The following is a 115,343-nucleotide window of genomic DNA, read 5'->3' as shown; positions in this document are numbered from 1 at the left end:
GATACTTACCCCCAGAGTGCGTGTAAGCTCTGGGGGTGTTTCTGGTGTGGTTAAGAGTAGCTGAATGTGCGGGCGTCTGAACGACTGAATCAGACCTATTCAGAACCTGCGGGTGCTTGGAACACACTCCCCCTTTGAACTCGTGAGCCCACAAGATCCGCCCCGGCAAGTAAACAAATGGAATAACGTATCTTAGTCCGTCGGCTTTGGGTGAAAGCTCCGACTTAAGTGGAAAAACAACAACTAAATTAGTTACTTTAAGCTCCGTTAGATGAAATGTGAGAAATTAAGTGTTGTTTATCCAACAGTTGCCCCTGGAGCGGCAAATTACTGGTTAGTAAGTGGAGGAAACCCAACTATGTCCCGCTTGCACCTAAATCCGCCGAAAGCGGGCCGGAAGCGGAAATGAAGTGTATTAATTCACCTGAATCCGGCGAAAGTAGGCCGTGAGCGGAAATGAGGAGCACTAGTGCACCCGAATCCGCCGCTCCCGCCCCTATATCATGCGCTCCCACCCGTACCCTACTACCTTCAATCTTGCCAGCTCAGCCAAGCAGCTTCCATTCGCTGCGCAGCAGGCCGTAGACTGCATGGTTCACATAGCCGCCGGGGAGCTTCTCGGCCTGGCGGATGACGCCCTCGAAGATGAAGCCGAGCCGCTCAGGGATCGCCCGGCTGGCCTTGTTCCCGGTGGCGCAGCGGATCTCGATGCGGTTCAGCTCCAGCTCCAGCAGGGCGTAGTCCACAAATACCCGGCAGGCGCTGGTCATGTAGCCCTGGCCCTCATAGCCTTCGCCAAGCCAGTAGCCGATGCCGACCGAGCGGTTATGCCAGTCAATCTCGTGATAGCCGATGATTCCGGCGAATTCATCGCGGACCCATAGCCCGGCGGTGAAGCCTCCGTTCTCGCTGCCTTGCTTCACGGAATTCTTGATAAACGTGGAGAGATGCGATTGCTCTGTTACGTTATCCACCCAAGGCAGCCACTGCCTGAGGCGGTGGCGTGAACGCTCCACCAGGGCGAACATCTGGCGGGAATGCTCCGGCAACAGCAGCTTCAGCTTCAGTTCCTCATCAATGACATAATTAAACATGCGGCCGCCCCCTATATTATACGGTGTATATTAGAAGTCCCTGCCTAGCTGCGCTTGCTCCACTCCAGCGCGTAGATATCCTCCTCCATCGCCTGCATACGCTGGCCGACCAATGTACGGCAGTCGCCAAGTGCACTATTGTAGATCGTTGGCCCCAGCTCCTGCAGGAAGAACTCCAGCAGGTTGTCTGCGGCCAGATGTCCGATGGTTTCTCCACGTTCGGCCTCGAAATGGGCGCGGATGTTGTCGATGATCATATCCCGCTGCTCCTTGGGCAATTTAAGCGGCTTCATATGTAGCCTCCTTTTCACAATTATGCTTATAAACCTCATGCTACTCTATCGCCGGGAGGGAAGTCAAAGGATACAGGAGGCTTAACTTTTATTGAACATTCCCTGCTGAACGGGTATATTAATAGGAAACATGTTCATAACAAGGAAGTAGTTATATTACAGAATGAAAGGTTGATCATTGTGGAGAATCAGGGTACACCCTCCAATTTCATTAAGAACGTCATTACCGAAGATCTCCGCTCGGGCAAGGTGAAGGAAGTCGTCACCCGCTTCCCTCCGGAGCCGAACGGATATTTACATATCGGACATGCCAAGGCGATCTGGATTAACTTCACGCTGGCCGATGAATTCGGCGGCAAGACCCACCTGAGATTCGACGACACGAATCCGCTCAAGGAGGACACCGAGTATGTGAATTCCATCCAGGAGGATGTGAAGTGGCTCGGCTATGAGTGGGAGGAGCTGCGGTTCGCCTCAGATTATTTCGGGGAGATGTACGAGCGCGCGGAGCTGCTGATCCGGAAGGGCAAAGCCTATGTCGATGATCTGACGGCAGAGCAGATCCGTGAATTCCGGGGAACGCTGACCGAGCCTGGCAAGAACAGCCCTTACCGTGACCGCAGCGCCGAAGAGAATCTGGACCTGTTCCGCCGGATGCGGGCGGGCGAGTTCAAGGACGGCGAGAAGGTGCTGCGCGCCAAGATCGACATGGCTTCGCCGAACATCAACCTGCGCGACCCGGTCATCTACCGAATCTCCCACTCCCATCACCACAATACAGGCGACGCCTGGTGCATCTATCCGATGTATACCTTTGCGCATCCGCTGGAGGATGCGATCGAGCATGTGACCCATTCCCTCTGCTCGCTGGAGTTCGAGGACCAGCGCCCGTTCTATGACTGGGTGGTTGCGGAATGTGAGATGCCGGCAGAACCGCGCCAATATGAATTCGGCCGCCTCAATCTGGCCCAGACGGTGACCAGCAAGCGCAAGCTGAAGCTGCTGGTAGATGAAGGGCATGTGGACGGCTGGGATGATCCCCGGATGCCGACCATCTCCGGGCTGCGCCGCCGCGGGTATACGCCGGAAGCGATCCGCAGCTTCGTGCATGAGACCGGAATTTCCAAGAGCCAGGGTCTGGTTGATCTGCAGATGCTGGAGCACTTCATCCGCGAGGACCTGAAGCTGACCGTTCCCCGGACGATGTCGGTCCTGCGGCCGCTGAAGGTGGTAATCACCAACTATCCGGAAGGCGAAACCGAGTATTTCGAGATTGAGAACAATGTGGAGAACCCGGAGATGGGCAACCGCATGATTCCGTTCTCCCGCGAGATCTATATTGAGCGCGATGACTTCATGGAGGATCCGCCGAGCAAGTACTTCCGCCTGTTCCCCGGCAATGAGGTGCGCCTGAAGAATGCATATTTCATCAAATGCAACGATTTCATTAAGGATGAGAACGGCGAGGTAGTGGAGCTGCACTGCACCTATGATCCGGAGACGAGAAGCGGCAGCGGATTCACCGGACGCAAGGTCAAGGGAACGCTGCACTGGGTCGATGCCAGCCAGGCCGTTCCGGCGGAATTCCGTCTCTATGAGCCGCTGATCTCTGCGGAAGAAGCTGAGACAGATGCCGAGGTTGAAGGCATGGACGGAACCGCCGACAAGCCGGAGCAGACCTTCCTGGATCAGCTGAATCCGAAGTCGATTGAGATCCTCCAGGGCTTCGTGGAGCCGGGCCTGAAGAACAGTGTGCCGCAGGACAAGTTCCAGTTCTTCCGCCACGGGTACTTCAACGTAGACAGCAAATATTCGTCACCGGAGCATCTGGTCTTCAATCTGATCGTATCGCTCAAAAGCTCCTTCCAGCCTAAAAAGGGCTAACTCTGCATCAACGAATTCAGCAACAGCCATACAAACAGGCTTGGCCTCCACACGGGAGACCAAGCCTGTTCTATTGTGTAATGCGCTAACTTAATCTTCAGGCAGCTCGTCTTCAGCATCATCCGTGGACGGGTACTTGCCGCGGATCACAAAGAGCCACATGAGTCCGAAGCCGATCGTGCCGAAGAGGTCGAGGAGCGCCCCGGACAGATACATCGTCTGTGCGCCTAGGGTCTGGTACAGCCAGCCTCCGAGCACACCGCCTAGAATGCCGGCAATGCCGCTCCAGGCGAGCGTATAGAGCGCCTGTCCCGAAGAGCGGTAAGCCTGCGGCACGAGCAGCATGGTCAGCTGGGTGCCGACATAGAAGAAGCCGCCGAAGGTAATGGAGTGCAGTACCTGGATGATGGCCACCTGCAGCGGGGTAGTGGCATCCGCCATCAGCCACCAGCGCAGGAAGAACAGAGCACTAACCACGGTAAGTGAGGCCAGCAGCACAGAGACTCTGCGCCCGAGCAGGTAATTGCACAGAAACAGCACCCCCATCTCCAGAATGGAGGACAGAAACACCGCGAGGCCGATCATCGTCTTGCTTCCGCCCAGCTCGGTGATGTACAGTGACACAAAGGTATTGTTCATCGTATTCGGAATCGAGACCAGGATACCGAAGAGGATGAAGCACAGGAAGAACGGATGATGGAAGATATGGCGCATCCCCTTGAACGGCAGGGGGGCGATTCCAATGGAATGGTCAAGCTTCGGCAGCGTAATCAGTGCGATCATCGCGGCACAGAGCAGTGCTGCAAACAGATAGGACAGCACTGAGATGCCGGCCCGTTCAATCACAGGACCGGCCAGGATTGCAGTGAAGGCCCAGCCTAACGACCCCCACAGCCGGAACGAGCTGAACCTGCGGCTGGTTCCGTCAATATAACTGAGAATCATGGTATTGCTCTGGGCGAACAGCGGCCCCTGGAAGAAGTAGAAGAACAGGATGGATATGTAGATCATTTCATATGTATTAGCCTGAAATACAATCTGGGACAAGACCAGTGTTCCTGTCAGCATGACGAGGACGATCCGCCGGATATTCTGATAACGGTCACTCCAGATGCCCCAGAAGGGGTTGGCGATGATGGATACCAGCGCGCCTACGGACATCAGGCACCCGATCTCCAGCTTGTTCATTCCGACATCCTGCAGATACAGCGGAAAGAAGCTGGTGAAGAGGACGACTGTTCCATACACGAAGAAGTTGAACCATTTCAGAGAGGTGAAAGACAGCTGCTTATCGAGATTCTCCCGCAAACTTTGCACTCCTTTCCCGCCTGATGCCTTGCATTCTTGCCTGCGGCTGCTTGAAGGTTGCCGCTGCTATCACTGTAACATTTGTTGAAAAGGGATACAAACCAACTTTTATGGGGAATTTCAAATCAATGGTAAAAGTGTAGGGCAAAGATGTACGGATACCCGTTTAAGTTCAGTTTACAAATTGCAGTTACTCTAGGATAGCAGGCGGAAGCGGGCTGATAAGGCCTGTGACATTAACCGCCGGAAAAGGAGATCAACCATGGACAACAAACAAACCCGGCAGAAGCGGAGAGCGGGCCTGAAGCCGTTCCTGAAGCTGCTGCGCGACACCAAGCCATCCTATGTGCTGCTGGCGCTGGCTCTTGGCCTCAGCATTATTTCGACCCTTGTAGGTCTTGTTATTCCGATGTTCACGAAAAATCTGGTCGACGGCTTCTCCCTGGCCTCTGTCAGCAAGCTGCAAATTGCTCTCATCGCAGGAGCATTTATTGCCCAGACCGTAGCTGGCGGGGTATCCATCTACCTGCTGAATGCGGTCGGACAGAGAATCGTTGCCGGGCTGCGGGACCGGCTATGGCGCAAATTCCTTGTGCTGCCGGTGTCCTACTACAATGAGAACCGGACCGGTGAGAGTGTCAGCCGGATGACCAATGATACGGGCATTCTCAAGACGCTGATCTCGGAGCATCTGGCCAGCCTGTTCACCGGGATCATCTCCATTGTCGGCTCCATCTCAGTGCTGCTCTACCTGAATTGGAAGATGACGCTGGTCCTGTTCGCGGTCCTGCCGTTGTCTGCACTCATTCTGATGCCGCTGGGGCGGCAGATGTACAAGATCTCCAAGGGCACACAGGACGAGACCGCTTCATTCACCGCTGTTCTGAGCGGCGTACTGTCCGAGATCCGGCTGGTGAAGGCCTCGGGTGCGGAACAGAAGGAGTATGAGGCCGGACGGCAAGGAATTATGAACCTGCTGTCCTTCGGGCTCCGCGAGGGCAAGGTAAGTGCGCTGATCAGCCCGCTGGTCTCCTTCGTCTTCATGATGCTGCTGGTGGTGATTATCGGCTACGGCGGGATGCAGGTATCTTCAGGGGCACTCACTGCCGGTGAGCTGGTTGCTTTTATTCTGTATCTGATTCAGATTATTATGCCGCTGACACAATTAACTCAATTCTTCACCCAGCTACAGAAGGCCAAGGGTGCATCCGAACGGATGATTGAGACTCTTGCCGCAGAGGAAGAGGTCTATGAAGGAGTCCTGGAGGCGACTGACGAAGACAGTTCTATTGAGGTGGAGGACCTCAGCTTCGGATATAAGGCGGGTGAGAAGGTGCTGAATCAGGTGAGCTTCACGATGCTTCCGGGACAGGTCACGGCTATTGTCGGTCCAAGCGGAGGCGGCAAAACCACCCTGTTCTCCATGCTGGAACGCTTCTACGAGCCATTAAGCGGAGTGATCCGGCTGGACGGCAAGCCGGCGCCGCTGTTCTCCCTGAAATCCTGGCGGGGACGGATCGGGTATGTCTCCCAGGAGAGTCCGCTGCTGGCCGGGACGATTGCTGAGAATCTGGCCTATGGACTGGAGCGTGAGGTCAGTAAGGAGGAGCTGCGGCGTGCGGCGGCAATGGCTTATGCGGACGGCTTCATTGAGGCGCTTCCGGACGGATACGATACCGATGTGGGCGAGCGCGGAGTGAAGCTGTCCGGCGGGCAGCGGCAGCGGATTGCCATCGCCAGGGCGCTGCTGCGCAATCCCAAGATTCTGATGCTGGACGAAGCCACATCCAGTCTGGACAGTCAGTCGGAGGCTGTGGTGCAGAAGGCGCTGGGGAATCTGATGCAGGGCCGGACCACGATTGTCATTGCCCACAGGCTGGCAACGGTCGTGAATGCGGACCAGATTATTTTCATGGAGAAGGGCCGGATTACCGGCAGGGGTACCCACGAGGAGCTGCTGCGGGATCATGAGCTGTACCGTGAATTTGCCGAGCAGCAATTGCAGATGAATACACCGGAGCTTCAGAGCCGCAGTGCAGAGGAGGGATCAGCAGATTATGGTCAAAATACTGGTGGTGGACGACGACCCGCATATCCGCGAATTGGTGGAGGTGTTCCTGAGAGCTGAAGGGCTTACGGAGGTGTACAGCGCCGCAGATGGGCTGGAGGCCCTGCAGATGCTTGAGGAGACATCCGCCGATCTGGCGATTATCGATGTCATGATGCCGAAGATGGACGGCTGGGAGCTGTGCCGGGAGCTGCGGAAGCATTATGACATTCCGATTCTGATGCTGACAGCCAAAGGGGAGACTTCGCAGATTGTCAAAGGCTTCGAGCTGGGGACAGACGACTATCTGGTCAAGCCCTTCGAGCCGCCGGTGCTGATCGCCAGGGTCAAGGCGCTGCTGAAGCGGTATCAGATCTCCGCCGCCCAAAGTGTGAGCGTGGGAAGTCTGCGGATGAACCGCAAGACCTATGAGATTGCCTCTGAGCAGGGGAATATTACGCTGCCACTCAAGGAATTCGAGCTGTTATTCAAGCTGGCGAGCTATAAGGGGCAGACCTTGACGCGCGACCGGCTGATCGAAGAGATCTGGGGCTACGATTACGAGGGCAACGAACGGACGCTGGATGTGCATGTGGGCCGTCTGCGCGAGCGATTCCCGCAGGAGCAGTTCGGCTTCGCCATCCGCACGATCCGGGGACTCGGCTACAGGCTGGAGGGATGAGCGGAATGGGTAAGACGGGTAAGAGAGGCCGGATAAGCGGGTTTTTGCAGACAATAAAAATTATACTTCCGCTTGCAGGGGTACTGGCTGTCCTCTTTGTATCCTGGAATGGCAGTTACTTCGGGTCCCGGGTGCTGGTACGGTATTTCGGCTGGTCCTTCCCTGACTATGGGTATCACCTGTTCGTGATGGCGGTGCAGGTTGTCCTGTTCTTCTGCATCGGTGGGGGGATTGCCTTCGCTACACGCGGAAAGGATCAACAGTTCTACGTCCCCATCCTCACGGCGATGCGGCAGATTTCCAAAGGGGATTTCAAGGTTGAGCTGGACAGCGGCAAGTACCGGCAGTTCGGCGGGATTGTAGAAGGGATCAACGAAATGGCGAATGAGCTGAGCCGGATGGAGACCATGCGCCAGGATTTCATCGCCAGCGTGTCCCATGAGATCCAGTCGCCGCTGACCTCGATCCGCGGCTTCGCTGCGGCCTTGCAGGATGAAGGGCTTAGTCCCGTTACCCGCAAGCATTATCTGGACATTATTGAAGCGGAGAGCCGCCGCCTGTCCGGTCTAAGCGACAACCTGCTGAAGCTGTCGGTGCTGGAGGCGGAGAGCTTCCCGTTCGAGCGGAAGCCCTACAGGCTGGACAAGCAGGTGCAGGAGATGATCCTGGCCGCAGAGCCGCAGTGGCTCGGCAAGGAGATTGAGGTAGAGGCTGAGCTTGCAGAGACTACCGTGACTGGTGTCCAGGATCTGCTGAGCCAGGTATGGACGAACCTGCTGCACAACAGCATCAAGTTCACACCGCAGGGCGGACAGATCACCGTTACCCTCCGTACAGATGAGGAGTGGATTGAAGTCGAGGTGAAGGACAGCGGGATCGGCATGGCGGAAGAAGACCTGCCCCGGATCTTCGAACGCTTCTACAAGGTGGACCGGTCAAGAAGCGTCAGCAGCGGCGGCGGCAGCGGGCTGGGGCTGCCGCTGGTAAAGCGGATCATTGAGCTTCATGAAGGCAGCGTCCAGGTTACGAGCCGTCCCGGCGAGGGGACGTCCTTCCGGGTTCGCTTACCGCAGCAGACCGGGTGAAGCCGCAGATTGGCTGCTGGCAAGAAGCCTTTAGCCTCCTGCCCTGATTAACCCGGCGAGCAGAGGGATAGCACGCTCCAGCTCTGCCGGGGAAGCATAGGCATAGGAGAGTCTGAGATGCCTGCGGTCACTGCGGTCGTACAGATCGCCTGTATTCAGCAGCAGTCCTGCGTGCAGGGCGGCGGTGAACAGCTTGCGCGGAGGCCCGGCATGCAGAAGAGAGAGCCAGATATAGAAGCCGCCTGCCGGGACATTCCAGGTGGCGAGTCCGGTGCAGTGCAGCCGGAGCAGCTCCAGCATGAGACTGCGGCGCTCACGGAGTCTGCGGCGCAGTGTGTGCAGATGCTCCTCGTGATAGCCGCCGGTCAGCCAACTGGCGGCGGCCCATTGCGATAGGGAGCTTGCGCCGTAGTCGCTCTGCATTTTGATGTCGGCCAGCCGCCGGACAACCGGCTCCGGACCGGCAATCCAGCCGATGCGTAGGCCGGGGCTAGCCGCTTTGGACAGTGTCCCCAGATGCAGGACCCGTCCCTCACGGTCCAGCGCCTTCAGCGGCAGAGGCGGCGGTTCATCCAGCCACAATTCCTGGTAGGCCCCGTCCTCCAGGATCGGCAGTCCCAATCTGCCTGTGACCTCCATCAGCTCCTTGCGGCGCTCTGTATCCATTACTATTCCCGTGGGATTATGAAATGAAGGGATGCTATACAGCATCGCTGCCTTGCTGCGGACAGCTTCGGCGGCAAGCCGCTCCGGGATCAGCCCGCGCCCGTCCAAGGGCAGGCCGCTGAACTTCACCCCGGCAGACTGAAAGGCGTGAATGGAATACAGATACGAGGGCTTCTCCAGCAGAATAGTTGAGCCGCGCGGCAGCAGCCCGAGGGCGATTAATTGCAGCCCCTGGAGCGCCCCGGAGGTAATCAGGATCGAGGCCGGGTCGGCCAGGATACCGCTTCTCTCCAGCATCCGGCTGACCGCAGCGCGCAGCACCGGGCTGCCGAGCGGCTCCTCGTAGGAGAGCGGAGGCAGAACACGCTGCGACAGCCCGGCCAGCACCTGGTTCATCGCGGCTCCGGGCAGCAGCTCAGGCGCCGGTTCACCCGTACCGAGGCGGATCAGGCCCGGCTCATATTCGAGCCGGTTAATGTCCTGGATGGTGGGCAGGTTGGGATAATGAATGCCCTCCTCCACATAATCATTCCAGTTGCCGGAGCGCTCCGTCTCAGCAGAGCTTGTGTCCGTCACGAAGGTTCCGCCGCCGCGCCTGCCCTCAATCAGCCCCAGGGCGGTTAGCTGGCCCAGCGCTGTAACCACAGTGCTGCGGTTCACCCCGAGCCGGCGGCACAGCTCCCGCTGCGGGGCCAGCCGCATCCCTGACGGCCAGGCCCCGGTGCGGATCTTCGCCAGGAAGTGAGCGGCAATCTGGGCATGAAGCGGCAGCGGAGAGGCCGGGTCCGGTCTCCAGTCCACGGATAGGCTTGGAGAAGCACCTTCTTGTTCCTGTTCGGGAGGAGAGGGCGGGAGTTTATCATTCAAGGAATATGCTCCTTCGGTGTAATGTCTTGGCTTCAGTGTACCATGGTTTCTCTTGGTTATTCATCTTGGTTGGGGTGCTACTCTTAACTTGGATGGTTACGTCTCTGCAGCTGCGCGGTACGATCAGAAGGCTGCTGTAACTGGAGAGACGACTGTGCAGCTTGTCCTCCGGCAGTACCGCAAGCTACATGGAGGGGATGCAAGATGGTACAGGCCATTATACATGGAATCATTCTGGCCTTCGGGCTGATTCTGCCGCTCGGTGTGCAGAATATATTCGTATTCAATCAAGGGGTGCAGCACACGAGGTTCCGCAGTGTGCTGCCTGTTGTGCTGACGGCAGCGGTCTGTGACACACTGCTTATTGCTGCGGCCGTCGGCGGCGTCTCGCTGGTCATTCTATCGTTGCGCTGGGTCACGCCCGTTATCTATGGGGCGGGCATTCTGTTCCTCGCCTTCATGGGCTGGAGAATCTGGTGCTCCGCTCCGGCGAAGGACGAGTCAGGCCGCCTCTCCCCGAAGGGACAGATCCTCTATGCGCTATCTGTCTCCCTGCTGAATCCGCACGCGCTTCTGGATACAGTAGGCGTGATCGGGACCAGCTCGCTGCAATATGACGGGACGGTGCGCTTGGCCTTCGCAGCGGCAACGGTAGCTGTCTCCTGGCTCTGGTTCCTGGGACTGGCCGCCGCCGGAAGTCTGGTTGGCAGGAACGGCACCTCCGGCAAGTTCATTCAGGGGCTAAATACCGTTTCCGCACTGCTGATCTGGGGCATTGCCATTTACATGGGAGCTCAGCTATGGCGGCTGTTTTGAGGCTAATTTAGCCTTAATCCAGAGGATTAGGCAAGCCGGTTGCCAAACTGTTTCTAATTCTTCACAACTTCATAGTATATTTATGCTTCTCTATTGACGGTTGAAATCCGATCCTCTACCATACAGATATAAACATAATGTTCTAATTTATGGAATGTGGGAGGTGGTATTGCTTTGGAGCCTGCAGCCATGATTCGAGATCAGCTTGCAGATTATTTAACCCAGCATGGGATGTCTATTAATCAGTTCGCCATAAGGTCTGGCATTAATTCCGGGACACTGAGCCGGATTATTAATGGCCATCAGCCCATTGCCATGAGCCATCTGGAGTTAATTACTGCGGGGATGGGGGTGTGTGAGGACTATTTTTACAGAATGTATGTGGATGAATGCTTCTCTTATTCAGCGCCAACCTGGCGGCGGCTCCGTCCGTTCATTGTAAGGTGTGCAGAGCTGGGCCGCACGGATTGCATTGAGCTGCTGGTGCAGAATCTGCTGGATAACCTGACGTATGTTCCCATGCTGTTTGAGGTCGCAGAGGGCTTGTTCGAGCAAGGACACCGGGCAGCGGCAGCTCTGCTCTATGAGAATGTTAGCGCCAGCGAGAAGTACCAGTACTCGGAGCGGCTGGCCCTGTGCCAGTACCGGCTGTTCCAGATCGCCCTTGGCGACGACCAGAGCACGAACCTGCGCGCGGCTACCCTGTTCGAGAGCTACATCCCGCGGTTGAATGAGGCGGATCAGTTGGATGCGTTGAAGGAACTGGTAGTTGTATACTATTCACTTCGCCAATGGCACAAAGTTGACGATCTGGCACAGGAACTTTTAAGGATTGCTACCCTTCAATATGAATACCTCAATCATTTAAAACGTGCCAAGCTTCCTGAGAATAAGTCGACACAGCCTGTATATTACTATATTTTATATGCATATCTTATGCGTTCGAGTGCATGTGTGGAATGGGAAGACTATGATACTGCATTGCATTTAATAAAAAAATATACGGATGGAAGCTGGATCAGGGAAAAAGGTGTGGAATCGCAGAAAATAATGGCTCAATTTAAAGAATGGGGTCAGGCAAATACATACCTATATCGGCTATTAGCAGGTCAACAGGAAGTAATATCTGAATATGTCGAATACATTTCCAGCCGGCCTAGTGAGATCTTTATGGCAGTATACAAAATCATTCAAACAGCTAACCGTTATAGTTGGAATGTGGATTATGTACTGGATCGATTTTCCGAATACGTTGCATACAGAACTGATCTTAAAGATCTCGGTACTCATAATCAGCAGGTTATCGCTGACCAGTATGCTAGATTTCTTGTTGAATTGGCCACGTATTATCTGCACAACAACCAGAGAAATGGTATAAAGCTTATACTACTAAGTTTAGAATCATCTGTTAAATTGAATAGTGAAACTATTGTAATGAGATGTGTCGATTTATTTGAGCAGTATCGTCATGAGGCGGAAGAGCACGAAAAAGAAGAGTATAGACTTATAATTAGAAGGGTGACGGATGCAAGTGAAAAGAAAGCTCATTATTCTTTTAGCGTCGTGTAGTTTAGTTGCACTAATCATCTTGCCATTAGGGAATGTTAATTCTGGAACTACTATCAGTCAATCGATACTTCAAACTATGTCGCATGGTGCAGGCGACTGATTACGTCAGTTAAGTCTTATGTATAGCATTGATGATTAATAATCACGATTATCTCGGGACGTCCCTGTTAGCAGGGGCGTCTTTTTTTCGACCAACTTTATTCTGACATAGTTAGTTCAATATATTCACTTTAACAGATAATGCAATCGGCCCAATATTTTATAGTTTTACATAAAAATCTATAATGTTGCATAAGGAGGCGGGATTCCCATGTCTAGTCCGGCAAACGTCAGAATTCGTATTGAGCAAGCCCGAAGTAAGCTTCACAAATTACATATTCAATATGGCGGTTTAGCCCATCCTGAAGTGCTGCGGCAATCCGTAGTGCTGGATGAATTGCTCAATGCCTACGACCAAGCCTACCGGATGAAGAAGAGGCCGCCTGCATAGCAGCATTTCTATTAAATTAAGCGGAATTATCAGTTAGCGTGATGTCAGGTCCTATGGATCAGCGTGTATAAAGGTGGTAGAGAATTTGGAGCATACAGTCAAAATCCGGGACGAAATCGCAGCATATCTTATACAGCATAACCTGTCCATCAATCAGTTTGCCATCAACAGCGGCATCCATTCCGGCACACTCAGCCGGGTGATGAAGGGCCAGCAGGCCCTGGCGATGAATCATCTGACCCGTGTTACGCAGGGAATGGGGCTGCCTGACGATTATTTTTATAGCAAGTATGTGGATGAATGTCTATACGATTCGGCCCCAACCTGGCGGCGTATACGGCCGTTCTTACTGCAGTGTGCCGTCCTGCTGCGTCTGGATTGTATTGAACGTATCGTACAGAATCTGCTGGATAATCTGCTGTATGCGCCGCTGCTGTTCGAGGTGGCTGAGGAGTTATTTGAGCAGAAGCAGTGGCAAGCGGCGGCATTAATTTACGAGAATGTGGGAGCCAGTGAGAAATATCAGCATTCTGAGCGTCTGGCACTCTGCCAATACCGGCTGTTCCTGATTAACCGGGGGGATGATCTCCAGAAGAATCTAATCGCAGCCACATTGTTCGAGCACTATATCGATAAATTGGATGAATTCCATCAATTAGATGCTTTGAAGGAATTGGCGAATACCTACAGCTCACTTCAGAGATGGGACAAGGTTGCTGAACTGGCGGAAGAATTACTGCGGCTGGCCTCCATGCAATATGAACTCCATAAAGGATCAGATCATGTATACAGAGGAGGGACGGTAATAACAAGGCCGCTTTACGTCTACATTTTGTATGCCCAGCTTCTCCGTTCCCTTGTACATGAGCATTGTGGAGATTATAAGTCTGCTCTGGAGATCATTCCTCTATATATGGATGGCAGCTGGATCGTAGAGGATGATGAGGAGGCGCAGCGGGCCATTAACCAATTTCAGGAATGGGGAACGGCGAATACCTATCTCTACCGGCTAATGGATGGCCAGTTTGATGTGCTAGATGAGTATGTGGAGTACATTTCCACCCGGGAGAATGAGATTTTTACCGCATTATTCAAGATTGTTCAAATGGCAAATCAATACAAGTGGAACGTGGATCATGTGATACAGAGGTTTACCGATTATATTCCTTACCGTACAATCTATAGTGTCTTTGGTGAGTATGACCCCCTTGTTCTTAAAAATAACCATGATCAATTCCGCAGCGAACTCGCAACCTACTATCTATCCCGCAACCAGTACAAAGGTGATGAGGTGTCCATGCAAAGCGTAGATCTGTCTGCCCAAATGGACAGCGAGCATAATGTGATCCGGGGGACGATATCCGTTGATTTTGAGATTGCGATTTCGGATATTCCGAAGTCAGAGTAAGATTACATCTTGGGCATAACACACATAGAGAACCTTATAGCGGTGCTGAGAAGGTGGTAAATACTATGGAGCATGTGGTCAAAATCCGGGACGAAATCACAGCCTATCTTACCAGACATAAGCTGTCTGTTCATCAGTTTGCGGTGGCTTGCGGCATTCATTCCGGCACACTCAGCCGGGTGATGAAGGGGCAGCAGGCGCTGGCGATGAATCACCTAACTCGTGTTACGCGGGGGATGGGACTGCCGGAGGATTACTTTTACAGTAAATATGTGGATGAATGTCTATTTGATACGGCGCCAACCTGGCGTCGTTTACGGCCGTTCCTGCTGCAATGCGCGGCATTATCGCGTCTGGATTGCATCGAGCGGGTGGTGCAGACTTTATTGGATAATCTGCTGTATGCACCGCTGCTGTTTGAGGTCGCTGAGGAGCTATATGAACAACAGAACTGGCCGGCCGCAGCATTAATCTACGAGAATGTGGGGGCCAGCGAGAAATATCAGCACTCTGAACGTCTGGCACTCTGTCAATACAGGCTGTTCATGATGAACCTGGGGGATGATCCGCAGAAGAATTTAATTGCAGCCACACTATTGGAGAATTATGTGGACAAGTTGGATGAAGTTCATCAGTTGGAGGCGTTGAAGCAGTTGGCAGATACCTATATTGCACTTCAGAAATGGGACAAGGTATCTGAGTTTGTCGAAGAACTGCTCCGAGTGTCATCCGTTCATTATGATCTTTATGGAGAATCAGACCGGACATACAACAGTCAGAGATTTAAAAAGATGCCGCTATACGCATATATTTTACACGCCCATCTTCTTCGATCCAGCACCCAGGAGGGGATTGGCGACTATAAAACTGCATTAGAGATCATACCATTGTATATGGATCATAGCTGGATACGGGAAGATACCGAGGAAGCAAAGCAGATCACAGCACAGTATACGGAGTGGGGAATAGCCAATAACTATCTCTACCGGTTAATGGATGGTCAGTATGATGTGCTAGATGAGTATGTGGAGTACATCTCCACCCAGGAGAATGAGATTTTCACAGCATTATTCAAGATCGTCCAATTAGCAAACCAATACAACTGGAATGTGGATCATGTGATACAGAGATTTGCAGATTATATTCCTTACCGCACCATTTACAGTGTCTTTGGTGAGTATGACCGGCTGATCCTCAAAAAAAACCATAACCAGTTCCGCAGCGAGCTGGCGACCTATTATCTGTCCCGCAAACGCTACAAAGGTGATGAAATTTCTATGCAAAGCGTAGATCTGTCTGCCCAAATCGATTGCACGGAGAATGTGATCCGGGGGACGATATCCGTTGATTTTGAGATTGCGATTTCGGATATGCCGAAGCCGGGTTGAAGCAAGGTCATTATACCTGCACAATTTTTAGGGCCTGGAGCAGCTTTCTCAGGTCTTTTTGCTGTTTGGAAGATTTCTTCAGCGTAACCTTACAGCTATTAAAGCGTCTATTCTATTAGGTTATGAAAAATTTAGGAGGTTCAACAGATGAAAAAAAGGCTCTTATTCTCTCTGACACTGCTGTTCTCTTCACTCTTGGGGACGTCAGCGCATGAGGCAAATGCGGCAGAACGCACACTGGCGGGGACTCAGGTTGTAGTGAATAACAATTCATTAGAGGCAGCGGATATCCTTAACCGGAATAATCAGGTATTTCTCAGCTTAACTTCACTCAGCAGTCTGGGTGACCTGACGTTCGCCTGGAACAATACGGCCAAGCAAGTGACCGTGAAGGGGAAAGATACCAGCCTGCAGTTGACCATAGGCAATAAGGCTGCCCGTAAAAATGGAGCTGCCGTTACCTTAAGCACCGCGCCCTTCATTCATAAGGGGAAAACCATGGTCCCTTTGCGTTTTGTAGCCGAAGCTCTGGATGGTTCGGTGGTATGGAATTCAAATCTTCAGACCGCCTTTGTATCTAAGCCAAGCGCCCAATTGCTGGCAGATGCCAACAGCAGTTCATTAAGCACAGCCAGAAATGCTGCCATTAATCTTCCCAGAGCTTCTCAATTGACGGAAAATTTCGAGCCTGTTGTAGAGACAGCCAGCCTGCAATATTATTTTCCCGCAAAGGCTAAGGACCAGTTCATTGAGGTTAACAATAATGTAGTCCGCTACTATCAATTAACGAAAAATACTGCGTATTTGAAGTGGCAGGCCGTCATAGGCGGAACGGCTGCTGCGCAGGACAAGCTATATTTCATTAACCGCTCCTTCGTTAAAGAGAACGGCACTTTGCCCAGCTTCAAAGATACCACCTTCGCCAGCTTCCGCTGGATGCCTCATATTACTTCCACCGGTTATGGCTTAATCCATAAGGGGAATTGGAATGAGGTGGTGCTTCAAGATGCTGAGGTGCCGCCAACGAAGCTGAAGGATAATTACATTATCGTGGACATTCCTGAGGAAGGTTAAAATCCGGAATAGAAACAGGCCCATGAACAAGTTCATGGGCCTGTTTCATTTGGCTGGCGGAGCAGCCTATCCCCCGATCTGCGACATCCGGCGGGCTGTGGGCGTGTGGCTCTGCGCTTTGCGCTCCAGGGCCAGCGCCATCTCATGATTATGCGGCTTGTTGCCAAGCGCCTGACGGAACAAGGCCTGGACGGCCGCAGGATCACCGGTCAGCGGGCGCACATGGTATTCATCCTGCCAGTACAGGCAGGCTTTGATGTGACCGTCAGCGGTGAGGCGCAGGCGGTTACAGTTATCGCAGAAGTGCTCGCTGACCGGGTGGATCAGCCCGAAGGTTCCTTTGGCCCCGGTCACACGGCGGTTCTGGGAGGGACCGTTCCCCGCAGGCAGGTCTGCTTCCTCAGTAGTCCAGCCCGCTTCCCGGCAGGCCTCGACTACCGTCTCCAGCGGAAGATAGGTCTGCCGCCAGGCGTCGCTGGCGCTGCCAATCGGCATATATTCGATGAATCGGACATTCAGCGGGCTGTTTAGCGTCAATGCAATGAAGTCCTGAATCTCGTCATCATTAATGCCCTTCATCAGCACGACATTCAGCTTAATCGGTGATAATCCGGCTGCTTCGGCGGCCTCAATACCCTTCAGCACCTTGCCTACATCGCCGCCGCGGGTAATCATGGAGAAGCGTTCCGGCCGCAGTGAATCCAGGCTGATGTTCACCCGCGACAGTCCGGCTTGCTTCAGGACAGCAGCCTTATTCGGAAGCATCAGGCCGTTGGTTGTTAATGATATATCGTCAATGCCGGGAATGGCGGAGATCATCGCTACCAGCTTCTCCAGGTCCTTACGCACCAGCGGCTCGCCCCCGGTCAGGCGCACCTTCCGCAGGCCCAGCGGGGCAAGGGAGGCGACTACGGCAGCAATCTCTTCATAGCTCATAATCTCGTCCTGCGGCTGGAATTCCATTCCTTCGGCAGGCATACAATAAATACAGCGCAGGTTACAGCGGTCGGTCACCGATATGCGGATGTAGTCATGTATGCGTCCAAAAGGGTCAGTCAGCGGCTCCATATCGTTGCTCCTTCCCTGTTCATGTTAGTTTAAATTTTAAAGAAAGCAATCTGTTGCGTCAACGTACAAGATTGAGCGGAATCGGTCAGGCAGACAATCTAAATCATAGGGGGACAGAAGCGGCACGGCGTAGCCTAATTATGACAAAAGTGCGACAATTCCTGGGAATGGTCATAGAATGCTCACCGAAAGCGTTTAACATTTTCGATATAATTTAATTGCGGAAGATTCAAACTTTAGATACTTTCACTTTTGCGAAGAGCACAGCTATGATACCGGAAGGCCCAGGAGGTAATCCCAAATTCCCCGGCATCCGGCAAACTAAGTAGGGAGGATTTGCAAAATGACGATATCAACTGTTCCATCGCTTGTTGTGCCGGAGGCTTGCAGCCGCTGGCTGGAGAGTCGGGGATTAATATATCAGCTGCTGGTGGACTTCTTCGGAAGAAAGCCGTCGCTCTCACTGGTCGCCCAGTGGAGCCGTAACCGTGAGATGAGTATTGCTGCGGAGATGACCGAGGGGGGACGTGAGCTGAAGCGTTACCTCTGCAGTCAGGAGCCGTCTACGCTTCCGGCGATCTGCGAGAAAGAGAAGCTTGAATATAAGCGGCTGATGAACGAGCGTGCGGTCAGCTCTGTGCTGGCCCGTGAAGCGGCGCAGCTCGGCCGTGAAGAAGGGTTCTGCAACGTCCTCTCCGATGTGTATGCATCGGCAGGTATTGTCTTCAAGAAGTGCAGCGGCGAAGCTGACGACCACATCGCCATTGAACTGGAATTCATGGCGGTGCTGCATGAACGGATGCTGTACAACAGCTTCTCCATCCGCAGCGCTATGGAGCTGCTTGAGATCCAGGAGCGGTTCCTGGAAGAGCATCTGCTGAAGTGGACGCCGCAGTTCTGCCAGCGCCTGAACGCAGCCACAGACAGTCCGCTGTATCTGGGACTGAGCCACATGCTGGAGGAATTCCTGCCGAAGGATCTGGAGATGCTGCGTACCTGGAAGGCTTCGCTGGAGAGCGGCGCGGCTGCTATGGCTTAGGCGCGATTTTTGGATTTGAGAAGTTAGATTTCCTATAGAACGAACCAAAGACACCTTTGTTGGTGTCTTTTTGCATCGCTATAAGCTGGCATGAACCCGGTAGATCCCAGAAGTGCAGACCTGTCTGCCGGACGGGAAGCTGTAAAGCAAATAAGGGAGTTAATCGGAGAAGATATCCGATACAGATATGGTCAATCTTTAAGTAACCTGAAGCCTGCTTTGGAGATTTCAGATGAAGTCACCATCATCAATAACACCGGTAAACCTGAAATTGTGGCAGAGATTAAACATTCACAGATTAGCTTTTGCCATGAAGAAATTCCTGTGTGGGCCAGGGGAACTCTTGAATTGTACTTATAATTTGGACAGTTAGAAGTAATCGACGTCTAAACAACGCTGAATGTTTAACTCGTGCATTAGAAATTGCTAAGAATTTATAACTCAGAGATAAGTGTATTCTGTGCAACTAAAAACAGTGAAACGTGAGGCTTTCCGCTCCTAACTGTACTCTGTACAACTATATTTGCACGGATGGGCGAAAATCCAGGTATAGAGGCATGTTAATTGTACGAAATACAGCTAAACAGAGGTCTGGCGGCACATCCGTCCATTTAGTTGTACGGATTGCAATTAAGTCTACCCCTTGCACCTTAATCGGGCACTGCAACCCTCAGCAAGCGATGAGTTAAAAGTAATTTCCCTACTTTTAATACTAGTGATTCTCGATACTCCACTCACAGGAGATAGGCTAATTATCATTAACAAACAAGGCGCCCTTCCACCAACGGAAGGGCGCCTTACTTCTGCCTGTAGCGACGTTTAGCCTTACGTCACTCTCTACTCATATACCTTCTTGCTGCGGAACTTCATCAGGAACTCGTAGACCACCGGCACAACGACCAGGGTCAGGAGTGTGGAGCTGACGAGGCCGCCGATGACGGTGACGCCGAGACCCTTGGAGATAATGCCGGCGCTGTTCTCAAGTCCTGTCACCAGCGGCAGCAGGGCACCGATGGTCGCGAGCGCGGTCATGAGAATTGGACGCAGGCGCGTAGCCCCGGCCTCCAGCAGTGCCTGACGGGTGGACAGGCCCTCTTGCTCCTTATGGATGACGCGGTCGATGAGGACAATCGCGTTGGTGACGACGATCCCGATCAGCATCAGTGCGCCCATCAGCGCGGAGACGTTGAGCGTCTCACCGGCCAGCAGCAGGGCGACGAGAGCCCCGATGACTGTGAACGGCAGGGAGAACAGGATCGCGAACGGGGCGAGACCGCCGCCGAACGTAACGACCAGCACGAAGTATACGATAGCAATCGCCGCCAGCATGGCAATGCCGAGCTGGCCGAACGTTTCGTTGATCTGCTCGGTGACGCCGCCGAAGGTCACGGTCACGCCATCCGGGAGATCCATGGCATCAATTTTCTTCTGGACAGCGCCTGAGGCACTGCTGATGTCGCTGGAGAGAATCTCAGCAGTCACCTCTACCTTCATTTTGCCGTTCTCGCGGGTGATCGAGTCGGGCGACTGGCCCTGCTCAATCTTGGCGACTTCGCCGATCGGCACAGTAATACCCAGCGGAGAGGTGAGCGTAGCGGCCTCCATCTCCTTAATGCTGCTGTAGGACTCTTTGTCGGCTTCAATATAGACATTATAATTCTTACCGTCCAGCTTAACCTCTGTGAGCACAGGCCGGGCCCCGGCCGGACTCAGCTTCATCGCAATCTGCCCGGCGGTCAGGCCGAGCGAGCTCAGCTTCGCCTGATCGGCTACGATGGTGTATTGATCATAGGCTTCGGAGAGACTGGTCTTACCGTCCTTGAAGTTCTTCTTGTCCGCCTGCACGATCCCGGCGATCTCATCAGCGACCGGCTTAAGCTGCTCCAGCGAATCGCCGAAGACGTTGACGGTCAGCGTGCTGCCGCCCAGACCCCCGCCAGCCATGCCGGACAAGTCGCCCCACTTGCCCTCTGGCACTTCCTTGCTTAATCCTTCGATCAGCTTCTCTTTCACGGTATCGAAATCAGGCGTATCGCTGGCATACGTTACGTAGAACAGGCCGGAGTTGCCGGAGCCGATCCCGAATGGGGTGCTGCCGCCGATGGAGTACTGCATTTGATCCAGGTGCTCCTGCGCCAGAATGAACTTCTCGGCTTTGAGGCCCAGCGCCTTCACATCCTCCAGCGTCTGGCCGGCCTTCGGGGAGAAGGTGAGCGTCACATTCTTCTCTTCCTGCGACGGCAGGAAGCTGACGCCAATCGGCTTGATCAGGAACAGACTGCCTGCCAGCAGCAGGACGGCCACGCCGAAGGTGACCAGCTTATGTGAGAGACACCAGTCCAGAATCCTGGTATACCCGCCAGCCAGTGCGCCGGGCTTGTCTCCGTGGTTCTTCTTGCCCTTCTTCAGCCCGTTACGGAACAGGGTATGAGCCAGTGCAGGCACCAGAGTGATCGCCACTACCAGTGAGGCCAGCAGCGCAAATACCATGGTCAGTGCGAACGGCAGGAACAGCTCGCCGACCATCCCGCTGACAAAAGCGAGCGGAAGGAATACCGCGATGGTTACAATCGTTGAGGACATGATCGGCACGAACATCTCGCGGGTCGCCGCGCTGATCAGCTCACGGCCGCGCAGCTTCTCGCCGGACAGTGTAAGCCGCCGGTAGATGTTCTCAATGACGACAATGGAGTCATCGACTACACGCCCGATGGCAACGGTCATTGCGCCCAGCGTCATCATGTTCAGCGTAATATCCATCTGACGCAGGCACAGTATTGCAATCAGCAGTGATAATGGAATGGAGATAATGGAAATAATGGTGGAACGGATGTTGCGCAGGAAGAGCAGAATGATCAATACCGCGAACAGGGCGCCAAATGCTGCCTTGGACAGCATGGTATTCACTGAATCCTCAATCGGCTTGCCCTGATCGAGCAGGACTGTAAGGTCCATTGACTTATACTGCTTCTTCAGTTCCTCCGCCCGGTCCTTGACCCCGTTCACGACATCGACTGTGTTGGCATCATTAGCCTTCACAATCTGAATCCCGATCGATTCTTTGCCGTTCGTGCGGGAGATGGATTCCGATTTGCCGACCACCTCGATTGCGGCCAGCTCACTAAGCTTCACGGTCGGCAGACCGGTCATCGCAGCCGCGCCGCCAGCAGCAGCACCCGCAGCGCCTTGGGCGGCAGCATCCGGTGCCCCTGCCCCTGTTCCGCCAGCGGCTGCACCGCCCGCAGCACCGGCTCCTGCGCTGCCGGCCGGAGGAGCCGAAGGAACCAGCGGAATGCTGACGTTCTGCAGATCCTCTACTGTTGTAATATTGCCGTCAACGACAACTGCCTTCTGCGCTTTGTCCAGCTCGAACAAGCCGAGCGGCACGCGCAGGGAGGAGCCCTGAATCATACCCTTGACCGTATCCTCGGTCAGGCCGTATTGCTTCAGCTTCTCCGGATTGAACTTCAGGGAGACCTCTTTGACATATTGTCCGGCGATCTGCACGGAGGCTACGCCTTCCACATCCTCGAGAGCCGGACGGATGTCATTCTCGGCAATCCGCGTCAGTTCTTCCAGATCGCCGGAGCTCTCATCGGAGATGCTGAGCGAGATAACCGGCAGGGAGCTGAGGCTGAAGCGCGAGATCTGCGGCTTCTGCACCTCCTCCGGCAGCTTCACCTCGTTCAAGGCTTCCCGCACGGCGGCGGTGGCATTGTCCAGGTTCGTGCCGTAGTCGAATTCAATGGTGACGCTGGAGGCGTTCTCCAGTGAAGTGGAGGTCAGCATCTTCACGCCATCCACGTTGCGCAGCTTCTGCTCCAGCGGTTTGCTGACTTCATTGACGACCCCTTCAGGCGCGGCGCCGGGATAGATGGTAGTGATGCTGAGATAAGGAATGCTGATATTAGGCAGTGTCTCCTGCTTCATAGTCATTCCGCTATACAGGCCGGCGAAGACGATGATAATCGTCAGCAGCCAGATGGCGAACTTGTTGCGGAGCGAGAAATTAATTAGGCTTTTCATCAGTAGGTTAGAACCTCCCATTACGAATTAATCTGGATATTTAAAGCGCGCTGCATGGATTCACTCCTGAAGCCCGCAGATCTTCATATAAGGGGCGAATTGCTTCTTTAGCCTCCCGAGCTCTTCTGATAGGAGAGGATACCCTTCAAGATTGGCAATCATGCCCTGAAGAATTACTTTCCGGGGCTCCAGGCTGAGAATTTCACTCTCCAGAATGCTGAGAGATTCCAGACCGTCCCCGGCAGCGTCCGGATGAAGCCCGTCAGCCTCGCTGAGCAGAAGCTTCATCGCCTTGATAAGCTGAAGCGGGCTCTGGCGCTGTGCCTCTCCCGGAGGGTCGGCCCACTGCTCCAGGTCAGCGGCGGCAATCAGGGGAGCAGGCTGTCCGGCCAATAGGCCGGCTGCCAGCATATCGAGCCAGTCCACCAGGCGTCCGGCCAGGGCGGGGATCGTCACGGAGGTCCCTCCGCAGAACAGCAGCTTGATGCTGGAGCTGATCAAGCCGTGGCTGAGCAGGAACAGCTCGCCGGCGTAGGGCAGAATCTCCGGCCCGTACAGCTGCTCCAGCTTGCTGCGGGACCAGTGCAGCAGTGCGGCATTGTTTTTTTGCACCCATTCCGGCACCTCGGTCTGCCCTCTCCCGGCCAGATCCAGGAATTGGCGCTGGAGGAACTCCCGGAGCTCATACACATGGCTAAGCAGTATCTCAATCTGGTGGCACAGCTTCTCCCGCGGCGTTCTGCCGGTCTCCAGCTCCTCCTTCTGAATCGGGTCGTGAATCATGCGGAAGCAATACATATAGATGCTGTGCTCGAGCTCTTCCTTCGACTTGAAGAACAGATAGAGGCTTCCCTTGGAGATCCCGCTCAGCGCAGCAATCTCCTGCATGGAGGTGGCAGAGGCGCCTTTCACGGCGAATAGCTGCATGGCGGTCTTGAGGATTTGTTCTTTCTTGATACTTTTCGCGGTCACGCTGACAAGGTCTCCCTTCTGACTCTCTGGTTCTATTATTGACTGGGAGGTCAGGGAGATTATATTATATATGCTGCGGCATTACAAATCTGGCGTTTTAGCCTTTAGTGAGAGAGCGTAACAGAAGGATGCCCATTCCAGCTCTGCATAGGATTTCAGTAGGTAGAATTGGATTCTTCATGCTAATATAGACATGTGTCAATTTGGTGAGGGATGGCAGAATGAGAAGGTAGGTTACCTATGAGAAGAGGATTGCAGGCAATAGTCATTATAGCGGCTTTGCTGGCTTTTTATTATTTTGGATTCGGCATTTTCGGCAGTACAGCCGGGACGATTATCAGTATATTCTCCACGCTTACAGTCATCTCGATCGGGCTGGGGATCTTCATGGAGAACCGCAATCCATCCACCACCGTGTCCTGGATTCTGCTGCTGGCGCTGATTCCGGTGGTGGGGCTGGTGTTCTATTTCCTGTTCGGGCAGAATGTGTTCAAGCGGCGCAAGTATGACAAGAAGGCCCAGCGCGACCTCATGGCCTACGAGCGGATTGAGAACGATGCCTTGCGGATGCATCAGGACTGGACGGTATTCAGCCCGGCGCGGCAGAAGCTGCTGGGACTGTCCCAGCGGCTCGGGCGCACGCCGATCTCCTTCAATTCTGAGTCGCGGATTCTGACCAACGGCGAAGAGACCTTCGGGACGCTGCTGCTGGAGCTGCGGCAGGCGCAGCATCATATCCATATGGAGTATTATATTTTCCGGGCGGATCATATCGGGACGCGTATTCAGCAGATTCTGATCGAGAAGGCCCGCGCGGGCGTGGCGGTCCGGTTCATGTATGACGCGGTCGGCAGCATGCAGCTGTCCCGGGCGTTCCTGAAGGAGCTGAGTGATGCGGGCGTGCAGGTGGCGGCTTACGGCAATTCAACCTCTTTCTTTTCCAGCCGGGTGAACTACCGCAATCACCGCAAAATCGTAGTCATCGACGGCGACGTCGGCTTCATGGGCGGGCTGAATGTCGGAGACGAGTATTTGAGCCGCAGCAAGACCTACGGGTTCTGGCGGGATACGCATATGCTGCTGCGGGGCGAAGCGGTGCGGACGATGCAGATTATTTTCCTGCAGGACTGGATGCACACCACCGGCGAGAAAATTCTGGAGCAGGATTACCTCTCCCCGCAGCTTCGCTTCACTACCGGGGACGGGGCGGTGCAGATCATTGCCAGCGGACCGGATAACGAGCGGCGTGCGCTGAAGAATATCTTCTTCTCAATGATCACTACGGCGGAGAAGTCGGTCTGGATCGCAACGCCTTATTTTATACCGGATGACGATATTCTGACGGCGCTGCGGGTGGCGGCTATGTCTGGTCTGGATGTGCGACTGCTCTTCCCGGCTAAGCCCGATAAGTGGCTTCCGTTCCTGGCCTCGCATTCCTACTTCCCGGCGCTGCTGGAGTCGGGCGTGAAGATTTTTGAATACGAGAAGGGCTTCATCCACTCCAAGCTGCTGATTGCCGACGGGGAGATTGCCACGATCGGGACCGCCAACATGGATATGCGCAGCTTCCATCTGAACTTCGAGGTGAATGCGCTGCTGCTGCAGACCGAGAGCGTCTCGCGGGTCGTTGCCGATTTCGAGCGCGACCTGTTGTCCACGCGGCAGATTGTCCATGAGACCTTCATGGAGAAAAGACTGCTGGAGCGGCTGCTGGAATCCGCCGCCCGTCTGATGTCTCCGCTGCTATAGGCGGAAGCAGGAGATCAAATTAGAAACGGTACCACTCATTTGGAGAGGGTACCGTTTTTCTTTTGGCCGGATGAATGTTAGAAGGTAGTGAACCCGAGGCGGGTCTGAATCCGGTAGATGACATATTTGATCCAGGTCATTCCGCTCTGGTATTCCTCCAGCGGCAGGCTGTAGTTAGCCCCCTCATTGTTCCACAGGCGGGTGAAGTAACCCTCCATGTCCGCGTACAGCGGCTGATCCTTCGGAACGGATACGCGGAGATCATTCTCCAGATTATAATCATCCAGATTGCGGGCGGTGAAGTTCGTTGATCCGCCAAGGATGACGGAGGGTCCTGACTTCTTGGCAATGAACATCAGCTTGGTATGATACTGCTCCTCGCCGGTGTTATACCAGCGGATGGCCAGATTCCCTGTGGAGCTGCGGTTCAGCTTCTGGGCGACCGGACGGTTCGGGATACCGATTTTGTCCCGGCCGAAGGCGTTCTCATTGGGATCAAGCAGCAGTCTAATCTTGGCCCCGCGGGCATCTGCGGCAAGCAGGGCATCGATAATCCGGTCGTCAGCCAGATAGAACATCCCCATCCAGATTACATCTCCCGGTCCCGCCGAAGCAATATCCTGCAGCGCATATTTGTACACCTTGCCCTCCGTCAGATAACGGACTTCCAGCTTGGCAGCTCCTGCTTCTCCTGCTGGGGCAGCGGCCTGCCTGAAGACCGGCTGCTCGCTCAGCAGGGGGCCTGCTCCCGACAGGTTGGCGGCGGCCTGCTCGCTCTTCAGAATATCCGCCAGGACCGGGCCCTGCACCTCCAGCGCAATGTTAGAGTGATAAGCGCTGGCGTCATGTACATTCCCTGAAGAGATCAGCGCGGTGTTCTCGCTCAGGATCACTTTACGGTGGTTGGCCTTTACATTCAGCAGCTTCAGGTACGAACGGGCGGTAATGTCGGGTCCGCCGCTGGCCATCAGATTCGGAATCCAGCCCTCACCGGACTGGCCGAACCACTGGATGAAGGTACGCCAGACCGCAGAGTAAGCCGGCGTCGAGTCCCGCAGAGGGCCTACATCCGTCATAATCACCTTGATGCCGGCGGCCTTCATCTCCTCCAGCAGCGGATTGGGTGCAGAGCCATAATTGGTATTCACCTCATCGGTAATGAAGGCAATCTCCATCCCGGGATAGGCAGCCTTCTGGGCAATCAGCTTATCGGCCAGCTTCCGGCTGACCTTGGGGAACTGCTGGTCAGTATGGGTGTAATCATTGAACAGGAACATATCAATAACGAGAAATTGTCTGGACTCTTCAATGATCTGCAGTATTCGCGGCAGAATCTGTTCCTCCCTGGCCCGGTTGCCGCCGGCGTCCTGGTAGGTCAGATCATGCCAGAAGGCGACTTTATCCAATTGATAGGGAGGGCTCTCCGCAGAGAGGCCAGGGGGCAGAGGCTTATGAGTCTGATAGATCATGACCCCGGCGAGCCACAGCAGCAGCAGGGCGGCAACCATCCACAGCCTGGGGCGGCGGAGAGGGACATGCCTTCTGTATTTGCGGCGGCCCCCGGTGATGGCACCGGAAGCCAGGGTTAGCTGGATCTGCTCGGGGGTGGGGCGGCTGCCTTGGTTCATGGATAATCCTCCTGGGTATGCTGCGGTGCCGGAATATGTATGTACCGGCGCAGGCGATGTAAGTACCTATAACGCCCGCTAGGGAGAAGTGAAGCAGCAGACGCTGAATTCACCCGAAGGATTATTGTGGCTGATCGCTGCCGATTTATGCGGCATACTTCGGAAAGCCGGGTTATACAAGGGCTGGTGACATAATACAGAAGCGAATGTATAATGAGTGTAGATATTTTGTATAAGGTTTGAATCTTCAGAGTATTCAGTGTTAAACAGGAAGTGAGTGAAATCCATCGTGTATTCCATCAAACAGGTTGTCGAAATGCTCGATATTCCTTCCGTCACTCTGCGTGCCTGGGAGAACAGGTATCAGGCTGTTGTTCCCGAGCGCACCGAATCGGGCTACAGGCTATACAGCCAGGAGAACATCGAGGACCTTCGCTGGTTGAAGGAACAGACGGATAAGCAGGGTGTCAGTATCTCCCATGCGGTACGGATGCTGAAGCAGCATAAGCAGCTGGACCGGCAGGAGCCGATAGCTGGAAGCGCAGGAGCCCCCAAGGATGCCTTGGACAAAATGAAGCAGCAGATCTACACCGCGCTGCTTGAGATCCAGGGGGAGCGGGCGGATGCCCTGATTGACTTCGGCTTCTCCCTATACGGCTATGAGGCTATGGTCCACCACGTGCTGATCCCGGTTCTGGTGCGGATCGGCGATGCGTGGGAAGCCGGAACGGCCACGGTGGCGCAGGAGCATTATATGACGCATATGATCTCGAACCGGCTGTCGCAGTTCTTCCATGTCTTTCCCGTGTACGGCAATTATCCGAAGGTGCTCGCGTTCTGTCCGGCGGGTGAGCATCATCAGGTGGGGCTGCTGTTATTCTCGCTGTTCCTGCGCAGGAACGGGGTGGAGGTGATCTACCTGGGGGCAAACACGCCGGAGGAAGGCGTCATGGAGCTGCTGGCGGCCCAGGGACAGCGGATCAGGGCAGTCTGCCTCTCCGTTACGAACGTGAAGCTTGTCCCGTATGCGGAAGACCTGCTTGAACGGCTGGGCAATATGTATCCGGAGCTGCAGCTCATTGTAGGCGGCAAGGCTTATGAGACTGCAGCTCCGCAGGAGACCAGGGCTACTTATAAGCTGACTGAGCCTCCAGAACAGTGGCAAGCCTGGTTTGAACGGGAGTTCGCCGGAACCAAATCAGGAACCAAATATAGTGAATTCGGATAGCATGAAATGGTATGGAACCGGCCGTAACCCCTTGCGGGGGAACGGCCGGTTCTTTGTGCTGCGGACAAGTCTAGCAGCCTATTTAGCGGAGGACGCTAGGATGATATTTACATGGCCCGGCAAAGTATGTATGATATTTGTATCAAGGTTGTATAGTTTTTGTATAACGTTTGAAATATGGAGCTATCTACAGACAGGAGGAAGCAAGCTTGACTGGAACCTCACACACCGCAAAAGTTGCAGTAATTGGCGCCGGTCCGGGCGGATTGGCCGCAGCCATGCTGCTTGCCGCTGATGGATATGAAGTGGATCTATACGAGCAGCAGGCCGCAGTGGGCGGCAGATCGGCAGAGCTTACGCTGGGAGGCTACCGTTTCGACCGGGGGGCCACCTTCCTGATGATGCCGCATCTGCTGGAAGAGCTGTTCGCCCTGGCCGGGCGTTCGGTGCACGATTATGTCTCCCTGAAGCCGCTTGACCCGCTCTACTCCCTGCATTTCGGAGATACCGTATTTACCCCCTCGACCAATCAGGATCAGACTGCCGAAGAGATTGAACGGCTGTTCCCGGGCAACGGCCCCGGCTACCGCCGGTTCATGGCAGAAGAGGGGGAGAAGCTGGAGCGGGTGATTCCGCTGCTGCAGCGTCCGTTCCAATCGATTGGGGACTATATGCGCAGAGATGTCTTCCACGCGCTGCCCAAGCTGAACGCCGCGGATAATGTGTATAACCGGCTGTCGCGTTATTTCGATGATGAACGGCTGCGCTTCTCGTTCACGTTCCAGGCCAAGTATCTTGGCATGTCGCCCTGGGAATGTCCCGGCACCTTCACCATCCTCTCCTATATGGAGCACCGCTACGGCCTGTATCATCCGATTGGGGGCGTGAACCGTGTCCTTCAGGCGATGGCTGAGGTGATTCAGGAGCATGGCGGGCGCGTGCATACCTCAAGCGGCGTGAAGCGGATTCAGGTGCAACAGGGCCAGGCCACTGGCCTCCTGCTGGAGAACGGGGAGCAGGTGGCTGCGGATTATGTGGTGATTGGCGCTGACTTCGGCTCCGCAATGACCCAATTGTTCGAGCCGGGCCTGCTGAAGAAATACACTCCAGATAAGATTGCCCGCAAAAAATACTCCTGTTCCACTGCCATGCTCTACTTGGGCGTGGACGGCGAGGTGGACCTTGCCCATCACTCTGTCCACTTCGCAGCCGATTACCGGCGCAACGTCAGGGAGATTACGGAGCTGGGGGTGCTGTCCGAGGATGCTTCGATCTATGTTCACAATCCCTCGGCTATCGACAAGACGCTGGCGCCGCCGGGTAAATCCTCCCTTTATGTGCTGATGCCGGTTCCTAACCTGAAGGCTGATATTGACTGGGAGCAGGAGAGCAAGGAGGTTGAAGCCTGGATGATGGAACGGCTGGAGCAGATTCCGCAGCTCAAGGGAATTGCCGGGCGGGTGGAGGAGCGCCTGTTCTTCTCTCCGCAGGACTGGCAGAGTCAGCTGAATGTCTATAACGGCGCCACCTTCAACCTGGCCCATAATCTGGGGCAGATGATGCATCTGCGGCCGCACAACACCTTCGAGGAGGTGCGCGGTATCTGGCTGGTCGGCGGGGGAACCCATCCGGGCAGCGGCCTGCCGACGATCTTCGAGTCGGCCAAGATCAGCGCGCGGCTGCTGCGCGAGCATGACCAGGCGGTACGTGGAAGAGTCGCTGTGACGGCTACGGCTCCCGGTGCGGGTGCGGGGGCTGCGCTATGAGCCGCATCGCGGTTGTGGGCAGCGGTATCGGCGGGCTGACGGCAGCGCTGCTGCTAACCCGGCAGGGGCATGAGGTGGTGATGTATGAGCGCGCCGCCGGGGTTGGCGGGCGGGTGGCTTTTGAAGAACAGAATGGCTACCGGATTGACCAGGGACCGACCATCGTGCTGCTGCCGGAGATGCTGCTCGGGATTCTGGAGGAAGGCGGCCTGCCGCCCGGGAGCCTTGAGCTGCTGCACTGCGATCCGCTCTACCGGGTTCACTTCAGAAGCGGGCGTGTGCTGACCAAATATTCAGAAGTATCAGCGCAGGCTGAAGAGATTGAGCGGCTATACCCCGGCGAGGGTCAGGGCTTCACGCGCTTCATGAACGATATGTCATGGCTGTACCCCAAAGGACGGACTTCGTTCCTGGAGAGGGGATACAAGAAAGGGCGGGAATTCTTCAGCCCGGCTAATCTGGCGCTGATGGTCCGCCTGCGGGCCTATCGTAACCTGCGCTCGGCCATCGGACAGTATTTCCGGCATGAGGAGCTTAGGGATGCGTTCTCCCTGCAGAGCCTGTATATTGGAGGAGCCCCTTTCCGTACTCCAGGCATTTACACCATGCTTCCTTATGCGGAGCACGCCTTCGGCATATGGATGCTGAAGGGCGGGTATGGTGTTCTCCCCCGGATTATGGCCCGGGAGCTGGAAGGGCGCGGGGTAGAGATTCATACCCGCACTGAAGTAGAGTCTCTGCTGGTGGAAGGGGACCGCTGCCGGGGAGTTGTCGTTAACGGACGGGAGATTCTGTATGATGCGGTTCTCTACAACGGTGATTTCCCGAATGTGGAGAAGCTGCTCCCGCCAAGCCTGTTCAAGTCTGAGCGGGCTGTGGGGATAACGGCAGTCCAAGGCAGCCGCCCATCGGCCAAGGCTGCCGTGAAGCGCGGACGCTTCAAGCCCTCCTCGGGTTGTCTGCTGATCTATGCCGCAGCATCCCGGCGGTGGCCGGAGTCACTGGTCCACCAGTTCTTCCTGCCGGACAGCCTGAACAGCAGCCTGCATGAGCTGTTTGAGCGGGAACAGATTCCGGCGGATCCTTCGTATTATGTGTTTAACCCGGCAGCCCTGGACGATAGCGCGGCACCTCCGGGGGAGAGTGTGTTGTACTTCCTCGTTCCCGTTCCGTCAGGGACGGATAGAGACTGGGAGGCACTTGCCGGTGAGCTGGCTGACCGCGTACTGGCCGATGCGGAGAAGCGGGGCTTCCCCGGGCTTGGCGACAGCATCATCTGGCGCCGGCTGCGGACACCGGCCGATGCCGAGAAGGAAGGATTATACGGAGGCGGCAGCTTCGGTATTGCGCCGCTGCTTAGCCAGTCGGGGGTATTCCGGCCCCAGCCGAAGCCTTATCCGATTCAGGGGCTGTATGCCGCAGGCGCTTCCGTCCATCCGGGCGGCGGTGTGCCTATAGTGATGCAGGGAGCAAGACTCGCTGTTCAGGAATTGACAAAGGAGATGAGCATACATGAATGAACGGATTTTACAGCAATGTGAGGAACTGATGAAGAAGGGGTCTACTTCGTTTCATAAGGCGTTCAATGTTCTGCCCAGTCCCAGGCGCGAAGCGGTGCATGTCATCTATGCCTTTTGCCGGCTGATCGATGACAGCGTGGATGAGCCTGAGAATTCACCATACAGCATCCATGAGCTGAAGGCGCATTTCACCGCCCTGGAGCAGGCCGAGGGCCACTTTATCTGGCCGGCGCTGCGCTGGCTGTTCAGCAGCTTCCCGCAGCTTCAGCACGAACCCTTCCATCTGCAAATGGAGGGCCAGCTGAGAGATCTTACGGTTACGGAATACGAGACGATGGAGGACCTTGAGGGCTACTGCTATCTGGTCGCCGGAACGGTAGGGGAGATGCTGCTGCCTGTTCTGCGGGATGATCAGAGCGAAGCGGCACGGACAGCAGGGATCTCCTTGGGAATCGGAATGCAGCTTGTGAACATCATCCGCGATGTGGGAGAGGACCTGCGCCGGGGAAGAAGATATGTGCCCCTTGAGGTGATGAACAAGCACGGATACAGCCAGCAGGAGCTGGAGGCGGGGATTGTGAATCAGCAGTTCACCGCAGTCCTTCAGGAGCTTCGGGCTGAAGCGCTGGTCTGGTTCCAAAGAGGCCTGGAGCAGGTTGAGACCTACCCGCCGGAGAGCGGGCTTGCGATTGAGCTTGCCGCATCCTTCTACGCCGCGATTCTGGATGCAGTGGAGGCCAACGGCTATGATGTCTTCCGCCAGCGCTCTTATGTCAGCGATGAAACCAAGCTTCAGCTGTTCAAGCGGACGCTGGTGCGCTACACCGGAAATTCAGCCGTGGTGGTCTAGCGATGGTCAGGACCCTATTCTGGATCTGGTATGCGATTGGCGCGCTGCTGCTGATCTGGCTCGGTATTCCGGACAGCCTGCAATTCTCTAACGGACTCTTTCTTGTATTCTACGCCGCCTATGCCATGGACTTATTCGTGAGGGGACAGCACAAGCCATTCATGTCTGACTGGTCAGTCAACGACTCAAATAGCAAAGGTAACGCCAGTATGCGCCTATGGCTTGCCTTCGTGCTGATCTGGCTTGGAGGCATGGCGGTGGAGTGGGTAGGCGTCCATTCCGGCCGGTTATTCGGGGACTACACGTATTCTTCCATTCTGGGACCGCTGGTATTCGGAGTTCCGGTTACCCTTGGCTTCGCCTGGATTGCTGTCGTGTGCAACGCCATTCTGATCAGCCATGACTTCGGGCAGCGCGGTATGCGGCTGCTTCTGCTGAGGGCGGTGCAGGTAGGCTTCTGGACCGTGCTGATGGATCTCGTGCTTGACCCTGTGGCCCACGCCAGGAACTTCTGGCACTGGGAGGGAGGCGGGGGCTTCTATCATGTGCCCTGGAGCAACTTCGGAGGCTGGCTGATTGCCGGTGCAGCCCTCTCTATGCTGCTGCCGGCTGTACCGGTGATGCGGCAGGCCGCACGCCGGGGCACCCGGCTGTACCAGGCCATTCTGATCCTGTTTGGCCTGATCAGTCTGACCGAGGGGCTGCCCGCCTGTGCGGTAATCGCCGGTGCGGGGGCTGTCTTGGCCGAAGGGAGTCTGCGCTATGCTGGAAGCCGCCAGATCGGGAAGGTTTGACCGCCTGTTCTACCGCTATAATTCGCTGTATCTGCTGCGCAGGCATTTCCATTTCATCGGACTAAGCGGAGAATTGCGGCCTGCCGCTGCCGCAGGCAGAGGCATTCTCTATCTGATGAATCACAGCTCCTGGTGGGACGGCCTGCTGGCCTACCACGCCGCAGGGAAGCTGCCGGGGAACCGGCATTACTTCATGATGGAAGAGGAGCAGCTTCGCAAGTATGCCTTCTTCCGGAAGCTTGGAGCCTTCTCGATTAACCCTGGCAATCCGGGTGACTTGCGCGCTTCGCTGCGCTATACCGCCGGATTGCTCCAGGCGGAAGAGAGTGTCTGGATGTATCCCGAGGGTGAGATTCTGCCCTTGGAGCACCGTCCGCTTAGCCTGAAGGAAGGGGCGGGCCTGGTGCTGCGCCTCAGTCCGCAGACTGCCGTAGTGCCGGTGACGCTGTATCACGGCTTGTTCCGTCATACGAAGCCGGAGGCTACGCTGCTGGCCGGAGCGCCGCAGCTCCTGCCCTGGGCGGAGATGGACCGCCCGGAGATCGCCCGCACACTGGAATCAGTTCTGAACCGGCAGCTTGAGGCGCACCGCAGCAGCATCCTTAGCCATAAGGGCTATATGCCGGATGAATTCGAGCCGCTGCTCCGCAGAGGAAGGTCCACCAATGAATGGCTGGACCTGCTGCGGCCGGGCAGGGGGAGGGCATGAGCATGTTCTTCCAGGTCATAACCGGCCTTCTGGTACTTCAACTGCTCTTCGCGCTATGGAACAGAGCGCAGCTTCCGAGGCTGGGCATGGGGCTGGAAGCCGGTGCTGCCAAGACGGGGGAGGCACCTGTGCTTACGCGGGTACGGCGTCTGTCGGTGCTGATTCCCGCCCGCAACGAGGCGGCTAACATTGGGGACTGCCTCTCATCGGTGCTCTCTTGCGACACGGATGGTCTGGAGGTGGAGATTCTGGTGCTGGATGACGGCTCGGAGGATGCCACGGGCGATATCGCTGCCGCTGCCGGAGGAGGCCGGGTCCGTGTGCTGAAGGGTAGGAAGCTGCCGGAGGGCTGGCTGGGCAAGTCCCACGCCTGCGCCCAGCTGGCGGAAGCGGCTGGCGGCGACTGGCTGCTGTTCCTGGATGCGGATGCCCGTCTGGAGCCCTCGGCGCTTCAGGCGGCGCGCGCAGCGGCTGAAGCTGCTGGCAGCGGCATGGTTACAGGCTTCCCCCGTCAGCATACCGGAACCTGGCTGGAGCGGCTGGTGGTTCCGCTGATGGTCTTCACGGTCATCTGCCACCTGCCGGTTAAGCTGGTCCGCGGCTCCCGTGATCCGCGATTCGTTGCAGCACACGGCGGCTTCCTGCTGATCCGGCGGAGCAGTTACGGCCGCTGCGGCGGACACGAAGCGATCCGCAGCGAGCTGGTGGACGACATGGCGCTGGCCCGGGCGATGAAGCGCGCGGGGGAGCCTGTCGTCCTCGCCGATATTACAGAGCATGTGTCCATGCGGATGTATCATAATGCGCGGCAGGTCTGGAACGGCTACCGGAAGAATATCTATGCCGGTACCGGGCGCAACCCGGTGCTGCTGCTGGCGGTACTCCTGGTATACGGGGTGCTGTATTTACTGCCTGCCGGGGCACTGCTCTGGTACGCTCTGAGCGGCCAGCCTGCAGCAGCCGTCTGGCCAGCCGCTGCAGTGCTCAGCGGCATAGCTGTTAAGCGGACCAGCGATGCCGCCGGCAGACAGCCGGTCTGGTTCAGTCTCTTGCTTCCTGCCAGTGTGGTCTGTCTGTCCCTGATTGCTGCGGCTTCCTGGCGCGGAAGCGCCGCGAGTGGAGGTTATGAATGGAAAGGAAGGCGTTATGGATGAAACCGAAGGCTGTGATCATAGGGGCCGGGTTCGGAGGGCTGTCCTGCGCGGTAACCCTCGCTGCCTCAGGCTGGGAGGTTACTGTGCTGGAGCGGCAAGCTCAGCCCGGCGGCAAGCTGCAGCGTGTGGAAGCGGGCGGCTACACCTTCGACCGCGGCCCGAGCACAATTACGATGCCCCATGTCTTCCGTTCACTGTATGAGCTTGCCGGCGCCCGTATGGAGGATTATGTCCAGCTCTACGAGCTGGAGCCGCGCACCCGCAATGTGTTCGCCGACGGCAGGGTGGTCGATTTCTCGCGGGATACCGGGCGGATGCAGGAGCAGGTTGCAGCCTACAGTCCGTCAGATGCGGCGCGGCTGCCGGAGTTCCTGGCAGAGGCAGCGCGGCTGCATCAGCTCAGCGGGAAGCAGTTCCTGAACCGGCTGCTGCTCTCCTGGAAGGACAAAGCCTCGCCTTCGCTGGTGCGGGACCTGCTCCGTGTAAGGCCATGGCTGAACTTGCAGCAGCTCCTGCTGCGCTACTTCAGCCATCCGAATACCCTGGCGATGTTCGGCCGCTATGCTACCTATGTCGGCTCTTCCCCGTACCAGTCGCCTTCCATCTTCGCGATGCTGGGGCATCTGGAGCTTCAGGAGGGCGTATACGGGGTCAAGGGCGGCACGTATTCCCTGGTCAGCGGCCTGGTTGCACTAGCCCGGAGTCTGGGGGTGCAGCTTATTACCGGAACAGAGGTTACAGGAATTTCTGTCGTCTCCGGCGCTGTAGAAGGGGTGGAGACAACGCAGGGCTTCTATCCTTCCAGGACGGTTATCGCGGGCGGGGATGTGCTGACGATCAACCGGATGCTGCTCCCGGAGGCGGAGCGTCCGGGGATGACAGACCGCAGAATCGAAGCCTATGAGCCGTCTCTGTCCGGACTGGTTACGCTGGCAGGTGTACCGCGCATGTATGATACACTGCTGCATCATACGGTGTTTTTCCCTGAGCATTATGAACAGGAGTTCAAGGACATCTTCGAGCATAGACGTCCTCCGCAGCAGCCGACGGTCTATGTATGCCACTCAGGGTATTCGGAGCCGGGGATGGCGCCGGTAGGCGGCAGCAATCTGTTCATCCTGGCGAATGCGCCATATCTGAGTCCGGCCTGTGACTGGAGCAGCGAGACTGAGGGTTACGGGGAGCGTGTACTGTCGGTGCTGGAGAGCCGCGGCATTGACGGGCTGTCTTCAGCCGATGTCCTGCAGCGCTATACACCGCAGGATATCGCGCGTGATACCCTGGCGCACAAGGGAGCGATCTACGGGATCTCCTCCAATACCGTCCGCCAGACGTTCTCGCGCCCGGGCAACCGCTCGAAGGATATACAGGGGCTCTGGTATGTGGGCGGAACTACCCATCCCGGCGGCGGAACGCCGGTCGTGTCCCTGTCCGGCAGGCTGGTGGGTGAAGCGATTGCCGGAAATATGTGAATGTCCAATGACTGGAATTATTGAACAACCGATGATTGAATCGGCTGCATATCACCTGGGCCACCTGTATCACCTTTGGCCCCCGCCCTGCATTCAAACGCCCGGCGGGGTTATGCTATAATGAAGCACAAACGGAAACGGAGGAAGACCGTATGAATGACAGGCCGCAGGATCGTGTGCCGCAGAGCTCCGCAGAGCAGCCGGCTGGCGGACCGGCAACAAGGCAGCAGAGTCAGGGCGCCGGCGGACATCAGTCGCTGCTGCCTGAATCCAGAACCGGCGAGCGGAAGATTGAGCATGTCCGGCTCTGCCTGAATGAGGATGTTGCCGGAAGCGGCATTACCACCGGCTTCGAGCATTACCGCTTCCGCCATAATGCCCTGCCGGAAGTGGATTTCGATAAAATCTCGCTGAGCACAGCATTTCTGGGCCGTAAGCTGCGCACACCGCTGCTGATCAGCTCCATGACCGGCGGGAGCAAGGCCACCGGCAGCATTAACGCCCGGCTGGCCGAGGCGGCAGAGCGCCGGGGCTGGGCGCTTGGCGTCGGCTCGGTCCGCGCCGCTGTAGAGCGTGCCGACCTGGCGTCCACCTTCTACGTGCGCGGCAACGCGCCTACGATTCCGGTGATTGCCAATGTCGGAGCAGTGCAGCTCTCCCTGGGCTTCGGAGTCGAGGAATGCCGCCGCGCGGTCGAGATCGCAGGCGCCGACTGGCTGGTCCTGCATCTGAACGGGCTGCAGGAGGTATTCCAGCCGGAGGGGGATACGGGCTTTGCCTCCCTGCTGAAGCGGATAGAGGCTTTGTGCCGCACTCTTGAAGTGCCGGTAGGCGTCAAGGAGGTCGGCTGGGGCATCGACGGTGAGACGGCGTTACGGCTATATGAAGCCGGGGTGGCCTTCATCGATGTGGCCGGTGCAGGCGGCACCTCCTGGAGCCAGGTCGAGAAGTTCCGCAGCATCGACCCGGTCCGGCGGGCAGCGGCGGAGGCCTTCGCCGACTGGGGCATCCCCACGGCGGAATGCATCGCCGAGGTGCGGGCAATATCAGCGGACGGCCCGCTGATCGGCAGCGGCGGGCTGAAGCATGGCGTGGATGCCGCCAAGGCGCTGGCGCTCGGCGCGGATCTGGCCGGCTTCGGCCGGGGGCTGCTGGGCCCGGCGGTCAGCTCCGAGGAGGCGCTGGACCAGGCGCTGGCGCAGGTCGAGCTGGAGCTGCAGACGGTGATGTTCGGCATCGGTGCGCAGGACCTGGCGGCGCTGCGCGGCACACCGAGGCTGATCCGGCGCTGACGCCGGGCCGGCCATTATAATCTGAATTGAAAGAAGGGTTGCGGGCTATGATTACACTGGTCCCGATGGACGAAGCAGCGTTTCAGTCGTTTTTGAAGCAATCTACCAGCGACTATGCAGAAGAGAAGATCAAAGCCGGAGCCTGGGATGCTGATACAGCGTTAACGCAGTCGCAGGAAGCGATGAAGCAATACCTGCCGCAAGGACTCCACACTGAGGGAGCTTATTTTTATTCTGTGATAGAGGATGGCTCTGGAACCCAAGCTGGTTATCTCTGGGTCAATGTGACTGAGAAGCGCGGGTTGCGGGAGGCGTTCATCTATGACATTTATATTTTCGAGCCGTTCCAGGGCCGGGGTTATGGCAAGCAGACGCTGCTCCTGCTGGATGAGGAAGCCCGCAAGCTGAAGGTGGCCAAGATCGGTCTCCATGTCTTTGGACACAACGAACGGGCCTTCGGGCTGTATAAGAAAATGGGCTTCCAGGTGACAGACATTACGATGTCTAAGACATTGTAGGCGGCAGGTTAGAGGAAGCTCAGGCTCTGACATAGGGACTCAGACGTTGCAATCGGAAGAAGATGAGACTCCTTAAGGAGTCTTTTTGCATAATGTGGAGTGTTCGGAGTTAATGCGGGGGCGTGTAGGCCAAATGTAATTGAAAAACCGACTATATTTGGACTGGGAGCGCCACGTAGGCCGAATGTAATCGAAAAACCGACCACAATTGCACTGGGAGCGCCGTGTACGCGAAATGTAATCGAAAAACCGACCACAATTGCACTGGGAGCGCTGCGTACGCGAAATGTAATCGAAAAACCGACCACAATTGCACTGGGAGTGCCGTGTAGGCCAAATGTAATTGAAAAACCGACCACAATTGCACTGGGAGCGCCGTGTACGCGAAATGTAATCGAAAAACCGACCACATATGCACTGGGAGCGCTGCGTACGCGAAATGTAATCGAAAAACAGTCATGACAAGACAGAGGCCTTGTCACCCCCAGGAATGAAAATAAGTGGGTGGCATCCGTCGCATCCATTCTAAATGAGGCTGTAGTCGTCAACACTTACATATACAAATCAAAGGGCGGAAACGGTTACTGGGACCCACCCCGTTCGAAAAACCGTTCTATTGCGCTTTTCGAGCATCGCCTATTGTAGCCCCCAAAAGTACGTGTATTAAATTACACTCACTCGAGCGCATGATTTGTAAACTGACGATGGAGGAAGATTGGAATGGATGCTGTACGTATGTGTTGCGCCGGTCTGGACGTGCATCAGGAAACCGTTGTGGCCTGCGTGTTAAAAGGACCGATCGAACAGGCACCCCAATGTCACCTGAAAACCTTTGGGACGACCACCAAAGAATTGCTAGGCCTGCAAGATTGGCTGAGTGAACACGGGTGCCGGGAGGTGGTGATGGAGAGTACCGGCGTGTTATGGAAACCGGTATGGAACATCTTAGAGGGCAGTTGTGAACTTCTCCTGGCCAACGCCCGGAAGGTAAAGAATATGCCGGGTCGAAAAAGTGACATCCAAGACGCGCGCTGGTTAGCGCAATTGCACCGCTGCGGGCTCATTGAAGGCAGTATGGTGCCCGAACAGGACATCCGGGATTTGCGGGACTTGACCCGTTACCGGAGTAAGATGGTGCAAGCGGTGACGGCGGAGAAAAACCGCATCCACAAAATCCTGCAGGATGCCAACATCAAGCTAACCACCTTTATGTCCGATCTCTATGGGGTTACGGGACGGGGCCTGCTCCAGAAGATCATGGACGGCGAGGTCGTTGACGAAGTGACCGTTAAAAACCTGGTGAAAACCCGTTTAAAAAAGAAAGTGCCGCAGCTACTCGATGCGCTCAATGGCAAGTTGCGCCGTCATCATCGGGAGATGATTCGAGATCACTGGGACCACTTGGTCTATTTGGAGAAAAGAATCACGGAACTGGAAGCTCGAATCGAGGCGAAGGCAGAACCGTACCTGGAGGTGATTGAACAAATTGACTCCATTCCAGGAATTGAGCGGACGTCTGCGGTGACCATCTTTGCCGAAGTGGGGCCGCATGTCGCGGACATGTTCCCGAGTGACGCGCAGTTTGCGTCATGGGCGGGGGTGTGTCCAGGGAACAACGAAAGCGCTGGTAAGCGAAGAAAGTCAAAATCGATGCAAGGGAACAAGCATCTGAAAGGGGCCTTGTGTCAGGCGGCTTGGGCAAATTCTCGCTCCTCGAACCGGATCGGCCAATTCTTTCGACGAATCCGGAAGAGACGAGGCGATAAAAAAGCAAACGTCGCCACGGCGCATTTGCTGATTCGAATTCTCCATGCCCTAATGCGGGAGAAAAGGTCCTACCAAGAAATAGACGTCTCACTAGGCGATGAGACGTCCAAGAAAAACACGTTAGATAGGTACGTGAAATATATCCAGCAGTTAGGATATAGCGTGGAATTAAATCCTATCCAATAGTCTTCCCTTTTTCAAAAAAAACGAAACGTTTTTTGGGGCGGTGGGCCTTTTTTTGTCAAAATCCAGTCTGCGGCGCATTTTCCGATACTTTTATTTTCGTATTAAACCGACCACATTTTGCAGTGGGGAGTCGCCACAACGGGCAGCGCCAAGTAAAATCATATTCACCCGGTAAGGTGTGTTTGGCGGCCTGCCCTTGACATCCGCTGTTGCTGGAGATTTTGTTCTAATATATAATGGTTGAGATCAGTTCAGGCGTTTCATGCGGTGATCAAACCAACCGAAAATAGGAGTTGTCATATAAATGGCTTTGAAAGCAGGTATCGTTGGGCTTCCCAACGTTGGTAAATCGACATTATTTAATGCTATTACCCAGGCGGGGGCGGAGTCCGCGAACTATCCTTTCTGCACCATTGACCCGAATGTGGGCGTTGTGGAAGTGCCGGACGAGCGTCTGGATAAGCTGGTGGAGCTGGTGCAGCCGAACAAGACGGTTCCGACCGCTTTTGAATTCGTGGATATTGCCGGACTCGTGCGCGGGGCAAGCAAGGGCGAAGGCCTGGGCAACAAGTTCCTGGCGCATATCCGTGAGGTGGATGCCATTGTGCATGTGGTGCGCTGCTTCGTCGATGAGAACGTAACCCATGTAGACGGCAAAGTGAATCCGATCAGTGACATCCAGACGATTAACCTGGAGCTGATTCTGGCCGATCTGGAGAGCGTGGAGAAGCGGATTGAGCGTTCCCGCAAAAATATCAAGGGCGGCGACAAGAAATACGCCCAGGAAGTAGAAGTACTGGAGCGCGTGAAGGAAGCTCTGTATCAGGACCAGCCTGCACGCAGTCTGGACTTGTCCGATGACGAACGCCTGATTGTGCGCGATCTCCATCTGCTGACGCTGAAGCCGGTGCTGTATGCAGCGAACGTGAGCGAGGATGAGGTGGCAGGCGCCGAAGAGAACCCTTATGTGAAGCAGGTCCGTGAATTCGCAGCCGCCGAGAATGCGGAAGTGGTACCGATCAGCGCAAAAGTGGAGGCGGAGATTGCGGAGCTGGAAGGCGAAGACAAGGAGATGTTCCTGGAAGAGCTGGGGCTGCAGGAATCCGGGCTGAACCGCCTGATTAAGGCTGCCTACAAATTGCTCGGGCTGTACACCTACTTCACAGCAGGCGTGCAGGAGGTTCGTGCCTGGACCATCCGCAAGGGCACCAAAGCGCCTGGAGCGGCGGGAGTCATTCATACCGATTTTGAACGCGGCTTTATCCGCGCCGAGGTCGTATCGTATACCGATCTGGTAGCTGCAGGCTCGATGAACGGTGCCAAGGAACGCGGCCAGCTGCGTCTCGAAGGCAAGGAATATCTGGTTCAGGACGGCGACGTCATGCACTTCCGCTTCAACGTATAGAACGAATAGAAGGCTCTCAACCAGAGAATATTAGATAGGCCATCCAAGAGTAGCAGTTGCACTTGTTGGGTGGCCTTCATGCGTTTGGCGCGTTTGGCGGGGAAAGAACCATCATGCCGATTAAGTCGGACGATTCTGTAAGCAAGGATTTAGTAGGTAGCTGGCAGGGCGGTGCGTGGGCCGAATGTATGCGAAAAAGCGAACACAGTGGGCTGGAGTTAGGCATGTGGGCTAAATGTATGCGACGAAACGAACACAGTCAGCGGGCAGCCGGGAAGGTGCATGAGTCAGATGTATGGCGCTATGGGGCATGAGGCACTAGTGTTGCTCACCCGTTAGGTTGATTTGTTTTGCCGGCAGCTTGTGCAGTAGCCAATTGGCGTCATTGGTGGTATAATATAAAGTCGTATATCTAATTCGTTTGTATCTACAATTTGAAGTAATAATACGGAACAATTTGAATCAGGAGAGGTGAATTCCCTTGTTGGACCGATTGCAATCCCTGGCGGACCGCTATGAGAAACTCAGTGAACTGCTATGTGACCCGGATGTTGCAAGCGACAGTAAGAAACTGAGGGACTATTCCAAAGAACAATCTGACTTGCAGCCCGCCTTCGAGGCGTATAGTGAATATAAGAATGTAATGGAAGAGCTTGAAGCCGCGAAGATGATGCAGGCCGAGAAGCTTGATGATGAAATGAAGGAAATGGTCAAAATGGAGATTGACGAGCTGTCCGCCCGTCAGATCCAGCTGGAGGAGAAGATTCGTGTGCTGCTCCTGCCGAAGGACCCTAATGACGACAAGAACGTTATCGTGGAAATTCGAGGCGCAGCTGGCGGTGATGAAGCAGCTCTGTTCGCTTCCGACCTGTACCGGATGTATACCCGTTATGCCGATGCCCAGGGCTGGCGCGTCGAGCTGATGGATGTGAACACGAATGACCTCGGCGGCTTCAAGGAAGTAATCTTCATGATTAACGGCCGCGGCGCCTACAGCAAAATGAAGTTCGAGAGCGGCGCACACCGCGTGCAGCGCATCCCGACGACCGAATCCGGCGGACGCATCCATACCTCCACTTCCACCGTGGCAGTAATGCCGGAAGCGGAAGAGTTCGAAATCGAGATTCTTGACAAGGATATCCGCGTCGATACCTTCTGCTCCAGCGGTGCAGGCGGACAGTCCGTTAATACAACGAAGTCGGCTGTACGTGTTACCCACGTGCCTACCGGCATTGTCGCAACCTGCCAGGACGGCAAGTCCCAGAACTCCAACAAGGAGAAGGCGCTGCAGGTACTGCGTGCCCGCATCTCGGACCTGAAGCGCCAGGAAGAGGAAGCGAAGTATTCCGGGGAGCGCAAGAGCAAGGTAGGCACCGGGGACCGCAGTGAGCGCATCCGTACCTACAACTTCCCGCAGAGCCGTGTAACGGATCACCGCATCGGCCTGACCCTGCACCGTCTGGATCAGGTGATGAACGGCGATATTACCGAGATCATCTCGGCCCTGTCGATTGCAGAGCAAGCGGAATTGATGCAAAAAGGAGAATAATGCTTTGAACCACGACTCTTATGTCATGCCTGACGTGCAAAGCATCCGGGAAGCCTTTGCGGAGGCTTCTTCTTTTTTGGCCGCCCATGGGGTAAGCGAGCCGCAGCGCAGCAGCCAGCTGCTGCTGGAGCATGCGCTGGGCCTGTCCGGGGCGGCTTATTATATGGCGCTGGCCGATCCGTTCCCGGCCGGCCTGAAGTCCGGCTGGGAGACGCTGGTCTCCCGCCGGGCGGCGGGTGAGCCGGTGCAATATATCACCGGCGAGCAGGAGTTCTATGGACGCACCTTCGAGGTCACACCCGAGGTGCTGATCCCGCGGCCCGAGACGGAGCTGCTGGTCGAGGCGATTCTAAAGTACGGCGCACAGCTGTGGCCGGACGGGCTAGTGGCGGCGCAGAGTGAAGCTGCGCCGGAAGCTGACGGGCGCGCGCAGGGGATCGCTGCGGGCGGAGAGGCGGTGGCGGCGCGGGGCGAAGCCGCGCCTGCCAATAGCGGCGCTGGCGAAGCACGCGCCGCGCGCCCGCTGACCGCCGTCGATATCGGCGCCGGCAGCGGGGCCATCTCCGTCACGCTGGCAGCGGAAGCGCCGGCGTGGCGGGTCTGCGCCGGCGACATCTCGCCCGGCGCGCTGGCCGTGGCCGGGCGCAATGCGCAGCGGCACGGCACAGCCCTTGACCTGCGGCTCGGCGATCTGCTCGAGCCGTTCGCGGGGATGGAGACGGATATACTCGTCTCCAACCCGCCGTATATACCCGGCGGCGATATCGCCGGGCTGCAGCGTGAGGTGCGCGACCATGAGCCGCGCACGGCACTGGACGGCGGCGGGGACGGGCTGGACCCGTACCGCCGCATGATGGAGCAGCTGCCGCTGCTCCCGGCGCCGCCGCGCCTGATCGGCTTCGAGCTCGGCCAGGGGCAGGCCGGGCAGGTCGCCGACATGCTGCGGGCAGCCGGGCACTGGGACGAGATCCTCACAATTGAGGATCTCGCCGGTATTCCCCGGCATGTGCTGGGCATAGCACGCCGGTAGCTTGCTTGGCGGCCCCGCCCCCGGCAGAGGGCCGGAGGCTGAGGCTCGCAACAGGTGGAGCAGCCGCCTGAGTGCTTTTTGCAGGAGACAGGTACCTGACCAGGTACGGCCGGCACATTATGCAGCAACAACGAACATCATAGAGTAGAAAACGCAAGGTGAAGCCGGAGAACGGACTGAGAAGATGCTATTTGCTCGAATAACGGGAAGTGTTCAGTGCTCGCGGACTGAGGAGACGTTATTGACTGTAAACGGGACGGTTTGAGCAACCCAATGAACAAATAGCGTCCTCCCAGTCCGCGAAACACCTGGAAAAGCGCTTTTGCGGCAAATAAGGTCCGCTCAGTCCGCTGCGGGGAAGCGTGGGGAGCTGGTGGAGCTCAGGAGCATTGTATGCTGGAAGCGGGAAATCGAGGTGTCGTGCGGATACCAGGGTGCTGCGTGCATGGATTCTCTCTAGTAACCGGTAACCGGGCCGTTACACTCCTGGCAACTGTGTATGACCCCGGCGCTCCGCCTGCACAGCACACAACCAAACGATGGAAATTGTATTTAGCCTGCCCCTTCCTATACAATAGAATTACGGAACTTCTGCGTAGGGCTGCCTTCATGCAGGATAAGAAGAACCAGTACCGGTAAGGAGATAGAATATGCTTCAGAAGATTAAGAAGATCGATGGCGTGGTCGTGGTGATTCTTGCACTGCTGATGGTGGTCAGCATTTTATCCATATATAGTGTGACCCATGGACGTGAGCGGCTGGACGGCTCGCATATCAAAATGATCAAATTCTATATTGTGGGCTTCGTCGCCTTTTTCGGGCTGACCTTCGTGGATTACCGCCTGCTGGTGAAATATGCGTTATATGCTTACATTTCCGGGATCGGGATTCTGGTGATGGTCACCTTCTTCGGGACCGAAAAGAACGGCGCCCAGGGCTGGATTGATCTCGGAGGCCTCAGCCTTCAGCCGGCAGAGCTGTTCAAGCTGGTGCTGATTCTTTTCCTGGCTGCTGCCCTCGTCCGTAAGAATAAGAACAAGCTGCTCTTCTGGCGTGACGTAGTTCCGCTGGGACTCTTAAGCCTGCTGCCGTTTCTGATCGTGCTCAGCCAGAACGACCTGGGGAATGCCCTGTCTTACATCGTCATTCTGGCCGGCCTGCTGTGGATCGGCAACATCAAATTTACCCATGCCCTGATTGGAATATTAATCGTCGGCGGCTCTGCAGTTGCCGGCATTATGAGCTATATCCACTATCACGATGAGCTGAAGACGTTCCTGACCGATATCGGCCGCTCCCACTGGATCGAACGCTTCGACCCATGGCTGGTGCCGGAGAAGGCAACCGCCAAGGCGATCTACCATACCAAAAACGCCAAAATGGCCATCGCCTCCGGCGGAATGAGCGGGGAAGGCTATATGACCGGAAGCTCGGTGCAGACGGACAGGGTGCCTTACACCTATTCGGACTCGATTTTTGTACAGATTGCGGAGGAATACGGCTTTGTCGGCTCGGCGCTGGTGCTGCTGCTGTACTTCATTCTCATTCACCGGATGATCCTCATCGCACTGGAGGCCAAGGACAGGGGCGGGCCGTTCCTGATTGTCGGGGTGGTGGCGATGCTGCTCTACCAGATTTTTGAGAATATCGGGGCCTTCCTGGGCCTCATGCCGCTGACCGGCATTACGCTGCCGTTCATCAGCTTCGGGGGAACCTCACTGCTGATCAACATGGCGAGCATCGGACTTGTCATGAGCGTGCGCCTGCATGGGCAAGAGGTGGAGGAGGATCTGCCTGCTCCATCTGTGTATGCTTCCCCTGCCCCTTCCAAGAAGGGCTGAACTCAATCTATTGCCAATCACACCGGGACTCTTCGCTTGCGAGGGGTTCCGTTTTTTTGAATATAACCTTCTGCTGCATTATAATGGAAAATAGTGACTAAAGACCGGGCTGCTTATAGCGGGCAGACTTCTGTTCTGAAATGTTAAGGGGGATATTCAGATGTGGCAGCGAATGCAGAGGATAGACGGCAGCATTGTACTTATTCTGTTGCTGCTGATGGGTATCAGTCTCTTCTCGATCTATAGTGTGACGCATGGAAGAGATGGCCTGGACGGGATGCATATGAGAATGCTTCAGTATTATGTGGCGGGTTTTGTCGCATTCATCCTGCTGAGCCTGTTCGATTACCGCCTGCTGGTGCGGTACGGATTGTATATCTACCTTGCCGGGATCGGCATCCTGCTGCTTGTAAGCGTCATCGGCAAGACGAAGAACGGGGCCCAAGGCTGGATCGGCTTCGGAGAGGTGTTAAGCATTCAGCCGGCGGAGCTGTTTAAGCTGATTCTGATTATTTTTCTGAGTACCCTGCTTGTCCGCAAAAATAAAACCCCGCTCCAGTTCTGGCGCGATGTCGTGCCGCTGGGCCTGATTACCCTGCTGCCGTTCGCGCTGGTCATTATTCAGAATGATCTGGGCAATGCGCTTAGTTACCTCGTGATCCTGGTAGGCCTGCTCTGGGTGGGGCAGATCAAATTATCACATGCGCTGATCGGCTTGCTTATCGCCGGCGGGGCAGTTCTGGCATTCATTCTGACCTATATTAACTATCACGAGCAGACGGTCCACTTCATTGAGAAAACACTGGGCCGGGACCATTTCGTCCGCCGGTTCGACCCGTGGCTGGTGCCGGATCTGGCCAGCAGTGAAGCGAGCTATCATACCAAGAACGCCAAGACGGCGATTGGCTCCGGCGGTCTGCAGGGGGAGGGCTATCTGCAGGGCAACTCCGTGCAGGCTAACCGGGTGCCGTATCTGTATTCAGAATCGATTTTTGTGCAGATTGGCGAGGAATTCGGCTTCGTGGGGGCCGCGGTCCTGCTGATGTTATTCTTCGCCCTGATTCACCGGCTTATTATCGTTGCTATGGAGTGCAGGGACCGCGCCGGGCCGTTTCTGATTGTCGGGATGGTGGCGATGCTGCTCTATCAGATTCTGGAGAATATCGGGGCCATGATCGGGCTGATGCCGCTGACCGGCATTACCCTGCCGTTCATCAGCTACGGCGGGACCTCGCTGTTGATTAATATGGCCTGTATGGGGATTGCGATGAGTGTGCGTCTCTACGGGCAGGAGGCTGAGGATAATCTCCCGCTGCCGGATATCAAGGGGCAATCGCTATGGTCCAAACCATAATACTATCTACCGGGATAGCCGCTATTCCTGTCTTCAAAAATAATAGATTGCTAGGTTTGCCCTCTCTCTTTCCTGGACATACTGGGAGTATAAGAGATTCAGAGAGGGGCTGCAGAGGATGGAGAATCATAAGCCGGATCAGGGGGATTCCCTGCGGATTACTTTTAAGTATACTGCCATTTTAATTTGTTTTTTTATGATTCTGATGATGGCCTGGGAAGGGCAAAAGAGCGATGCCGCCGTAGCAGAGGTATCAATTCCGCAGGATTCGATCCGTTTGCGCATTCTGGCGAATTCGGATAGTACCGGAGATCAGCTGGTCAAGCGCCAGATCCGCGACCGGGTGGTGGAGCAGATCAACCAGTGGGTCGCCGGGCTGGAGGACCCGCAGAGCCTGGAGCAGGCCCGTACCCTGATCCGTAATCATCTGCCGGAGCTGACAGAGCTGGTGGGCAGAGAGCTGGAGCAGCGGGGGATTAACTACAGCTACCATGTAGAGCTGGGGACCGTACCTTTTCCGACCAAAATGTATGGAGGCCGCGTCTACCCTGCCGGGGAATACGAAGCTGTGCGGATTACGCTGGGGGCCGGCAAGGGGCAAAACTGGTGGTGTGTGCTGTTCCCGCCGCTGTGCTTCATTGATGCAGGAAGCGGCGATGCGGCGGCTGCCGCACCGGCTGCTTCCAAAGAAGCAGCTAAAGTCTCGGCCAAGGCTTCAGGGGACGGGGCGAAGGTGAAAGCGGCCGATGGAGCCGCCGGGAAGGCGAATTCCGGTATATCGGATTCGACTAACAAGGGAGGAAATTCAGATTCTGATGCAGAAACACCCAAGGTGAAATTCTTCGTCTGGGAGCTGCTGCAAAGTCTATGGAGCTGGATCTGCGGGCTGTTTGCCTGAAGGCCCATGACACTGTGGTTCATTGTGGTCTGCGTGAAGGATGATTCTACAGTTTTGGCCCTGGATATGGTACGATGAAGAATGATGGCAGAACTTGAGGTGATTGGCGGCCCCACCTGGTGGGGCCGTTTTTTGGATAGATAAGAATTTATATGTTTTGGGGTCCCCGCAAAGTACCTGAGTCACCACCTACGCCAAAGCTTCACTTTGTGGGGTTATTTAGCTTTGCTGCCGGCGGCGTGAGGCGTGCGCCCTGCGGTCTTAATCTCATAGGAAAGCTAGTGATGAATCATGACAAAAGAGAAGCATACTCCATTTGCGGCCCAGCGCCGCAGCGGTCATATAGAATCGACTCTGTGCTGGAGCCTGGCCTCTGGCAGTAAGGCAGGTATGGACGACGGGGGAGCAGCTGATTCAGGGGCGCTTCGCGCAAGCGACCTTGAAAAGATTGAAGAAGCGGCTGCTCTGCTGCGCAGCGGGGAGACGGTCGCCTTCCCGACAGAGACGGTGTACGGGCTGGGCGCAGATGCGCGTAATACCGCTGCTGTTGAAGCGGTCTTCGCCGCCAAGGGCCGGCCCTCCGATAATCCGCTGATCGTGCATATCGCCCGGCGCAGCGACCTGGAGGGCCTGGTCACGGAGGTACACCCAGTCGCCTTGGCGCTGATCGATGCGTTCTGGCCGGGCCCGCTGACGCTGGTGCTGCCGGTGCGCCCCGGCGTCCTCTCGCCGCTGGTGACGGCGGGGTTGGATACGGTCGGGGTGCGGATGCCTGACCATCCGGTGGCGCTGGCGCTGCTGCGCGCGGCGGATTGCCCGGTGGCGGCGCCCAGCGCCAACCGCTCCGGGCGGCCGAGTCCTACGCTGGCCGCCCATGTGCTGGAGGACCTCGCCGGATATATCGGCGGGGTCCTCGATGGTGGCGCAGCCGGGGTCGGCCTGGAGTCGACCGTGGTGCAGGTGCAGCCGGACGGGACGGTGCTGGTGCTCCGTCCCGGCGGCATCACCGCCGAGCAGCTCGCGGCGGTGACCGGCACGGCCGCCGGAGCGTCCGGCGGCAACGTGCCAGTACCGCCGGGCGCTGCTGCCGGCGGTACTGGCGTGTCCGCCGCTGCTGCGCAGGCGGCGGAGGTGAGCCCGGCGCCGCGCGCGCCGGGCATGAAGTACACGCACTATGCTCCGCGCGGGGCGCTCAGCATAGTACGCGGCTCCTCCGCGCAGTGCGTGGCGGAGACCGCCGCAGGGCTGCTGCAGGCGGCGCAGCGGGGCGGCGCGGTGACGGGCCTGCTCCTCTTCGAGGAGCATCGGGCCCTGTATCCGGCCGACCCGGCCGCCTGCGTGGTGTCGCTCGGCCCGCTCGCCTCGCCGGAGGAGGCTGCCCGCTTCTTGTATGCCGCCTTGCGGCGTTTCGATGAAGCGGGAGCCACGTACATCCTGGCCGAGGCTTGCCCGGTCACGGGCCTCGGCGCCGCCATTATGAACCGGCTGATGAAGGCCGCCGGGGATACGGTCATCGACACAGACTGATTCCCGAGCCAACGAAGTGTACAAATACACCTGATTTCGCGCAAACGCCGATTTTCTAGTCAACGAAGTGTGCAAATACACCTGATTTCGCACAAACGCCGATTCCCGAGCCAGCGACGAAGTGTACAAATACACTTTTTTTCTTAATTCCTCATATATCCCTACCTTCCGCAGCCCGCCCTCCCATCCACCTGACAGGCATGAATGCCATCTTGTCCGCATATCGTGATTGTACAAGACTTATGGACCTGAGGTGGGGGTATATTCATGGGCTTAGGCGGGATATATGAAGGCTGGGGCCAGATTGTGACCGTAACCATCATGGCGGTTGCGCTGGGGATGGATGCGTTCTCGCTCGGAGTGGGCATCGGGATGAGGGGCATCCGTCTGCTCCATGTGCTGCAGCTCAGCTTGATGATTGCTTTTTTTCATGTGCTGATGCCGCTCCTGGGCTTGTTCACCGGCAGCTATGTCGGCCATTTGCTGGGACAGGTCACCACGTTTGCCGCCGGGGGCCTGCTTGTGCTGCTGGGCGGACATATGGTATTCAATTCCTTCCGCGAGGACGACGGCGCCAGCCGGCAGATGGATCACCGGACCGGATGGGGGATGCTGCTGATTGCCCTAAGTGTAAGTGTGGACTCCTTCTCCGTGGGGGTCTCGCTGGGGATGTTTGTCAGCAATATCATTCTGACCGTGCTCGCTTTCGGTGCCTGCGGCGGCGTCATGGCCATTACCGGTCTGCTGCTGGGCAGACGGGTGAGCCGCGGTCTAGGGGATTACGGGGAAGCGCTGGGCGGGGCGATTCTGCTGGCGTTTGGCTTGCTGTTCATCTTCTGATACAATAACGGCAATAACCGAAATTATATTGTTCACCGGAGGTGGAAAGTATGCTGCATATTTTATTCGTCTGCACAGGAAATACCTGCCGCAGTCCCATGGCGGAGGGGCTTCTGCGGAAGCTTGCGAAGGAGCGGGGGGTGGATGTGGAGGTGCGTTCTGCCGGAGTATCTGCCATCCCCGGTACATCCATATCCAGACATGCCGCCGCTATTCTTCAGGATGAAGGGATTCATGACGCAATTCATTCCTCTCAATTGTCCGCAGAGGCCGTTGCCTGGGCGGATCTGATTCTTACCTTGACAGGAGCGCACAAGCGCCACTTGCTCCAGGTGTTTCCTGATGCAGTGGCCAAGACTCATACCTTGAAGGAATATGTGCAGACCCAAGAGTCTGTAGCTGCTGATATCCGCGAGCTGGATAGCCTGTATGCTGAGGCGGAGATGAACTTGGCGCTGGGCACAGAGCCGGCGGCAGCTGATTTGCAGCGGATCATCGAGATCCGCCAGCGTATCCCGAGCTTTGATATCAGCGACCCGTTCGGCGGCTCGCGCGAGGATTACGAGCTGGCGGCGGCGGAGATCCGCTCAGCGCTATACAGCCTGCTGGATAAGCTGGAATCGCTGCGGATGCTGTGAAGGTGGTTGATTTTTCGCGGTATATCCCTTAAGATGTAATAAATATGATCCGGTTCCGGTGTAACTGGCGACAAGTGTGGATGAAACCACGATGGAGCACCTGGAATTAACGGCCGGTCGCCTGGGCAAAAGAGCACATCCGCAGTTTATCTGCGGACTGCTCTTTTTTGTTTAAATGTTGCGTCTCCACTGGAATCAGGGCACAATTAAGGCTTGAAGGGGGCGGTAAGATGGAGAATAAGCTGAAGCAGGAGCGTGCGCCGGGTGCGCAGGCATCAGCGCCGCAGAATACGGACGGCGGTGAGCAGGCTTTGGCTGCATCCGCTGCTGCGGTAACGCGTGAACTTGCCGTAGCAGGCAAGTTGGGTCCCGGCAGAATCCTTGTCGTCGGAGCCAGCACCAGTGAAGTCGCGGGCAAACGGATCGGCACCGGCGGTGCGCTGGAGGTTGCGCGGCAGCTGCTGGAGGGAATCACCGGGGTTGCTGCCGAGTTTGGGTTTCATACCGTCTACCAATGCTGCGAGCACCTGAACCGTGCGCTGGTAATGGAACGGGAGCTGCTTGAGCGGCTTGGTCTCAAGGAAGTATCGGCTGTGCCCATCCCGGGAGCCGGAGGCTCAATGGCTGCAGCGGCCTACCAGTCGATGGCCGACCCTGTACTGGCGGAGTCCATTGAGGCCCATGCCGGTATAGATATCGGAGAGACGCTGATCGGTATGCATCTGCGGCGGGTTGCCGTACCTTACCGGCCCGGCCTGCGGTATATCGGGGCGGCGCGGGTGAATACCGCATGGAGCAGACCGCCGCTGATCGGCGGAGAGCGGGCCGTGTACCGCACGCCGGAGACAAGCGGTTCGGGGAATTGTGATTAGCTTTTATCTGACGGTTTTGCTTAAACACCACATAAACTAGAGGAACAGGGAGGAAGTTAGAATCATGGAACAATTGCGTAAAAGTGACCCGGCAGTACTGGAAGCGATGGGACTCGAACTGAGCCGCCAGCGCGCGAACATTGAACTTATTGCTTCAGAGAATATTGTAAGTGAAGCTGTTATGGAAGCTATGGGCTCCGTACTGACGAACAAGTACGCCGAAGGATATCCGGGCAAGCGTTATTACGGCGGATGCGAAGATGTGGATATTGTGGAGAATCTGGCCCGTGACCGTGCCAAGCAGCTGTTCGGCGCTGAACATGCCAACGTGCAGCCGCATTCCGGCGCACAGGCTAACATGGCTGTATATCTTGCGGCTCTCAAACCCGGAGACACTGTCCTCGGCATGAACCTGGCGCATGGCGGCCACTTGACCCACGGCAGCCCGGTCAATGCCTCCGGTATTCTGTACAACTTTGTGGCGTATGGCGTACAAGAGGATTCCTTCCTGATTGATTATGATGAAGTGCGCAAGGCAGCGTTCAAGCATCGTCCCAAAATGGTCGTCGCCGGTGCAAGCGCGTATCCGCGCACCATTGATTTTGCCGCCCTTGCTTCCATTGCGAATGATGTAGGTGCGCTGTTCATGGTTGATATGGCCCATATTGCCGGTCTGGTGGCTGCCGGAATTCATCCGAACCCGGTTCCTCATGCCCACTTCGTGACGACAACTACGCATAAGACGCTGCGCGGTCCGCGCGGAGGACTGATTCTCTGCAGACAGCCTTGGGCTGCTGCCATTGATAAAGCCGTGTTCCCAGGCTCCCAAGGCGGACCTCTGATGCATGTCATTGCCTCCAAAGCAGTGGCCCTGGGTGAGGCACTGCAGCCTTCCTTCAAGACCTACGCCGAAAATGTGGTTAAGAATGCCAAGGTTCTGGCTGAGACGCTGATTGGTGAAGGTGTGAACATCGTGTCTGGCGGTACTGATAATCACCTGATGCTGATTGACACCCGTAATCTGAACATCACCGGTAAGGATGCGGAGAAGGTGCTGGATTCGATCGGAATTACAGTGAACAAGAATGCGATTCCGTTTGACCCGACCAGCCCGTTTGTTACCAGCGGTATCCGTATCGGCACACCGGCCGTTACTTCACGCGGCATGGACGAGCAGGCGATGGTTGTGATCGGCCGTATTATTGCAGCGGTTCTGAAGAATCCGAAGGATGAAGCTGCGCTGGCCCAGGCGGCGAAGGAAGTGGCGAAGCTGACTGAACAATATCCGATCTATCCCGAACTGAAGTATTAATCTTTAGCAGTATGTGGGCCTTTGCGTGTCCGGTTCCGGCCGGAGGTGCGCAAAGGCCTTTTGCTCGTTATAGGCACACCCCTCCGGTGCAGCATTGCCCCTGTGACATAATGTTCACAAATCGCCGCCAAGAAAACGCTATGAATAATACTGAAATAATCATGAAAGTTCATGGAATTTTCAATAAAAATGGTGAAAGAACTGTGAAAAGTATGTTTTGCGCTAAAATGCACAAACTATGCTTTGGTTTATATCCAGCCGGGAGTACATTTTACCTTAAGCTTCCATTGGCTGGTAATGCCCGGAGGCTTTAGCGGTTAGGGAGTTTTGCCCAAGTGTAGGTGAAAAGCGTCCTCTGTGATGATATAATAGACGAGATTTAGCCACCTGGAAGCAAAGCGCTTACGCTGGCTATAAATAAGACTTGAGATTACCGGAGGGACAACATGGGAAAATTGGTGATTTGCGATCATCCATTGATTCAGCACAAATTGACATTCATTCGCGATGTGCGGACCAATACGAAAGAGTTCAGGGAGCATGTCGATGAAGTAGCTACACTTATGGCTTACGAAATTACGCGCGATATTCCGCTGGAGACCATTACGGTGCAGACACCGGTGGCTGAAACACAGAGCAAGGTGATCTCGGGAAGAATGCTCGGGCTGATTCCGATTCTGCGCGCCGGTCTCGGGATGCTGGAGGGTGTGCTTAAGCTGCTGCCTGCGGCGAAGGTGGGGCATGTCGGCCTGTTCCGCGATCCGGACACCCTGCAGCCGGTAGAATACTACATCAAGCTTCCTACCGATGTGCAGGAGCGTGAGCTGATCGTGATCGATCCGATGCTGGCGACCGGCGGCTCGGCGATTGCAGCGATTACCTCGCTTAAGAACCGCGGATGCACGCAGATCAAGATGATGAACCTGATTGCTGCTCCGGAAGGTGTTGCTGCGGTACAGGCTGCTCATCCTGATGTAGATATCTACGTGGCTGCGCTTGATGATCATCTGAACGATCATGGTTACATTGTTCCAGGGCTTGGGGATGCCGGGGACAGACTGTACGGAACCAAGTAACGAAGGCTGGTACTATTATAGAACGTATAGAATGAACACAATAAGCTGTTCTCAGAAGAGAGGGTAGGGCTGATGTCCAAAATTAAAGTAATGACGATTTTTGGTGTGCGACCCGAGGCAATTAAGATGGCGCCGCTGGTTCTGGAGCTGGGAAGACATCCTGAGCATATCGAGTCCGTGGTATGTGTGACTGCGCAGCACCGCGAGCTGCTGGATCAGGTGCTTGAGGTGTTCAAGATCACTCCGGACTATGATCTGGATGTGATGAAGGACCGCCAGACGCTGAATGAGATCAGCATCCGGGTGCTCGAAGGGCTGGAGCCTGTGCTCCGCGAGGCGAAGCCGGATCTGGTGCTTGTGCACGGGGATACGCTGACTACCTTCCTGGCCAGCTATGCGTCTTTTCTGCAGCAAATTCAGGTTGGGCATGTGGAAGCAGGACTTCGGACCTGGAATAAGCTGTCGCCTTATCCCGAGGAAATGAACCGCCAATTGACAGGTGTACTGGCGGATCTTCATTTTGCCCCGACCGGCTGGTCAGCCGGCAACCTGAGACATGAGAACAAAAAAGAATCAAGTATATATATCACAGGCAATACCGTAACCGATGTGTTTCAATATACCGTACAGCCGGATTACCGGCATCCTGTATTGGATTTTGCTTCAGGAAAAAGACTTATTCTGATGACGGCGCACCGCAGAGAATCCCAAGGCGAACCGCACCGTCATATTTTCCGTGCTGTCAAAAGAATCGCTGATGAATTTGAAGATGTGGCCATTGTCTATCCTGTGCATCCGAGTCCTGCAGTGAAGGAACCGGCGCATGAGATCCTTGGCGGACACCCTAGAATCAAGCTGATTGATCCACTCGATGTCGTTGACCTGCATAATTTCTATCCGCATACCCACCTGATTCTGACCGATTCGGGCGGCCTGCAGGAGGAAGCTCCTTCCTTCGGAGTTCCTGTGCTGGTGCTGCGCGATACAACCGAGCGTCCCGAAGGGATTGAGGCCGGAACGCTGGAGCTGGTGGGCACGGACGAGGAGAAGGTGTATCAACGGACACATGCTCTGCTGACCGATCAGAACCTGTATCAGTCGATGAGCCGGGCCGCCAACCCGTACGGAGACGGTAAAGCCTCCCAGAGAATTGTCAATGCGATTCTGCACCATTTCGGGATTGTTAGTGAACGTCCCGAAGAATTTCACACAATGTTCACAAATGAGGACAACTAATATACTAATTTGAATGAAAGCAGCATACAGTGAAACTGTACGGTTTATATGGTTTTGTAATGTTTTGCTGTGATTATTTTCATACTTTCACACGCTTTTGGGCAATTTTCTGTGAATTGACAAAGAGTCTGGATATTCAGTAAAATTAGTTGGGATTGTAGCCTATGAAGGAACAAAAGAAGGAGCCGGGACTGGGGCGGATCGCTTTAGTTCTTGCGAGTGCAGGCAGTTTGCTTGCCGCTTACATTGTAATAGGTTTTTTCGTGGCCCGGTGGCTGCGGAAGCTGATGGACGGCCCTCCTGTCTGGCTGGCTCTCGGCACAATTGCCGGTATGGTACTCGGGGTTGTGAATGTTGCTATGCTTATCAAAAAATATCTGGGGGAGCAAAATGGATAATATGACTCCTCTCATCAACATCGTCACCAGGATTACCCTGATTATTATGGCAGGCCTGGTCATGGGATGGTCTCTTCATCATGAGACCCGGGCAGTGACACTTGGCATGACGCTGGGCATGCTGGCGGGACTGGTGAACTTCCGTTACCTTGCTATCAAGGTGCGGCGGGTTACGCAGGCAGTCGTGGATAAGCAGCGCCGGTCGTTCAGTCTCGGTTTTGCTACCCGGATCAGCTTCGGAATTCTGGTCACCATGTTCTCGGTCAAGTATGAGCATTTCTCGCTGGAGGCAACGATCACCGGCCTGTTCATCCCCCAGCTTCTAGCTATTCCTGTGGGGATATATTTAGGAATCAAGAATAAGCTGTAGCCATATTAACGAGAAAGGGGGATGATACTATGCACGAAATGCCTTTAATCTATGTCGGCGGAATACCGATTGACCTGTCTGCGGTGCTGATGCTGCTCATCAGCTCGGTGATTGTGTTCGTTCTGGTCATGCTGTCCGTCCGCAACCTGTCGGTGGAGAATCCGTCCAAGCTCCAGAATTTCATGGAGTGGGTGGTCGAATTTGTCCAGGGACTGATCAGCAGCGCCATGGATCTGAAGAAGGGAAAGCCCTACATATCACTGGGATTGACGCTGATACTGTTTATCTTCGTCTCCAATCTCCTTGGTCTGCCGTTTGCCTTCATTACTGAAGCCCATGAGCCGGTGTACATTTTTGGACATGTTATCGAAGCAACCAAAGACCTGGCAAACGGGGCACATGCAGAGATTCTGTGGTACAAATCGCCGACTGCAGATATCAACGTAACCGCAGGGCTTGCAATCGTCGTATTCTTCCTGATGAACTATCTGGGCATCAAGCTGAACGGCAAGCATTATTTCAAGCATTATATTGAGCCGTTTCCGATTTTCCTGCCGCTGAACATCATTGAGAACCTGGCGAAGCCGGTGGCGCTTGCCATCCGTCTGTTCGCCAACATTTTCGCCGGCGAGGTCCTGATTACCGTAATTCTGAAGCTGGGACTGTTAAGTATACCGTTCCTGGCCGTCTGGCAAGGGTTCAGTATCTTTGTCGGGGCGCTTCAGGCCTTTATCTTTACGATTCTGACGATGGTCTACATCGCGCAGATGACGATCCACGAGGAAGAAGCGCATTAATAAGCTGCCGTGAGGACAGCGGCAGATTGCCGAACCGGCTTCGCGGGAGATTTTATATTATTAAACCAATACAAGAACCGTAAATTAAAGGAGGATATTTTCAAATGGAATTTTTGGCAGCAGCAATCGCAGTAGGTCTGGGCGCACTTGGCGCAGGTCTTGGTAACGGTATGATCGTCAGCAAAACAGTGGAATCTATCGCCCGTCAGCCGGAAGCACGTAACGCCCTGCAGACGACAATGTTTATCGGTGTAGGTATCGTCGAAGTTATTCCTTTGGCGGCAACCGTTATCGCATTCCTGATCATGTTTCAATAGACCGTTCTTACGGTTTGGCGGGGAGGGCCAGTGCCATCCGCGCCTTACTTTTGTATATGTCCGCAACCCGCGGTAACGGAAGGGAGTGACCTCAGTGACTATCGTTTGGACAAATATAGTGTTTTCCATTATAGCTTTCGTAATTCTGTATATCCTGCTCAGTAAATTTGCCTTCAGCAAGCTGTTCGGAATTATGGAACAACGGCGCCAAATGGTGCTGCAGCAGATGGATGAAGCAGCCAAGACCAGAGAGCAGGCGGTCGCTTACGTAGAGGAGCAGAAGCAGGCCCTGCAGCAGGCACGCCAGGAGGCGCAGGCTATTATTCAGCAGTCCCAGGCCACCAGCAACAACCAGGTTGACAAGATTCTGGATCAGGCCAAGACAGAAGCTGCCCGTCTCAAGGACGAGGCTGTCCGTGATATCGAGAGCGAGAAGAACAAGGCAGTGGAAGCCCTGCGCAGCGAGCTGGGAACCGCATCAGTCCGCATCGCCTCGAAGCTGCTTGAGAAAGAAGTACAGACAGACGGCGAACAGGAACAGCTCGTGGATCAATACCTCAAAGAGGTAGGAGGCCGGTCATGAGCCGCGATACGGTAGTTGCCAAGCGCTATGCCAAAGCCTTGTACAGTGCAGCAGTAGATGCAGGCACTACGCTTCAAGTGGAAGAGCAGCTTAAGCTGGTAGTTGAAGTGCTGCATGATGATGCAGAGGTCAGAGCGTTCATTCTGGCGCCGCGCATCTCGCAATCCGACAAGCTGAATGTGCTGCGCGGAACGCTGACAGGCAAAGTCTCTGAAGCGGTAATGAACATGGTAGAACTTCTGGTAGAGCGAGGCAGAACTGATATCTTTGCAGAGCTGCTGGCAACTTACGTCAAGATCGAAGGCGATGCGCTGGGCATTGGCGACGCTACGGTGTACTCCGCCTATGCGCTCAGCCAACAGGAACAGGATAGCGTAGCGGCTGAGTTCAGCCAGCTTACAAACCGCAAGATTCGTGTCACCAACGTGGTGGATACAAGCCTGCTCGGGGGACTGAAGGTGGTCATCGGCGATACGCTGTATGACGGAAGTCTGGCCGGCAAGCTTGAGCGTCTTGAGAAATCCTTTAATGATAAGCAAAGAAGATAGGGGTGAGGATATTGGGCATCAGACCTGAAGAGATCAGCACTTTGATCAAAAGTCAAATTGAGCAATATAAAGCCGATATCGAAGTGGCCGAAATTGGCACCGTCATTCAAGTCGGCGACGGTATCGCCCGTGTCTACGGTCTGGAAAACGCTATGGCAGGGGAACTGCTGGAGTTCTCCAACGGTGTAGTGGGCATGGCGCTTAACCTGGAAGAAAGCAACGTCGGTGTCGTTATCCTTGGGGAATACAAGGAAATCCGCGAAGGCGATCAGGTCAAACGTACCGGCCAGATCATGCAGGTTCCGGTCGGCGAAGCCATGCTGGGCCGCGTAGTGAACGCACTGGGCCAGCCGCTTGACGGCAAGGGTCCGATTGCCACTACGGAATTCCGTCCGGTAGAGCATAACGCACCGGGGGTTATCGACCGTAAATCGGTTCATGAGCCGATGCAGACAGGTCTGAAGGCGATTGACGCCATGGTGCCGATCGGCCGCGGACAACGCGAGCTGATTATCGGGGACCGTCAGACCGGTAAAACCGCGATCGCGATTGACGCGATCATCAACCAGAAGGGCAACGGGATGAAATGTATCTATGTTGCTATCGGACAGAAGCAGTCTACCGTTGCACAGGTAGTAGAAACCCTCCGCCGCCACGGCGCGCTGGAATATACGATCGTGGTAACGGCGTCGGCATCCGAGCCTTCTCCGCTCCTTTATATTGCTCCATACGCAGGCTGCGCCATGGGCGAATACTTCATGTACAAGGGCGAGCATGTACTGGTTATCTATGATGACCTGTCCAAGCAGGCATCCGCATACCGCGAATTGTCCCTGCTGCTCCGCCGTCCTCCAGGCCGTGAAGCCTTCCCAGGTGATGTATTCTACCTGCACTCCCGTCTGCTGGAACGTGCGGCGAAGCTCAGTGATGAGCTTGGTGGTGGTTCATTAACCGCCCTGCCATTCATCGAAACACAGGCATCTGACGTATCCGCCTACATTCCTACGAACGTAATCTCGATTACGGACGGACAAATCTTCCTGGAATCCGACCTGTTTAACTCCGGCCAGCGTCCGGCGATTAACGTCGGTATCTCCGTATCCCGTGTAGGGGGCTCCGCCCAGATCAAGGCGATGAAGAAGGTTGCCGGTTCCCTGCGTCTGGATCTGGCGCAATACCGCGAGCTGCAGGCCTTCTCCCAGTTCGGTTCCGATCTGGACAAATCGACGCAGGCCCGTCTGAACCGCGGTGCGCGGATGATGGAAATTCTGAAGCAGGGTGTCAACCAGCCGCTGACCGTTGAGCATCAGGTCGTCAGCCTGTATACCGCTGTTAAGGGATACCTAGACGATATTCCGGTTAAGGATGTTAAGCGTTTCGAGAAGGAATTCCTGGCCTTCATCGACAGCAGCGCTGCCGAAATCCTGAAGTCCATCACGGACACCAAGGATTTGACCGCTGACAACGAGACGGCGCTTAAGGAAGCAATCGAGAAATTCAAAAGAGGCTTTGCTACAAGCTAATATATAGAATGTATCCGGTTATGGTTACGAAGTTAGCTTTGGCTGCGCCAAAGCTCAGCTTATGCTTACGAAGTTAGCTTTGACTCCGTCAAAGCTCTAAGGTGGTGAAATCATGGCAAGAAGCATGCGTGATATTAAACGTCAAATCAAGAGCGTTCAGAACACCAGACAGATCACCAAAGCGATGGAGATGGTCGCAGCCTCCAAGCTGCGCAAGGCGCAGGAGAAGGCGGAAGCTGCCCGTCCGTATTCGGAGAAGCTTAAAGAGGTGGTTGCAAGCATTGCTGCCGGTACGCAGGATCTCCAGCATCCGATGCTGGTCAGCCGCCCTGTCAAAAAAACAGGTTATCTGATCATCACCTCGGACCGCGGTCTTGCCGGCGGCTACAATGCAAACATTCTGCGTAAGGTCACGATGATGATCGCAGAACGGCATAAGTCTAAGGATGAGTACGCGCTGTTTGTCATCGGGCGCAAAGGCCGTGATTTTTTGCGGCGCCGTGAGTACCCGATTGTTGAAGAGATTACCGAGCTGTCCGATACCCCGAAGTTTGCCGACATCAAGTCGATTGCCTACTCAGCGGTGAACCAGTTCGAGACCGGCGTATACGATGAGCTGTACATTTGCTACAACCGGTTCGTTAACGCGATCAGCCAGGTTCCTACCGTAGACAGACTTCTGCCTATGGAAGGCGTAGGAGAAGGTGAGCATCACGGAGCATCTGCTGCGTATGAATATGAGCCATCCCCTGCCGGTGTATTGGAGGTACTGCTTCCCAAGTACGCCGAGACTTTAATCTATGGTGCCCTTCTGAACGGCAAAGCCAGTGAGCTGGGAGCCAAAATGACAGCCATGGGCAGTGCAACGAAGAACGCGTCAAAAATGATCGGAGAACTTAGACTTACGTACAACCGTGCCCGTCAGGCGGCCATTACGCAAGAAATTACCGAGATCGTGGCTGGTGCGAACGCGCAGTCTTAATAGAAATGGGCTAACAGCCCATATGTAACAGCTTTCGAGGAGGGAAATGAAGATGAACAAAGGACGCGTTGTAAGCATTATGGGTCCGGTTGTCGATATTGAATTTGAACGCGGCCAGCTGCCCGAGATTTTCAACGCTATCAAAATTGCCCATAGCCTGGAAGATGGCCGCACGATTGATCTGACGCTTGAAGTTTCCAACCACTTGGGTGACAACCTGGTACGCTGTATCGCGATGTCCTCCACAGATGGACTGGTTCGCGGGATTGATGCGCTTGACCTCGGGAATCCGATTTCGGTTCCGGTCGGTGAAGCGACACTCGGCCGTGTATTTAACGTCTTGGGCAATCCGATTGACAATGGTGCTGAAGTGGTTGCCGAGCGCAATCCGATCCACCGTCTGGCCCCTACGTTTGATGAGCTGTCCACCCAGGCAGAGATTCTGGAGACAGGAATCAAGGTTATTGACCTGCTTGCCCCTTATGCCAAAGGCGGTAAGATCGGCTTGTTCGGCGGTGCCGGTGTAGGGAAGACCGTTACCATTCAGGAGCTGATCAACAATATCGCGCAGGAGCACGGCGGTATTTCGGTATTCGCGGGTGTAGGTGAACGTACCCGTGAAGGGAATGACCTGTACCATGAAATGACGGATTCCGGCGTTATCAAGAAGACAGCGATGGTCTTCGGACAAATGAATGAGCCCCCAGGCGCGCGTCTGCGCGTAGCATTGACCGGTCTGACGATGGCGGAATATTTCCGTGATGTAGAAGGACGCGACACGCTGCTCTTTATCGATAACATCTTCCGCTTCACCCAAGCGGGCTCTGAAGTATCGGCGCTTCTCGGCCGTATGCCTTCTGCGGTAGGTTACCAGCCTACGCTGGCAACTGAAATGGGTCAGCTGCAAGAGCGCATTACCTCCACCAAGAAGGGTTCCGTTACCTCTATCCAGGCGATCTACGTGCCTGCGGATGACTATACAGACCCTGCGCCGGCGACAGCGTTCGCGCACTTGGATGCAACGACTAACCTGGAGCGTAAAATCTCGGAAAAAGGGATTTTCCCTGCGGTTGACCCGCTGGCTTCCAGCTCCCGTATCCTGGCACCGGAAATTGTCGGTGAAGAGCACTACAATGTGGCCCAGGGCGTTAAGCAGCTGCTGCAGCGTTATACTGAGCTTCAGGATATCATTGCCATCCTCGGTATGGATGAGCTGAGTGAAGAGGATAAGGTCATTGTGGCCCGCGCCCGTAAGGTTGAGCGCTTCCTGTCCCAGCCGTTCCACGTGGCTGAGCAGTTCACTGGCTTCAAAGGCAAATACGTGCCGATCAAGGAAACGGTCCGCAGCTTCAAGGAGATCCTGGAAGGCAAGCATGATGATCTGCCGGAAGTAGCGTTCCTGTTCGTAGGCACGATTGAAGAAGCTGTGGAAAAAGCGAAAACGTTGTAACCCTACGCATGTTATGCTCGGGTAGTGGGCTTTATTCTGTAAAGCTTTGAGGAGGAATGGAAGTGAATACCTTTTTGCTCGAAATAGTCACTCCGGAGCATCTGGTCTACTCCAAGCAAGTGAACAGCTTAACGGTACGCGGTGTGAATGGTGAACTGGGGATTCTGCCGGGACATATTCCGCTGGTAACCCCGCTTCAGGTCGCTCCGCTTACCGTTAAGGCGGATGGCGTTACTGTGACCATTGCTGTTCATGGCGGTTTCGTTGAGGTGCACAAAGATAAGGTTACGGTGCTGGCTGAAAGTGCTGAGCTGCCCCGTGATATTGATATTGAGCGCGCTGAGGCGGCTAAGGAGCGGGCTGAGCGCCGTCTCAAGCTGCAGAGCAAGCAGGATGAGATCGACCACCGCCGTGCGGAGCTGGCTCTCCAGCGTGCTGTAACGCGGATCAAAGTATCCACCGGTAAAGGTCAACAGTAGCAGATAAGCGGTCAAGCCCCGGGGCTTGACTGCTTTTTTTGCAAATCGTGATCCAGAAGAAACTGGAAAAGTATGAACAGAACGTAACCAGTTATGTATATAAAGGCCCATTTGTTTAAAAATTCGTAAAAGTACTGGATTCTTTTCCCCTGCACAAGTATGATATAAGAGTCGATTTCCGAGTACCTAACACGGGGGGCTATTATGAACACACGCTTATCCGCTGATTTGTCGGGTGTGATCGGCACCAGCAGTTTAATTTCGATGGTTGTGTCTCTGGTTTGCGTGGCATTATCATGGTGGGCGCTTCAGAACCTTAAGCTGGATTTGGTCATAAGATATCCCAAGAGCCCTCAGGGCAGACTTCTGCACCTTCTGCTTGCGATTGTCCTCGGCCACTTCGTTGCGGGCTTCTTCCTGGACTACCTGGGCTGGAGCGGACTGATCGGCCGGATGTTTTAATGGCAGCGCGTTTGGTTATATCTCTCATAGGCTGATGCAGTGAAAAAAATGTCGAATAATAAGATTTTATTATGTCAACACTGAGTTTAAGCAAGGATCTGCACCTAAGATGCAATGACGGAATATTCAATATCTTAACAGACGAATTTTAACCTCAAAATCAAATTCAGAAATCATGGACGCGGAGGGAAACCGAAATGAGTAAATTTATCGTCCGCGGTGGCAACAGATTGACCGGGAGCGTGAAAGTTAGCGGCGCAAAAAATTCCGTACTACCGATCATAGCCGCCTCTCTATTGGCCGAAGAAGGAGTCAGCGTCATTGTAGACGCACCTCCGTTAGACGATGTAATCACGATTAGCAAGGTATTGGAATCTCTGGGTGCAGGTATTACATACCAGAACGATGTGATTGAAGTGGATGCAAGACAGATTACTTCCTGTGAAGCTCCTTACGAGTGGGTGCGCAAAATGCGCGCGTCCTTCCTGGTAATGGGGCCGCTGTTGTCCCGTATGGGGCATACACGTATTTCTTTGCCTGGTGGCTGTGCTATTGGTACGCGGCCGATTGACCAGCATTTGAAGGGTTTTGAAGCGCTGGGTGCCGAGATCAGTCTGGGCCAGGGCTACATTGATGCGAAAATTAACGGAAGACTGCGCGGGGCCAAGATCTATCTGGATGTGGCGAGCGTAGGGGCTACCGAGAATATAATGATGGCTGCAGCGCTTGCCGAAGGCACTACAGTGATTGAGAATGCGGCCAGAGAGCCGGAAATTGTGGATCTTGCCAACTATCTGAACGGTATGGGCGGCATTGTGCGCGGCGCCGGCACCGGAGTGATCCGGATCGAAGGCGTCGAGCGTTTGCATGGGGTCAGGCACCATGTCATTCCCGACCGGATCGAGGCTGGAACGTATATGGCTGCGGCTGCCATCACAGGCGGCGACGTGTACGTGGAAGGTGCAATTGCCGACCATCTGGGTCCGGTGATTGCCAAGATGGAGGAGATGGGCGTGACGATCATCCCGGATGAGAACGGCGTCCGCGTCATCAGCGACAAGCCGCTTAAGGCGGTTGACCTCAAAACGCTGCCTTATCCCGGATTCCCGACGGATATGCAGTCCCAGATGATGGCCCTGCTGCTCCGCTCGGAAGGAACGAGTGTAGTAACGGAGACGGTCTTCGAGAACCGCTTCATGCATGTGGATGAATTCCACAACATGAACGCAGAGATCAAGATTGAAGGCCGTTCAGCGATTGTAACCGGCAATGCGAGCCTGGTGGGCGCCAAGGTATGCGCTACGGATCTGCGTGCAGGTGCAGCACTTATTCTGGCGGGGCTTGTGGCTGAAGGCACAACCGAGGTCAGCGGGACCCATCATATTGACCGTGGTTATGTGAATCTGGCAGAGAAGCTGTCCGGACTCGGTGCGGATATCTGGCGGATCTCCATGGATGAAGCGGCAGCTCCGGCTGTTGTGAAGGAAGAGTCTGCCAAGGCCGAACCGGCCCGCAGTGAAGCGTTCAAGGCGGAAGAAGCCAGACCGCGTTTTCAGATTCAGCCGTCTTGGGTATAATAGCAAATCTTACATTGAAGGGACCAGCCGCTTAGCGGCTGGTCCTTTTTTGATCGAAGCTAAAGCCCCGCTGTGTGCGGTACTGCGTAACTCTCTTTCTCTCAAAATCACGTTCTAGCAGGGTACGGAGATTCATATCTATAAGAATCACCAGTGCTTACGGAAGGAGCCATAGAGATGAAAGAGTTCAGATTGCTGCGCCGCATCCTGAAGCGTCCGCGCAGCGTAGCGCGTGCGCGGCGCGGCGCACCCCCCTTGCTGCGGCTGGCCCCCGCCGCATGGCTGGCAGCGCCCCTGCTGGCGGCGCTGCTGCTGCCGCTGGCTGTGGTCCCGCAGCGCGGGAGCGGACCCCAGCCAGCGGCCCCGGCCGTGCCGCAGGCCACGGCCGTACCTGATTCGCCGCCTGCTGCTGCGGCGGCGGATGGAACGGCTGCGGCGGAAGCGCCGCAGCCGGAGGTGACCGTCTATCTGTCGCGGAGCGGACAGATCGAGACCCTGCCGCTGGAGGAATACGTCAGCGGCGTGCTGGCGGCCGAGATGCCGGCGGAATTTGAGCTGGAAGCGCTCAAAGCGCAGGCCGTCGCGGCCCGCACGTTCATTGCCCGCCGCCTGCTGGCCGGCGACCACAGCGGGGTCCCCGTTCCGGAGGCTGATGTGAGCGATACGGTAAGCCATCAGGCTTACGTCTCGAAGGCAACGCTGGAACGGGATTGGACGTCCGCCAGTAAGCGTGCCGGGCTGGCGAAGATCCGCCGCGCGGTCCTGGAGACGCGCGGAATTATTATGACCTATCAAGGACAGCCGATTACGGCTTCCTTCTTCGCCTCCAGCGGCGGATATACCGAGAACTCCGAGGAGTACTGGAACGCCGCAGTGCCTTACCTGCGTAGTGTCGCCAGTCCCTGGGAGCTGGAGATTACCCCGAATCTGGCCGCTACGTATACCTTCAGCATTGCCGAGCTGCGCCGGAAGCTGGGCCTTACAGCCGGTGAGCTTCCGGCGGCGGCCCGTCTGTCTGCCTCCGGCAAGCTCCGGCAGGCGGCGCCCCTCCCGTCTGCCGGACTGCCGGCGGAGGTGCTCTCGCTGACAGCGGGGCACCGGATCAAAGAGATCTCTATCGGCGGCACTGTGTTTACAGGACGTGAGGTAAGAGAGAAGCTGGGCCTGCGTTCAAGCCAGTTCACCTGGAAGCGCCAGGGGGGCAAGGTGGTCATCACCACCTACGGCAACGGCCACGGTGTCGGCATGAGCCAGTGGGGGGCGAACGGCATGGCGAAAGAGGGCAGGACCGCGACCCAGATTCTCAAACACTATTACAGCGGAATTACTTTCAGCAAAGTCTCAACTCTTCTTCAAAAATAATCTGCAAGATACGTATAAAAGCGAATCGCCCGGTAACACTGGTTACTGAGGTGATAAACATATGAATGAACAAGACAAAATTAAACCAACCCATGATGAATCTCTCAAAAACAAGCAGGGAGATTCAGGCGCCAAGCCTTCTTCATGGAACAGAATGTTATCAAAGCGCTGGGTCTTCCCGGCAGTCTACACGGCGGCAGCGGCAATTATACTAACCTTGGTGTGGGTCTATCAGGATGCCGGCCAGAAGCCGCTGAATCCGGACAACGCCGCGGTAGTATCGCAGGAAGGCGCCAAGGGGAATGTAACCGGGACAGACAGCAGTGATCCGGAGGCAATGGAAGTCGTGGCATCAGCAGAAACGCTGGCCTGGCCGGTAGCCAGCCCGGGTGAAGTGGAAGTCGTCAAACCGTTCTACGATGAGAATGGCACCGAAGAGAATCATATTGCGGCGATGGTAGAGTATAATAACACCTTTGTGACCAATACGGGGATCGATATTGCCCGTGAGGACAACAAGCCGTTCGATGTTAAGGCTGCGCTTAGCGGTGAAGTGACCCGGGTGGAGGATGTCGCTGTACTTGGCAAGGTGATCGAGGTAACCTCTCCGGGGAACCGCAAGACCGTCTACCAGAGTCTGGGTGACACCAAGGTGAAGCAGGGCGATGAAGTGAAGCAGGGCGATACGCTGGCCACGGCAGGACAGAACGAGATGGAGAAGGGGCTTGGCAACCATGTGCACTTTGAAGTGCATGAGGATGGCAAGATCATGAATCCGACCGATCTGCTTCCGCAGCGCTAAGACAGATCATCAAGCAGGGGGCATATGGCCCCCTGCTTTTTTTTAATTCTTCTTAAAATGGATGGTCAGGCAGGTTCTATTCTCTAACCGGGGCTGTGAAAAACCGCGCATCAGGTTGTCCGACAAATAAAATGAGCTGTCCGGGGCTTGTCAGGTCCTGAAAGCGCGAATATATAGGCCCGCCCCTCATATAATGTACCAAACTATTCACAGTTGGGAGGCGGGAACGTGCACGATTACATCAAGGAACGTACCATTAAAATCGGACGCTGCATCGTGGAAACCAGGCACACGGTCCGGACCATAGCCAAGGAATTTGGCGTTTCAAAAAGCACGGTGCACAAAGATTTGACCGAACGGCTGCCGGAAATCAATCCGGATCTGGCTGATCAGGTGAAGCACATTCTCGAATATCACAAGTCCATCCGTCATCTTCGGGGGGGAGAAGCCACAAAAATAAAATATAAGAAAACCACCGGCAAAAAGCGTGAAGTCGCGGTAGCTGCAAAGCCATAAGATTTTCAGAATTCCGTATCATTATTCAGGTTTAGTCCATTGTGCACACCCCCTAAAGTATGGTATTTTTAAATTTGGTACAATCTTCTTTTCTCATTTAAAATAACACTTTGGGGGCTCTTTCATTATGCTTAGCAAGGATATCGGAATCGATCTCGGCACAGCCAATGTGCTCATTCATGTCAAGGGAAGGGGAGTCGTTCTGGATGAACCTTCCGTAGTCACACTTGAAAGTGATACGAAGAAGGTCCTTGCGGTTGGTGAACAGGCTCGCCGGATGGTAGGGCGCACGCCCGGAAATATAACGACGATCCGTCCGCTGCGCGACGGCGTGATTGCCGATTTTGCCATTACCGAGATGATGCTCAAGTACTTCATTGACAGTGTGGGCGGCCGTTCCTGGTATGCACGGCCCCGTATATTAATCTGTGCGCCCACGAATATTACATCTGTGGAACAGAAGTCCATCCGGGAAGCCGCCGAGCGCAGCGGAGCCAAAGAGGTATTCATGGAAGAAGAGCCGAAGGCTGCGGCCATCGGCGCAGGGATGGACATTTATCAGCCCAGCGGGAATATGGTCGTCGATATTGGCGGCGGAACGACGGATGTAGCCGTATTGTCTATGGGCGACGTCGTTACCGCCTCCTCCATCAAAATTGCGGGGGACAAGTTCGATGATGCCATTTTAAAATATATTAAACAGAAATATAAGCTGCTGATCGGTGAACGCACGGCTGAGGACATTAAGGTTACCATCGGTTCGGTCCGTCCTGAAGGCATGAAGGCAGACATGGATATCCGCGGGCGGGATATGGTCACCGGACTTCCCCGGACCCTGTCCATCTCCTCCGGCGAGGTGAAGGAAGCGCTGTGGGACCCGGTCTCCTCCATCGTGGCTGCAGCCAAGTCGGTGCTGGAGCGCACACCGCCCGAGCTGTCGGCGGACATCATTGACCGCGGGGTAGTGCTGACCGGCGGAGGCGCCCTGCTTAACGGACTGGATGAGCTGCTCTCCGAACAGCTGCATGTGCCGGTCTGGGTGGCCGAAGATCCGATGCACTGCGTCGTCAAAGGCACGGGGATTATGCTTGACCATCTGGACAAGGTGGTTAAGAAAAAGTTCTAGCCTGCCGATATAAGGGGTAACAGCAGATTTAAGGAAGGGACTGACCTCATGCTTAGAGGATTATATACGGCCGCAGCCGGAATGGTGACCCAGCAGCGCAGACATGATACGGCGACGCAGAATATTGCCAATTTGAATACGACGGGGTACAAGCAGGTGGACAGCGTCAGTCATGCGTTTCCCGAGGTGCTGATCTCGGCAATGAACGGCGGGGTCCAGAAGCCTGTGGGACGGATCAACACCGGGGTGTTTGCAGAACAGTCCGTGTCCCAATATCTGCAGGGTGACCTGATTGAGAGCGGCAAGAATACAGATTTTGCGCTGTCTACTGACCTGCAGGTTCAGGACCCGGATAATCCCGGGCAGAATCTTGTATTTGACGGATCCGGCAAGTCCATCAGCTCCGATGGCGAGGTGACTTACCGTCCCCAGGCATTTTTTACCGTTCAGGATAATGAAGGCAATAATCTATATACACGCAACGGGAGCTTCACAGTCTCCCCTACAGGCGAGGTGCTTAGCTCCGGAGGCTTCCGGGTGCTGGACGCAGGCGGCAATCCGCTGCGCTTGACAGGACCTCAGGATACCCTTAAGGTGGACGGGCAGGGTAATATTATGAACAACCAGACCGGGCGGCCGTCAGGCACCCGGATCGGGATCAGCGTGATCACCAGACCCCAGGAGCTGGTACGGGACGGTAACGGGGTATTTCATGCCGAGGATGCCGAGGCCGCAGACATCCGTTTCTCGAATGCAACGGATATTCTTCAGGTCCGCCAGGGCTATCTGGAGAACTCTAATGTGGATGCTACCCAGGTCACTGTGGATATGAACGCCGCTTACCGGGCGTATGAAGCGAACCAGAAGGTGATCCAGTTCTACGACAGCAGCCTGCAGAAGGCTGTGAACGAAGTCGGCAGAGTGTAGGGTGTAAGAGGGTTTCTTTTCAACAAGCCTGTGGGAGGTTAGACCTGTGAATAACTCAACAATCGGAGCCGCTGTCTCCATGGCCAGCCTGCAGCAGCGTCTGGATATTATCGCAGACAACATTGCGAATATGAATACCAATGGGTACAAGAGCAAGCAAGGCTCCTTCGAGGATGTGCTCACCCGGGTGCAGCAGCAATCCAGAGATTATAACCAGCCTGGACGGAGTATGCCGCTCGGCTTCAATATCGGCTTTGGGGTGAGGGTGCCAACGGTGACCAACAACTGGGAGGAAGGCACGCTCCAGGAGACGGGCAAGCCGACGGACCTGGCGCTTCAGGGCAACGGATTGTTCGGCGTTCAGGTGAACGGAGTCACCTCCTATACCCGTCAGGGAGATTTTCATTTCACCCCGGACCCCGCGAATCAGGACAATGTGATGCTGGTAGACAATACCGGTAATCCGGTACTGAACGCCAACGGCAATCCGCTCACTGTAAGTGCCAATGGAATTGCTGCTATTGACGAGCGCGGCCAGGTATGGACCAAGACGAGTGAGACCGCCGTGCCTGTGCTGGCCGGCTCCCTGATGATTGTCGAGCCGCGGAGCAGCAGCGCGCTTCAGGCGGTGGACGGCAACTTCTATGTATTGGCCGGTGGAGTAACTGCACAGCAGGCTTTCGTACAGAGAGCGGCTGGCGAAGCGAAGGATGTAGGCGTGCGTTCAGGTTATCTGGAAGCCTCCAATGTGGATCTGAGCCGGGAGATAACGGAGATGATGCAGATTCAGCGTACGTATCAGCTGGCTGCCCGGGCGCTGTCCTCCAGCGACCAGATGCTGGGCCTGGCGAATAACATGCGCGCGTGAGGTGAGGGAATGAGTCGTGAGAAGGTCAAGGAATCCAAGGATAAGCAAAGAGAAGAGACACAGCAGCCGGCGAAGCGGCGCGGAATTTCGGCGTGGACCATCATTCAGTGGTTCCTGATTCCGTTGCTGCTGGTTGCCGCGCTTGCGGGCGGACTGGTCGTGGGTTATGTCGTTCTAGGCAAGAAGGAGCTCAGCGATGTGCTGGTATGGAGCACCTGGAAGCATGTCTATGATCTGGTATTTGCGCCGTGAAGCCTGGTGGTCCCTGAAATTTCTTACTATGTCATGAAGATATCGGAAGCTCCCTGGTTGTGCCGGGGAGTTTTCTTTTTTATACTGAAAAATGTATAATGATGGCGTGCCCCAAGAACGCCAAAAAGGGCCCTCTCCGCCAACCTGCCGCGTGCGGTGGAGAAAGCCCCTTATCTGAACCTCCACTGCTGCAGGTGGTGAAGGATAATTATAGTTTTTGCCGAAGCTGCCCATATTTATGCAGGGTGGCGGAGAATAAAACGGGAGCGCTGCTGCGGGCGGAGGTTCATTACGCGGTACCATCCGAAGGGAGCTTTTGCTGATATGCTGGATATCAATCAAATTCAAGAAATCATCCCCCACCGGCCTCCATTTCTGCTGGTGGACAAAATTACGGAGATTGAAATGGGCAAACGGGCGGTCGGCATCAAGAATGTGACAATCAATGAGCCGTTCTTCACCGGACACTTCCCGGGATTTCCGGTCATGCCGGGTGTACTGATTACAGAAGCCCTGGCTCAGGTCGGGGCAGTAGCTATTCTGGGAGTTGAAGCCAATAAGGGCAAGATCGGTTTCCTGGCCGGGCTTGACGGCTTCCGTTTCCGCGGGCAGGTCGTGCCTGGCGATACCCTTGAGCTGGAGGTAGAGATTACCCGGCTTAAAGGCAGCATCGGCAAGGGACAAGCCACTGCCAGGGTGGAAGGCAAAACCGTGGCCTCCGGGGAGATTATGTTCGCGCTCAGTTAGCACCTGTTATACACTTATACATTATAGATGGAGAAGGAGAGATTCGCATGACTGGATTAAGCCCGAAGGCGCAAGAAACCTTGACGCGCTGGCTGCAGGACCCTTCAGTGGATGAGAGCACCAAGGAGGAGCTGAAGGCTCTTGCCAATGATCCGAAGGAACTGGAGGAACGGTTCTATAGAGACCTCGAATTCGGAACTGGCGGCTTGCGCGGCGTGATCGGTGCAGGCAGTAACCGGATGAACCGGTATACGGTGGGCAGAGCCACTCAGGGCTTCGCCAATTATCTGCTGGCCCAGCATACGGGAGAAGGCCGGCCGTCGGTGGTCATTGCCCATGATTCCCGGCGCTTCTCGCCGGAATTCACGCTGGAGGCTGCACTTGTGCTGGCCGGCAACGGGATTGAGACACATCTGTTCCCATCCCTGCGCTCCACACCGCAGCTGTCCTTCAGTGTCCGTCATCTGAAGGCCTCGGGAGGCATCGTGATCACGGCCAGCCACAATCCGCCTGAATATAACGGGTACAAGGTCTACAATGCCCAGGGCGGGCAACTGGTGCCGCATGAAGCGGAGAAGGTCATTGCAAGCATTCTGGAGGTAGACTCCTTCAATGGCGTGAAGCGTATGTCCCAAGAGGCCGCAGAGAGCGAAGGCCTGCTGCACTGGCTGGGCGCTGATGCGGATGAGGCTTTCACCGATACGGTAGCCGCCGTAAGTGTAAGCCGTGAAGAGATTGCCTCCTCGCTGGGGCGTGACTTCTCCATCGTCTACACCCCGCTGCACGGGACAGGCAATCTTCCGGTCCGCCGTGTGCTGGAGAAGATCGGCTTCACCCAGGTGCATGTGGTGCCTGAGCAGGAGCAGCCGGATTCGGAATTCTCTACCGTGAAATCGCCGAACCCGGAAGAACGGGAAGCCTTCACGCTGGCGATGAAGCTGGGCGAAGCCTTGAATGCCGATCTGCTGATCGGTACAGACCCGGATGCTGACCGGATGGGCGCTGTTGTACGGGATAACGAAGGCAAGTTCGTGGTACTGTCCGGCAACCAGTCAGGCGCGCTGATGATCCATTACTATCTGAGCCGCCTGCAGGAGCAGGGCAAGCTGCCGAGCAACGGCGCAGTGGTCAAGACTATTGTTACCAGTGAGATGGGGGCCGCCGTAGCCAGCCATTATGGCGCTACCGTGTTCAATACCCTGACCGGATTCAAATATATCGGCGAGAAAATGAACCAGTTCGAGCAGTCGGGCGAATACACGTATCTCTTTGGCTACGAGGAGAGCTACGGTTATCTGGCCGGCAATTATGCCCGCGATAAGGACGCCGTCCTTGCGGCTATGCTGATTGCCGAAGCAGGCGCGTATTACAAGGCGCAGGGCAAGACTTTGTATGATGTGCTGCAAGAGCTGTACGCGCAGTTCGGATACTTCCTGGAGAGCCTGGAATCCCGTACGCTTAAGGGGAAAGACGGGGTAGCACAGATTCAGGGCATTATGAATGACTGGCGCACGACGCCGCCGCTTGAAATTGCCGGTGCGTCGGTGACGCAGGTGCTCGACTATTCCCTTGGGCTGGACGGCCTGCCTAAGGAGAATGTGCTGAAGTATCTGCTGTCGGACGGCTCATGGTTCTGCCTGCGTCCTTCCGGCACCGAGCCGAAGATCAAAGTATATTTTGCCGTAGTCGGGGAATCGCTGGATCACGCCAAAGCTAAGGTTGCTGAACTGACCAGCCAGGTTATGGCACGTGTAGACGGGAAATAATACGGAATAACGCTTCTAGCCTGCGGAAACGGAGCTGCTCCAGAGGGAGGACATCCGTTTCCGCTTCAATTTGATCCGCTTTAAAGTGAATGAGGAGGTACTATTGGTGCAGCAGAAATGGCAACGCTGGAATCTGGCTTCACGCAAGTGGTTATGGATTATTGTGGTGGTGGGTGTAATTGCTGCCCTCCCGGTCGTCTATGACCGCCTGCAGACAGAGAAATCTTCCAAAACCGTTGAATTTGTCTTTGATTACCGTGATCTGGTCGAGGTTGCAAGCTACCGGCAGAATCCGCAGGATTATATTTCCGAGCAGCTTGACCGGCTGAAGGCCGCAGGTGTTCAGAGTATGGCCATCTACGAAAATACATTGGAGGATTTCCGCAAAGCCCGCCGGCTGATGCTCTGGGGAGCTTCGGATATTGCCAATCTTACCGATACTGTGATTCCGGAGAACGAGAACTATACATACGTCCTCTTTACCAGTGCGGAGAACAGTAAAGCGCTCTCGCAGGTCATCCGGGATGCCTTCGGCAGACTGGATATCCGGACAGAAGACTGGAATTACCGCGGACAGCAGGGGCTGATCATTCAGACTCCGCTGGAGGATGCAACGCTTAAGCCGCTGCAGCCGGACCCGATCACCCTTGCAATGCTGCATGAGAAGGGCTTCACCATTGTGCCCCGTCTGGTTGATTCTCTGGCCTACAATCAGGAGGCCGTGAAGGCTCTCTTGGACCGTTACGCCGAGCTTGGCGTCAAACGGATTCTTTTTGAAGGCGAGTCGGTCAAGGGTTACTCTGATGATGCGGATAAGGGCAGTATTACTGCCTTCGCTGATCTCTTGAAGGAACATGGCATGGGGATTGCAGCTATTGAGAATATCAAAGTGCAGCAAAAGGGCTTCTCCAAGCTGGCCTACCTGCTGGATTACAATGTGACGCGCCTGTATTCACTCAGTGAGGCGGATTCCAGCCTGAAGACAGAAGTGATTGCGGACCGGTTCTCCCTCGCAACGAAAGACCGTAACATCCGCATGATCTATCTGAATACGATTCCTTCAAGGGATACGAAGCAGGCTGCGATTACAGATACACTGGATAATCTGATTGAGAGCCTCAGCGGACCGGAGGGAGCGGTTGCCAAGATTGAAGCGAATGGTTTTCAGCTTGGACAAGCTACTGCGTTTGATGTACAAGATTCCTCCTTCCAGCGTTATTTCAAGCTAATTGCGGTGATTGGAGCAGTGGCTATGGTCGCGTTGCTGGTCTCCTACTTCATTCCGTGGCTTACGCTGCCGGTGTGGGTACTGGGACTGGTGGGCAGTGCAGGATTGCTGATTCTGAAGCCTACACTATTTGAACAGGCGCTCGCGCTTGCAGTAGCCATAAGTGCGCCTACTGTGGCTATGATACTGGCGATCCGCAAAATTAACGAGATGGGTCCGCCTGTACGGGGCAATTCCTTGACCTACACTGTGATGAGCCCGCGCCGCCGGCTGACGCATAGTCTGGTCCTGTATGTCAAAACTGCGCTGATCACCTTCAGTGCCGTGCCGTTTGTGATCGCGCTCTTGAACAATATCACGTATTCCCTGGTATTGAGCCAATTCCGCGGGGTAAGCCTGCTTCATCTCGCTCCGATTGCGCTTACTGCGCTCTATGTCCTGCTGTACCGCGGAGAGTTTGCCTTTAACAAGACCGGTAAGCTGCTGCGGACTCCAATTACACTGGCGATGGTCATTGCCGCCGGCGTCATTGGCATCGTGGGGATGTATTATTTAAGCCGGACCGGCAACAGCGGAAGTGTGAGCGGTCCTGAGAAAATCCTGCGTGTCTTCCTGGAGAATACCGTTGGGGTCAGACCGCGCAACAAAGAGTTCCTGCTGGCTCATCCGCTCTTCATCCTGGGCGCATTCATGGCCTATAAATACCGTAATGCCGCCTTTATCCTGATCATTGCCGTCATCGGCCAGTTATCCATGGTGGATACCTTTGCCCATATTCATTCACCGGTGCTGATCTCTCTGATCCGCGGCCTCCTTGGCCTTGGACTCGGCCTGATTATTGGTCTTATCGCTGTAGGGGTATGGCAGATTGCAGAAGGGTGTTGGAAACGATGGTCACCGCTGCTCCGCAAATTATAATCTCCGGCTTTTACGGCTTCCGCAACAGCGGAGACGAGGCTGTACTGCAAGCGATTCTGAACGCTCTGCACAAGCAGTCGCAGGCGGCCGGAATTACGCTGGAGCCTGTAGTGCTGTCCATCGATCCGGAATGGACAACGGCTACCTATGGTGTGAAGTCCGTGCACCGGATGAAGCTGGGGGAGGTCCGCAAGGCAATCGCTGAAAGTGCGGGCCTGATCAGCGGCGGCGGCAGCCTGCTTCAGGATGTGACCAGCAGCAAGACGATTCCGTATTACTTGGGGATCATTAAGCTGGCACAATGGCTGGGCAAGCCGGTGTTCATATATGCCCAAGGCATCGGCCCGGTGAACCGGAAGTTTTTTCATCCGCTGATTAAATCGGTGTTCCGTAAATGTGCTTATATCTCCGTACGGGATGAACAGTCCCGCCTGTTGCTTCAGTCTATGGGGATCAGCAAGGACAAGGTTGAGGTGGTTCCTGATCCTGTGATGGGACTTACCCTGCCGGAGGAGCAGCAGGATGCTGCTCAAGCCAAGGCTGGCATTGAAGACGGAGTTGAGCCTGAATTCGCGCACCGCCCATACAATGTAGGGGTCTCCGTGCGCTTCTGGGAGCAATCCCGTCAGGAGCTGGATGCCTTGGCAGCAGGGCTGGTGAAGGTGGCAGCGAAGCTGCCGCTTGATGTACGCTTCCTGCCCTTCCATCATCCTGCCGACAATGAGGCTTCCCGCTATGTCATGCAGAAGCTGGGCGGCGCGATTGAAGCGGGCGGAGGAGCAGTAAGCATCCGTGAGGATACGCTGCACCCGCTGCAGATGCTGCGTGAAGTAAGTGAGTGCCAGGCCCTGATCGGTATGCGGCTGCACAGTCTGATCTATGCTGCGGGACAGCGTGTTCCGCTGATGGGCGTCTCCTATGATCCGAAGATCGATCATTTTCTGGACCGGGTTGCCTGCCGTCCGGTTGGTTCTACCACTGCGCTGGATGCGGAGAAGGTGGCTGCCGACCTTGCGGAGCTGCTTCAGTCAGGAGAGCGCTGGAAGCAGGAGCGTGAGCCGCTGATTGCTGCACTGGTGGAAGCGGCTGAGGCTCCGGCCCGGCAAGTTGCCAGATATTTCAGCCACAAAGGATGAGTGACAAGTGAAAGCAGATAGCGCATTACCGACAGTTCCTATTTTTGGCATACGGGTGTCGAAGGTGGATATGAAGGCGACGGTCTCCTATTTGACGGATGCAGTCCTGCGGCGGGAGCCTCACCAGGTCATCACGGCGAATCCGATCATGGTCATGGCGGCGCTGGAGAATCCGTCTTATATGGAGATTATGAAATCGGCAGAGCTGGTGGTTCCTGACGGGACCGGCGTAGTCTGGGCCGCAGAATATTGCCGTGAGCCTGTAGCCGAGCGTGTGGCCGGTTTTGACCTTTTACATGAATTATTGCATCAGGGCGAAAGCTATCACTGGAGAGTATATTTGCTCGGGTCCACCCCTGAGGTGATTCGCGAGACCGCTTCCCGGTTACAAACAAGATATCCCGGTATTGTAATCGCAGGATATCATGACGGGTTCTTTGGTCCGGACGAGGATGAGCAGATTGTCAGCGCCATCCTTGAAGCGAAGCCGGATCTGCTCTTTGTCGCCAGAGGGGCGGACAGCCAGGAGCCCTGGATTGCCAAATATAAGTCCCGGCTGCAGATTCCGGTCATGATGGGCGTCGGAGGGAGCTTTGATGTGATCTCGGGCAAGAGCCGCCGTGCTCCGGCAGCATTCCAGAAATTAAGGGCAGAATGGTTATACAGACTGCTTAAGGAACCTACACGTTACAAAAGAATGCTTGCGCTGCCGAAATTTGCAGTAAAAGTGATGCGAGAGAAAGATAAAGTAACAAAAGAACAGTGAAACAGGGATATTTACCGAAAAAATCCGTGTAACAGCCTAAAAACAGTATTGGAATTTGTTTTTGGTTCAGCGTATAATTCAATGCGGTAGAGAAATGGGGGTCGACTTGACTAATGTTAATCATATACATCGCCGGATTTATTGTGTGCATGGGGCTTGCACTGCTTCTGACACCGCTCGTGAAGAGATTTGCTGTGAAGATCGGTGCGACGGATACGCCCAATGCCCGTAAAGTGCATACGAAGATCATGCCCCGCCTTGGCGGACTCGGCATCTTTCTGGCGTTTGTGTTAGGTCTGCTTGCCGTATTACCGATTATTCCCTATGAATTCACTCCGCGTGAATCGGGCTTCATCAAAGCGCTGCTGTACGGCGGCGGACTGATTGTGCTGATTGGTGCACTCGACGACCGCTTTGAGCTGTCAGCCAAGGTGAAGCTGCTGGGCCAGATTGCTGCTGCCTGCATCGTAGTGTTCGGGTTCGGCATCACGGTGGACTTCGTAAATATTCCTTTTCATAATAGTTATTCCTCGCTGGAGAGCTGGATTGCCATCCCGCTGACCATCTTCTGGATTGTTGGTGTCACGAACGCTGTGAACCTGATTGACGGTCTGGACGGGCTGGCTGCCGGTGTATCCGGTATTGCGATAGCTACAATTGCTGTAATGGCCTTCCTGATGGGGAACACCATGGTTGCCCTGCTGTGCCTGCTGCTTCTGGGCAGCATTCTCGGCTTCCTGTTCTTTAACTTCCATCCGGCTAAGATCTTCATGGGTGACACCGGCTCCCTGTTCCTGGGCTTCTGCCTGGCGCTGCTGGCGCTGCTCGGCTTCAAACAGATTGCCGTAGTATCGTTCATTACACCACTCCTGATTATCGGAGTACCGCTCTCGGATACCTTCTTCGCCATTGTACGCCGCAAGCTGCAGAAGAAGCCGATTTTCGCGCCGGATAAAGGCCATCTTCATCACTGCCTGCGTGAACTGGGCTTCAGCCACCGCCAGACGGTACTGATCATCTATGGCATTGCTGCTTTCTTCGGTATCCTGGCTGTCATCCAGACCTCCGCTTCGCTATATGAAGCCAACTGGGTTACCTTTGTAGTCATCTGTGTCATGCTCTTCTTCCTGCAGATAGGTGCAGAGATTACGGGTGTCATCAGCAAGACCAAGCGTCCGGTGATTGACTTGTTCCTGAGAATGCGGATGAAGCTCGATCCTGAGCGCAGCTCCAAGTCGTAGAGAGTCTTTAGCCATTTATCATTTTATAGTGTAAGATATTACTAACCTTACTCCGCTGGAGTAAGGTTTTTTGTTTTTTTGCTAATTATTAGTCAATCCTTGTCCGATAAAAATAGAGAGTTGGTTAAGACGCGGAATGCTGCACAGGCCGACAATACACCAAATAGCAGTAGGAGGTTTCTTACGTGAAGAAAAGATTGAAGGCGATAGGCGGTATGTTTTTGGCGGTAGTGATGCTGCTGTCCACTCTTTCGTCAGCAGGCGCTGTCTATGCTGCGGATGTGACAGGGCAATACTTCCAGTTCACCAAATTCAGTACAGACAAGGGTGCCCCAACTTCAGTAAATACAAGCACGGTTGATGTGGAAGGTACGTTCAACGGGGTTTCTGCGGACAGCATTTATTACAAGGTAGACGGGATTGTGAACGGTAATGACGTACCGGGAGCAAGCGGCGCCGATGTGAAGCCGATCATTGAGAACGAGAAGTTCTTCCGTTTTCCTAATGTGAAGCTGAGCCAGGGCCTCAACCGGATTACAGTGTACGGGACAACCGCAACAGGAGGCCTGGCCAGCGGTGAAGCGTATGTTAATTTCTCCAACGTGCCGGCCATTTATAATATCGCTCTACCCGATGGTACCTTGCTGAGTGAGAATACACCTGCGCTGGTTAATACTGCGGGACTGACACTCACGCTCGAAGCCCCTAATGCTACCGAGGTGATGGTCAACAACACCAAGATGTTTAACGGAGGCAGCAGTACCTTCGTCATTGCCGACCTCCCGTTGACGGCGGGGCTGAACAAGCTGACCTTTGTTGCAACTACAGATTCGGGAACTCGCACTTATGCGGTAACACGCGAAGTAGTATATGCGCCGATTGATAAAGGGACTCCGAATAAAACCACAATCGGTTCTTATGCACTGGATGCGGGGAAGGTAGTATCCCCAACAGGTGCAGATACCCAGGTTACTGGTAAATTATCCGGCTCCATTACCTTTAGAGTGGCTGAGGATACTTCCACGCCGCCTCTTTCGAATTTAACTTTTAGCATCAAGAATACCACTACCGGTAACAGTGTGGTGGGGAGTGGAGCAGCTACTACAGTTGATGCCACTGGAGTCAGAAATGGAGAATTCATCACTTTTAAATATACCAGTACTGCCGATGTGACCATTTCAGCTAATGGTAAATATGTGATTACCTTCAACACTAACAACGCAACCTATGACGGTAAGGGTATCAATCCGCTAGATTTCACTTACCGTAATGCGAATGATCCTTCTATTACTGAGGTCGAGCAGCTTTATAGTCCGTCAGGAGACACTACGATTACGTATTCTTCATCGGGCGTGTTCACTGGAAACTCCAACCTGTTTGAACTTCCTCTGTGGCTGATGGTGAAGACCAGCGAGACCGCAACTGCTCCGGATAATCTGGAGATCAGCTCTTACCAGAATGGAACCAAGGTTTCCTCCCGTTTTGTTGTGGAAGGGAAAACAATGAAGACATCACAAGGATATAGAGTATTTAAGATTACGGGTATGCCTTCAGGGGAACAGACTCTGCATATTGATTTAAAGAAAAACGGGTTGGTTATTGATACGAGGGTATTATCCGTTAATTATGTCTCAGCTCCGTTTATCGATGTGTCTAATATTTACAATAACCAAGTATTTAAATACGCAGCTGATTTCAGTGCCATTAAGGGACGATTGGTGAACTTCCCTGCTGCTGACAAAGCATCAGTTAAAATTACTGTTAATGGTACAACAGTTACTCCAACGATTGCGGATGATGATTTCAGTTACATGATTACCAATAATGCCGCTGGCATTTCGATGGTTTCAGGCCCGAACAAAATTGCCATTACAGGTGTGGCAAATGGTGTTCCAGTCTCAACGAATCTTACCGTTTATTTCTTCCCGGATAATGCTCCTAATATTAATGGCGCTGCTCCATATCCGGTAGGTCAGACTACAGATCCGGACAAGTTATTCATTAAGAATTCAGACCTGAATTATACAACCAACCAATCTACTGCGGATATCCGTTTTGTCGCGAGCAATGCTACTCAGGTTGTAATTATGAAAGACGGTAAACAATACGCGGTAGCTGACTATAAGACAGTTAGTAATAATGAAATCTGGACAACAGAGTCAGCCTATCTGACAGTACCTGCTACTAAAGATGGAGAATTCATTATTAAGAACCAGGAGCTGCCTACAACAGGCTTGCAGACTTTTGTAATCACAGGGAGACTGGGAACGGCCGCCGTTACTCAGACGCTGCTGATTACCCGTGAGGTCCCTCCTTACAGCATTTTATCGCCTAAGCTTCCTAACGAGAGCATTATCAAACAGAATTTCCTTGATGTCAGCATTCAGGCAGAAGGGGCAACGAGCATTCTGATTGGCAAGGAAGCGATGGTCAAGGGGAACAAGGACATCTTCCGCCTGGAGCTGAAGGGTCTGAAGAAAGGCAAGAACACCATCAAGTTCACCGTAACAACAGGGACAACCAAAACCAACGGTTCTTTTGATGTGACCTACTCGGATGAAGTGCTGCAGGGATCACAGCTTAAGACGACGCTGAACTCCTCCGGTAAGCTGACTGCCTTCCAGAATGCAGTTAGTATTGTATTCCCTAAAGGGACGATGCTGCGGGATGCGACACCGACACCGGGCACAACCAATACACGGCAGATCAATCTGTTCAACGATCAATATATCCTGCTCGGCATTGCGGATAAGCAGGACGGACGTACCGTGAAGCAGTACAATCCGGTGGGTGAGTATGACGGAACAAGCTATCAGGACGGCAAGCTGGTCGAGGTGCCTGCCAGCAGCTTGGCTGCTGCCTACATGACCCCTAAGCTTCATTACGGGTATGCTTCCAATCTCTACTGGATTGACCCGGGGTATTTCGTCTCGGCAAATTCAATTAATGACTACTCTACCGTAGTGGCTTCCCATCCGTATAAGAAAGGCAATGAGTCCTTCCTTGGGCATATGGGCAGATGGATGGAGCCAACACAACAAGGGAAGATCACGCTGAAATATGATCCGAGCATTGTTAATGCGGCAACCTCCAATATTTCCGTATGGAAGAATGTTGACGGAACCTGGTACAACATGGGCGGGGTTGTGAATACGGGCAGTAAGACGATTACGGCTACCTTCGACGGCTTCGGCTACTATACAGTAATGAGTTTGCGCTACAGCTATGACGACATTGTCTCCCACACTTATGCGCGCAGCGAGCTGGAGACCGTTCTGTCCAGAGGCATTATGAATGCCAAGGATGCGAACGAATTCGGCGTATATGAGAATGTTACCCGTGGTGAGTTCGCTACCATGCTGGTTAAGATTATGGGGATACAGCTGGATTATGAACCTAATAACCTGACTTTCTCCGATGTAGTAAGATACAGTGATTATCACTGGGATTACCGTTACATTGAGACTGCGGTCCGCAAAGGGATTATCCGGGGAACGGCGCCGAGGATCTTCTCGCCAAACCGTACACTCTCCAGAGAAGATGCAGCGGTCATGATCGCCCGGGCTATGAGCCTCAAACTGGGTGACAATGCTAAAGATCTGGCGGCTCTCCAGAAGCTCTTCACAGATACTGGCTCGATTGTATCCGTGTACTCAGCACCATCTATCCTGGCCGCTTATAAGGCTGGTGTGATGTCGGGGATTGAGAACAAGCTGGTAGCGGGGCAGAAGAAGGCGACCTTCCGTTTCGATCCGCAGGCTAACTTCACCAGAGCGGATGCGGCAGTGATGGCAAAGCGGATTATGGCTAAAATGAAGAAACTATAGAGAATGCATTTATATATGAAGCAAAAATAAGCCTCCAACTCCCCGTGCACGGGAGGGAGGCTTGTCTTTTACAATTTCCAAATACAAATCTTTGAATTGTGTGTAACTTTGCGTTACAATGACCTAAGAAGCTGTAAGCACAAACATTTAATGCAAGAAGGAGAAAGCTATCGATGAAACCGATTTTATCTAAGGCGCAATTGGACTACACGAAAGCAAAGAATATGTTTGAGAATAGAGCTAAGGTTATGGAAAAGGAAATCGCGGCTAAACGTGCTGTGATGGAGATTACTCAGGAAGTGATGGAAGAGCTGGTTCAAGCTACTGGCTTCCATGACGCCTACAACGATCTGGTGATTGCTGAGAACGCCTTGATTGAGTGGTCCCATTCCACAATCAAGCATGAGAAGAGCTACCGCGAGAACCGTGCTGCCATTGACGCTATGTATGAGAACGTCAATTCAAGCCCTGAGAAGCGCCAGGAGCTAATCCAGCTCTCCATGAAGATTCGCTAGGTCCTGAATATAACAGAGGAAGGCTGCCTGTACCAGGCAGCCTTTTAATTTGCCGATTACCGCTTAAGCCTGTTAATCTTTATGTGCAGTGGGTAATTACTTATTAGTTCAAACGGCGCAGCCATATATATCCTATATTGTAGACGAATAAGAGCTGTTAAACTTAACAAATTTTGCTTAATGACGTTCAGAAAGTGTCTGTGCTATACTGATTCCCGTAGCCACCCAACATTAACAATAGTTAGTAGAACATACATATTGTATCTTCTAGAGTTCCAGGGCCGGGATACAGCAGGGTCAAAAAAGTTTTTTTAATCAAAGCGCAACTTTTTCAAAACTATTGCGTTTAAGGTGTAGAGTCACTTACACAAGGCAAATGCGGAGAGGCCAACAGGCAGCCCACATTGCTAAATGGAAAAATTAAGCTTTACGTGACTAGAGGCACATTGTATAATACTTAGGTAGAATTAGGAATCTAGTATTACTATGCCTTGAGATTGTTTACAAGTTTCTGTGATACCCGTCACAGACATTATTTATACTTAATATGCTCAACTCGGGAAAGGGGGTGCTCGACAAATGAGTGATATGAGCTACACAACTAAAGAAAATTCCCAGTTTACGAATGTCCAAGGAGGAGAAAAAAAGGTTATGAAGAAAATTTTATCCGTAGCATTGTCTACAGCAATGGCATTCTCGATGTTTGCCTCTGTAGCATTTGGTGAAACAGCAAAAGCAACTCCAGAGGAAGCTTTCAACGCTCTGGCAGCAAAAGGTATCCTTAACGGATTCCCAGATGGTAAAGCTCACCTTGAAAAAGATCTGACTCGCGCAGAATTCGCTAAGATCGTTACTAAGCTGTTCGATCTTAAAGAAGTAACTGGCAAGCTGTCTTACAAAGATAAAGGTTACACTGCTTCTAACTGGGCTGTTCCTTACATCGAAGCCGTTACTGCAGAAGGTTTGATGCAGGGTCAAGATACTGTTAAAGGTATCTTCAACTACAACGGTAAAGTAACTGTTGAAGAAGTTGCGACTGTATTGTTCCGCGCTCTGAAACTGGAACAACCTACTACAACTGACAACAATGCATCTGCATGGGCTAAAGGCTTTGTGCAAGCAGTAATCAACAAAGGTCTGATTGCTCAGAACGTTAACTTCAAAGGCAATGCTGACCGCGCTCTGGTAGTTCAAACTGCTTACGCAGTAGATCAGATGGGTAGCCAGCCTACTTTGACTGTAGCTTCTGCTGAAGCAGTAAGCCCAACCAAAGTGGTTGTAACTTTCTCTGACAAAACTACTGCAAACGTTGAATTGACAACTGCTCTGGTAGCAGGCGTTGAAACAACAATCAACTTCAAACACCTGGAAAAGGACTACACTGCAAAAGTAACTCTGCAGGCTCCTAAGGTTGTTTCTGTATCAGCTCCTAACTCGAAGCAAGTAGTAATTAAATTCAACCGTCAGATTTCCCAAGATTCCATTGTATCTGATGGCAAATTGATTAATGATGTTGTAAAAGTTGTGAAGGTTTCGACAACCGCGAATGTTGTTGAAAATGCTGAGGTTGTATTTAACACCGATGGCACTGAAGCTACTCTGACAGTTCCAGGCGAAGTTAACTACCTTAAAGGTCAGTACACTGTAGTGGTTAGCAAAGATGTTAGAACTACAGGAAATGAAGAAGTTCCTGCCTTCACTGATCTGATTAATGTTGCTGACGTTGTAGCTCCAACAGTAACTTCTGTTACGGCTGTTGCTAAGTCAACAACTAATAAGGTTTATGTGAAATTCAGCGAACCTACTAAGCTTTCTGGTCTGATTGCTTATGTGAACGGCGCTGCTGCAAGTGTAGCTCGCGACACTTATGATTCCTTTATTCTGACTACTGGTACTTTGACTAGTGGCCAAACTTACGATGTGTCCCTGACGAATGTTTCTGACTTCGCAGGCAACGTTGCAACTCCTAATCCAGTTAAAACAAGTGTAACTGTGTCTTCTGATGTTAATGCTCCTGTAATCAAGAGCGTAACTCCAGTTGGCGATCGTTATGTTGAAGTGGTATTCGACAAGAAAGTTAACCGCGATTCTCTCGTAGGTAACGTTCGTTTGCTGGATGCTAATGGCGAAAGCAAAGGTGTGTTCTCCATTGAAAACACTTCTGACAGTGCAACAGTTACTTTGAGATCACCACTGGGCTCAATGGCCACTAGCACTTTCACTGGTTCCATCTTGTTCGGAGCAAATGTTAAGGATACCATTGGTAATACTTTGGGTACTCCTGTAACCCAAGCTATTACTTTCACAAAGGACACAGCGGCTCCAACAGTAACTGGCGTGACTTACTCAAGCAGAGGTCTTGTTATCAAGTTCTCCGAGAAAGTATTGTCCCCAGCTGCAGGTAAAACTTTGACACTGATCAGTGATTCTACTGGTGCTGTAACAACAACTATTCCTTCGGGTAGCGGTGTACTCTCCAGCGATAAGAAGAGCTTGACTTACCAAGTGGGTAAATCATTTACCGGTGCGCACACATTGCGTATTCCTGAAGGTTTGGTAACAGATGATTCCTTCGCTAAGAATTCTTTGGCTGCTACTGTACTTTCTCTGACTGGATCTTCAGTTTCTGCTGATGATAAGGCTCCAGAAATTTACAAAGTAGAGCACAATGACAGCACGCTTAGCAACAGCACGGTTACAGTTTATGTATATGCTAAAGACGATAGTGGTCTTAATGTTTCCAGCTTGAGAGATCCTAACAGCTACACTCTCGATAGCAAGGCCCTTCCTTCTGATGCATATGTAACTATCAAAACTCTGAGTGGTCCAAATACTGCTCCAACTGATGCAGTCGCTGAAGTGCAGTTCTCTGGATCTGCCATCAGCGAAACTAAGAATTATGACTTTGTTGCTAGCGGTATTGCTGATACTGCAGGTAATGGCGTAGTAGCATCTAAAACAGCCATCAGCCTGACAGACAGAGTTAAACCAACATTTAAATCTGCTGCTGTAGCTGCGAATGATGGTAAGTCCCTGATTCTTGAATTCTCCGAGAAAATCAAGAATGTGGTGACTGACCCAGAAAACGCTGGAACTTTGAGTGCTTCTAACTTTGAGTTCAAAATCAACAATGTATTGGTTGATGATTCTGAGGTAGTTATGGGTAACCGCATCACATCTGGTACTGACTTGAACAAATACTATGTATCGTTCAATGTTAAAGCTGGTAAATACCAAGGTTCTGATGTTCTCTTCTTCGGAAGCGAAATTAATTCGAACGGAAGTAACATCGTTGCTTATGTGAAGGATGCTACTGCCGGCAAGCTTGATCTGAGTTCAAACTTTATCAACACAGTAACTGTCAAGGTTAAAGACACTTCTAAGATTGTTGATATCACTGGTAACCCAATTGTTACTGGCGCAGAACAGAGCGGTAAGTAATATCAGCTTCCTCAACGAAGCAAAGAATAGCCTCTTCGGAGGCTATTCTTTTTTTATAGCCATTCATCCGAATATGAGGAGGAATTACTCTTGAACAAAGGCATGAAAGTGACCGTGTCAGCGGCGCTGCTGGCTGGTGGTCTGTGGGCAGGCTCGCTGCTGAATATTACGGCTGAAGGAGCCGGTGTAGGATCGCAGCCGGGAACGGCCGAGGATCCGGTGGTGACTAAGAGCTATGTGGACCAACAGATTCAGAAAGCCTTACAAGGCGGGAACATTAGTGCTCCAACTCAAGCTCCGGCTCCAAGTGCAACCACTGCACCAGCAGCAACTGCAGCGCCTACGAAGGCTCCAGCTTCCGGGACAGGCAATACAGGCACGGCGGGGAACGCCAGTGAGATTGTTGATGTGAAGCCAGGGCAGACACTGATAGCAAGTGCAGGAGCAGAGTTTATTGTCCGTGCCGGCAAGGCTGTGATCTATTCTCAGGACACCAACGGTGTAGCGGATTTGACGGATGGTGTCGATTTGGCTAACGGAGCAGCGGCCCCGACGAATCATTTGTTGTCGTTCCCACGGGATGGCCGCGGAATTAATGTCGCCAATGGTCAAACTTTGGGACTTGTTGTCATGGTCCGTGGCGGATATACGCTGAAATAACGTCAGGATTCGCCAGAACTTTTACGGTTTCGACATTTTTCTCTCCTTATAATAGTGTGTCCGTTTCACTGAAATTTGATACATCCGGCACTCATTCCCACAGCTGACAATCATTAAGCCGGTTCAGGTCTTTGAAATCCGCACACAATACTTCTGTAATCATTACAAATTTACAGGAGGTGCTGTAACATGGCACGAACAAACCGTACAGTTGTACCTGAAAGCCGGGCAATGCTGAAACAAATGCAACTCGAAATTGCTTCTGAGCTTGGATTATACGGAGCTTCGTATGGCGGTGGAATGGATACGGAGTTTGCTTCAGAACTGGGGATGACGGGTGGAACCGGAGCCTCCGGAAGAACTCCTTATCTGGGTCACTTAAGCTCCAGAGATAATGGGTCCGTAGGCGGGGAAATTACAAAGAGGTTGATCAGACAGGCGGAGCAGTCTCTTTTCACATAAGCTGCCTTCAATTGACAGCAACCGGTAAATACGATAATATGACCATTGAGGAAGGCCGTAGACCTTTTCCATCCGGAGAAGGTTCATTTTTTTGAATAAAACAGGCGATCAGCTAATATTATTTATTCTACTTCATATATTTGGCCTGTTATCTACGAGGGAGCCCCCTCGAACAGTGTCAGATCAACCATTTGGGAGGTTGTTGTTAATGTCGATCAAAGGGCGTCATCTGTTTACATCTGAATCCGTAACGGAGGGACACCCCGATAAAATCTGTGATCAGATATCCGACGCGGTACTAGATGCATTTCTTGCTAACGATCCTAATGCCCGTGTAGCTTGTGAGGTAGCTGTTGCAACAGGTCTCGTGCTTGTTATCGGGGAAATCAGCACCAAGTCTGAATATGTGGATATTCCGGCCATTGTACGTAATACGATTAAGGAAATCGGCTATACCCGGGCAAAATTCGGTTTCGATTACAATACCTGCGCTGTGCTCAGCTCGTTGAATGAGCAGTCTGCAGATATTGCCCAGGGAGTTAATGCTGCACTGGAGAATCGTGATCCTGCACTGGTAGCCGAAGAGACAGCTAACATTGGCGCCGGTGACCAGGGCCTGATGTTCGGCTTCGCCACCAATGAGACACCGGAACTGATGCCGCTTCCGATTGCGTTGTCCCACCGGATTGCCCGCCGTCTGGCTGAAGTCCGTAAAGATGGAACGCTGAAATATTTGCGTCCGGATGGCAAAACACAAGTAACGATTGAATACCAGGACGATACACCGGTGCGTGTGGATACCATTGTAGTCTCTACCCAACACGCCGAAGATATTACGCTGGAGCAGATTCAGGCCGACATTAAGGAGCATGTCATTCTTCCGGTTGTTCCTGCCGAGCTGCTGGATGAAGCTACGAAATATTTCATTAATCCTACCGGCCGTTTCGTCATTGGTGGACCTCAAGGGGATGCCGGTCTGACCGGACGGAAGATTATTGTTGATACATACGGCGGCTATGCCCGTCATGGCGGCGGAGCCTTCTCCGGTAAAGATCCAACCAAGGTGGACCGTTCTGCAGCCTATGCGGCGCGTTACGTTGCGAAGAATCTGGTGGCAGCAGGTCTGGCCGACAAGTGTGAGATCCAGCTGGCCTATGCAATTGGTGTAGCTACCCCTGTATCGATCAACGTGGATACTTATGGAACCGGCAAGATCAGCGAAGAGAAGCTGGTGCAACTGATCAGCAGCAATTTTGATTTGCGCCCAGCAGGTATTATCTCAATGCTTGATTTGCGTAAGCCGATCTATAGACAGACTGCAGCGTATGGCCATTTTGGCCGGACGGATGTGGATCTTCCATGGGAACGCGTGGATAAAGCAGAGTTGTTAAAAGCCCAAGCAGGTCTATAAGAGAAGCAAACATGCAAGCAGGCATTATTATTATCTAGCTTAAGCCCATGCAACAGTCGATCCTGTATAGGATGCTGTTGGATGGGCTTTTTTATGTCATGTGTAGGACTGCGTCACCGCCATCTTCTAAACTTTGGAAGCCCTTTAGCCGAAATATAACAGTATACAAGAAATGCTGGTATGGCTGAAAGGAGCTTTTACAAGAATGCATAAGACAGTAAGAATAGGAACGGCTATGGTGCTTGCAGGCAGTCTGCTGCTGGGTCTGGGCAGTCCGGTTATCGGTATACATACATCGGCGGTGTACGCCGCTTCGGAATTCGGAATCAATTATTCTCCCGGAAATGGGGCAGCGCTGGTTAATGTGGGGGCTTCGCTGGGCTTAAGCTTTGACCGGCAGGTGATCCCGCAGTCCGGGAAAATCACCATTACCGACGTTAACGCGGACAAGGTATTTACAGAGATTGCGATAGGTACGGCGGGCCTGATCGGTAACTCCACCAGTTATGAAATCAAGCTGGGAGCAAGCCTGAGGTATGCCCCATATACTACATACAGTGTAAGTGTACCCAAAGGGCTTTTTAAGGATAGTGCAGGCAATGAATCCGCAGCAACAAGCTGGAAGTTCACGACTGCTCCAGAGGTCAATCCGGCTATCACAGTAAGCAGCCTGTCGCCTGCTGCCAATGCAAGAGTGGATGCCGGGGGATTGACCCAGCTGAGTATGCGGCTGTCCGGCAGCCTTAGTGCTGGGGGCGGTACGGTTAAGCTGCTGTCCTCGGCAGATAATGCGGTTATTCAGGAATATGCGATCAGAGAGGGCGAGGCGGGAGTGGCTCTGGAGAAGGGGGATGCCTCCACTACAGTTACGCTTACGCTCGCGAACAAGCTGCCGGCCGGCGGGAATTATTATGTGCTGATTGATCCCTATGCCTTCAAAGACGCAAACAATACTACGTTCCAAGGCATATCCAGCGGCAGCGGCTGGAGCTTCTCCACGATCGGTACAGGGACAATTGCCGTATCGCCAGCTCCGGCGAACGCATCGACGGGGGCATCCTCCAGCGGGGCGATTAAGCTGTATTTTGACCGTCCGGTGAGCCCGGCCTCAGGCTCCATCTCTGTCTCTCCGGGGACGCCGGATGATTCCAGAACCAGATGGCTGAATGTGAACTCGACGAGTGTGACCGGCGGAGGAAGCACGGTGATTACACTGCTGCCGGCCTCAGCAGCTGCACCGCTTGCGAATGGTACCTTGTACACAGTAACGATCCCGCAGGGAGCCTTTTATGATCAGGACGGCCATGTGTTTCCGGCTTCCGGCCCGTATTCGTGGACATTCACCACGGCCTCGGCCTCAAGTCTGTCAGTAGCTGCATTATCTCCACCAGACCGCAGCGAATCCGTGGAGCTCACAAGGTCCATTGCGCTGACGTTTAACCGGGATGCAGTCTACAACAGTAAGGTGGACAACGGAGTTATTCTCTACAAAAGCAACGGTTCTAAGGTGGCAGCGTCTGTACAGCAGGGAGGTTCGGCCAGAGAATTCCTGATTAAGCCGGGCGCTGCCCTGGAATCCGACACGATCTACTATATAGATATTGCCAAAGGAGCATTTACGGATGCAGCAGATCCTAATGTGCAATATGAGGGGTTAAGCGGTACCCGGTCCTGGAGCTTCCGAACGTTGGCTGTAGATAAGACGCCGCCTGTGCTGGCAGGAGCTGTGCTGGACAATAACCGGACGATCCGCCTGAAGTATAATGAGACGCTGAATTCCACGGTTGCCCTGCTGGCTTCCAGCTTCACGGTAACGGTCAATGATGAGACCCGGGCGGTCGAGAGTGCCTACATGCAAGGGGACAGTGTATATGTAGTGCTCGGTACAGGTGTGGCTGTAGGCCAGATTGTCAAAATCAGCTATACCGGCGGTGTACGGACCATCCAGGATACCAGCGGGAACGCGGCGGCTACCTTTGCCGGCCAGCAGATTACGAACAGCATTGAATCGGCTCTTCCTACACCCAAGGAGGGCAGAATCACCGGGCGGACGGTCACCTTGACCTTCAATGATACGCTGAAATCGGTATCCACCTATGCCCGTGATCAGTTCGTGGTCACCTCAGACGGTTATTCCCTCGGAGTGAATTCGATTAGCGCAAGCGGCAACACCGTCTATCTGACAGTGAACTCAGAGGCGGGAAGCTCAGAATCGGTGCGGGTGTCGTATTATGCAGGCTCCTATCCGCTGGTTAGCTCGCTGGGACAGAATATTGCGAATTTCACTGACTTCCATATCCGTAACAGCAGGGACAATGTGCCCCCGGTATTCCAGAATGCCACGGGAGGCGGGAAGAGCCTGGTCATGAATTACAATGAAGGCCTGTCCGACACCAATCTGCCGATGAACAGCCAGTTCTCGGTGCTTGTCGGAGGCACGCCCAACTATGTTACCAATGTAGCGGTGAACGGAAGCACTGTAAAATTGACGCTTCAGAACAATCTGGTTCCCGGACAGACAGTCACTGTCTCCTACGTACCCGGAGCGAAGGGGCTTAGCGATCTGAACGGCAACCGTGCCGCTTATGTGGATCTGAAGCCGGTGGAGCTGAGCGATATTGCCGTGCCTGAGATCAGCAGCGCTACAGTGACAGGCAATGAGCTGACGGTGAATTTTGTACAGAGTATGGTTACTTCTTCTGCGCTGAGTACCTCCCAGTTTACGGTTCGCTTGAATGGCAGCAACACACTGGTTCAGAGCTATACTCTGACCGGAGCGGTGCTGAAGCTCATGCTGGCTGAGCCTGCGGCCAGCGGGCAGACGGTGGATCTCTCATATACGACCAGCGCGTCATTCATTAAGGATCCTAACGGGAATGCGCTGGCTTCGTTCTCGCTGCTGCCGGTGAAGAATCTCACGGGAAGTACAGCTGCAGCACCGGGGGATGTGAACCGTCCCTCTTATCTGGGTACGCTCGAAGCCAGTGAATTCGGAGAGGCGCTACCGCTGCTGAAGAGTGATTCCGCAGTGGCGGCGGCAGACCGTTCCATTTACAGCCAGAATATTAAAAGATACAGCCTGAGTGCTGACAGACTCGCGGCCAGCTATGTCTATCTGAATACACAGGCAGTTGGTGCACTGGTATTTGAGGTGCCTGCTGATGAATTGGCCGCCTATGTTACAGTGCCGCTGCAGCCGCTGATCGATGCGTTCAACCGCAATAAGGCTTCCTCCTTCGGCATCCGCTACGGGGACCAGATCTTCAGTGTGGACCTTGGAAAAATAGACCTGAACGGCATTGTAGCCAGTCTCAACACCACCGGCAACAATATTTCGCTGACCTACCGCATTGAGAAAATGCCGTCAGAAGCGTTCGCTCCCTTCGCGCAAAGACTGCAGACACAGGGACTTGCGAGCATTACCCCGCTGGCTGACCTGCGGCTGGCTGCGGCGGTGACGGGAAATTATGCGAATGAGAATGCGCTTAGCTTGCCCGGGAAGTACACGGTCCGCACCACAAGCGCTATGAACAGTGAAGCGGCTTCTGTGGCCCGGCTGGACCAGTCGTACTACGATGCAGCCTATCTGCCTACGACGGTCATTACCAAAGGGGCATATAAGGTAATGCGGGCTTTGACCAATGGCAATCAGATTGTGGGTGCATTCAGCTCCACACGTTCTTTTGCCGACATGGCTACGCACTGGAGCAATACGGCTGTAGCTGAGCTGGCAGCGAAGAATATCATCGACAGCAGCTATGGCAGCCAGTATAAACCGGAGCAGGCGATTACCCGCGGGGAGTTCGCGGTGATGCTGAGCAGAGGGCTGGGGCTGCCGGGAGACAGCCAGACCGCACAGCGCTTCCCGGATGTGCAGGCGTCTACCCTGACCGGAATTTATATCGGGGCCGCAGCGAAGGCCGGTATTATTACAGGTAATACGGACGGCACCTTCCGGACGGAGGACAAGATTACCCGTGAGCAAATGGCAATTATGATGGTGAGAGCCCTGGAGTATACGGGACAGCCGGTAGCGCTTAGTGCATCTGCAGTCAATACGCTCAGCGCGTTCAAGGACCGGGCGAAAATTCTCAGCCAGAGTATTGAATTTGTGGCCAAGGCGGTCAAAGCGGGGATTATTCAAGGCATCAGCACTACTGAGTTCCAGCCGCAGGGCAACGCGACCAGAGGGCAGGCGGCGGTCATGCTGCACCGGATGCTGAAGACAGCAGGGTACTTGTAGGCGGAGACAAACAGGAAAAGAGCATTCGGCATGATGGCCGGGTGCTCTTTTTTTGCATGCCGAAACAAGCTCCGGGAGGTCTGGAGCGAATGGGCTCAGACTCCGGTAAATCTATCAAAATCGCAACTTTTCAGGCCGGGAACAGTCTATTAAAGGTATAGTCTATAACTATGTACTGATGCCGGAAATAGATAACTAGATTGAAGAGTACACACAGATGGGAGAGTTACACTGAAATGAATCAGCTTGACATGGGGAACAAAAGTACGGAACAAGCACAGGGAAAGCAATGGCTGACTGCCAAAAAGTGGATTGCCGCTTCTATTGCAGGTGTAATATGGATCATGCCGGTTGTCGGGAGTGAAGGAGCCGGGTGGCTGGGGGCAGGGCTCGCGCCGGTAGCACAGGCTGCATCATCCTTCTCAGTAAGCAAGCTGGGTGAAGAAGTAATCACCTCCGGTGCGATGATGATGAAATATAAATTTACGACAACCCGTTCCGGGAAAAGTGCGACCGGACTGGCCAGTGTCATCCGCGTCGATCTGAATAATCCTTATGTATCTGTGGATGTCATGACCGGCAAAGGCGGAAACCTGACGACCCGGCAGAGCACCGGGGGGATGGCTGCAGAGACCGGGGCTGTCGCGGGCGTCAACGGGGATTACTTCAATACCGGCGGAGAAGGCGCGCCAATTGGCGGCCAGGTCTCCGGCGGCGTACTGATGTCTACACCATCTCAGTTAAACGGAATGTATGCTTTTGCAGTAACCAAGGACCGCAAGCCGCTGATCGATGAATTCACCTTTGAGGGGATGCTGACTGCCGAGGACGGCTCCCAGTTCCAGTTGTCCGGGATCAATAAAGGGGCTTACAATCCGGAGGGCGGCAGCTCGACGTACAGCCATGCGAATGCGGCTTATATCTATACGGATGCATGGACAGCGCTGGAGCGCCCGAAGAACAGCTCGACTACACCGACAGAGGTGCTGGTCGAGAATGATACGATTACCCGGATCTCGCTGGATGCGGCTCTGCCGATTACTGTGCCTAAGGGAGCCTATATTCTGCGGACGCACGGGCTGGCCGCCCAGTTCGTCAAGGCCCATCTGGTTGAGGGACAGAAGCTTAGCAGCACCTACTCCCTCCGCTCCAAAACCACGCAACAGCAGGTGGACCCGTCCACTCTGCAGATGATGATTGGCGGGCATACCATTCTCGTCAATAACGGTAAGGCAGCGACTTTCTCCCGTTCGACAAGCAGCATTGGCGGATACCGGGCGCGTACAGCGCTGGGCTACTCCCAGGATGGAAGATACGTGTATGTTATTGCCGCGGAGAAGAACAGCATCAGTGCAGGGCTGTCCCTGACAGAGCTGCAATCCTTCATGACGAATATCGGGGTATGGAAAGGTATGAATCTGGACGGAGGGGGCTCAACTACGATGGTAGACCGGCCGCTGGCGGAGACCGGGACAACCCTTACATTCAATACCGAATACGGCAAAGAGCAGCGCACGGTCGTTAACGGCGTTGGCGTCTACACAAATGCCCCGCAAGGGGAAGTGAAGGGGATCAAGATCAGCGGCAGCCAGATCCTCTTAATCGGGCAAAAGGCTACGTATTCCCTGAAAGGCTATGATACGTATTACAATCCAATCGATGTAGCAGCAGCGAACCCGGCGTGGAGCTCAAGCGGCGGCAGTGTGACGGTGAATGCGGGAGAGGCAACGGCCGTTAAGCCGGGAACCGTCAAGCTGAAGGCCACCAGCGGCAATGCAAGCGCCGAGACCCAGGTCACCGTGCTGGGCGGAGAAGACCTGTCCGGTCTGAGCGTCGGAACAGCGACGGCACCGCTTCAGGCAGGCGCCTCTGTATCCGTTCCGGTTAGTGCGGTATCCAAGAGCGGAGCCACGATTGCTGTTCCGGCAAGCGCACTGAAGTGGGAGTTCATCGGCTTCAAGGGGAGCGTGGGTGACGGGAAGCTTAATGTCGAGGCGGTTGATCCGGGTGTAACCACCGGGTATGCCATTGCCCGTTATGACGGGTTCAGCACTGCGGTAGTTCTATCGACAGCGGCAGCAACGGCCTGGGAGGATTTCGAGAACACTGCCTACCCGATCGCGTTCACTACGAATGCAGCGGGGGTTACCGGTACTGCAGCCATAGCTCCGGGCAGCGCAGAGCGTGCAGGCTCGAAGGTTCTGTCGCTTAGCTATGATATGACACAAGGCACTGGCAAAATGTACGCATACGCCCAGTTCAACGGCACAACCGGCAAAAGTATTCCTGCGGCGGCAACCTCGATGTCAGTGGATGTCATGGGTGACATGAGCCTGAACTGGCTGCGTGCGGAGCTGACGGATGCTGACGGGAAGACGGCCTATATTGACCTGGCCAAAGTGATCGACTGGAACGGCTGGAAGACGCTGAGCATCGACCTGTCCGGCTCAGGGATTAAATTCCCGGCTTCCCTTAAGCGGCTGTACGTGGTAAATGTAGAGGAAGGTCAGGATGAGCGGGCGAAGACGGGAACCGTAGCTTTTGACAATATCTCCTTCGTGATGCCTTCGCTCTCCAGCGAAGCAGGCCTGCCGAAAGGGAAGGCGTCGATGAGTATTGGCTCCAAATCAATGACCGTGAACAGCGCCAAGCGGGCCATCGATGCAGCACCGGTCATGAAGGACGGCAGCACGTATGTGCCGATCAAATATGTGCTGGATGCCTTCGGCGGCAATGCGGTGTGGGATGCGAAGACCAAGTCGATTCTGGTCCTGCGCGGCTCCAAGGTGCTGGATCTGACTGTGAATAAGAAGGAGTTCATCCTGAACGGGAAACGGCAGAGTGCGGAGGTAGCCCCTTTGATCCTGAATTCCAGGACTTTAGTACCGCTCAGACTCGTATCAGAACAGCTTGGACTCACTGTAAAATGGGAACAGAACACGAAGACCGTAACGATCGAATCGTGATATGTTAATATAAAGGAAAGCCTAATACGATTCGATAGAAATGGGGCAAGCATCCGTGGAATTTCAGGCCGATGCGATTGATCGCGTCATTAAGAATACCATCGACGTGATGGAGAGCAGCAAGTATCAGATTTTTGAAATATTGCAGGTTGCACGTGATGAGCTTGCTGCACTCAACAAGGAACTGCAGCGGGTTATGGAAGAAACGGATGAAACATTGCAGAAGGTAGACAAGCTGGAGCAGCAGTATCACCGCTCCCGGATCCGGCTGACTGAGGTCAGCCGGGATTTCGTCCGGTATACCGAGAAGGATATCCGGATTGCTTATGAGAAGGCCACTGAGCTTCAGCTGGAGCTGATGATGACCAGGGAAAGAGAGGCTTATCTGCGCAGCAGACGGGATGAACTGCAGATGCGGGTCCGCAGTGTCGAAAATTCTGTGGAGCGCGCGGAGTCCATCGGTTCGCAAATGAGCGTTGTCCTGGAATATCTGTCCGGAGAACTAGGCCAAGTGACGCGAATTGTCGAATCTGCGAAGAACCGGCAGATGATCGGACTCAAGATTATCCTGGCTCAGGAGGAGGAACGGAAGAGAATTGCCCGGGAAATTCATGACGGTCCTGCTCAAATGCTGGCGAATCTAGTCCTAAGGACGGAAATTGTAGAAAGAATGCTGGTGAAGCAGGAATTTGGGCTGGTCCAGGCCGAAGTATTAGATTTGAAGGGGCAGGTCAGATACAGCCTGGAGGAAATGCGCAAGGTGATCTTCAACCTGCGTCCGATGGCGCTTGATGATCTGGGGCTGATCCCGACGCTGCGGAAGTATGTGCATGATTATGAGGAGAAGACGAAGATCCGGACCTCTTTTGAAACGAGGGGGAAGGAACACCGGCTATCCTCAGCTATGGAAGCAGCAGTATACCGGCTGGTGCAGGAGGCTCTGTCCAATGCGGCCAAACACGCCTATCCCAGCTATGTACTGGTGGAGATCACGTATCAGGCCCAATTAATCAAAATCGTTGTGAAAGACAATGGATTAGGCTTTAATGTGAAGAAGATCAGTGAGCAGGCCAACCGCGAAAGCTTCGGTCTGGTGGGAATGCGTGAGCGTGTGGAATTGCTGGAGGGACGTATGGAAATCCAATCCGCCGAGAACCAGGGCACAACAATTGTTATTCACATTCCGACGAATGTGGAAAAAGGAAAGGAGTAATGTGATGGAGAACCAAAACTCTGGCAAAGCGCCCATCAAAGTTCTTTTGGCCGATGATCATCAGTTGTTTCGTGAAGGGCTCAAGCGTATTCTGAATATGGAGGATGACATCGAGGTGATCGGTGAATGCGGTGACGGCATCCAGGTGCTTGAATTCTGCAACGGCACCAAGCCGGACATCGTGCTGATGGACATCAATATGCCGGTTGAGAATGGGGTGGAAGCGACCCAGAAGCTGCGCGAGATGTTCCCGGATGTCAAGGTTATTATCCTCTCGATCCATGATGACGAAAGCTATGTATTTGAGACGCTGCGCAAGGGCGCCAACGGATATCTGCTGAAGGATATGGAAGCCGAGTCGCTGATTAATGCTATTCGCTCTGTATGCGAGGGCCATGCCTTTATCCATCCGAAGGTGACCGGCAAGCTGATTAATCAGCTGCGGCGCATGACGTATCTTAACGAGACCGGTGCGATTGCCGAGACGGCCGTGAAGGAAGCGGGCGTGAAGTTTGTCGCAGGCGACAACAATCCGCTGACCCGCCGTGAAGCTGAAGTGCTGCGGCTGATGGCAGAGGGCAAGAGCAACAAGATGATCGGAGAATATCTGTTTATCAGTGAGAAGACCGTTAAGAACCATGTCAGCAGCATTCTGCAAAAGATGGAAGTAGACGACCGCACGCAGGCTGTTATCAATTCGATCAAATATGGATGGGTAACCTTATAGCTCCTTGCATAATCGTTTAACTGAGCGTTTTGGAGAATCCCAAGTGATCCTAATCTAATGGTACATAACTTGCTTGCAGAAGGATGCTGTAGGCATAGTATTGTTTCAGTCGCGCCAGATTTGAATTTTGCAAAATGCTGATTTGAATCCGTACCTAATTCTGCGTTACCGTGCAGCCTGCTCCCATCGGGGCCGGGTTCTGCACGCTGGGCTGTCACCGTCCTTATTATGCCGGCATATAGTGTGGGTATAAGAGGGAGGTGCATCTTCATGATCGCCCAGTTAATCTGGATTATGTGTATTTATGCATCGGCAGCAGCCCTTGTTCATATCCTGCATCATCAGGCACAGAGCCGGGCAGCAGCAGGAAGCGGCGGAAAGCGGCTTCATTATATTCTGATTACCCGCAACCATGAAGCCGTGGTGGAGTGGTATCTGCGGGTCCTTGCGATTTATGCTCTGTGTACGGGCAGAACCCTGCAGGTTACAGTGGTGGATGACGGCTCAGAGGACGGAACCATGGCGGTAGCCTCAAGGATGGCTTATCACAGCTCTTCGATTGAATGCGCTCCTGCAATGCCCCTGCCCAGTCTCTTAGGCGGCAGTCAGCTTTTGCAGGGAGTAACGGTGGATCTGCGGGCCCCGGAGCCGCTGCTGCCACTGCGGATCATGCAGCTGCCGGGAAGCAGGGGAGAACGATCAAAGCTTGGCCAGTGACAACTACATCGGACGGTTATGAGTGAAGCACACTCTCCAGGAATGGGGCAGTGTGTTTTTTGTTATATAGGAAACTATAGTTTCCTCCTGCTGTGGACAAGGTGCATGTAAATTGGTGGATAAGAGTTCTTTGAATGATTCGTAGAGAGACTCTAATGCTGAAATGTGGATGAAGGCTGAATGTATGTGAAAAACAGCATACATTGTGCTCGCAGCAGGCATACGGACAGAATCTATGGCAAAAACAGCATACATAATGCTCGCTCGAAGGTAATCAACCATCCGTTAGGATGAATTAGGCTGGCGGGAGGGGAGTGAGTTAAATGTATGTGGAAAACCGAATAGATTGGGCGGCGTTAAGGGTGTGTGGGCCGGATATGTGCGGAAAACTGAATTTATTTGTTTTGGGAGGGGGCGAAGGGGTGAAAGTGGCTGTCTATGCAGTGGAGCTTAGCGGGGAGTGGGTAACTAGAGTTTCTATGAATCTGGAGGTAGATGGGTGGTGGTGGGCCGGGGAAGGCGGAGATGTGGAAGGCTGGAATAGCCGGCGGGCAGACCGGATGGTAGTGCTCTCCAGGTCTATGCCGCTGGGCTGGGCGGTGAAGCTGGCAGGCGCCGGGCGGTTTACCGCCAAGACGCGGAGCTGGAATGAGGAGGATTGGCGGAAGTACGCCACAGCGATTTTGAAGGCGGAGGTTCAGGCGGAGCGGAAAGCTGGCGGGCAGAGAGGAGAGGGGTGGCCTTTTGAAGAGATTGAGGTATGGAGACTGGCGGCGGGGAGAGAGCATGTGGGTAGCCCCCGGTTGGACGGGATGGGTGAAAAGGAGCCTGCGAGAGTGGATGGGGGAACGTATAAGTGGACAAGTACGCAGAGGGAGGAGCTGAAGTATACCTTACATAGTCTTGCGGCGGGCGCTGATCGGCTGACAGAGGCGCTGGCTGGACGTTCTTTATTGGCGGGAGAGGCGGAGGCGCTGGTCACAGAGATGCTGCCTGAGCTGACGGATAACTGGATCGCTGCGGCACAGCTTGCTTATTTGCAGGGGCGGCTGCAGATAGAGGCAGCGGTTGGAGTTGGTCAGAGTGGACAGGAGCAGGTTGAGAGCGGACGGTGGGACAAGAGGGGACGGAGTGTGAGGACGTCAGAGGGGAGGATGAGCTGGGAGCGGGGTGAGAGTGAGCCGGAACTGAGCGGGGGCCGGGGGCAGGGTGAAAGGGGACGGTGGTACAAGCGGGGGCGGAGTGTGGGGAGGTCAGAGCGGAGAGGGAACTGGGAGCGGGGAGATGGTGTGCTGGCGCGGCTGCGCACTGCGCTTGCCCTGCGCGGCGCAGCCGCCCGCCGCGCCGCAGCCCCCCGCTGCCTGCGCTGCGGCAGCGTACCCACGGGCCGCACGGCCTGCGCCGCGTGCGGCCTGGCCGGCTGCGCCTACTGCGAGGCCTGTCTCGGCCTCGGGCGCAGCCGGGCTTGCGCGCTGCTGCTGCGCAGCGCGCCGCTGCCGGCCGTGCGCTGCACGGCCGGCGCCTCCCCCACCGTAGCGGCACGCCGGTGGGGGCTTAGCGCAGCGCAGGCGGCGGCCGCCGCCGCTGCGCTGGGGTTCCTGGCGGAGCCGCGGCAGCGCTCCGCCCGGGGAGGCCCAGAGCGGTTCCTGCTCTGGGCGGTGACGGGAGCGGGGAAGACAGAGATGATCTTCCCGCTCCTGGATAGTGCGCTCGCCGCCGGAGGGCGGGCGCTGATTGCGACGCCGCGGCGCGACGTCGTGCTGGAGCTGGCGCCGCGCCTGGCGAAGGCTTTTCCGGCGCACAGCCCGGCCGTGCTGTACGGCGGCAGCGAGGACCGCTGGCGCAGAAGCGGTCTGACGCTGGCGACAACCCACCAGCTGCTGCGGTTCAGCCAGGCCTTCGATCTGGTCATCATCGATGAGATCGATGCGTTTCCTTTTCACAACGATGCCATGCTCGATTATGCCGCGAAGCAGGTTTGTAAGCCAGGGGGAGCGTTCATCCTGCTCTCCGCTACGCCGCCTGCGGAATTGCAGCGCCTGGCCCGTGCCGGACGGCTGCCGCATGCGAGGGTTCCGGTTCGTTATCACGGCCATCCTCTGCCGGTTCCCCGACATATCCGGATGCCGCCGCTTCACCGCTGCCTGAGGCAAGGGAGGCTTCCGGGAAAGCTGGTAACGGCGTTGCAGCGGTCACTTAAGCGTGAGGCGCAGATTTTTGTGTTCGTCTCGCGGATTGCCCATATCGATGAGTTATTACAGCTGCTGCGGCATGTTTTTCCCGGGATTGCTATAGAAGGAACCTCTTCACAAGATCCGGCTAGGGCAGAGAAAGTGCTGGATTTCCGTAACCGGACGATCTCTCTGCTGGTTACGACTACGATTCTGGAGCGGGGAGTGACGGTGCCGCGCAGCGATGTGTATATTCTGGATGCGGACAGCGGGCTGTTTGACGAAGCGGCCCTGGTGCAGATGGCAGGCCGGGCGGGGCGCTCATCGGATGATCCGGCTGGACAGGTGATCTTTGCTTCACCGGAATGGAGCAGGTCACAGCGCGCAGCGATCGCCCAGATCCGCAGGATGAATGCCATTGCCCGCAGACAAGGCTATCTAAGGTCCCGTTAAGACGTACTTGTCACTAAGGAGCTCCCGCAGTCTCAAGCTTTCTGCCGCTTCTTTTCGTTTATCCTGTAAATACATACTTTATTGTCAAGGAGGAGGACTCCAATGAAGTCCCTGATGTCCTGGGTGAAGCAAGCCCGTCTGCTGGTTGCGGTATCGCTGCCGGAGTGTCAGTTTTGCCTGAAAAAAGCCGCCCCGTCCCCGGAACTCCCCGGAGTCTGCCGCAGCTGTTACCAGAGCATCCCGTGGATCCGTACCCCCCGCTGCCAGACCTGCGGTCGCCCTGTGGGCTGTCCCGATTGCAGCCGCAGCCATAGCCCCGTGCCAATCCGGTGCAACCGCAGTGCAGTCAGCTATACCAGTACCATGCGCGAAATTCTGGGCCAGTATAAATATAGAGGGAATGAACGGCTTACGCCTATATTGGGCCTGATGCTGGACAGAGCTTACGCCATGCTGCAACAAGAGCAGAGAGAGCGGCACCGCAGCCTTACTCGATCTCATCAAGGGCGAAGCACACCATTTTCCCTGTTCAAAAGAAAGCAGCGCCTCTCTGCACAGTGGCAAGCCGATCTTCTGGTCCCTGTGCCGGTGAGCGCGGCCCGCCTCGCGGAGCGGGGCTTCAATCAGGCGGAGCAGCTGGCCGGGGCATTGACCCGGCGCAGAGGAGTGCCGCAGCTTCCGCTGCTGGTGCGTACCCACCACACTGCGAAGCAGAGCTTCAAGAGCAGAAGCGAGCGGCTGGCCGACATGAAGCATGCTTTTACCGGAAATACGGACTCAGCGGTTCTTCAGACTCTTCGCAGCCATGTAGATGCTAGCAGCTTACAGCCCGGCCAGCGTCCGCTGCAGATCGTTCTGATCGATGATATCTACACGACCGGAAGTACCATCCGCGCCTGTGCCGAAGCATTGCAGCAGCTCTGCGGTTCCCAGGGCTACACTGCGGAGATCTACGCGCTGACCTGGGCGCGCTCCTAGCGGTAACACTACCTCCCAAATCTCACTAAAACCGCTTTCCTGACCGATACTAAACATAGACGGATCAGCGGCGATCATGTAATCTTAGAAGCATAAGTAATCATGAATTGTGCAGAATGACAGGAAGGGAGCAGCGGTAGAACAATGAACGTAGATAATTGTCCAAGATGCGGCCGTTTATATGTGAAGAACTTAATGAACCTGTGCCAGCCCTGCATTAAGGAGCTGGAGCATCATTATGAGATATGTGTAGAATACCTGCGCAAGAATAGAGGCACCAACATACAGGAACTGTCCGATGCAACCGAGATTTCGATTAAAGAGATCACCCGCTTCATCCGGGAGGGCCGGATTTCCATCGCCAACGCTCCCAATATGATGTACCCTTGCGAGGTGTGCGGAACGCTTATCCGGGACGGACATATGTGCGACAGCTGCCGCAGCCGTCTGACCAAGGACCTCGCCAATGCCGCCAAGGAGAGTACCGAGCAGAGCGCTCCCGCCAAGAGCTCGGAGGCCGCCTACCGCGCCGTGGACAAGTTCCGGAACTGATTAATTCTGCAAAAAAACGCTTGCAGCTATAAACTATGTTTCAACACGGGCCGATAAACTTAGTAAAGATTATCGGCTTTTTTATACAAGAAGGAAGGTGAAGTTATGAAAATTAACGAGACCGGACGAATTAATGCGATCAATCCCTACCAACGAAGTGCGGAATCGCAAAGGCAGGATCAGATGAAGAAAAGTACACGCAAGGATGAGGTATCGATATCGGATGAGGCGATCAAGCTGCTCCAGGCACAGAAGAGCGGGAATGTTGACGCTGAACGCGCGAACAAGATCGAGAGCCTGAAACAGCAAGTATCCGCAGGTACCTACCAGGTTGACGCAGCCAAGCTCGCAGCGACACTCGCCCCCTACCTTAAGCCATCCTCCGAGAATTAGGTGAACACACCCATGACCCTTACAACATTATTGGAAGTACTTGAGCGGCTGGACGAAGCGCATGTGCAGATGCTGGAGCTGGCCGCCGTGAAGAAGCAGACGATTATGGACAACAAGGTTGAGGGTCTGATCGAGATCCTGAACCGCGAGTCCAAGCTGATGAAGGTGATCGGACAGCTCGAAGAGCAGCGTGCAGAAGCGGCCTTCGCGTTCATGCAGGGGGTTGGAATCCGTTCCAACCTGAACCTGAATCTGACCGAGCTGTCCCGCCTTGTATTTGATCCAGATGACAAATCGCGCCTGCAGCAGATTCAGCAGAAGCTATCCGGCACATTGCATCGCCTGAAGCAGGCGAATGAGCTGAACCAGAAGCTGATCGAGCAGTCGCTTACCTTTATAGATTATTCCCTGGATTTGCTTGTCGGAAGACCAAATCAGGAAATGACATACCATCATCCGTCCGACAAGGGCAGCAGTGTGATGCGGCCGGGGCTTTTTGATGCCCGCGGATAACGCTATACCGCAGCAAGCACAAGGGAGGAACCAGTAGCATGACATCGACATTCCATTCCATTGAGACCGCAAGACGAAGCCTGTTCACCCAGACCGCTGCGCTCAATACGACCGGCCACAACATTGCCAATGCCAATACAGAAGGATACACCCGCCAGCGTGTGAACATGAAGGCGGCCATTCCGATTGAAGCCTATGGTATGAATAACTCGACGATGCCGGGACAGCTGGGAACCGGGGTTGAATTCACCTCCATCGAACGGATTCGTGAGATGTTCCTGGACGACCAGTACCGCGGAGAGAACTCGGCCAGCGGCAACTGGAGCATCCAGTCCGATACGCTGGATAAGCTGGAGGCAATTGTGAACGAGCCTTCGGATACCGGTATCCGCACTGTTCTGGATAACTTCTGGAAGTCCTGGTCGGACCTCAGCAAGAATCCGGAAGATCCGACTGCCCGCAAGATTGTGGTGCAGACCGCCCAGGCCCTCACGGACGCTATGAACTACATGAGCACCCAGCTCAGTAATCTGGACCGCGACCTCGGCACCAACATTGACGTCAAAGGCAGAGAAATTCAGAGCTATCTGAATTCCATCGCCGATCTCAACCAATCCATCTCCAAAATAGAAGGCATGGGCGACAAGGCCAACGATCTGCGTGACCAGCGTGACCTGTTGACGGACAAGCTGTCCAAGATTGCCAACATCACGGTGCTGGACACCGATGCCGGATACAATATCTCGCTGGGCACACAGCCGCTGGTTCAGGGGGCAACCGTGAGCGCTGCTGTGGATAGCACGTTCCTGAGCACAGCCTTCGCTTCCGGCGATCTGAAGGCCGGCGAGGCGTATGGAATGCTTTTTTCCAAGAATACTTATGTTGCAGATTATAGAAAACAGCTCGACACTATGGCTAACACCATAGCTAACGGTGAGGTGCAGGTGACCATTCCGGCAGGCTCTACATTGCCTCAAGGATACACCGTGTTAAGAGATTCAGAGATTATTAATGCAGATGGCACCCGGACCACATTGACCGCAGGAAGTGCAGTCCCCAGCCCGTTGCCGGGGGACCTCAAGACCAGTGTTATGGGTCTGAATGGTCTTCATCAGATGGGATATGCCATGAATGGAAGCTCAGGCCGGCCGTTCTTCACCTCCTCCGTAGCCGGTGAACCGATCACTGCCGCCACGCTCAAGCTGAACCCTGAGATTGCTGCTGATCCTTCGCTGTTCGCAACATCCTTGCGCACGGGTACAGACAGTTCAGGCAATGTATCGGTGATCAAAGGCAATAACACATTGGCGCTCTTATTCAGCAATATGAAGGACAATAATACCTTCTCCACAGCGGACGGCTCCAAGACAGGAACCGTAGGGTCCTATCTTAGCTCCATGGTCGGGCAATTGGGGATACAATCTCAAGAAGCTACGCGCCAGGCGAGCAATGCCGATTATCTGGTGGACCAGGTGAGTTCACGGCGCCAGTCGGTCAGCGGAGTGTCGCTGGACGAGGAGATGTCCAATATGCTGGTGTTCCAGCACGCCTACAGCGCAGCAGCCCGCTTCATGACCACCTATGATGAAATGCTCGACAAATTGATTAATTCAACCGGCACGGTCGGAAGATAAGGAGGACCATTACAATGATCAGAGTCACCTCCAATATGATGAGCTCGCAGCTGCTGCTTAACCTGAACCGCAATGCGCGCACCATGAACGATACACAGCTCCAGCTGGCCAGCGGCCGCAAAATCAACAAGCCCTCCGATGACCCGGTCGGCATCACCTATTCCCTGCGCTACCGCGCCGAGCTGTCCTCTAACGAGCAGTATACGAAGAACGTGGATAGTGCGTTGTCCTGGCTGGATTATAACGATACAGTATTGGGACAGGCGGGAGACGTAATTCAGCGTCTGCGTGACCTGACGGTACAGGCTTCTACCGGCAGCAATCCGCAGTCTGCATTGGACAGTATCAATGAAGAAGTCATGCAGCTCAAGGAACAGCTTGTGGATATAGCGAACAGCAAGCTGAACGGGAAGTATATTTTCAATGGGGAGCAGTATACGACCAAGCCTTATGAATTCGCCAAAGGTTCCGATGGAACCTATGACACCACTCCTCCAGTTACGACAGACACGGGACAAATTCAGTATATTGTCGGTGAAGGGGTACAGATGCCGATCAATCTGACCGGTAATGCAGTATTTGGTGCTACTGGCGAGGCGGATAATATTTTCTCTATTATTAATAGTCTCTCCACTGCTCTGAAGGCTGGAGATATCACTGGCATCTCTAACCAACTGGACAAAATCGATACCCGCACCGAGACCATCCTGTCCGCACGCTCCGAGATCGGGGCCAAGACGAACCGTGTCGAGCTGATGCAGGACCGCTTAAGCGATCTGAACATTAACCTGACAGATCTTCAGGCCAAGACAGAGGATGCAGATTATGAAGAGCTGATCATGAAGTCGAAGATTCAAGAGAATATCTATAATGCTTCACTGTCGGTAGGAGCAAAGATTATCTCTACAACACTAGTAGATTTTATCCGGTAACGTAGGGAGTGCTTGCTGATGCAGCCTATTTTACAAATCCGGCAGACCCCTGCACGGATCGGTATAGATGCAGACATGGGATCATTCTCCATTACTCAGCCGAAGGCCGAGGTACGGATCACGACCACACCAGGCGAACTCACGGTTCAGTCCACGCCTCCCGAGCTTACGATCGACCAGACAAGGGCACGCGCCGCATATAATGGAGGCAGTGTGCTAGATATGAACCGCAGAATCTACTCCGGCATTCAGCAGTTATACCTTCAGGCCATTGCCCGCAGAGTCGAGCAGGGAACGCGGATGGCGGAGTTTTTCAAGCCCGGCAACAGCATTGCTGAGATTGTCGGCACGGATACTGAGTCGAATTCCTTCCCTGAGCCCTGTGGTCCTGCGTCGTATGATAACGTTGACCTGCAATATACAGCCACGCCGCCAGAGATTAACTTCAGGCCGGCCACGGTGGATGTTGAGATCGAGAGGCACCGCCCGGAGACAGAATATACACGCGGCAAGCTGGATATCTATATGCAGCAATATGCTTCGATTCAATTTATACCGCCGGAATTGAATGTTCAAATGTAATGATATAAGCTATGGATGTGCTCTGAGCGCCTCGATAGCTTTTCTGTTATCTATTCAGAATGTTAGGAGTGAACAGCTTGATTATAGAATCGTTATCGATGGGGACACTGGAAGTGAGTGAGGAGCAGATTTATCATTTCACCAAGGGGATTCCCGGGTTTGATGAGGAAGCGGATTTTGCCCTGGTGGCGTTAGAGGAGTCTCCATTCTGGGTGCTGCAGTCGGTTAAGGAGCGTGGGCATTCCTTCCTGCTGGCTGATCCGTTTGCCTTCTATCCTTCTTATGAGTTTGAGCTTCCTGACGACGAAGCCGAGGAGCTCGGAATCGAATCGGAGGTGCTGGTCCGCTGCATTGTGACGCTGAAGGAGCAGGTGGAGGCGTCCACGATTAATCTGCTGGCGCCCCTGATCTTCAACCCCGGGGGCCAGACCGGAAAGCAAATTGTTATTCACCGCACCTCATATCATACGAAGCACAGTCTGCTGCAGGAGCAGCTAGTGGCTGACGGAAAGGATGGAGGTTAACATGCTCGTATTGTCCCGCAAAAAAGGGGAGACCATCGTCATCCAGGACCAGATCGAACTCACGATTCTAAGTGTGGAGGGAGATACAGTGAAGGTGGGGATATCTGCACCGAAGCATGTGGATATTTTCCGCAAAGAGGTCTACCTGTCGATCCAGGAATCCAACCGCGAATCGGTAGCGCCTCAGCCGACCGACTTGAATGCACTGATCCACCGTTTGCGTGGAGGGAATTAGTAAGAAGATTTAAGCACATAGATGATATATTATTGGAACCTGAGCTGCTTGATATAGCTCGGGTTTTTGGCGTTCAGGGCAAGAACATAAAAAAAATATAGAAAAACGGAAAAATACTCTAAACAGTTTGGGCCGGGCCGTCGATATATGTATTAGGCATTGAGCCGGCAGGGCGGCCGACCTTAATGGTTCAGTGCTTACCACAAGGATGTGGAACTAACTCAATTTCAGGGAGGAAATATCCAATGATTATCAATCATAACGTACCGGCGTTGAACACTCATCGCCAACTGTCCATCAACACTGCAAACACTAACAAAAATATCGAGAAGCTGTCTTCCGGTCTTCGCATCAACCGTGCTGGTGACGATGCTGCTGGTCTGGCAATCTCCGAAAAAATGCGCGGTCAAATCCGCGGTTTGGATCAGGCTTCCCGCAACGCTCAAGACGGTATCTCCTTGATTCAGACAGCTGAAGGCGCACTGAACGAAACTCACTCCATCCTGCAACGTCAACGCGAAATCGCGAACCAATCCGCGAACGGAACCAACACCGATTCCGACCGTCAAGCGCTGCAAGATGAAATGAACGCCCTGACTTCTGAAATCAACCGTATCGGTAACACTACTGAGTTCAACACTCAGAAATTGTTGCAGGGTGATGGGAAAGCTAACCTTAAGGGGACTTCTCTTGCTGGAATCGCGGGTAATTTGGCTAGTGGTCAAGATGCCTCGACTATTGAAGCTAAGAGAACAGATGTTATTGGTGCTACTCCATTTGGCAATACAAATACTCTTACTTATACCATTAATGGTGAAGCGTTAGCTATGACTTTCGCTACGGATGCGTCAATCACAAACACATCTGCTGTGCAAGCTTCCACTGTTACAGCTAACTCTGCGACAATTGGGGTTAATGGTACATCTGCTGCTGCTGACCAACACGTAGCAGTAAAAGATGCATTACAAGCTATGATTGATGCCAATGATGTATTAAAAGGAAACTATAAAGTTACGGTAGCTGCTGGTAACAGCATAGTGATCGAAGCTGTAAAGGGCGGTAAATTTGAGGGCGCTGCTGGTAACATTTCTGCAGGAACAGCAGTTGGTGGTACGGCTGCCAATACTCCTGGTGCAACAAGCGTAGGGAAAAACGTTGCAGCAACAGCATCTTTTAAAGAAATGGACTTTACATCTTTGGTAGCAACAGGGGCTACTGCAGTTGCTGATACTGATGCTAACATCAAAAAGCTGGTTGGAACTGGACTTACCATCAATGGTAAGCAAGTTGAATTCTACAACGCTAACGATGGTGCCTACAAAGGCGATGGTATCGGCGTAAATATCAGTACTGCTTTGGCCTCTGATACTGCTGCTAATAAAGTAAACGAACTGGTTAAGAATATTGCAACACAATTGGCTAAGAATGTTGAAGGTGTTGAAGTTACTCAAAAAGGCACAACTGGTGCAGATGCGCAGACATTAGTTATTAGTGCTGCTGTTGCTGGTAAAGCTGGCGATTCTATCGAAATCAAAGACGGCGGAGTCCAGGAAGCCTTCAAAACTTCCTTCCAGATCGGTGCTAACACTGGCCAATCGATGAGCCTTGAAATCAAAGACATGCGTTCCAAAGCTCTGGGTATCACTGGTAAAGCTGGCGATGCTGGTTTCACAGCAACTAACACAGTAACCGACGGAACTAACGATGTGAAGGGCGAGGCTGCACTGAACATTGCTACTAAAGAAGGCGCAGCAGCAGCAATCGCAATTCTGGACAAGGCTACTGCAGCGGTATCCAGCGAACGTTCTAAGCTGGGTGCGACTCAGAACCGTCTGGAACACACTATCAACAACCTGGGAACAGCTTCTGAGAACCTGACTGCAGCTGAATCCCGTATCCGTGACGTTGATATGGCGAAAGAAATGATGCAGCAGACTAAGAACAACATCCTTGCACAGGCTGCACAGGCTATGTTGGCTCAGGCTAACCAACAGCCACAAGGTGTTCTGCAATTGCTTCGTTAATTTATTCCTGCTTTACCTTAGGCTTCGGGGCGACCCGGAGCCTTTTTTCTTTTGCAGACTGTGCCAAAATCCTAAATTATCCTTGAAACTAACCGATATATAAAGTATAAATTGAGCGTTGGTGGAGGTCGGGGTTAATGAATGTACAGTTTTCGCTTACGGCTAGTACGACAACCGGCGGACAGGGCAAGCCAGAGGCCACGCCGTCTGGTACAGGGTCTGTAGCGTCTGTAGATCAAGCGTCAGGAATCCGGGATATGAAGGATATGGCCTTGAAGGAGAGACAGGGAACGAGTGTATCAGTAGGTCAGGAACAACTGATTCGCACCATCGAACGGGCAGTGAAATCTTTGCAGGGCCCCCAGACCACGCTGGAGATCAGCATCCACGAGAAGACACATGACATTATGGTGAAGGTGCTTAACAAAGACACCGGAGAGCTGATCCGTGAGGTTCCGCGGGAGAAGACGCTGGATCTGGTGGCGAATATGATGGAGCTTGCCGGTCTGCTTATAGACGAGAAGATCTAATCTAAGGAGGTGCTGTTTTGGTTACCCGAATTAATGGATTCTCAGGTATGGATATCGATAGTATGGTGAAGAGTATGATGGCGGCCAAGCGGGTACCGTTGGATAAGCTGAACCAGGACAAGCAGATCCTGCAATGGACGCGTGAGAGCTACCGGGAGATGAACAGCAAGCTGTACGACTTCGGTACTAATAAGTTGACTCTAAAATATGGCCTTAGCTCCGCTTTGAATGCCCAAAAGGCAGTGCTTAGCGGCAATACGACCGCGCTTAAGGCCGAGGCGACGGCCAATGCGACCGGACAGGAGATGGCCGTTAAGGTTACAAAGCTGGCCACAAGAACTACTTATGAGACAGCCGGCTTAGGACAAGGCATACCGGCTACAACCTCCCTGGCTGCACTGGATGGCGTTGACCTTGGAAGTATGCGAGGTCTGGATATGGAGGAGTATCTGAAGAAGGGCTTCGACATCAGCATCAACGGCGAGACGTTCAAAGATAAGGATGGGAAATCCCTGTTCAACGGTATGACTTCAATCTCTACACTGGTCGCAACGATTAATTCTTCTGCAAAAGCTAATGCGATTGCCAGCTATGATGAGATCACCGGGAAGCTGACCATTGCCTCCAAGACGGGCGGCAAAGATGGTGCAGTAGTGATGGGCTCTCCTGCCAGCAGTAACACTGTGCTGGGGCTATTCACTACAAAAAAGGTTGTAGAGACCAATCCGCTTACAGACGCTACTCTTTCCACTACATTGACGCAGCTTACCAACCAGCTTAATAATTCTGCTCTGACCGATGATGAAGTGCAGGACATTACATTCAGTATCAACGGCAAATCGTTTACCTTTAAAGGTTCCGATAATATTTCAAATGTCTTGACTAAGATAAATGAGGATAATACTGCCAAAGTAGCTGCCACCTTTGAGAATGGGGTCCTGAAGCTGACCGGGATAGTAGAAAACCCAGGTAATCCTGAAGGGGCTGTCAAACTCAGCGGAAACTCCTACGGTTTCATGAAGCTCTTCAACGAAATGAAGTCCAACCCGGCAGACGATAACTCGATTACTAAGAAGTTCGATGGTGTAAATGCCGAAGTTGAAATAAATGGTGAACCCATTAAGGATGTAACCAGCAATACATTCACCATTAACGGCATCCAGCTCACGCTGCTGGAGGTTACCAAAGCTAACGAACCAGTCATTATCAAGACACAGACCGATTCTGCCAAAGCCGTAGAATCCATTAAGAGTTTTGTAGAAGATTATAACAACCTGATCTTGGCTCTGAATTCCAAGATCGACGAGGCCAAATATCGTGATTTCAGACCGCTGACTGATGCGCAAAAGGCTGAAATGAAAGAGGCGGACGTCAAAACCTGGACTGAGAAGGCGCAGAGCGGGCTGCTCAAGAATGATGATATTATCAAGTCCGTCTTGTCTGAAATGCGCAGCATTATCAGTAACAAGTTGGGGCCATTAAGCACCCTGGGCATTACAACCGGAAATTATATGTCGAACGGCAAGCTCGTTATTAATGAGGAGAAGCTGAGTAAGGCCATCAATGAGAATCCACAGCTTGCGCTTGATCTATTCCAAGGCCCGGCCAGTGCCCCCAAAGAGGGTATTTTCGACAAAATGGCTGAAAAAATTACAGGAGCCATCGAGAAAATCTCAGAGCGGGCGGGAACGAACAGATACTCAATGGATCTTACCAGCACGTTCAAGGAAGAAAGCGTGATGGGTAAGAAATTGAAGTTATACAACTCACGAATCAGTGTCATGACCACGATGCTGAACAATACGGAGACCCGTTACTATAAACAATTCTCCGCCATGGAGACCGCCATGAATAAACTGCAATCCCAGTCCAACAGCCTGTTCTCCACCGACAATTAAGAATATTTCACAATAGAGGGTGACAAATTTGATTAAATCTCCTTACGATAAATACCGCCAGTCTTCTGTCCAGACCTCGACTCCTGCGCAACTCGTGATTATGCTGTATGACGGAGCGATCCGCTTCGTGAAGACTGCGGTGGACGGGTTGAACAAGCAGGATTTGGAGAAGTCGAATTTGAATTTTGGCAAGGCTCAGACGATCATCAGCGAGTTAATGAGTACATTGGACCACTCGATCGAAGTGTCCAAGGGTCTCTACTCTCTTTATGAATATACGAACTACCTGTTGATTCAGGCCAACATCCAGAAGAGCGCGGAGAAGGCGGAGGAAGCAGTTGGTTACCTTACCGAGCTGCGCGAGACCTGGCTGCAGGCGTCCAAGCTGGCGGCAAGCCAGACGGAGATTGCGAATGGATGAGCTTATCCGCGGGCTGGATCAGCTGACGCAGGAGATGCTGGACCGGCTGCCGGATGCGGTCTATGAGGAGCTGGAGGACTTCGTCGAAGAACGCCAAATTCTTGTCGATTCCATTGCAGAAAAGGTCGCAATTTGTCCGGCATCGGTTGCGCAAATGCGCGAAATTGAGCGAATCCTGGGTCACGATGCTGCACTTCTGGCCCGCATGAACGCCCTCCGCCTGGAGGCCCAGGACTTCCTGCAGAAGCGCAGCCAGGCCAAGATGCAGCGGAGTGCTTATGAGTCGGCTTACACGCCGGAGAGCTTCCTGATGGACCGCAAAAAATAATAGCTGGACAGTGTTTCAGCAGAGGAGCAGGCGGGTATTTACAAGCGTCGGCTCCTTTTTTGTACGATATCACGAAAAGCTGGGTTTTTCTCTTCAAATATGTCATGGTAAATTATTGAAAGTAATCATTTACTTTTCCAATTGACAATAGAGAAGCAGCGGTGGTATAGTCGAGTTGTGAGCATGACTCACGTTCATCTGATGACGAAGGGAATGTTTAGTCAATGGAAGGTAAAGTTAAATGGTTTAACGCAGAAAAAGGTTATGGTTTCATCGAAACTGCCGACGGTGGCGACGTATTCGTACACTTCTCCGCGATTCAAACTGACGGTTTCAAGACATTGGATGAAGGTCAATCCGTAGAGTTCGATATCGTTGAAGGTGCACGCGGACCACAAGCAGCTAACGTCATCAAATTATAATCATCCGGCGAAGCCGACCTACATATATGGTAGATGGTTAGCAATTGAGACAACGCTAGCGGTAGACCCTGGGGATATTCCCCGGGGTCTTTTTTACGTTGGCGTGCCCAGAGGCACGCATCATCTAGTTGGTGCAAGTCCAACCAAAGGAGGGACCAAGCCACCTTTGTAGCTAGGATGCTTGCACATGGCGAAATCTGTGTGTAAAAGCACATCGACAAAAGTACCGGTCAGAGATCGGGCGAGCAACAATCCAGGCCGCAACATCAAGTGAATCCTGCCGCGTCGTCAAAAAGGCCCTGCGAAGGGGAACAGAGGGAGCCGAGTCCCGATATAATGGACGAAGGCCAAGGAAACTGTGCAGAACTTGGAACAGCAGTGAAGAACCCTCCGGCGTATAGGGAACGGCATGGACTGAAAGATAATGCAGTGAACTGGGGAGACCCTCCCCCACACGGGAGAATTTTATTTTTTTTTTTAGGAACCCGTAAAGAGACGCTCTATAAGTCCAGAAGACGAAGTGAACCGTCTGTGGGAAGGGAGTCCGAGGGGCTTATAGTACCGAAGAACCTAAGGACAACATAACCTTAGGGAGGGAAGGAGCCCTGCTTTGTTTACGCTTTTGGAGGAGGTACGAGTGAGTGAATGCCAAACGGCTAACGACACCCAAGGAAAAAGTTCAAGAACTCCAAGAAAAGCTAGGTCATGCGGCCAAGGAGAACAACAAGCGTAAATTCCATGCCTTGTACGACAAAGTCTACCGGTGGGATGTGCTAGGCGAAGCCTGGAAACGGGTGAAAGCGAATAAGGGAGCTGCGGGAGTGGATGCCGTAACGCTCGCTGAAATCGAGAAACAAGGAGTCACGAGATTTCTCAAAAGCTGTGAGCGAGAACTGAAAGCAGGCAGCTACCATCCGCAGCCGGTACGGCGGCACTATATCCCGAAGAAAGACGGGAAGCCAAGACCACTAGGCATCCCTACGGTACGAGACCGAGTCCTACAGATGGCAACGAAACTGGTGATTGAACCCATCTTTGAAGCCGATTTTAGAGAAGTCTCCTTCGGATTTCGCCCGAAGCGAAGTGCAAAAGGAGCACTGGAACGAATCCGGAAAGCCTGCAACCGCAAAGGAAATTGGATAGTCGACGTCGATATCCAAGGCTACTTCGACCATATCAATCAGGAGAAGCTCATGAAGTTAATACAAATGCGTATCAATGACAGGCGGATCTTGAAACTCATACGGAAGTGGCTGGGGGCGGGAGTGATGGAAGAAGGAAAGGTACGGCGCTCCGATCTAGGGACACCCCAAGGTGGTGTCATTTCGCCCCTGCTGGCGAATAACTATTTGAACTACTTTGACCGGTTATGGGAAAAACACGGAAGTGGATGGGGAGAACTGACGAGGTATGCAGACGACTTCGTCGTGGTCTGTAAAACCA

The 115,343-nt window shown here is 54.0% G+C and carries 98 protein-coding genes and 1 riboswitch (1 of these 99 cut by a window edge); of the genes, 90 read left to right on the top strand and 8 right to left on the bottom strand.

Going from position 1 to position 115,343, the window contains the following annotated elements; all coding sequences use genetic code 11:
• Positions 1 to 545 precede the first annotated feature (545 nt).
• Both K1558_RS09305 and K1558_RS09300 read right to left on the bottom strand, forming a co-directional pair.
• Positions 546 to 1,094 (bottom strand): GNAT family N-acetyltransferase, encoded by a 549-nt coding sequence (locus K1558_RS09305; RefSeq protein ID WP_238651240.1) that lies wholly within the window; start codon positions 1,092 to 1,094, stop codon positions 546 to 548.
• A gap of 44 nt (positions 1,095 to 1,138) precedes the next feature.
• Complete coding sequence (locus K1558_RS09300) at positions 1,139 to 1,387, bottom strand: DUF2164 domain-containing protein (RefSeq protein ID WP_238651239.1); 249 nt, start codon at positions 1,385 to 1,387, stop codon at positions 1,139 to 1,141.
• 171 nt (positions 1,388 to 1,558) lie between these two features.
• Here K1558_RS09300 and K1558_RS09295 point away from each other — a divergent pair, with 171 nt between their 5' ends.
• A complete protein-coding gene (locus tag K1558_RS09295) occupies positions 1,559 to 3,271 on the top strand; it encodes a glutamine--tRNA ligase/YqeY domain fusion protein (protein ID WP_238651237.1) in 1,713 nt (570 codons plus the stop codon).
• A gap of 90 nt (positions 3,272 to 3,361) precedes the next feature.
• Here the strand turns inward: K1558_RS09295 and K1558_RS09290 are convergent, their stop codons facing one another.
• Positions 3,362 to 4,588 carry an MFS transporter gene (locus K1558_RS09290; RefSeq protein ID WP_238651235.1) on the bottom strand — a complete coding sequence of 409 codons (1,227 nt, stop codon included), beginning with the start codon at positions 4,586 to 4,588 and terminating at the stop codon, positions 3,362 to 3,364.
• Between the two features lie 253 nt (positions 4,589 to 4,841).
• On the opposite strand from K1558_RS09290, the gene K1558_RS09285 reads away from it, so the two are divergent.
• From K1558_RS09285 to K1558_RS09275, 3 genes are read left to right on the top strand one after another with little or no spacing between them, the layout of a single operon-like run.
• Positions 4,842 to 6,707: an ABC transporter ATP-binding protein gene (locus tag K1558_RS09285; RefSeq protein WP_238651233.1), complete on the top strand. Its 1,866-nt coding sequence runs from the start codon at positions 4,842 to 4,844 to the stop codon at positions 6,705 to 6,707.
• Complete coding sequence (locus K1558_RS09280) at positions 6,637 to 7,308, top strand: response regulator transcription factor (protein WP_274528481.1); 672 nt, start codon at positions 6,637 to 6,639, stop codon at positions 7,306 to 7,308. Before K1558_RS09285 ends, K1558_RS09280 begins: the two co-directional genes overlap by 71 nt.
• Before the next feature lie 5 nt (positions 7,309 to 7,313).
• Positions 7,314 to 8,393 (top strand): sensor histidine kinase, encoded by a 1,080-nt coding sequence (locus tag K1558_RS09275; RefSeq protein ID WP_238651232.1) that lies wholly within the window; start codon positions 7,314 to 7,316, stop codon positions 8,391 to 8,393.
• Between the two features lie 30 nt (positions 8,394 to 8,423).
• Here K1558_RS09275 and K1558_RS09270 read toward each other — a convergent pair whose 3' ends face one another.
• Positions 8,424 to 9,860 (bottom strand): aminotransferase-like domain-containing protein, encoded by a 1,437-nt coding sequence (locus K1558_RS09270; protein ID WP_238651495.1) that lies wholly within the window; start codon positions 9,858 to 9,860, stop codon positions 8,424 to 8,426.
• A 270-nt stretch (positions 9,861 to 10,130) separates the two neighbouring features.
• Between K1558_RS09270 and K1558_RS09265 the strand changes: the two genes are divergently transcribed.
• From K1558_RS09265 to K1558_RS09240, 6 genes are all read left to right on the top strand, one after another.
• Complete coding sequence (locus K1558_RS09265; protein WP_238651230.1) at positions 10,131 to 10,742, top strand: LysE/ArgO family amino acid transporter; 612 nt, start codon at positions 10,131 to 10,133, stop codon at positions 10,740 to 10,742.
• 174 nt (positions 10,743 to 10,916) lie between these two features.
• Complete coding sequence (locus K1558_RS09260) at positions 10,917 to 12,311, top strand: helix-turn-helix domain-containing protein (protein WP_238651228.1); 1,395 nt, start codon at positions 10,917 to 10,919, stop codon at positions 12,309 to 12,311.
• Between the two features lie 310 nt (positions 12,312 to 12,621).
• Positions 12,622 to 12,801 carry an aspartyl-phosphate phosphatase Spo0E family protein gene (locus tag K1558_RS09255; RefSeq protein ID WP_238651227.1) on the top strand — a complete coding sequence of 60 codons (180 nt, stop codon included), beginning with the start codon at positions 12,622 to 12,624 and terminating at the stop codon, positions 12,799 to 12,801.
• An 85-nt stretch (positions 12,802 to 12,886) separates the two neighbouring features.
• A complete protein-coding gene (locus K1558_RS09250) occupies positions 12,887 to 14,209 on the top strand; it encodes a helix-turn-helix domain-containing protein (RefSeq protein WP_238651226.1) in 1,323 nt (440 codons plus the stop codon).
• Positions 14,210 to 14,274: 65 nt separating this feature from the next.
• Positions 14,275 to 15,597 (top strand): helix-turn-helix domain-containing protein, encoded by a 1,323-nt coding sequence (locus K1558_RS09245; protein WP_238651225.1) that lies wholly within the window; start codon positions 14,275 to 14,277, stop codon positions 15,595 to 15,597.
• A gap of 147 nt (positions 15,598 to 15,744) precedes the next feature.
• Positions 15,745 to 16,671 carry a stalk domain-containing protein gene (locus tag K1558_RS09240; protein WP_238651224.1) on the top strand — a complete coding sequence of 309 codons (927 nt, stop codon included), beginning with the start codon at positions 15,745 to 15,747 and terminating at the stop codon, positions 16,669 to 16,671.
• 66 nt (positions 16,672 to 16,737) lie between these two features.
• On the opposite strand, the gene moaA is transcribed toward K1558_RS09240, so the two are convergent.
• Positions 16,738 to 17,739 carry a GTP 3',8-cyclase MoaA gene (gene moaA / locus K1558_RS09235; protein ID WP_238651223.1) on the bottom strand — a complete coding sequence of 334 codons (1,002 nt, stop codon included), beginning with the start codon at positions 17,737 to 17,739 and terminating at the stop codon, positions 16,738 to 16,740.
• A gap of 343 nt (positions 17,740 to 18,082) precedes the next feature.
• Between moaA and K1558_RS09230 the strand changes: the two genes are divergently transcribed.
• On the top strand, positions 18,083 to 18,778 hold the full coding sequence (locus K1558_RS09230; RefSeq protein WP_238651222.1) for a TorD/DmsD family molecular chaperone: 696 nt from the start codon (positions 18,083 to 18,085) through the stop codon (positions 18,776 to 18,778).
• Positions 18,779 to 18,868: 90 nt separating this feature from the next.
• Positions 18,869 to 19,138, top strand: coding sequence for a hypothetical protein (locus K1558_RS09225; protein ID WP_238651221.1), 270 nt, complete (start codon positions 18,869 to 18,871; stop codon positions 19,136 to 19,138).
• Positions 19,139 to 19,615: 477 nt separating this feature from the next.
• Here the strand turns inward: K1558_RS09225 and K1558_RS09220 are convergent, their stop codons facing one another.
• Complete coding sequence (locus K1558_RS09220; protein ID WP_238651220.1) at positions 19,616 to 22,804, bottom strand: efflux RND transporter permease subunit; 3,189 nt, start codon at positions 22,802 to 22,804, stop codon at positions 19,616 to 19,618.
• A 60-nt stretch (positions 22,805 to 22,864) separates the two neighbouring features.
• The gene (locus tag K1558_RS09215) at positions 22,865 to 23,776 is read right to left on the bottom strand and encodes a TetR/AcrR family transcriptional regulator (RefSeq protein WP_238651219.1); all 912 of its coding nucleotides are present in this window, start codon (positions 23,774 to 23,776) and stop codon (positions 22,865 to 22,867) included.
• 240 nt (positions 23,777 to 24,016) lie between these two features.
• Between K1558_RS09215 and cls the strand changes: the two genes are divergently transcribed.
• Positions 24,017 to 25,525 carry a cardiolipin synthase gene (gene cls, locus K1558_RS09210; protein WP_238651218.1) on the top strand — a complete coding sequence of 503 codons (1,509 nt, stop codon included), beginning with the start codon at positions 24,017 to 24,019 and terminating at the stop codon, positions 25,523 to 25,525.
• A gap of 77 nt (positions 25,526 to 25,602) precedes the next feature.
• Here cls and K1558_RS09205 read toward each other — a convergent pair whose 3' ends face one another.
• Complete coding sequence (locus K1558_RS09205; RefSeq protein WP_238651217.1) at positions 25,603 to 27,153, bottom strand: phospholipase D family protein; 1,551 nt, start codon at positions 27,151 to 27,153, stop codon at positions 25,603 to 25,605.
• Positions 27,154 to 27,430: 277 nt separating this feature from the next.
• Between K1558_RS09205 and K1558_RS09200 the strand changes: the two genes are divergently transcribed.
• The 77 genes from K1558_RS09200 to ltrA form a co-directional block, all read left to right on the top strand.
• The gene (locus K1558_RS09200; RefSeq protein WP_238651215.1) at positions 27,431 to 28,381 is read left to right on the top strand and encodes a MerR family transcriptional regulator; all 951 of its coding nucleotides are present in this window, start codon (positions 27,431 to 27,433) and stop codon (positions 28,379 to 28,381) included.
• A gap of 209 nt (positions 28,382 to 28,590) precedes the next feature.
• Entirely contained in the window at positions 28,591 to 30,147 is a 1,557-nt protein-coding gene (locus tag K1558_RS09195; protein ID WP_274528479.1) for a phytoene desaturase family protein, read from the top strand.
• Positions 30,144 to 31,667 carry a phytoene desaturase family protein gene (locus K1558_RS09190; protein ID WP_238651214.1) on the top strand — a complete coding sequence of 508 codons (1,524 nt, stop codon included), beginning with the start codon at positions 30,144 to 30,146 and terminating at the stop codon, positions 31,665 to 31,667. The genes K1558_RS09195 and K1558_RS09190 overlap by 4 nt, the downstream gene beginning before the upstream one ends.
• On the top strand, positions 31,660 to 32,517 hold the full coding sequence (locus K1558_RS09185) for a phytoene/squalene synthase family protein (protein WP_238651213.1): 858 nt from the start codon (positions 31,660 to 31,662) through the stop codon (positions 32,515 to 32,517). Before K1558_RS09190 ends, K1558_RS09185 begins: the two co-directional genes overlap by 8 nt.
• Before the next feature lie 2 nt (positions 32,518 to 32,519).
• Positions 32,520 to 33,311 (top strand): carotenoid biosynthesis protein, encoded by a 792-nt coding sequence (locus tag K1558_RS09180; RefSeq protein ID WP_238651212.1) that lies wholly within the window; start codon positions 32,520 to 32,522, stop codon positions 33,309 to 33,311.
• A complete protein-coding gene (locus K1558_RS09175; protein WP_238651211.1) occupies positions 33,280 to 34,020 on the top strand; it encodes a lysophospholipid acyltransferase family protein in 741 nt (246 codons plus the stop codon). Before K1558_RS09180 ends, K1558_RS09175 begins: the two co-directional genes overlap by 32 nt.
• The gene (locus K1558_RS09170; RefSeq protein WP_238651210.1) at positions 33,981 to 35,174 is read left to right on the top strand and encodes a glycosyltransferase family 2 protein; all 1,194 of its coding nucleotides are present in this window, start codon (positions 33,981 to 33,983) and stop codon (positions 35,172 to 35,174) included. Before K1558_RS09175 ends, K1558_RS09170 begins: the two co-directional genes overlap by 40 nt.
• Positions 35,171 to 36,646, top strand: a complete 1,476-nt coding sequence (locus K1558_RS09165) for a phytoene desaturase family protein (protein WP_238651208.1) — start codon at positions 35,171 to 35,173, stop codon at positions 36,644 to 36,646. The genes K1558_RS09170 and K1558_RS09165 overlap by 4 nt, the downstream gene beginning before the upstream one ends.
• Before the next feature lie 152 nt (positions 36,647 to 36,798).
• Positions 36,799 to 37,938 carry a type 2 isopentenyl-diphosphate Delta-isomerase gene (fni, locus tag K1558_RS09160; RefSeq protein ID WP_238651207.1) on the top strand — a complete coding sequence of 380 codons (1,140 nt, stop codon included), beginning with the start codon at positions 36,799 to 36,801 and terminating at the stop codon, positions 37,936 to 37,938.
• A 47-nt stretch (positions 37,939 to 37,985) separates the two neighbouring features.
• Positions 37,986 to 38,456 carry a GNAT family N-acetyltransferase gene (locus K1558_RS09155; protein ID WP_238651205.1) on the top strand — a complete coding sequence of 157 codons (471 nt, stop codon included), beginning with the start codon at positions 37,986 to 37,988 and terminating at the stop codon, positions 38,454 to 38,456.
• Between the two features lie 720 nt (positions 38,457 to 39,176).
• Entirely contained in the window at positions 39,177 to 40,409 is a 1,233-nt protein-coding gene (locus K1558_RS09150) for an IS110 family RNA-guided transposase (protein ID WP_238651203.1), read from the top strand.
• A gap of 304 nt (positions 40,410 to 40,713) precedes the next feature.
• Entirely contained in the window at positions 40,714 to 41,814 is a 1,101-nt protein-coding gene (gene ychF, locus K1558_RS09145) for a redox-regulated ATPase YchF (RefSeq protein WP_238651201.1), read from the top strand.
• A 481-nt stretch (positions 41,815 to 42,295) separates the two neighbouring features.
• On the top strand, positions 42,296 to 43,363 hold the full coding sequence (prfA, locus tag K1558_RS09140) for a peptide chain release factor 1 (protein ID WP_238651200.1): 1,068 nt from the start codon (positions 42,296 to 42,298) through the stop codon (positions 43,361 to 43,363).
• A 4-nt stretch (positions 43,364 to 43,367) separates the two neighbouring features.
• Positions 43,368 to 44,393, top strand: coding sequence for a N5-glutamine methyltransferase family protein (locus K1558_RS09135; protein ID WP_420800421.1), 1,026 nt, complete (start codon positions 43,368 to 43,370; stop codon positions 44,391 to 44,393).
• Positions 44,394 to 45,043: 650 nt separating this feature from the next.
• Positions 45,044 to 46,234, top strand: coding sequence for an FtsW/RodA/SpoVE family cell cycle protein (locus tag K1558_RS09130; RefSeq protein ID WP_238651199.1), 1,191 nt, complete (start codon positions 45,044 to 45,046; stop codon positions 46,232 to 46,234).
• A gap of 160 nt (positions 46,235 to 46,394) precedes the next feature.
• Positions 46,395 to 47,588: an FtsW/RodA/SpoVE family cell cycle protein gene (locus K1558_RS09125; RefSeq protein ID WP_238651198.1), complete on the top strand. Its 1,194-nt coding sequence runs from the start codon at positions 46,395 to 46,397 to the stop codon at positions 47,586 to 47,588.
• Positions 47,589 to 47,706: 118 nt separating this feature from the next.
• Complete coding sequence (gene spoIIR / locus K1558_RS09120; RefSeq protein WP_238651196.1) at positions 47,707 to 48,486, top strand: stage II sporulation protein R; 780 nt, start codon at positions 47,707 to 47,709, stop codon at positions 48,484 to 48,486.
• Between the two features lie 390 nt (positions 48,487 to 48,876).
• Positions 48,877 to 50,013, top strand: coding sequence for an L-threonylcarbamoyladenylate synthase (locus K1558_RS09115; protein WP_238651194.1), 1,137 nt, complete (start codon positions 48,877 to 48,879; stop codon positions 50,011 to 50,013).
• Positions 50,014 to 50,280: 267 nt separating this feature from the next.
• Positions 50,281 to 50,853 carry a manganese efflux pump MntP gene (locus K1558_RS09110; protein WP_238651193.1) on the top strand — a complete coding sequence of 191 codons (573 nt, stop codon included), beginning with the start codon at positions 50,281 to 50,283 and terminating at the stop codon, positions 50,851 to 50,853.
• Positions 50,854 to 50,903: 50 nt separating this feature from the next.
• The gene (locus tag K1558_RS09105; RefSeq protein WP_238651192.1) at positions 50,904 to 51,491 is read left to right on the top strand and encodes a low molecular weight protein arginine phosphatase; all 588 of its coding nucleotides are present in this window, start codon (positions 50,904 to 50,906) and stop codon (positions 51,489 to 51,491) included.
• A 50-nt stretch (positions 51,492 to 51,541) separates the two neighbouring features.
• Positions 51,542 to 51,625: riboswitch (ZMP/ZTP riboswitch) on the top strand.
• A gap of 96 nt (positions 51,626 to 51,721) precedes the next feature.
• Positions 51,722 to 52,363 (top strand): TIGR01440 family protein, encoded by a 642-nt coding sequence (locus tag K1558_RS09100; protein ID WP_238651191.1) that lies wholly within the window; start codon positions 51,722 to 51,724, stop codon positions 52,361 to 52,363.
• 61 nt (positions 52,364 to 52,424) lie between these two features.
• Positions 52,425 to 53,675, top strand: a complete 1,251-nt coding sequence (locus K1558_RS09095) for a serine hydroxymethyltransferase (protein WP_338019683.1) — start codon at positions 52,425 to 52,427, stop codon at positions 53,673 to 53,675.
• A 446-nt stretch (positions 53,676 to 54,121) separates the two neighbouring features.
• A complete protein-coding gene (gene upp / locus K1558_RS09090) occupies positions 54,122 to 54,751 on the top strand; it encodes a uracil phosphoribosyltransferase (protein ID WP_036699222.1) in 630 nt (209 codons plus the stop codon).
• Between the two features lie 72 nt (positions 54,752 to 54,823).
• Complete coding sequence (wecB, locus tag K1558_RS09085; RefSeq protein WP_238651189.1) at positions 54,824 to 55,987, top strand: non-hydrolyzing UDP-N-acetylglucosamine 2-epimerase; 1,164 nt, start codon at positions 54,824 to 54,826, stop codon at positions 55,985 to 55,987.
• A gap of 164 nt (positions 55,988 to 56,151) precedes the next feature.
• Positions 56,152 to 56,385, top strand: a complete 234-nt coding sequence (locus tag K1558_RS09080) for an AtpZ/AtpI family protein (RefSeq protein WP_238651188.1) — start codon at positions 56,152 to 56,154, stop codon at positions 56,383 to 56,385.
• Entirely contained in the window at positions 56,378 to 56,755 is a 378-nt protein-coding gene (locus K1558_RS09075) for an ATP synthase subunit I (RefSeq protein WP_238651187.1), read from the top strand. The genes K1558_RS09080 and K1558_RS09075 overlap by 8 nt, the downstream gene beginning before the upstream one ends.
• 29 nt (positions 56,756 to 56,784) lie before the next feature.
• On the top strand, positions 56,785 to 57,552 hold the full coding sequence (atpB, locus tag K1558_RS09070; protein ID WP_238651186.1) for a F0F1 ATP synthase subunit A: 768 nt from the start codon (positions 56,785 to 56,787) through the stop codon (positions 57,550 to 57,552).
• A 104-nt stretch (positions 57,553 to 57,656) separates the two neighbouring features.
• The gene (gene atpE / locus K1558_RS09065) at positions 57,657 to 57,869 is read left to right on the top strand and encodes a F0F1 ATP synthase subunit C (RefSeq protein ID WP_238651185.1); all 213 of its coding nucleotides are present in this window, start codon (positions 57,657 to 57,659) and stop codon (positions 57,867 to 57,869) included.
• A gap of 94 nt (positions 57,870 to 57,963) precedes the next feature.
• Positions 57,964 to 58,452 (top strand): F0F1 ATP synthase subunit B, encoded by a 489-nt coding sequence (atpF, locus tag K1558_RS09060; RefSeq protein ID WP_238651183.1) that lies wholly within the window; start codon positions 57,964 to 57,966, stop codon positions 58,450 to 58,452.
• Positions 58,449 to 59,000, top strand: a complete 552-nt coding sequence (locus tag K1558_RS09055) for a F0F1 ATP synthase subunit delta (RefSeq protein ID WP_238651181.1) — start codon at positions 58,449 to 58,451, stop codon at positions 58,998 to 59,000. The genes atpF and K1558_RS09055 overlap by 4 nt, the downstream gene beginning before the upstream one ends.
• 11 nt (positions 59,001 to 59,011) lie before the next feature.
• Entirely contained in the window at positions 59,012 to 60,523 is a 1,512-nt protein-coding gene (gene atpA, locus K1558_RS09050; protein ID WP_238651179.1) for a F0F1 ATP synthase subunit alpha, read from the top strand.
• 112 nt (positions 60,524 to 60,635) lie between these two features.
• Complete coding sequence (gene atpG, locus K1558_RS09045) at positions 60,636 to 61,505, top strand: ATP synthase F1 subunit gamma (RefSeq protein WP_238651178.1); 870 nt, start codon at positions 60,636 to 60,638, stop codon at positions 61,503 to 61,505.
• Between the two features lie 52 nt (positions 61,506 to 61,557).
• Entirely contained in the window at positions 61,558 to 62,955 is a 1,398-nt protein-coding gene (gene atpD, locus K1558_RS09040) for a F0F1 ATP synthase subunit beta (protein ID WP_238651177.1), read from the top strand.
• Between the two features lie 62 nt (positions 62,956 to 63,017).
• Positions 63,018 to 63,434 (top strand): F0F1 ATP synthase subunit epsilon, encoded by a 417-nt coding sequence (locus K1558_RS09035; protein ID WP_238651176.1) that lies wholly within the window; start codon positions 63,018 to 63,020, stop codon positions 63,432 to 63,434.
• A gap of 204 nt (positions 63,435 to 63,638) precedes the next feature.
• Positions 63,639 to 63,896: a DUF1146 family protein gene (locus K1558_RS09030; protein ID WP_238651175.1), complete on the top strand. Its 258-nt coding sequence runs from the start codon at positions 63,639 to 63,641 to the stop codon at positions 63,894 to 63,896.
• Between the two features lie 197 nt (positions 63,897 to 64,093).
• Entirely contained in the window at positions 64,094 to 65,473 is a 1,380-nt protein-coding gene (gene murA, locus K1558_RS09025; protein WP_238651174.1) for a UDP-N-acetylglucosamine 1-carboxyvinyltransferase, read from the top strand.
• Between the two features lie 177 nt (positions 65,474 to 65,650).
• The gene (gene spoIID / locus K1558_RS09020; protein WP_238651173.1) at positions 65,651 to 66,835 is read left to right on the top strand and encodes a stage II sporulation protein D; all 1,185 of its coding nucleotides are present in this window, start codon (positions 65,651 to 65,653) and stop codon (positions 66,833 to 66,835) included.
• Between the two features lie 61 nt (positions 66,836 to 66,896).
• Entirely contained in the window at positions 66,897 to 67,637 is a 741-nt protein-coding gene (locus K1558_RS09015) for a M23 family metallopeptidase (protein ID WP_238651172.1), read from the top strand.
• 228 nt (positions 67,638 to 67,865) lie between these two features.
• Entirely contained in the window at positions 67,866 to 68,153 is a 288-nt protein-coding gene (gene spoIIID, locus K1558_RS09010) for a sporulation transcriptional regulator SpoIIID (RefSeq protein ID WP_038597396.1), read from the top strand.
• A gap of 127 nt (positions 68,154 to 68,280) precedes the next feature.
• Positions 68,281 to 69,279: a rod shape-determining protein gene (mreB, locus tag K1558_RS09005; protein ID WP_238651171.1), complete on the top strand. Its 999-nt coding sequence runs from the start codon at positions 68,281 to 68,283 to the stop codon at positions 69,277 to 69,279.
• 48 nt (positions 69,280 to 69,327) lie between these two features.
• Positions 69,328 to 70,206, top strand: a complete 879-nt coding sequence (locus K1558_RS09000) for a flagellar hook-basal body protein (protein WP_238651170.1) — start codon at positions 69,328 to 69,330, stop codon at positions 70,204 to 70,206.
• 46 nt (positions 70,207 to 70,252) lie between these two features.
• Positions 70,253 to 71,074, top strand: a complete 822-nt coding sequence (locus K1558_RS08995) for a flagellar hook-basal body protein (protein ID WP_238651169.1) — start codon at positions 70,253 to 70,255, stop codon at positions 71,072 to 71,074.
• 9 nt (positions 71,075 to 71,083) lie between these two features.
• Positions 71,084 to 71,326 (top strand): DNA-directed RNA polymerase subunit beta, encoded by a 243-nt coding sequence (locus K1558_RS08990; protein ID WP_238651167.1) that lies wholly within the window; start codon positions 71,084 to 71,086, stop codon positions 71,324 to 71,326.
• Between the two features lie 324 nt (positions 71,327 to 71,650).
• Positions 71,651 to 72,073 (top strand): 3-hydroxyacyl-ACP dehydratase FabZ, encoded by a 423-nt coding sequence (gene fabZ, locus K1558_RS08985; protein WP_238651165.1) that lies wholly within the window; start codon positions 71,651 to 71,653, stop codon positions 72,071 to 72,073.
• A 47-nt stretch (positions 72,074 to 72,120) separates the two neighbouring features.
• Positions 72,121 to 73,839: a phospho-sugar mutase gene (locus K1558_RS08980; protein WP_238651163.1), complete on the top strand. Its 1,719-nt coding sequence runs from the start codon at positions 72,121 to 72,123 to the stop codon at positions 73,837 to 73,839.
• A gap of 106 nt (positions 73,840 to 73,945) precedes the next feature.
• Positions 73,946 to 75,985: a DUF5693 family protein gene (locus K1558_RS08975; protein ID WP_238651161.1), complete on the top strand. Its 2,040-nt coding sequence runs from the start codon at positions 73,946 to 73,948 to the stop codon at positions 75,983 to 75,985.
• Positions 75,958 to 77,121 (top strand): polysaccharide pyruvyl transferase CsaB, encoded by a 1,164-nt coding sequence (csaB, locus tag K1558_RS08970; RefSeq protein ID WP_238651159.1) that lies wholly within the window; start codon positions 75,958 to 75,960, stop codon positions 77,119 to 77,121. Before K1558_RS08975 ends, csaB begins: the two co-directional genes overlap by 28 nt.
• A gap of 7 nt (positions 77,122 to 77,128) precedes the next feature.
• A complete protein-coding gene (locus tag K1558_RS08965; protein ID WP_238651157.1) occupies positions 77,129 to 77,887 on the top strand; it encodes a WecB/TagA/CpsF family glycosyltransferase in 759 nt (252 codons plus the stop codon).
• A 113-nt stretch (positions 77,888 to 78,000) separates the two neighbouring features.
• A complete protein-coding gene (locus K1558_RS08960) occupies positions 78,001 to 79,128 on the top strand; it encodes a glycosyltransferase family 4 protein (protein WP_238651155.1) in 1,128 nt (375 codons plus the stop codon).
• Between the two features lie 185 nt (positions 79,129 to 79,313).
• On the top strand, positions 79,314 to 82,955 hold the full coding sequence (locus K1558_RS33010; protein ID WP_238651153.1) for an S-layer homology domain-containing protein: 3,642 nt from the start codon (positions 79,314 to 79,316) through the stop codon (positions 82,953 to 82,955).
• Positions 82,956 to 83,128: 173 nt separating this feature from the next.
• Positions 83,129 to 83,470 (top strand): hypothetical protein, encoded by a 342-nt coding sequence (locus K1558_RS08950; RefSeq protein WP_238651151.1) that lies wholly within the window; start codon positions 83,129 to 83,131, stop codon positions 83,468 to 83,470.
• A 579-nt stretch (positions 83,471 to 84,049) separates the two neighbouring features.
• A complete protein-coding gene (locus K1558_RS08945) occupies positions 84,050 to 86,911 on the top strand; it encodes an Ig-like domain-containing domain (RefSeq protein ID WP_238651149.1) in 2,862 nt (953 codons plus the stop codon).
• 90 nt (positions 86,912 to 87,001) lie between these two features.
• Complete coding sequence (locus K1558_RS08940; protein WP_420800420.1) at positions 87,002 to 87,571, top strand: hypothetical protein; 570 nt, start codon at positions 87,002 to 87,004, stop codon at positions 87,569 to 87,571.
• Between the two features lie 189 nt (positions 87,572 to 87,760).
• Positions 87,761 to 88,033: an alpha/beta-type small acid-soluble spore protein gene (locus K1558_RS08935; RefSeq protein ID WP_238651147.1), complete on the top strand. Its 273-nt coding sequence runs from the start codon at positions 87,761 to 87,763 to the stop codon at positions 88,031 to 88,033.
• 208 nt (positions 88,034 to 88,241) lie between these two features.
• The gene (gene metK, locus K1558_RS08930) at positions 88,242 to 89,444 is read left to right on the top strand and encodes a methionine adenosyltransferase (RefSeq protein ID WP_238651146.1); all 1,203 of its coding nucleotides are present in this window, start codon (positions 88,242 to 88,244) and stop codon (positions 89,442 to 89,444) included.
• 205 nt (positions 89,445 to 89,649) lie between these two features.
• Positions 89,650 to 93,687, top strand: a complete 4,038-nt coding sequence (locus K1558_RS08925) for an Ig-like domain-containing protein (protein ID WP_238651145.1) — start codon at positions 89,650 to 89,652, stop codon at positions 93,685 to 93,687.
• 236 nt (positions 93,688 to 93,923) lie between these two features.
• Positions 93,924 to 96,653: a stalk domain-containing protein gene (locus K1558_RS08920; RefSeq protein ID WP_420800419.1), complete on the top strand. Its 2,730-nt coding sequence runs from the start codon at positions 93,924 to 93,926 to the stop codon at positions 96,651 to 96,653.
• A 55-nt stretch (positions 96,654 to 96,708) separates the two neighbouring features.
• Entirely contained in the window at positions 96,709 to 97,866 is a 1,158-nt protein-coding gene (locus K1558_RS08915) for a sensor histidine kinase (RefSeq protein WP_238651144.1), read from the top strand.
• A 4-nt stretch (positions 97,867 to 97,870) separates the two neighbouring features.
• On the top strand, positions 97,871 to 98,593 hold the full coding sequence (locus tag K1558_RS08910) for a response regulator transcription factor (protein WP_238651143.1): 723 nt from the start codon (positions 97,871 to 97,873) through the stop codon (positions 98,591 to 98,593).
• A 270-nt stretch (positions 98,594 to 98,863) separates the two neighbouring features.
• Positions 98,864 to 99,310 (top strand): glycosyltransferase family A protein, encoded by a 447-nt coding sequence (locus K1558_RS08905; RefSeq protein WP_238651141.1) that lies wholly within the window; start codon positions 98,864 to 98,866, stop codon positions 99,308 to 99,310.
• Between the two features lie 422 nt (positions 99,311 to 99,732).
• Complete coding sequence (locus K1558_RS08900; protein WP_238651139.1) at positions 99,733 to 101,934, top strand: ATP-dependent helicase ComFA; 2,202 nt, start codon at positions 99,733 to 99,735, stop codon at positions 101,932 to 101,934.
• A 102-nt stretch (positions 101,935 to 102,036) separates the two neighbouring features.
• Positions 102,037 to 102,912, top strand: coding sequence for a ComF family protein (locus K1558_RS08895; RefSeq protein WP_238651138.1), 876 nt, complete (start codon positions 102,037 to 102,039; stop codon positions 102,910 to 102,912).
• A gap of 144 nt (positions 102,913 to 103,056) precedes the next feature.
• On the top strand, positions 103,057 to 103,464 hold the full coding sequence (locus tag K1558_RS08890; protein ID WP_238651137.1) for a TIGR03826 family flagellar region protein: 408 nt from the start codon (positions 103,057 to 103,059) through the stop codon (positions 103,462 to 103,464).
• A gap of 105 nt (positions 103,465 to 103,569) precedes the next feature.
• Positions 103,570 to 103,857 carry a flagellar biosynthesis anti-sigma factor FlgM gene (gene flgM, locus K1558_RS08885; protein ID WP_238651136.1) on the top strand — a complete coding sequence of 96 codons (288 nt, stop codon included), beginning with the start codon at positions 103,570 to 103,572 and terminating at the stop codon, positions 103,855 to 103,857.
• 12 nt (positions 103,858 to 103,869) lie between these two features.
• The gene (locus K1558_RS08880) at positions 103,870 to 104,370 is read left to right on the top strand and encodes a flagellar protein FlgN (protein ID WP_238651135.1); all 501 of its coding nucleotides are present in this window, start codon (positions 103,870 to 103,872) and stop codon (positions 104,368 to 104,370) included.
• Between the two features lie 38 nt (positions 104,371 to 104,408).
• Positions 104,409 to 106,004 carry a flagellar hook-associated protein FlgK gene (gene flgK / locus K1558_RS08875; RefSeq protein ID WP_238651132.1) on the top strand — a complete coding sequence of 532 codons (1,596 nt, stop codon included), beginning with the start codon at positions 104,409 to 104,411 and terminating at the stop codon, positions 106,002 to 106,004.
• A 14-nt stretch (positions 106,005 to 106,018) separates the two neighbouring features.
• Complete coding sequence (gene flgL, locus K1558_RS08870; protein WP_238651130.1) at positions 106,019 to 106,936, top strand: flagellar hook-associated protein FlgL; 918 nt, start codon at positions 106,019 to 106,021, stop codon at positions 106,934 to 106,936.
• 18 nt (positions 106,937 to 106,954) lie between these two features.
• The gene (locus tag K1558_RS08865) at positions 106,955 to 107,518 is read left to right on the top strand and encodes a DUF6470 family protein (protein ID WP_238651128.1); all 564 of its coding nucleotides are present in this window, start codon (positions 106,955 to 106,957) and stop codon (positions 107,516 to 107,518) included.
• A gap of 77 nt (positions 107,519 to 107,595) precedes the next feature.
• On the top strand, positions 107,596 to 108,042 hold the full coding sequence (gene fliW / locus K1558_RS08860; RefSeq protein WP_238651126.1) for a flagellar assembly protein FliW: 447 nt from the start codon (positions 107,596 to 107,598) through the stop codon (positions 108,040 to 108,042).
• Position 108,043: 1 nt separating this feature from the next.
• Positions 108,044 to 108,277 carry a carbon storage regulator CsrA gene (gene csrA / locus K1558_RS08855; protein WP_238651125.1) on the top strand — a complete coding sequence of 78 codons (234 nt, stop codon included), beginning with the start codon at positions 108,044 to 108,046 and terminating at the stop codon, positions 108,275 to 108,277.
• 245 nt (positions 108,278 to 108,522) lie between these two features.
• Positions 108,523 to 110,301, top strand: a complete 1,779-nt coding sequence (locus K1558_RS08850) for a flagellin N-terminal helical domain-containing protein (protein ID WP_238651123.1) — start codon at positions 108,523 to 108,525, stop codon at positions 110,299 to 110,301.
• A 137-nt stretch (positions 110,302 to 110,438) separates the two neighbouring features.
• A complete protein-coding gene (locus K1558_RS08845) occupies positions 110,439 to 110,831 on the top strand; it encodes a flagellar protein FlaG (RefSeq protein ID WP_238651121.1) in 393 nt (130 codons plus the stop codon).
• A gap of 17 nt (positions 110,832 to 110,848) precedes the next feature.
• On the top strand, positions 110,849 to 112,729 hold the full coding sequence (fliD, locus tag K1558_RS08840) for a flagellar filament capping protein FliD (RefSeq protein WP_238651118.1): 1,881 nt from the start codon (positions 110,849 to 110,851) through the stop codon (positions 112,727 to 112,729).
• Between the two features lie 28 nt (positions 112,730 to 112,757).
• A complete protein-coding gene (fliS, locus tag K1558_RS08835; protein ID WP_238651117.1) occupies positions 112,758 to 113,150 on the top strand; it encodes a flagellar export chaperone FliS in 393 nt (130 codons plus the stop codon).
• Positions 113,143 to 113,478, top strand: coding sequence for a flagellar protein FliT (locus K1558_RS08830; protein WP_238651116.1), 336 nt, complete (start codon positions 113,143 to 113,145; stop codon positions 113,476 to 113,478). Before fliS ends, K1558_RS08830 begins: the two co-directional genes overlap by 8 nt.
• A 224-nt stretch (positions 113,479 to 113,702) precedes the next feature.
• On the top strand, positions 113,703 to 113,900 hold the full coding sequence (locus tag K1558_RS08825) for a cold shock domain-containing protein (RefSeq protein ID WP_019915069.1): 198 nt from the start codon (positions 113,703 to 113,705) through the stop codon (positions 113,898 to 113,900).
• Positions 113,901 to 114,541: 641 nt separating this feature from the next.
• Positions 114,542 to 115,343 carry the 5' portion of a group II intron reverse transcriptase/maturase gene (gene ltrA, locus K1558_RS08820; RefSeq protein ID WP_238651115.1) on the top strand. It continues 491 nt past the right edge of the window, so the window shows 802 of its 1,293 coding nt (coding positions 1-802); the start codon lies at positions 114,542 to 114,544; its stop codon lies off the right edge, out of view.

It is taken from the genome of Paenibacillus piscarius, from assembly GCF_022234545.1.
GTDB classification, from domain to species: Bacteria; Bacillota; Bacilli; order Paenibacillales; family Paenibacillaceae; genus Paenibacillus_AQ; species Paenibacillus_AQ piscarius.
This window is presented reverse-complemented; position numbering and strand designations above follow the sequence as displayed.

What these genes read in the sequence shown, in the direction of transcription:
- K1558_RS09305 (WP_238651240.1), bottom strand. Translation starts at nt 1,094, where the DNA reads ATGTTTAATTATGTCATTGATGAGGAACTGAAGCTGAAGCTGCTGTTG.
- K1558_RS09300 (WP_238651239.1), bottom strand. Translation starts at nt 1,387, where the DNA reads ATGAAGCCGCTTAAATTGCCCAAGGAGCAGCGGGATATGATCATCGAC.
- K1558_RS09285 (WP_238651233.1), top strand. Translation starts at nt 4,842, where the DNA reads ATGGACAACAAACAAACCCGGCAGAAGCGGAGAGCGGGCCTGAAGCCG.
- K1558_RS09280 (WP_274528481.1), top strand. Translation starts at nt 6,637, where the DNA reads ATGGTCAAAATACTGGTGGTGGACGACGACCCGCATATCCGCGAATTG.
- K1558_RS09275 (WP_238651232.1), top strand. Translation starts at nt 7,314, where the DNA reads ATGGGTAAGACGGGTAAGAGAGGCCGGATAAGCGGGTTTTTGCAGACA.
- K1558_RS09265 (WP_238651230.1), top strand. Translation starts at nt 10,131, where the DNA reads ATGGTACAGGCCATTATACATGGAATCATTCTGGCCTTCGGGCTGATT.
- K1558_RS09255 (WP_238651227.1), top strand. Translation starts at nt 12,622, where the DNA reads ATGTCTAGTCCGGCAAACGTCAGAATTCGTATTGAGCAAGCCCGAAGT.
- K1558_RS09245 (WP_238651225.1), top strand. Translation starts at nt 14,275, where the DNA reads ATGGAGCATGTGGTCAAAATCCGGGACGAAATCACAGCCTATCTTACC.
- K1558_RS09240 (WP_238651224.1), top strand. Translation starts at nt 15,745, where the DNA reads ATGAAAAAAAGGCTCTTATTCTCTCTGACACTGCTGTTCTCTTCACTC.
- moaA (WP_238651223.1), bottom strand. Translation starts at nt 17,739, where the DNA reads ATGGAGCCGCTGACTGACCCTTTTGGACGCATACATGACTACATCCGC.
- K1558_RS09230 (WP_238651222.1), top strand. Translation starts at nt 18,083, where the DNA reads ATGACGATATCAACTGTTCCATCGCTTGTTGTGCCGGAGGCTTGCAGC.
- K1558_RS09225 (WP_238651221.1), top strand. Translation starts at nt 18,869, where the DNA reads ATGAACCCGGTAGATCCCAGAAGTGCAGACCTGTCTGCCGGACGGGAA.
- K1558_RS09220 (WP_238651220.1), bottom strand. Translation starts at nt 22,804, where the DNA reads ATGAAAAGCCTAATTAATTTCTCGCTCCGCAACAAGTTCGCCATCTGG.
- cls (WP_238651218.1), top strand. Translation starts at nt 24,017, where the DNA reads ATGAGAAGAGGATTGCAGGCAATAGTCATTATAGCGGCTTTGCTGGCT.
- K1558_RS09205 (WP_238651217.1), bottom strand. Translation starts at nt 27,153, where the DNA reads ATGAACCAAGGCAGCCGCCCCACCCCCGAGCAGATCCAGCTAACCCTG.
- K1558_RS09190 (WP_238651214.1), top strand. Translation starts at nt 30,144, where the DNA reads ATGAGCCGCATCGCGGTTGTGGGCAGCGGTATCGGCGGGCTGACGGCA.
- K1558_RS09185 (WP_238651213.1), top strand. Translation starts at nt 31,660, where the DNA reads ATGAATGAACGGATTTTACAGCAATGTGAGGAACTGATGAAGAAGGGG.
- K1558_RS09180 (WP_238651212.1), top strand. Translation starts at nt 32,520, where the DNA reads ATGGTCAGGACCCTATTCTGGATCTGGTATGCGATTGGCGCGCTGCTG.
- K1558_RS09175 (WP_238651211.1), top strand. Translation starts at nt 33,280, where the DNA reads ATGCTGGAAGCCGCCAGATCGGGAAGGTTTGACCGCCTGTTCTACCGC.
- K1558_RS09170 (WP_238651210.1), top strand. Translation starts at nt 33,981, where the DNA reads ATGGCTGGACCTGCTGCGGCCGGGCAGGGGGAGGGCATGAGCATGTTC.
- K1558_RS09165 (WP_238651208.1), top strand. Translation starts at nt 35,171, where the DNA reads ATGAAACCGAAGGCTGTGATCATAGGGGCCGGGTTCGGAGGGCTGTCC.
- fni (WP_238651207.1), top strand. Translation starts at nt 36,799, where the DNA reads ATGAATGACAGGCCGCAGGATCGTGTGCCGCAGAGCTCCGCAGAGCAG.
- K1558_RS09155 (WP_238651205.1), top strand. Translation starts at nt 37,986, where the DNA reads ATGATTACACTGGTCCCGATGGACGAAGCAGCGTTTCAGTCGTTTTTG.
- K1558_RS09150 (WP_238651203.1), top strand. Translation starts at nt 39,177, where the DNA reads ATGGATGCTGTACGTATGTGTTGCGCCGGTCTGGACGTGCATCAGGAA.
- ychF (WP_238651201.1), top strand. Translation starts at nt 40,714, where the DNA reads ATGGCTTTGAAAGCAGGTATCGTTGGGCTTCCCAACGTTGGTAAATCG.
- K1558_RS09130 (WP_238651199.1), top strand. Translation starts at nt 45,044, where the DNA reads ATGCTTCAGAAGATTAAGAAGATCGATGGCGTGGTCGTGGTGATTCTT.
- K1558_RS09125 (WP_238651198.1), top strand. Translation starts at nt 46,395, where the DNA reads ATGTGGCAGCGAATGCAGAGGATAGACGGCAGCATTGTACTTATTCTG.
- spoIIR (WP_238651196.1), top strand. Translation starts at nt 47,707, where the DNA reads ATGGAGAATCATAAGCCGGATCAGGGGGATTCCCTGCGGATTACTTTT.
- K1558_RS09115 (WP_238651194.1), top strand. Translation starts at nt 48,877, where the DNA reads ATGGACGACGGGGGAGCAGCTGATTCAGGGGCGCTTCGCGCAAGCGAC.
- K1558_RS09110 (WP_238651193.1), top strand. Translation starts at nt 50,281, where the DNA reads ATGGGCTTAGGCGGGATATATGAAGGCTGGGGCCAGATTGTGACCGTA.
- K1558_RS09105 (WP_238651192.1), top strand. Translation starts at nt 50,904, where the DNA reads ATGCTGCATATTTTATTCGTCTGCACAGGAAATACCTGCCGCAGTCCC.
- K1558_RS09100 (WP_238651191.1), top strand. Translation starts at nt 51,722, where the DNA reads ATGGAGAATAAGCTGAAGCAGGAGCGTGCGCCGGGTGCGCAGGCATCA.
- upp (WP_036699222.1), top strand. Translation starts at nt 54,122, where the DNA reads ATGGGAAAATTGGTGATTTGCGATCATCCATTGATTCAGCACAAATTG.
- wecB (WP_238651189.1), top strand. Translation starts at nt 54,824, where the DNA reads ATGTCCAAAATTAAAGTAATGACGATTTTTGGTGTGCGACCCGAGGCA.
- K1558_RS09080 (WP_238651188.1), top strand. Translation starts at nt 56,152, where the DNA reads ATGAAGGAACAAAAGAAGGAGCCGGGACTGGGGCGGATCGCTTTAGTT.
- K1558_RS09075 (WP_238651187.1), top strand. Translation starts at nt 56,378, where the DNA reads ATGGATAATATGACTCCTCTCATCAACATCGTCACCAGGATTACCCTG.
- atpB (WP_238651186.1), top strand. Translation starts at nt 56,785, where the DNA reads ATGCACGAAATGCCTTTAATCTATGTCGGCGGAATACCGATTGACCTG.
- atpE (WP_238651185.1), top strand. Translation starts at nt 57,657, where the DNA reads ATGGAATTTTTGGCAGCAGCAATCGCAGTAGGTCTGGGCGCACTTGGC.
- K1558_RS09055 (WP_238651181.1), top strand. Translation starts at nt 58,449, where the DNA reads ATGAGCCGCGATACGGTAGTTGCCAAGCGCTATGCCAAAGCCTTGTAC.
- atpG (WP_238651178.1), top strand. Translation starts at nt 60,636, where the DNA reads ATGGCAAGAAGCATGCGTGATATTAAACGTCAAATCAAGAGCGTTCAG.
- atpD (WP_238651177.1), top strand. Translation starts at nt 61,558, where the DNA reads ATGAACAAAGGACGCGTTGTAAGCATTATGGGTCCGGTTGTCGATATT.
- K1558_RS09030 (WP_238651175.1), top strand. Translation starts at nt 63,639, where the DNA reads ATGAACACACGCTTATCCGCTGATTTGTCGGGTGTGATCGGCACCAGC.
- murA (WP_238651174.1), top strand. Translation starts at nt 64,094, where the DNA reads ATGAGTAAATTTATCGTCCGCGGTGGCAACAGATTGACCGGGAGCGTG.
- spoIID (WP_238651173.1), top strand. Translation starts at nt 65,651, where the DNA reads ATGAAAGAGTTCAGATTGCTGCGCCGCATCCTGAAGCGTCCGCGCAGC.
- K1558_RS09015 (WP_238651172.1), top strand. Translation starts at nt 66,897, where the DNA reads ATGAATGAACAAGACAAAATTAAACCAACCCATGATGAATCTCTCAAA.
- mreB (WP_238651171.1), top strand. Translation starts at nt 68,281, where the DNA reads ATGCTTAGCAAGGATATCGGAATCGATCTCGGCACAGCCAATGTGCTC.
- K1558_RS09000 (WP_238651170.1), top strand. Translation starts at nt 69,328, where the DNA reads ATGCTTAGAGGATTATATACGGCCGCAGCCGGAATGGTGACCCAGCAG.
- K1558_RS08990 (WP_238651167.1), top strand. Translation starts at nt 71,084, where the DNA reads ATGAGTCGTGAGAAGGTCAAGGAATCCAAGGATAAGCAAAGAGAAGAG.
- fabZ (WP_238651165.1), top strand. Translation starts at nt 71,651, where the DNA reads ATGCTGGATATCAATCAAATTCAAGAAATCATCCCCCACCGGCCTCCA.
- K1558_RS08980 (WP_238651163.1), top strand. Translation starts at nt 72,121, where the DNA reads ATGACTGGATTAAGCCCGAAGGCGCAAGAAACCTTGACGCGCTGGCTG.
- csaB (WP_238651159.1), top strand. Translation starts at nt 75,958, where the DNA reads ATGGTCACCGCTGCTCCGCAAATTATAATCTCCGGCTTTTACGGCTTC.
- K1558_RS08960 (WP_238651155.1), top strand. Translation starts at nt 78,001, where the DNA reads ATGTTAATCATATACATCGCCGGATTTATTGTGTGCATGGGGCTTGCA.
- K1558_RS08950 (WP_238651151.1), top strand. Translation starts at nt 83,129, where the DNA reads ATGAAACCGATTTTATCTAAGGCGCAATTGGACTACACGAAAGCAAAG.
- K1558_RS08945 (WP_238651149.1), top strand. Translation starts at nt 84,050, where the DNA reads ATGAGTGATATGAGCTACACAACTAAAGAAAATTCCCAGTTTACGAAT.
- K1558_RS08935 (WP_238651147.1), top strand. Translation starts at nt 87,761, where the DNA reads ATGGCACGAACAAACCGTACAGTTGTACCTGAAAGCCGGGCAATGCTG.
- metK (WP_238651146.1), top strand. Translation starts at nt 88,242, where the DNA reads ATGTCGATCAAAGGGCGTCATCTGTTTACATCTGAATCCGTAACGGAG.
- K1558_RS08925 (WP_238651145.1), top strand. Translation starts at nt 89,650, where the DNA reads ATGCATAAGACAGTAAGAATAGGAACGGCTATGGTGCTTGCAGGCAGT.
- K1558_RS08920 (WP_420800419.1), top strand. Translation starts at nt 93,924, where the DNA reads ATGAATCAGCTTGACATGGGGAACAAAAGTACGGAACAAGCACAGGGA.
- K1558_RS08910 (WP_238651143.1), top strand. Translation starts at nt 97,871, where the DNA reads ATGGAGAACCAAAACTCTGGCAAAGCGCCCATCAAAGTTCTTTTGGCC.
- K1558_RS08905 (WP_238651141.1), top strand. Translation starts at nt 98,864, where the DNA reads ATGATCGCCCAGTTAATCTGGATTATGTGTATTTATGCATCGGCAGCA.
- K1558_RS08895 (WP_238651138.1), top strand. Translation starts at nt 102,037, where the DNA reads ATGAAGTCCCTGATGTCCTGGGTGAAGCAAGCCCGTCTGCTGGTTGCG.
- K1558_RS08890 (WP_238651137.1), top strand. Translation starts at nt 103,057, where the DNA reads ATGAACGTAGATAATTGTCCAAGATGCGGCCGTTTATATGTGAAGAAC.
- flgM (WP_238651136.1), top strand. Translation starts at nt 103,570, where the DNA reads ATGAAAATTAACGAGACCGGACGAATTAATGCGATCAATCCCTACCAA.
- K1558_RS08880 (WP_238651135.1), top strand. Translation starts at nt 103,870, where the DNA reads ATGACCCTTACAACATTATTGGAAGTACTTGAGCGGCTGGACGAAGCG.
- flgK (WP_238651132.1), top strand. Translation starts at nt 104,409, where the DNA reads ATGACATCGACATTCCATTCCATTGAGACCGCAAGACGAAGCCTGTTC.
- flgL (WP_238651130.1), top strand. Translation starts at nt 106,019, where the DNA reads ATGATCAGAGTCACCTCCAATATGATGAGCTCGCAGCTGCTGCTTAAC.
- K1558_RS08865 (WP_238651128.1), top strand. Translation starts at nt 106,955, where the DNA reads ATGCAGCCTATTTTACAAATCCGGCAGACCCCTGCACGGATCGGTATA.
- csrA (WP_238651125.1), top strand. Translation starts at nt 108,044, where the DNA reads ATGCTCGTATTGTCCCGCAAAAAAGGGGAGACCATCGTCATCCAGGAC.
- K1558_RS08850 (WP_238651123.1), top strand. Translation starts at nt 108,523, where the DNA reads ATGATTATCAATCATAACGTACCGGCGTTGAACACTCATCGCCAACTG.
- K1558_RS08845 (WP_238651121.1), top strand. Translation starts at nt 110,439, where the DNA reads ATGAATGTACAGTTTTCGCTTACGGCTAGTACGACAACCGGCGGACAG.
- K1558_RS08830 (WP_238651116.1), top strand. Translation starts at nt 113,143, where the DNA reads ATGGATGAGCTTATCCGCGGGCTGGATCAGCTGACGCAGGAGATGCTG.
- K1558_RS08825 (WP_019915069.1), top strand. Translation starts at nt 113,703, where the DNA reads ATGGAAGGTAAAGTTAAATGGTTTAACGCAGAAAAAGGTTATGGTTTC.